111 protein-coding genes, 1 pseudogene and 1 riboswitch (2 of these 113 running past the window's edge) are annotated in these 115343 nt (G+C 46.8%); of the genes and pseudogenes, 69 read left to right on the top strand and 43 right to left on the bottom strand.

Annotated elements, in window-relative coordinates:
* Positions 1-719, top strand: the 3' portion of a protein-coding gene (locus K4H25_RS13935) for a DEAD/DEAH box helicase (RefSeq protein ID WP_308443217.1). It extends 643 nt beyond the left edge of the window; 719 of the gene's 1362 nt are visible here — the last part of the coding sequence; its start codon lies beyond the left edge, outside the window; it ends in the stop codon at positions 717-719.
* Between the two features lie 71 nt (positions 720-790).
* On the opposite strand, the gene K4H25_RS13930 is transcribed toward K4H25_RS13935, so the two are convergent.
* Together K4H25_RS13930 and K4H25_RS13925 are read right to left on the bottom strand one after the other, a co-directional pair.
* Positions 791-1552, bottom strand: coding sequence for a MipA/OmpV family protein (locus K4H25_RS13930; RefSeq protein WP_221021044.1), 762 nt, complete (start codon positions 1550-1552; stop codon positions 791-793).
* Between the two features lie 79 nt (positions 1553-1631).
* Positions 1632-1943: a DUF2322 family protein gene (locus K4H25_RS13925; RefSeq protein ID WP_221021043.1), complete on the bottom strand. Its 312-nt coding sequence runs from the start codon at positions 1941-1943 to the stop codon at positions 1632-1634.
* A gap of 94 nt (positions 1944-2037) precedes the next feature.
* Here K4H25_RS13925 and K4H25_RS13920 point away from each other — a divergent pair, with 94 nt between their 5' ends.
* The gene (locus tag K4H25_RS13920) at positions 2038-2355 is read left to right on the top strand and encodes an EF-hand domain-containing protein (RefSeq protein ID WP_221021042.1); all 318 of its coding nucleotides are present in this window, start codon (positions 2038-2040) and stop codon (positions 2353-2355) included.
* A gap of 74 nt (positions 2356-2429) precedes the next feature.
* Here the strand turns inward: K4H25_RS13920 and K4H25_RS13915 are convergent, their stop codons facing one another.
* The 10 genes from K4H25_RS13915 to cysE form a co-directional block, all read right to left on the bottom strand.
* Positions 2430-3365, bottom strand: a complete 936-nt coding sequence (locus K4H25_RS13915; RefSeq protein WP_221021041.1) for an HD-GYP domain-containing protein — start codon at positions 3363-3365, stop codon at positions 2430-2432.
* A gap of 192 nt (positions 3366-3557) precedes the next feature.
* Positions 3558-3752 (bottom strand): Fe-S cluster assembly protein IscX, encoded by a 195-nt coding sequence (gene iscX, locus K4H25_RS13910; RefSeq protein ID WP_221021040.1) that lies wholly within the window; start codon positions 3750-3752, stop codon positions 3558-3560.
* 348 nt (positions 3753-4100) lie between these two features.
* Positions 4101-4439, bottom strand: coding sequence for an ISC system 2Fe-2S type ferredoxin (gene fdx / locus K4H25_RS13905; RefSeq protein WP_221021039.1), 339 nt, complete (start codon positions 4437-4439; stop codon positions 4101-4103).
* An 85-nt stretch (positions 4440-4524) separates the two neighbouring features.
* Positions 4525-6381: a Fe-S protein assembly chaperone HscA gene (gene hscA, locus K4H25_RS13900; protein ID WP_221021038.1), complete on the bottom strand. Its 1857-nt coding sequence runs from the start codon at positions 6379-6381 to the stop codon at positions 4525-4527.
* A gap of 234 nt (positions 6382-6615) precedes the next feature.
* Positions 6616-7146: a Fe-S protein assembly co-chaperone HscB gene (gene hscB, locus K4H25_RS13895; RefSeq protein WP_221021037.1), complete on the bottom strand. Its 531-nt coding sequence runs from the start codon at positions 7144-7146 to the stop codon at positions 6616-6618.
* 148 nt (positions 7147-7294) lie between these two features.
* Positions 7295-7618 carry an iron-sulfur cluster assembly protein IscA gene (iscA, locus tag K4H25_RS13890; protein ID WP_221021036.1) on the bottom strand — a complete coding sequence of 108 codons (324 nt, stop codon included), beginning with the start codon at positions 7616-7618 and terminating at the stop codon, positions 7295-7297.
* A gap of 67 nt (positions 7619-7685) precedes the next feature.
* Positions 7686-8066, bottom strand: a complete 381-nt coding sequence (gene iscU, locus K4H25_RS13885) for a Fe-S cluster assembly scaffold IscU (RefSeq protein WP_173532107.1) — start codon at positions 8064-8066, stop codon at positions 7686-7688.
* 192 nt (positions 8067-8258) lie between these two features.
* Complete coding sequence (locus tag K4H25_RS13880) at positions 8259-9473, bottom strand: IscS subfamily cysteine desulfurase (protein ID WP_221021035.1); 1215 nt, start codon at positions 9471-9473, stop codon at positions 8259-8261.
* Positions 9474-9529: 56 nt separating this feature from the next.
* Complete coding sequence (gene iscR, locus K4H25_RS13875; protein WP_221021034.1) at positions 9530-10006, bottom strand: Fe-S cluster assembly transcriptional regulator IscR; 477 nt, start codon at positions 10004-10006, stop codon at positions 9530-9532.
* A gap of 199 nt (positions 10007-10205) precedes the next feature.
* Positions 10206-10964, bottom strand: a complete 759-nt coding sequence (gene cysE, locus K4H25_RS13870) for a serine O-acetyltransferase (protein ID WP_221021033.1) — start codon at positions 10962-10964, stop codon at positions 10206-10208.
* A gap of 506 nt (positions 10965-11470) precedes the next feature.
* Here cysE and K4H25_RS13865 point away from each other — a divergent pair.
* Positions 11471-12328: a hypothetical protein gene (locus tag K4H25_RS13865; RefSeq protein ID WP_221021032.1), complete on the top strand. Its 858-nt coding sequence runs from the start codon at positions 11471-11473 to the stop codon at positions 12326-12328.
* 396 nt (positions 12329-12724) lie between these two features.
* Here K4H25_RS13865 and K4H25_RS13860 read toward each other — a convergent pair whose 3' ends face one another.
* On the bottom strand, positions 12725-14356 hold the full coding sequence (locus K4H25_RS13860; RefSeq protein ID WP_255587694.1) for an alpha-glucosidase: 1632 nt from the start codon (positions 14354-14356) through the stop codon (positions 12725-12727).
* A gap of 170 nt (positions 14357-14526) precedes the next feature.
* Between K4H25_RS13860 and glgB the strand changes: the two genes are divergently transcribed.
* The 7 genes from glgB to K4H25_RS13825 all read left to right on the top strand — a co-directional run bounded on the left by glgB (position 14527) and on the right by K4H25_RS13825 (position 26618).
* Positions 14527-16719, top strand: coding sequence for a 1,4-alpha-glucan branching protein GlgB (gene glgB / locus K4H25_RS13855; RefSeq protein ID WP_221021031.1), 2193 nt, complete (start codon positions 14527-14529; stop codon positions 16717-16719).
* Positions 16713-18758 carry a glycogen debranching protein GlgX gene (gene glgX / locus K4H25_RS13850; protein ID WP_221021030.1) on the top strand — a complete coding sequence of 682 codons (2046 nt, stop codon included), beginning with the start codon at positions 16713-16715 and terminating at the stop codon, positions 18756-18758. Before glgB ends, glgX begins: the two co-directional genes overlap by 7 nt.
* 10 nt (positions 18759-18768) lie before the next feature.
* Positions 18769-20409, top strand: a complete 1641-nt coding sequence (locus K4H25_RS13845; RefSeq protein ID WP_221021029.1) for an alpha-D-glucose phosphate-specific phosphoglucomutase — start codon at positions 18769-18771, stop codon at positions 20407-20409.
* A gap of 84 nt (positions 20410-20493) precedes the next feature.
* Positions 20494-21768: a glucose-1-phosphate adenylyltransferase gene (gene glgC, locus K4H25_RS13840; RefSeq protein ID WP_221021028.1), complete on the top strand. Its 1275-nt coding sequence runs from the start codon at positions 20494-20496 to the stop codon at positions 21766-21768.
* Positions 21769-21989: 221 nt separating this feature from the next.
* The gene (gene glgA / locus K4H25_RS13835) at positions 21990-23423 is read left to right on the top strand and encodes a glycogen synthase GlgA (protein ID WP_221021027.1); all 1434 of its coding nucleotides are present in this window, start codon (positions 21990-21992) and stop codon (positions 23421-23423) included.
* A 71-nt stretch (positions 23424-23494) separates the two neighbouring features.
* Positions 23495-25948, top strand: a complete 2454-nt coding sequence (locus K4H25_RS13830) for a glycogen/starch/alpha-glucan phosphorylase (RefSeq protein ID WP_221021026.1) — start codon at positions 23495-23497, stop codon at positions 25946-25948.
* A 121-nt stretch (positions 25949-26069) separates the two neighbouring features.
* Positions 26070-26618 carry an NUDIX domain-containing protein gene (locus tag K4H25_RS13825; RefSeq protein ID WP_221021025.1) on the top strand — a complete coding sequence of 183 codons (549 nt, stop codon included), beginning with the start codon at positions 26070-26072 and terminating at the stop codon, positions 26616-26618.
* Between the two features lie 261 nt (positions 26619-26879).
* Here K4H25_RS13825 and K4H25_RS13820 read toward each other — a convergent pair whose 3' ends face one another.
* The 3 genes from K4H25_RS13820 to K4H25_RS16995 all read right to left on the bottom strand — a co-directional run bounded on the left by K4H25_RS13820 (position 26880) and on the right by K4H25_RS16995 (position 29845).
* On the bottom strand, positions 26880-28877 hold the full coding sequence (locus K4H25_RS13820) for a glycoside hydrolase family 19 protein (RefSeq protein ID WP_221021024.1): 1998 nt from the start codon (positions 28875-28877) through the stop codon (positions 26880-26882).
* 306 nt (positions 28878-29183) lie between these two features.
* On the bottom strand, positions 29184-29654 hold the full coding sequence (locus K4H25_RS13815; protein ID WP_221021023.1) for a DMT family transporter: 471 nt from the start codon (positions 29652-29654) through the stop codon (positions 29184-29186).
* 65 nt (positions 29655-29719) lie between these two features.
* Positions 29720-29845 carry a hypothetical protein gene (locus K4H25_RS16995; RefSeq protein ID WP_255587687.1) on the bottom strand — a complete coding sequence of 42 codons (126 nt, stop codon included), beginning with the start codon at positions 29843-29845 and terminating at the stop codon, positions 29720-29722.
* 154 nt (positions 29846-29999) lie between these two features.
* Here K4H25_RS16995 and K4H25_RS13810 point away from each other — a divergent pair, with 154 nt between their 5' ends.
* Both K4H25_RS13810 and K4H25_RS13805 read left to right on the top strand, forming a co-directional pair.
* Positions 30000-30323 (top strand): rhodanese-like domain-containing protein, encoded by a 324-nt coding sequence (locus K4H25_RS13810; protein ID WP_221021022.1) that lies wholly within the window; start codon positions 30000-30002, stop codon positions 30321-30323.
* Positions 30324-30653: 330 nt separating this feature from the next.
* Positions 30654-30998 (top strand): antitoxin Xre/MbcA/ParS toxin-binding domain-containing protein, encoded by a 345-nt coding sequence (locus K4H25_RS13805; protein WP_221021021.1) that lies wholly within the window; start codon positions 30654-30656, stop codon positions 30996-30998.
* Between the two features lie 221 nt (positions 30999-31219).
* On the opposite strand, the gene K4H25_RS13800 is transcribed toward K4H25_RS13805, so the two are convergent.
* On the bottom strand, positions 31220-33211 hold the full coding sequence (locus K4H25_RS13800) for a peptidase U32 family protein (RefSeq protein ID WP_308443215.1): 1992 nt from the start codon (positions 33209-33211) through the stop codon (positions 31220-31222).
* 231 nt (positions 33212-33442) lie between these two features.
* Here K4H25_RS13800 and K4H25_RS13795 point away from each other — a divergent pair, with 231 nt between their 5' ends.
* Positions 33443-34321 (top strand): transporter, encoded by an 879-nt coding sequence (locus K4H25_RS13795; protein ID WP_221021020.1) that lies wholly within the window; start codon positions 33443-33445, stop codon positions 34319-34321.
* 111 nt (positions 34322-34432) lie between these two features.
* On the opposite strand, the gene thiC is transcribed toward K4H25_RS13795, so the two are convergent.
* Positions 34433-36358: a phosphomethylpyrimidine synthase ThiC gene (gene thiC / locus K4H25_RS13790; protein ID WP_221021019.1), complete on the bottom strand. Its 1926-nt coding sequence runs from the start codon at positions 36356-36358 to the stop codon at positions 34433-34435.
* A 96-nt stretch (positions 36359-36454) separates the two neighbouring features.
* Positions 36455-36608, bottom strand: a riboswitch (TPP riboswitch).
* Positions 36609-36698: 90 nt separating this feature from the next.
* Here thiC and K4H25_RS13785 point away from each other — a divergent pair.
* From K4H25_RS13785 to K4H25_RS13635, 31 genes are all read left to right on the top strand, one after another.
* A complete protein-coding gene (locus K4H25_RS13785) occupies positions 36699-37340 on the top strand; it encodes a protein-L-isoaspartate O-methyltransferase family protein (protein WP_221021018.1) in 642 nt (213 codons plus the stop codon).
* 141 nt (positions 37341-37481) lie between these two features.
* Positions 37482-38552 carry a Wzz/FepE/Etk N-terminal domain-containing protein gene (locus K4H25_RS13780; RefSeq protein ID WP_221021017.1) on the top strand — a complete coding sequence of 357 codons (1071 nt, stop codon included), beginning with the start codon at positions 37482-37484 and terminating at the stop codon, positions 38550-38552.
* Positions 38553-38842: 290 nt separating this feature from the next.
* Positions 38843-40000, top strand: a complete 1158-nt coding sequence (rfbB, locus tag K4H25_RS13775) for a dTDP-glucose 4,6-dehydratase (RefSeq protein ID WP_221021016.1) — start codon at positions 38843-38845, stop codon at positions 39998-40000.
* A 17-nt stretch (positions 40001-40017) separates the two neighbouring features.
* Entirely contained in the window at positions 40018-40374 is a 357-nt protein-coding gene (locus tag K4H25_RS13770; protein WP_221021015.1) for a four helix bundle protein, read from the top strand.
* The gene (gene rfbD / locus K4H25_RS16990) at positions 40371-41402 is read left to right on the top strand and encodes a dTDP-4-dehydrorhamnose reductase (RefSeq protein ID WP_255587684.1); all 1032 of its coding nucleotides are present in this window, start codon (positions 40371-40373) and stop codon (positions 41400-41402) included. The genes K4H25_RS13770 and rfbD overlap by 4 nt, the downstream gene beginning before the upstream one ends.
* A gap of 27 nt (positions 41403-41429) precedes the next feature.
* Positions 41430-42305, top strand: coding sequence for a glucose-1-phosphate thymidylyltransferase RfbA (gene rfbA / locus K4H25_RS13760; protein ID WP_221021014.1), 876 nt, complete (start codon positions 41430-41432; stop codon positions 42303-42305).
* A gap of 10 nt (positions 42306-42315) precedes the next feature.
* Entirely contained in the window at positions 42316-42864 is a 549-nt protein-coding gene (rfbC, locus tag K4H25_RS13755) for a dTDP-4-dehydrorhamnose 3,5-epimerase (protein ID WP_221021013.1), read from the top strand.
* A gap of 2 nt (positions 42865-42866) precedes the next feature.
* Positions 42867-43274, top strand: coding sequence for a sugar 3,4-ketoisomerase (locus K4H25_RS13750; protein ID WP_221021012.1), 408 nt, complete (start codon positions 42867-42869; stop codon positions 43272-43274).
* On the top strand, positions 43271-43987 hold the full coding sequence (locus tag K4H25_RS13745) for a DapH/DapD/GlmU-related protein (protein ID WP_221021011.1): 717 nt from the start codon (positions 43271-43273) through the stop codon (positions 43985-43987). Before K4H25_RS13750 ends, K4H25_RS13745 begins: the two co-directional genes overlap by 4 nt.
* Position 43988: 1 nt before the next feature.
* Positions 43989-45080: a DegT/DnrJ/EryC1/StrS family aminotransferase gene (locus K4H25_RS13740; protein WP_221022957.1), complete on the top strand. Its 1092-nt coding sequence runs from the start codon at positions 43989-43991 to the stop codon at positions 45078-45080.
* The gene (locus tag K4H25_RS13735) at positions 45077-46351 is read left to right on the top strand and encodes an O-antigen translocase (RefSeq protein WP_221021010.1); all 1275 of its coding nucleotides are present in this window, start codon (positions 45077-45079) and stop codon (positions 46349-46351) included. Before K4H25_RS13740 ends, K4H25_RS13735 begins: the two co-directional genes overlap by 4 nt.
* 2 nt (positions 46352-46353) lie before the next feature.
* A complete protein-coding gene (locus tag K4H25_RS13730; protein ID WP_221021009.1) occupies positions 46354-47328 on the top strand; it encodes a glycosyltransferase family 2 protein in 975 nt (324 codons plus the stop codon).
* Between the two features lie 21 nt (positions 47329-47349).
* Positions 47350-48330 carry a glycosyltransferase family 2 protein gene (locus tag K4H25_RS13725; protein WP_221021008.1) on the top strand — a complete coding sequence of 327 codons (981 nt, stop codon included), beginning with the start codon at positions 47350-47352 and terminating at the stop codon, positions 48328-48330.
* A complete protein-coding gene (locus K4H25_RS13720) occupies positions 48318-49466 on the top strand; it encodes an EpsG family protein (protein ID WP_255587682.1) in 1149 nt (382 codons plus the stop codon). Before K4H25_RS13725 ends, K4H25_RS13720 begins: the two co-directional genes overlap by 13 nt.
* A 77-nt stretch (positions 49467-49543) precedes the next feature.
* Complete coding sequence (locus tag K4H25_RS13715) at positions 49544-50647, top strand: glycosyltransferase (RefSeq protein ID WP_221021006.1); 1104 nt, start codon at positions 49544-49546, stop codon at positions 50645-50647.
* Positions 50648-50685: 38 nt separating this feature from the next.
* On the top strand, positions 50686-51822 hold the full coding sequence (locus K4H25_RS13710; RefSeq protein ID WP_221021005.1) for a glycosyltransferase family 4 protein: 1137 nt from the start codon (positions 50686-50688) through the stop codon (positions 51820-51822).
* Positions 51823-51825: 3 nt separating this feature from the next.
* On the top strand, positions 51826-52761 hold the full coding sequence (locus K4H25_RS13705; protein ID WP_221021004.1) for a UDP-glucose 4-epimerase family protein: 936 nt from the start codon (positions 51826-51828) through the stop codon (positions 52759-52761).
* A gap of 30 nt (positions 52762-52791) precedes the next feature.
* Positions 52792-53355 carry a sugar transferase gene (locus K4H25_RS13700; RefSeq protein ID WP_221021003.1) on the top strand — a complete coding sequence of 188 codons (564 nt, stop codon included), beginning with the start codon at positions 52792-52794 and terminating at the stop codon, positions 53353-53355.
* A 63-nt stretch (positions 53356-53418) separates the two neighbouring features.
* Complete coding sequence (locus K4H25_RS13695; protein ID WP_221021002.1) at positions 53419-55308, top strand: nucleoside-diphosphate sugar epimerase/dehydratase; 1890 nt, start codon at positions 53419-53421, stop codon at positions 55306-55308.
* A 550-nt stretch (positions 55309-55858) separates the two neighbouring features.
* On the top strand, positions 55859-57526 hold the full coding sequence (locus K4H25_RS13690; protein WP_221021001.1) for a GspE/PulE family protein: 1668 nt from the start codon (positions 55859-55861) through the stop codon (positions 57524-57526).
* Positions 57523-58722 carry a type II secretion system F family protein gene (locus K4H25_RS13685; RefSeq protein ID WP_221021000.1) on the top strand — a complete coding sequence of 400 codons (1200 nt, stop codon included), beginning with the start codon at positions 57523-57525 and terminating at the stop codon, positions 58720-58722. The genes K4H25_RS13690 and K4H25_RS13685 overlap by 4 nt, the downstream gene beginning before the upstream one ends.
* A gap of 10 nt (positions 58723-58732) precedes the next feature.
* Positions 58733-59185, top strand: coding sequence for a type II secretion system major pseudopilin GspG (gspG, locus tag K4H25_RS13680; RefSeq protein ID WP_221020999.1), 453 nt, complete (start codon positions 58733-58735; stop codon positions 59183-59185).
* Complete coding sequence (locus tag K4H25_RS13675; protein WP_221020998.1) at positions 59186-59677, top strand: type II secretion system protein; 492 nt, start codon at positions 59186-59188, stop codon at positions 59675-59677.
* A complete protein-coding gene (locus K4H25_RS13670) occupies positions 59674-60105 on the top strand; it encodes a hypothetical protein (RefSeq protein ID WP_221020997.1) in 432 nt (143 codons plus the stop codon). Before K4H25_RS13675 ends, K4H25_RS13670 begins: the two co-directional genes overlap by 4 nt.
* Complete coding sequence (locus K4H25_RS13665) at positions 60098-60694, top strand: prepilin-type N-terminal cleavage/methylation domain-containing protein (protein WP_221020996.1); 597 nt, start codon at positions 60098-60100, stop codon at positions 60692-60694. Before K4H25_RS13670 ends, K4H25_RS13665 begins: the two co-directional genes overlap by 8 nt.
* On the top strand, positions 60694-61710 hold the full coding sequence (locus tag K4H25_RS13660; protein WP_221020995.1) for a type II secretion system protein GspK: 1017 nt from the start codon (positions 60694-60696) through the stop codon (positions 61708-61710). Before K4H25_RS13665 ends, K4H25_RS13660 begins: the two co-directional genes overlap by 1 nt.
* Positions 61667-62713 carry a hypothetical protein gene (locus tag K4H25_RS13655; protein WP_221020994.1) on the top strand — a complete coding sequence of 349 codons (1047 nt, stop codon included), beginning with the start codon at positions 61667-61669 and terminating at the stop codon, positions 62711-62713. Before K4H25_RS13660 ends, K4H25_RS13655 begins: the two co-directional genes overlap by 44 nt.
* On the top strand, positions 62710-63348 hold the full coding sequence (locus K4H25_RS13650) for a hypothetical protein (protein ID WP_221020993.1): 639 nt from the start codon (positions 62710-62712) through the stop codon (positions 63346-63348). The genes K4H25_RS13655 and K4H25_RS13650 overlap by 4 nt, the downstream gene beginning before the upstream one ends.
* On the top strand, positions 63341-64228 hold the full coding sequence (locus K4H25_RS13645) for a hypothetical protein (RefSeq protein WP_221020992.1): 888 nt from the start codon (positions 63341-63343) through the stop codon (positions 64226-64228). Before K4H25_RS13650 ends, K4H25_RS13645 begins: the two co-directional genes overlap by 8 nt.
* Before the next feature lie 63 nt (positions 64229-64291).
* Positions 64292-66583: a secretin N-terminal domain-containing protein gene (locus K4H25_RS13640; protein WP_221020991.1), complete on the top strand. Its 2292-nt coding sequence runs from the start codon at positions 64292-64294 to the stop codon at positions 66581-66583.
* 820 nt (positions 66584-67403) lie between these two features.
* Entirely contained in the window at positions 67404-68789 is a 1386-nt protein-coding gene (locus K4H25_RS13635; RefSeq protein WP_221020990.1) for a hypothetical protein, read from the top strand.
* Positions 68790-69130: 341 nt separating this feature from the next.
* Here K4H25_RS13635 and rng read toward each other — a convergent pair whose 3' ends face one another.
* The 6 genes from rng to leuS form a co-directional block, all read right to left on the bottom strand.
* Positions 69131-70582 carry a ribonuclease G gene (rng, locus tag K4H25_RS13630; protein ID WP_173532072.1) on the bottom strand — a complete coding sequence of 484 codons (1452 nt, stop codon included), beginning with the start codon at positions 70580-70582 and terminating at the stop codon, positions 69131-69133.
* Positions 70579-71046 (bottom strand): hypothetical protein, encoded by a 468-nt coding sequence (locus K4H25_RS13625; protein WP_221020989.1) that lies wholly within the window; start codon positions 71044-71046, stop codon positions 70579-70581. The genes rng and K4H25_RS13625 overlap by 4 nt, the downstream gene beginning before the upstream one ends.
* Positions 71043-71351, bottom strand: coding sequence for a nucleotidyltransferase domain-containing protein (locus tag K4H25_RS13620; RefSeq protein ID WP_182075357.1), 309 nt, complete (start codon positions 71349-71351; stop codon positions 71043-71045). Before K4H25_RS13620 ends, K4H25_RS13625 begins: the two co-directional genes overlap by 4 nt.
* Complete coding sequence (gene holA / locus K4H25_RS13615) at positions 71335-72357, bottom strand: DNA polymerase III subunit delta (protein WP_221020988.1); 1023 nt, start codon at positions 72355-72357, stop codon at positions 71335-71337. The genes K4H25_RS13620 and holA overlap by 17 nt, the downstream gene beginning before the upstream one ends.
* Complete coding sequence (locus K4H25_RS13610) at positions 72357-72911, bottom strand: LPS-assembly lipoprotein LptE (RefSeq protein ID WP_221020987.1); 555 nt, start codon at positions 72909-72911, stop codon at positions 72357-72359. Before K4H25_RS13610 ends, holA begins: the two co-directional genes overlap by 1 nt.
* Before the next feature lie 309 nt (positions 72912-73220).
* On the bottom strand, positions 73221-75854 hold the full coding sequence (leuS, locus tag K4H25_RS13605) for a leucine--tRNA ligase (protein ID WP_221020986.1): 2634 nt from the start codon (positions 75852-75854) through the stop codon (positions 73221-73223).
* 242 nt (positions 75855-76096) lie between these two features.
* On the opposite strand from leuS, the gene K4H25_RS13600 reads away from it, so the two are divergent.
* Positions 76097-76726 (top strand): type II secretion system protein, encoded by a 630-nt coding sequence (locus K4H25_RS13600; protein WP_221020985.1) that lies wholly within the window; start codon positions 76097-76099, stop codon positions 76724-76726.
* Positions 76727-77003: 277 nt separating this feature from the next.
* On the opposite strand, the gene hda is transcribed toward K4H25_RS13600, so the two are convergent.
* On the bottom strand, positions 77004-77678 hold the full coding sequence (gene hda / locus K4H25_RS13595; RefSeq protein WP_221020984.1) for a DnaA regulatory inactivator Hda: 675 nt from the start codon (positions 77676-77678) through the stop codon (positions 77004-77006).
* Positions 77679-77900: 222 nt separating this feature from the next.
* On the opposite strand from hda, the gene purM reads away from it, so the two are divergent.
* From purM to K4H25_RS13575, 4 genes are all read left to right on the top strand, one after another.
* Complete coding sequence (purM, locus tag K4H25_RS13590; protein WP_221020983.1) at positions 77901-78938, top strand: phosphoribosylformylglycinamidine cyclo-ligase; 1038 nt, start codon at positions 77901-77903, stop codon at positions 78936-78938.
* A gap of 199 nt (positions 78939-79137) precedes the next feature.
* On the top strand, positions 79138-79776 hold the full coding sequence (purN, locus tag K4H25_RS13585; protein WP_221020982.1) for a phosphoribosylglycinamide formyltransferase: 639 nt from the start codon (positions 79138-79140) through the stop codon (positions 79774-79776).
* Positions 79777-79779: 3 nt separating this feature from the next.
* Entirely contained in the window at positions 79780-80994 is a 1215-nt protein-coding gene (locus tag K4H25_RS13580) for a DUF3108 domain-containing protein (RefSeq protein ID WP_221020981.1), read from the top strand.
* A gap of 67 nt (positions 80995-81061) precedes the next feature.
* Entirely contained in the window at positions 81062-82381 is a 1320-nt protein-coding gene (locus tag K4H25_RS13575; RefSeq protein WP_221020980.1) for an RsmB/NOP family class I SAM-dependent RNA methyltransferase, read from the top strand.
* 76 nt (positions 82382-82457) lie between these two features.
* On the opposite strand, the gene K4H25_RS13570 is transcribed toward K4H25_RS13575, so the two are convergent.
* The 7 genes and pseudogenes from K4H25_RS13570 to K4H25_RS13540 all read right to left on the bottom strand — a co-directional run bounded on the left by K4H25_RS13570 (position 82458) and on the right by K4H25_RS13540 (position 87684).
* The gene (locus tag K4H25_RS13570) at positions 82458-82880 is read right to left on the bottom strand and encodes a ClpXP protease specificity-enhancing factor (protein WP_221020979.1); all 423 of its coding nucleotides are present in this window, start codon (positions 82878-82880) and stop codon (positions 82458-82460) included.
* A gap of 60 nt (positions 82881-82940) precedes the next feature.
* Positions 82941-83546: a glutathione S-transferase N-terminal domain-containing protein gene (locus tag K4H25_RS13565; RefSeq protein ID WP_182075348.1), complete on the bottom strand. Its 606-nt coding sequence runs from the start codon at positions 83544-83546 to the stop codon at positions 82941-82943.
* A 149-nt stretch (positions 83547-83695) separates the two neighbouring features.
* Positions 83696-84454, bottom strand: coding sequence for a cytochrome c1 (locus K4H25_RS13560; RefSeq protein ID WP_173532060.1), 759 nt, complete (start codon positions 84452-84454; stop codon positions 83696-83698).
* A gap of 16 nt (positions 84455-84470) precedes the next feature.
* Positions 84471-85739, bottom strand: a pseudogene (locus K4H25_RS13555) (cytochrome b); the annotation flags it as partial.
* 14 nt (positions 85740-85753) lie between these two features.
* Positions 85754-86335 (bottom strand): ubiquinol-cytochrome c reductase iron-sulfur subunit, encoded by a 582-nt coding sequence (gene petA, locus K4H25_RS13550; protein ID WP_173532058.1) that lies wholly within the window; start codon positions 86333-86335, stop codon positions 85754-85756.
* Between the two features lie 114 nt (positions 86336-86449).
* Positions 86450-86935 carry a hypothetical protein gene (locus tag K4H25_RS13545; protein ID WP_221020977.1) on the bottom strand — a complete coding sequence of 162 codons (486 nt, stop codon included), beginning with the start codon at positions 86933-86935 and terminating at the stop codon, positions 86450-86452.
* Positions 86932-87684, bottom strand: a complete 753-nt coding sequence (locus tag K4H25_RS13540) for a Nif3-like dinuclear metal center hexameric protein (RefSeq protein ID WP_308443214.1) — start codon at positions 87682-87684, stop codon at positions 86932-86934. Before K4H25_RS13540 ends, K4H25_RS13545 begins: the two co-directional genes overlap by 4 nt.
* A 16-nt stretch (positions 87685-87700) precedes the next feature.
* On the opposite strand from K4H25_RS13540, the gene K4H25_RS13535 reads away from it, so the two are divergent.
* A complete protein-coding gene (locus K4H25_RS13535; protein ID WP_221020976.1) occupies positions 87701-88834 on the top strand; it encodes a trypsin-like peptidase domain-containing protein in 1134 nt (377 codons plus the stop codon).
* A 125-nt stretch (positions 88835-88959) separates the two neighbouring features.
* Here the strand turns inward: K4H25_RS13535 and K4H25_RS13530 are convergent, their stop codons facing one another.
* Entirely contained in the window at positions 88960-90963 is a 2004-nt protein-coding gene (locus K4H25_RS13530; RefSeq protein ID WP_221020975.1) for a monovalent cation:proton antiporter family protein, read from the bottom strand.
* Between the two features lie 144 nt (positions 90964-91107).
* On the opposite strand from K4H25_RS13530, the gene K4H25_RS13525 reads away from it, so the two are divergent.
* The 13 genes from K4H25_RS13525 (at position 91108) to K4H25_RS13465 (ending at position 100261) form a co-directional block, all read left to right on the top strand.
* Positions 91108-92094 (top strand): KpsF/GutQ family sugar-phosphate isomerase, encoded by a 987-nt coding sequence (locus K4H25_RS13525; protein ID WP_221022955.1) that lies wholly within the window; start codon positions 91108-91110, stop codon positions 92092-92094.
* Positions 92095-92186: 92 nt separating this feature from the next.
* Entirely contained in the window at positions 92187-92702 is a 516-nt protein-coding gene (locus K4H25_RS13520; RefSeq protein WP_173532053.1) for a KdsC family phosphatase, read from the top strand.
* 9 nt (positions 92703-92711) lie between these two features.
* Entirely contained in the window at positions 92712-93308 is a 597-nt protein-coding gene (gene lptC, locus K4H25_RS13515; RefSeq protein ID WP_221020974.1) for an LPS export ABC transporter periplasmic protein LptC, read from the top strand.
* On the top strand, positions 93265-93759 hold the full coding sequence (lptA, locus tag K4H25_RS13510; protein ID WP_221020973.1) for a lipopolysaccharide transport periplasmic protein LptA: 495 nt from the start codon (positions 93265-93267) through the stop codon (positions 93757-93759). The genes lptC and lptA overlap by 44 nt, the downstream gene beginning before the upstream one ends.
* Complete coding sequence (lptB, locus tag K4H25_RS13505) at positions 93756-94478, top strand: LPS export ABC transporter ATP-binding protein (protein ID WP_221020972.1); 723 nt, start codon at positions 93756-93758, stop codon at positions 94476-94478. Before lptA ends, lptB begins: the two co-directional genes overlap by 4 nt.
* Before the next feature lie 28 nt (positions 94479-94506).
* Positions 94507-95889 (top strand): RNA polymerase factor sigma-54, encoded by a 1383-nt coding sequence (locus tag K4H25_RS13500; RefSeq protein WP_221020971.1) that lies wholly within the window; start codon positions 94507-94509, stop codon positions 95887-95889.
* A 43-nt stretch (positions 95890-95932) separates the two neighbouring features.
* On the top strand, positions 95933-96259 hold the full coding sequence (gene hpf / locus K4H25_RS13495; protein WP_173532048.1) for a ribosome hibernation-promoting factor, HPF/YfiA family: 327 nt from the start codon (positions 95933-95935) through the stop codon (positions 96257-96259).
* 104 nt (positions 96260-96363) lie between these two features.
* Complete coding sequence (gene ptsN / locus K4H25_RS13490; protein WP_173534556.1) at positions 96364-96837, top strand: PTS IIA-like nitrogen regulatory protein PtsN; 474 nt, start codon at positions 96364-96366, stop codon at positions 96835-96837.
* A 112-nt stretch (positions 96838-96949) separates the two neighbouring features.
* Entirely contained in the window at positions 96950-97894 is a 945-nt protein-coding gene (hprK, locus tag K4H25_RS13485) for an HPr(Ser) kinase/phosphatase (protein WP_173532047.1), read from the top strand.
* Positions 97894-98757, top strand: coding sequence for an RNase adapter RapZ (gene rapZ, locus K4H25_RS13480; RefSeq protein WP_221020970.1), 864 nt, complete (start codon positions 97894-97896; stop codon positions 98755-98757). Before hprK ends, rapZ begins: the two co-directional genes overlap by 1 nt.
* Positions 98735-99142 carry a NusG domain II-containing protein gene (locus K4H25_RS13475; RefSeq protein WP_255587677.1) on the top strand — a complete coding sequence of 136 codons (408 nt, stop codon included), beginning with the start codon at positions 98735-98737 and terminating at the stop codon, positions 99140-99142. The genes rapZ and K4H25_RS13475 overlap by 23 nt, the downstream gene beginning before the upstream one ends.
* On the top strand, positions 99123-99662 hold the full coding sequence (locus K4H25_RS13470) for a Gx transporter family protein (protein WP_221020969.1): 540 nt from the start codon (positions 99123-99125) through the stop codon (positions 99660-99662). Before K4H25_RS13475 ends, K4H25_RS13470 begins: the two co-directional genes overlap by 20 nt.
* Entirely contained in the window at positions 99659-100261 is a 603-nt protein-coding gene (locus K4H25_RS13465) for a flavin prenyltransferase UbiX (protein ID WP_221020968.1), read from the top strand. Before K4H25_RS13470 ends, K4H25_RS13465 begins: the two co-directional genes overlap by 4 nt.
* Positions 100262-100404: 143 nt before the next feature.
* Here the strand turns inward: K4H25_RS13465 and K4H25_RS13460 are convergent, their stop codons facing one another.
* The 3 genes from K4H25_RS13460 to dtd form a co-directional block, all read right to left on the bottom strand.
* Positions 100405-101763, bottom strand: a complete 1359-nt coding sequence (locus K4H25_RS13460; protein ID WP_221020967.1) for an MATE family efflux transporter — start codon at positions 101761-101763, stop codon at positions 100405-100407.
* Positions 101764-101765: 2 nt separating this feature from the next.
* Positions 101766-102077 carry a hypothetical protein gene (locus tag K4H25_RS13455; protein WP_221020966.1) on the bottom strand — a complete coding sequence of 104 codons (312 nt, stop codon included), beginning with the start codon at positions 102075-102077 and terminating at the stop codon, positions 101766-101768.
* Between the two features lie 248 nt (positions 102078-102325).
* Positions 102326-102775 carry a D-aminoacyl-tRNA deacylase gene (gene dtd, locus K4H25_RS13450; protein ID WP_221020965.1) on the bottom strand — a complete coding sequence of 150 codons (450 nt, stop codon included), beginning with the start codon at positions 102773-102775 and terminating at the stop codon, positions 102326-102328.
* 195 nt (positions 102776-102970) lie between these two features.
* Between dtd and asd the strand changes: the two genes are divergently transcribed.
* Together asd and K4H25_RS13440 are read left to right on the top strand one after the other, a co-directional pair.
* Positions 102971-104077: an aspartate-semialdehyde dehydrogenase gene (gene asd / locus K4H25_RS13445; protein WP_221020964.1), complete on the top strand. Its 1107-nt coding sequence runs from the start codon at positions 102971-102973 to the stop codon at positions 104075-104077.
* A 140-nt stretch (positions 104078-104217) separates the two neighbouring features.
* Positions 104218-104496, top strand: coding sequence for a SemiSWEET transporter (locus K4H25_RS13440; protein ID WP_221020963.1), 279 nt, complete (start codon positions 104218-104220; stop codon positions 104494-104496).
* Between the two features lie 47 nt (positions 104497-104543).
* Here the strand turns inward: K4H25_RS13440 and K4H25_RS13435 are convergent, their stop codons facing one another.
* Positions 104544-106184: an electron transfer flavoprotein-ubiquinone oxidoreductase gene (locus K4H25_RS13435; protein WP_255587674.1), complete on the bottom strand. Its 1641-nt coding sequence runs from the start codon at positions 106182-106184 to the stop codon at positions 104544-104546.
* Positions 106185-106340: 156 nt separating this feature from the next.
* Between K4H25_RS13435 and K4H25_RS13430 the strand changes: the two genes are divergently transcribed.
* The 4 genes from K4H25_RS13430 (at position 106341) to K4H25_RS13415 (ending at position 109325) form a co-directional block, all read left to right on the top strand.
* Complete coding sequence (locus K4H25_RS13430) at positions 106341-107087, top strand: electron transfer flavoprotein subunit beta/FixA family protein (RefSeq protein WP_221020962.1); 747 nt, start codon at positions 106341-106343, stop codon at positions 107085-107087.
* Positions 107084-108022: an electron transfer flavoprotein subunit alpha/FixB family protein gene (locus K4H25_RS13425; RefSeq protein ID WP_221020961.1), complete on the top strand. Its 939-nt coding sequence runs from the start codon at positions 107084-107086 to the stop codon at positions 108020-108022. Before K4H25_RS13430 ends, K4H25_RS13425 begins: the two co-directional genes overlap by 4 nt.
* Positions 108023-108145: 123 nt before the next feature.
* Positions 108146-108922 carry a ferredoxin--NADP reductase gene (locus tag K4H25_RS13420; RefSeq protein ID WP_221020960.1) on the top strand — a complete coding sequence of 259 codons (777 nt, stop codon included), beginning with the start codon at positions 108146-108148 and terminating at the stop codon, positions 108920-108922.
* 103 nt (positions 108923-109025) lie between these two features.
* Positions 109026-109325: an STAS domain-containing protein gene (locus K4H25_RS13415; protein ID WP_173532031.1), complete on the top strand. Its 300-nt coding sequence runs from the start codon at positions 109026-109028 to the stop codon at positions 109323-109325.
* Between the two features lie 123 nt (positions 109326-109448).
* On the opposite strand, the gene ntrC is transcribed toward K4H25_RS13415, so the two are convergent.
* From ntrC to K4H25_RS13385, 6 genes are all read right to left on the bottom strand, one after another.
* Positions 109449-110849 (bottom strand): nitrogen regulation protein NR(I), encoded by a 1401-nt coding sequence (gene ntrC, locus K4H25_RS13410; RefSeq protein WP_221020959.1) that lies wholly within the window; start codon positions 110847-110849, stop codon positions 109449-109451.
* Positions 110846-111904, bottom strand: coding sequence for a nitrogen regulation protein NR(II) (glnL, locus tag K4H25_RS13405; protein ID WP_221020958.1), 1059 nt, complete (start codon positions 111902-111904; stop codon positions 110846-110848). The genes ntrC and glnL overlap by 4 nt, the downstream gene beginning before the upstream one ends.
* A 158-nt stretch (positions 111905-112062) precedes the next feature.
* On the bottom strand, positions 112063-112539 hold the full coding sequence (locus K4H25_RS13400) for a DUF4124 domain-containing protein (protein ID WP_221020957.1): 477 nt from the start codon (positions 112537-112539) through the stop codon (positions 112063-112065).
* A gap of 68 nt (positions 112540-112607) precedes the next feature.
* Complete coding sequence (locus K4H25_RS13395) at positions 112608-112901, bottom strand: Rdx family protein (RefSeq protein WP_221020956.1); 294 nt, start codon at positions 112899-112901, stop codon at positions 112608-112610.
* Positions 112902-112964: 63 nt separating this feature from the next.
* Positions 112965-114449, bottom strand: coding sequence for a GGDEF domain-containing protein (locus tag K4H25_RS13390; RefSeq protein WP_221020955.1), 1485 nt, complete (start codon positions 114447-114449; stop codon positions 112965-112967).
* A gap of 220 nt (positions 114450-114669) precedes the next feature.
* A protein-coding gene (locus K4H25_RS13385; RefSeq protein WP_221020954.1) for a transporter substrate-binding domain-containing protein crosses the window boundary here: on the bottom strand, positions 114670-115343 show its 3' portion. It continues 136 nt past the right edge of the window; the window shows 674 of its 810 coding nt (coding positions 137-810); its start codon lies off the right edge, out of view; the stop codon is at positions 114670-114672.

The raw sequence follows: 115343 nt of genomic DNA, 5'->3' as shown, positions 1-115343 counted from the left end.
CACGCCAAAACTCAGCCAATGAATCCGTCAAACAAGAATTGCATCCGGTTGAAACCGGCCGCAAACGCGCTTTGTTGGCGCATTTGATTCGGGTGCATCAAATGACGCAAGTGATTGTGTTTTGCCGTACCAAAATCGGTGCCGATCAAGTGGCGCGTGATTTAAAACGTGCTGGCTTTAATTGCGAAGCGATTCATGGCGACCGCGATCAACGCGCGCGCACTGAAGCGCTGACTAAATTCAAAGCCGGTGAAACGCAAGTGCTGGTTGCCACCGACGTGGCTGCGCGCGGTTTGGATATTTCTGATTTGCCGTATGTGGTGAATTACGAATTGCCGACCAATGCCGAAGATTACGTGCATCGTATTGGCCGTACCGGTCGTGCTGGTGCTACCGGTGTGGCGATTTCTCTGGTTGCGCCCGAAGAAGGCAAGGCTTACGAAGGCATCAAAAAGCTACTCAATCGCGAAATGCCGTTGATTCCAGTGCATGGCTTCTCGCCGGGTACGATTCAAGTGATCGACGAGCGTCCAGCGCGCGCTGAGCGTCGTCATCATGTTGACCCAACGACCGATAAAGGCGTGAAAGAATATCAACGGATGCCATCGCGCGCGCAGCGTGATGCCAGCGATGTGCCAGCGTTCCCAAGTAATTTACCTAAATTACCCAAGCGTGCACCACAAGTGGCGGCGCTGTTCTTGCCGAAAAAACACGGTTAATTACCGATTGAATGCAAAAGGGCCGAAAGGCCCTTTTTTTTGGGCTCGCAATCGGCTGATTCAGTGCTGGCTTACCAGATATAACCCAGACCTAGCCCCGCATAAAACTCACCGCGATGTTGCACAATCGGGCTGTTTTGGATGTTTTTATCGTACAGCTCGTAATTGACTGCGGCCATGCCGATCCAGCTTTTATTAAATCGGTAGCTGCTAATGATGGCCATCATTGGAGAGACTGTACTGCCGGTATCCCAGCTTGGGCGGCTACTGCTCGCTTCTTGCGCTGAAACCCCACCAAAATAGTAATTTGCCATCTTGCTACTGCGCACCATGACGCCCATGCCGGGCATGATGAGTAGATTGTCGCGCACAATCGGGAAATCAGTCCAAAATAGGGCTTCTTGTCCTTTACTATTACCGGTGATATCGCTCGATACCCGCATACTCAGTAGCGCAAAGGGCAGGGCGTAATTGAGCCCAACACCGGCTTCAAGCTGGCCTTTACGTTTGATCATGCCGGCCAGTGCTGCGTGGTCCTCTGGGTCTAGATTGCCAAAGCGAACCCGGCCGTAAGCGTACAGCCCGAGCTTATTTTCTTTATAAAAATAATAGCGGGCTCGATCGCCTAGATACATTAGACGATCGCCAAAATAAATCAGCCCAGGGATGGCGTATATCGCAGCATCTTGGGCTTGATAGCGTGCTTGTCCACCGAGCACGACACCGCCGACGATGAGTCCGCTGGGAATTGGACTTTGTGGATTATCACTGGCTAAAAAATCCAAAGAACCAAAATCAATTTCAGCTTGAGCAGGTATTGCGCTCAAAGCCATGACTGATAATGCTAAACGGGCAATACATCGGTTTAATGTAGCACAAGGCATACGATACTCGGGGCGATGGTGATTCGGTTTAAGCGGCAACGAGGCGAACAGCTAAAGGCTGGCCACCTTCGGCAATCGGTAATAGACGATCGATATTGGGATGCTTACCGGGAAAGCTTTGCGCATCGGCGGTGTGCTCGGCATACAGGCGTAAACCTTTTTGCGCGGCGATATCGCTGATGGCGCCAAATTCTTGATACAAAGCGTGGTATAAGCGCACGCTACCGGCTTGGCCGGGGCGATTTTCAATGCGGGCGATCACGGTTTCACCATCGAGTAATTCAATGGCCGATAAGTGATCAATGCTTGGCATTAAGGCCAGTTGTTCAGCAAAAGTCATTTTTTTATCCTAGTCGTCAACCAAATTGAAGGTTGCGACGTTATATCACACAGAACATGCTGCATAGTGCAGTTTGCTGGTTTGGAGAAATAAAATGCATACTTCAATGAAAGCTTTGTTATTAGCTGCGACTGTTTTTGCCACTTCGATGGCTTTCGCTGCCACGCCAACTTGCCCACAAATGCCAAAAGGCGATATCACTAAAGCAGAGCATCAGAAAATGTCGGATGCCCGCTTTGAGCAAATGGATGCCAATAAAGATGGCACCGTAACCGTGGCTGAACGCCTTGCTGCACGCGACGCCATGCGCGCCAATTGCTCAAGTAAAAAAGGCCATCGCGGTATGGGGCATGGCTCAATGCCAGCTCACGCGTCGATGCCAGCGCATGCTTCGATGCCAATGCATCATTAATAAGCTAGCGATTCCTCGTGAAAAAAAACGCCAAGTCAGCTTGGCGTTTTTTTATGGGGCAAAGCAATAGCGCGTTAAATTTGCGCGTCAGGCCCCCAAATTTGGCTGAGCGGCATGGCGCCCGCGATAATGCGGCTATCAATGACTTTTAGAATTCTAAATTCAGCCAATTGACCATTACGGCGGATGGCTTGCGGATAGAGCTGATCGTCGCGATCAAATAGCGCGAGAATTTGCGGTGCGGCGGCGCCAATCGCTTGCTCAATCACCACGCCACATTCGCCATTATTGAGTAACACCACTGAGCCCGGTGGATAGCTACCAATCGTCTGGCTAAATAAATTCACCAGTTTTTGATCCAAACTGCCACCGGCACTATTGAGCGATGTTTGTAAGGCCACATCGGCTGATTGGCTGGTTCGATAGGTGCTGTTCGACAGTAAGGCGCAATAGCGATCAGCCAGACCAATCAAGCGGGCGGCAAATAACACCGCATCCCCCGCGAGCTGCTGCGGATAGCCGCTGCCATCGGGTGCTTCGTGATGCTGCAAGACGCAATCGAGCCACATCGAGTCGGCCACACCTAAGTTACGTAGTGCTTCGCGGCCTTGCGCTGGGTGCAGTTTGATTTGGCTGAGCTGTTCGGGGGTGAGTGCGCTACTTTGCTGGGATAATTCATTTTGCAGCTCATACATGCCGATATTCATCGTTAGTGCCGCAGCGATAAAATGCCAGCGCTCGGTTTCGCTATGCCCTAAGTTTTTGAGCGCTAAATTGACAACAATAGCCACATTGATCGGATGGCGCACGGTATAGGGGCCATTTAGATCAAGCTGTATCATCGCTAACGCTACATTGCTATTTTGTTCGCAAGCGGTAAATAAATGCTGAATAACGGCATTGATTTGCACAATAAAGCTCGCCTGATTGGGCGTTTGTGCCAAGCAGGGAGCGAGTTGCTGACGTGCAGCCAAGATATGCTGCGCGCTAGAAAGTAAGTCAGTGGTCATACAGCATCATCAATTAGGACAATGGCGTTAGTTTAGCTGATTCTATTCTTGCATGACAGCTTAAGGTTTGTTGACGCTTTGTTTACCAATCGCGTTTGTGTGGATTTTGGCCTAAGGCAAGGCACGAAGCGCGCCAGCGCGGCGGAAAACCTAATGTCAACAGAACCTAGATTGGATGAAAGTGTTGCTGCTTTATTCGGCTTCGTCGATCCACAACATTTGAATCGCTTCGAGGATTTTTTCACCGCAATGCGAAGGGTCATCGTTAAAGCCGTCTAGCGCCAGCACCCAGTCGCGTAAATCAGTAAAACGAATGGTGCTTGGATCGGTATCAGGGAATTTTTCGCTCAATTGAATGGCGATTTCGCGGCTATCGGTCCATTTCATGATTTGCTCCTTGGGTATAGTTGGCTAGGCTGTTATTTTATTTGGCTGGATAGTTATACCCTAGCCGATTAGGCGATGTTCAGATTACGTGTTGATCGTTATTTAAGTGCCTGCGGCACATTGCTTTACAGTCGCAATCCGCGACGGGGACTTACTTTCTTTGCGTCGCCAAAGAAAGTAAGCAAAGAAAGGCGACCCGAGCGCGCCCAGCTCCGCTGTGCCCTCGATTGTCGTGAGCCAAACGATAAAACCGTTTGTCTCTCTCCGCACTCGGTGCGCTTGGACGGGATTTTAAGCCCCAGCTCAACGAGAGAGGCACAGCATCAATCCATGATCTGAATGCTCTGATTAGTGATGCTCACGCGCATGGTTGATGGTGTATTTAGGTAATTCAACCACCAATTCAGTGTCGGCCACTTCGGCTTGGCATGACAAACGTGAGCAAGATTCTAGCCCCCAAGCTTTATCCAGTTGGTCTTCTTCGAGCTCATCGGCTTCGTTAAGACTACTAAAACCTTCACGAATTAATACGTGGCAAGTGGTGCAGGCACAGGATTTTTCGCAAGCGTGTTCGATCTCGATGTCGTTCGCCAGTAGTGCATCACAAATCGTGGTGCCGGGCTCGACGTCAAGTACCGCCCCTTCTGGGCAGAGCGTCGGGTGGGGTAATACAACGATTTGAGTCATGGTCAATCCTTCATTCAAACAGCGCAATGCTTGCGCTGGTTTTAGCAATTGCAAAAACGATGATTGCGCGCAGCGCGCTGTGTCGTTAAATATCAGTAATTTTGTGGCCGCTTAAACCGCGTTTGACGGCTGCATTCATGCGGCGGCTGGCAAATTCATCGCTGGCGGCATTCAGTTGCTCGGTGCCGGCGATTAAGGCGTTGGCATCATCACCAGCAATTAGCGCTTGTAAGTGGGCTAGTGCAGCATCAATTGGCTCACGCTCGCTTGGATTGAGTAAATGACCGTCGGTTTCGAGTGCAATCAATACCGCGGCGACAATGCTGCTGGCTTCAACGCGCGCTTCAGCGAGCTTTCTGGCTTGCAAATCCACATTGGCATGGGTCATTGATTCAGTGAGCATGCGGCTAATTTCATTGTCGGTCAGACCATACGACGGTTTGACCGCGATGCTCGCTTCAATGCCGCTCGATTGCTCACGCGCAGAAACTGACAGCAAACCATCGGCGTCAACTTGGAAAGTCACGCGAATTCGCGCCGCACCGGCGACCATTGCAGGAATACCACGCAGCTCGAATCGCGCCAAGCTACGGCAATCGCTAACGAGTTCGCGCTCACCCTGCAATACGTGAATCGCCATCGCGGTTTGGCCGTCTTTAAACGTGGTGAATTCTTGTGCGCGGGCCGTTGGAATAGTGCTATTGCGGGGAATGATTTTTTCGACCAAACCGCCCATGGTTTCTAAGCCCAAAGACAATGGAATCACATCGAGCAGCAACCAATCGTCGTCCCCTTTATTGCCCGCCAATACATCAGCTTGAATTGCTGCGCCAATGGCAACGACTTTATCGGGGTCCAGATTGGTTAGCGGTTCTTGGCCAAATAAATCACGCACCGCTTTGCGTACATGCGGCATCCGCGTTGCGCCGCCCACCAAAACCACGCCTTTCACGCTGGCAAAATCGAGCTTGGCGTCGCGCAGCGCTTTTTTAACCGGCAATAGTGTTTTGCTGATTTGGTGCGCGGTCATTTGATGAAAGAGTTCGGCGCTGAGCGTTAAATCCACCACCTGCCCATCCGATAAAACGGCGGTAATCTGGGTGCTGGTGTGATCGGTGAGTGCTTCTTTGGCTTCGCGTGCTCGCGTCAGTAGCAGGCGCGTATCGTGTGGATTGGGGCCGTGAATGCCTGCCTGCTCTAAAATCCAACAATAAATTCGGTGGTCAAAATCGTCGCCACCGAGTTGCGAATCACCTGACGTGGCGCGCACTTCAAACACGCCGCGCGTGAGTTCGAGCACTGATACGTCAAATGTGCCGCCACCCAAGTCGTAAATCACATACGTGCCTTCAGACGCATTGTCCAAGCCATACGCAATCGCAGCGGCAGTCGGCTCATTCAAGAGCCGCAAGACATTGATGCCAGCAAGGGTAGCGGCGTCTTTGGTCGCTTGGCGCTGCGCGTCATCAAAATACGCTGGAACAGTAATGACAGCACCGACGAGCTCGCCGCCGAGGCTCTCCATCGCGCGCGCTTTGAGGTTTTTGAGGATTTCGCTCGACACTTCAACCGGGCTTTTTATCCCTGCGCGCGTCACGATTTTGAGCATGCCCGGCTCATCAACAAAGCGATACGGCGTGGCTAAATCGGCGATGTCATTGATGCCACGGCCCATAAAGCGTTTCACCGACAGCAGTGTATTGCTTGGGTCGACATTTTGCTGCGCTTGCGCCGCATGGCCAACCAGCGTTTGTCCTGATTGGCTGTAATGCACTACCGATGGCAGTAGCGTGCGACCATCATGGTCGGGCAGGCAGACCGCGCTGCCACTTTTTACCGTTGCGACTAATGAATTGGTCGTACCCAAGTCGATGCCCACCGCAAGACGGTGTTGATGTGGCGCGGCTGAAAGGCCGGGTTCGGAGATTTGCAACAAAGCCATTGGCTTAAATCCTAAAAATCTAATCGATTAAAATGCTTTAAGGTATATGCCTGAAGCGATTTATACGTAAAGGCTTCAGGAATATACCCTAGTGTAGGGCAGATAATAACCTGCCAAACTGGCTGGAAATAAAATTGAGCACCGTAGATACGATTAGCGCAGCGTAATCGTACGTAAGCCATTCCTCCGATTTCGCTACGCTCTATCGGAGCTACGATACTGCTCGGCTAGCGATTAATACAAAATCGCTTCAATCGCATCACCAATTTCTTGGTCGAGCTTTTCCATAAAGCGTAATTTTCTCACGCTCAGCGCAGCGTGGATATAGTCTTTTTGCCCATCGATTTGCATTGCCAATTTGTCTTCAAGTGCTTGCATTTCGGCGCGCATCTCGCTGGCTAGGTTTTCTAGCGCGCTTAAATTTTGGCTGGCTTTGGCCTCCGCAATGCTTTCGCGCCATTCCATTTGCGCCAGCAAAAAATCCATCGGCATTGCAGTATTGGTTTCTTCTTGCGTATCGATATCGGCCAATTTGAGTAAATACCGCGCTCGAGCGAGGCCTGATTTTAAGGTCTGATATGCTTCGTTGATATGCGTGGTCGCTTGCAAGCTTTGGCGTCGTTCTGCATCGCTGGCCGTCGCAAAACGATCTGGATGAAATTGAGCCACAGCTTCGCGATAGCGGGTATCGAGCAGTTTGGTGTCAATCGCAAAGGCGACGGGCAGATCGAATAGGGCGAAATGGGATTGATTGAAGTTGATCATGGGGATGGGGTGAGTGGGGAATAGGGAATAGCAAAAACATACTTTTTTGCTGACACATTGATATTAAAAAGGACGGGAGAGAGTTCTAAGTCGACAGTACAAATACTGATCATTCCCCATTCTCCAGTCCCCATTCACTATACTTCGCTTACACGCCAAAGCTTTCGCCACAGCCGCATTCGTTTTTAACGTTGGGATTGTTAAATTTAAATCCTTCGTTGAGGCCTTCTTTGGTGTAATCCAATTCAGTACCGTCCAAATAAGCGAGTGATTTGGCGTCGGTGTAAATCTTGGCGCCATGGCTTTCAAAGACCAAATCAGTGTCGCTTTCAACGTCAACAAATTCGAGCTTGTAGGCCATGCCTGAGCAGCCCGAGGTTTTGACTGCTAGACGAATCCCAAGGCCTTTACCGCGTTTTTTAATAAAGTTTGCGACGTGATTTGCTGCCGCTTCGCTAAGTGTTAGTGCCATATTGAACTCCATGATGGAGTAGGGTGGGGCGTTAGGCGTATTTCAATCCCGACTCCCCATTGCCTACTCACAGGTGTTTTTGCTTGTAATCTTCGACTGCGGCCTTGATTGCATCTTCAGCCAAGATTGAGCAGTGAATTTTAACCGGTGGCAAGGCGAGTTCTTCAGCGATTTGGGTGTTTTTAATCGCCAAGGCTTGGTCTAGTGTTTTGCCTTTAACCCATTCAGTCACCAAGGACGATGATGCAATCGCTGAGCCACAGCCGTAGGTTTTGAATTTTGCATCTTCAATCAGGCCATCGGCACCGACTTTGATCTGCAATTTCATCACATCGCCACACGCTGGCGCGCCGACCATGCCGGTACCTACGGTGTCGTCGCCTTTTTCAAAAGCGCCCACATTGCGTGGATTTTCGTAATGATCGAGTACTTGTTCGCTATATGCCATTTTCTTCTCCTGACGGAGAGGGATTGGGGATTGGGAATTAGGGATTGCTCAAGCCTGTTGGCTTCTTGCTTCAAATCCCTGATGCCCAATCTTTGATCCCACTCTTGAATTTAATTCTTGGATTCAATTGGAAAGGACAGGAAAGGTATGCAATGAATGCGCTTGACCATTCCCTAATCCCCATTCTCTGTGTTAATGCGCCGCCCATTCGATGGTGCTGATATCAATGCCTTCTTTATACATATCCCACAATGGCGACAAAGCACGTAGCTTGTCGATCTTGCCCTTGATCAATTCAATCGCAAAGTCGATTTCAGCCTCAGTCGTAAAGCGGCCAATGGTGAAACGAATCGAGCTGTGTGCCAACTCGTCCGAGCGGCCCAAGGCGCGCAATACGTACGATGGCTCTAGCGAGGCAGAAGTACAGGCCGAGCCGGATGATACTGCCAAGTCTTTGAGTGCCATAATCAGCGACTCGCCTTCGACATAATTGAAACTCACGTTCAAGTTGTGCGGAACGCGGTGCACCATATCGCCATTTAAATGGGTTTCTTCGATTTCTTTAAGGCCATTCCACAAACGATCACGCAAAGCGCCGATGCGTTGGTTTTCGGTGGCCATGTCTTCGCGCGCAATGCGGAATGCTTCGCCCATGCCGACGATTTGATGCGTTGCCAAGGTGCCTGAACGAAAACCTCGCTCATGGCCGCCACCGTGCATTTGTGCTTCTAGACGAATGCGTGGTTTACGGCGAACGTAGAGTGCACCCATGCCTTTCGGACCGTAGGTTTTGTGCGCCGAAAAACTCATTAAATCGACTTTCAAAGTCGACAAATCAATCTCGATTTTGCCAGTAGCTTGGGCGCTATCAACATGGAATACGATGCCGCGTTCGCGGCAGATTTCGCCAATGGCGGCGATATCTTGGATCACGCCGATTTCGTTATTGACTGACATGACCGAAATCAAAATCGTATCTGGGCGGATCGCAGCTTTGAGCGCGTCTAAATCGAGTAGACCATTGTCTTGTACATCAAGGTAAGTCGCTTCAAAACCTTCGCGCTCAAGTTCACGCACGGTGTCTAGCGTGGCTTTGTGCTCGGTTTTTACTGTGATGATGTGTTGACCCTTGGCTTTATAAAAGTGCGCCGCACCTTTGAGTGCCAAGTTAATTGATTCTGTCGCACCCGAGGTCCAAACGATTTCTTTTGGATCGCAATTGACCAAAGCCGCTACTTGTTCACGCGCTTCTTCGACAGCAGCTTCAGCTTCCCAGCCAAAGGGATGCGAGCGGCTCGCTGGGTTGCCAAACATTTCGGTTAGATAAGGAATCATCTTTGCCGCAACGCGTGGATCAACAGGCGTAGTCGCCGAGTAATCAAGATAGATCGGATGTGACAGATTCATAGGTCTTGCTCCAATTTCAAAATCGATGGGGTTGGCCCCGTGTAGTCTTTTTTTGCTCAGTGGTTAGCGGTATTGCTGGCGCGCTTGTCTTGTAAAACACCGGTTTTATCACTGCAGCGCTTTAATTTATTGTTTTGCTTATCGATTAAATCACCTAAGGTCACCCCAGATAAATAATCGTAAATGGTGCTGCTTAAATCGCTCCACAAATCGTGGGTCATACAGCGGCCTTCGTCGCGACAATTTTCTTTGCCGCCGCATTGCGTGGCATCGATGGGCTCGTCAACGGCTTGAATGATTTCGGCGACATTGATCTTGCCTGCTGGACGAGCAAGGCAATAACCACCGCCCGGACCACGCACGCTTTCAACCAATTCGCGGCGGCGTAATTTACCGAATAATTGTTCTAAATAAGACAGTGAGATATGCTGCCGTTCGCTAATTCCAGCAAGCGTAACAGGACCACCGGCTTGGCGTAGTGCCAGATCAAGCATCGCGGTAACGGCGAAGCGGCCTTTGGTGGTCAAGCGCATGAGGTTTCTCTACTGATTTATCTTGTTTTGATGGTATCAAATCCCGACTATTTTAGTCAAGTAAAAGCCCGACTAAAATAGTCGGGATTAAGCTTGACTTTCGAGCGTGCTTTTTTGCTTGGTGGCAGGTCTTTGATTTCACTTAAAAAATACGATTTGGCCGCATTTATGCCGACAAATCGATTCGTCAAATCTGTATTTAATCGACAATTTGATTCAAATGTTTGGGATCAAATTGATCCACGCTGGCTCTTTCTTGGCTGCAGTCTACGCCGAGTTGTTCTAAGCGTTGTAACACCATTTCCAGACGTTGATCGGTCGTGACTGAATGATCAAGTAGCGCATGAATCGCTTTCACCATCGGATCATTCATATCACTGCCCACACCATAAGCTGAAAAGCCCAATTGCTCAGCTTTTTCGGCGCGTTGTTGATCGAGCGTTTTGTCGACCATCCGCGCTAAATTGGCCACCATCGTCGCGCCCGCTGGCACGTCTTTAATCACCACGGCATTGGGGCCGATTTTGGCATCGTCGCCGATTTCAATCGGGCCGATGATTTTGGCGCCTGCGCCAATCACCACGCCTTTACCGAGCGTAGGGTGGCGCTTACCGGGTTTGGAGGCCAGACCTAAGCCGCCTAAGGTAATCCCTTGATAGAGCGAGCAATCATCGCCAATGATGGCGTGCTCGCCAATGACCGTACCCATGCCGTGATCGATAAAGACCCGACGACCAATCGTTGCGCCCGGATGGATCTCGATACCGGTTAGAAAACGCGAAGTGTGCGAGACGATACGCCCGAGCAGTTTCCAATCGCGCCGCCATAAGCTATTGGCGATTAAATGCAAAGTGAGCGCATGAAACCCCGGATAACACGTAATGACTTCCAGTGTTGAACGGGCAGCAGGATCGCGGTCAAAAACCACGCGGATATTTTCACGCAAACGCTCAAGCATGGGTGTCATTTCAATGGGAGCTGAAAAGCTGACTATTTTACTCGGTTTTATACCCTACAGCGAGTGCTCAACAGCCCTTATTGCCAATAGCTGTCGATTGCTGCTTTGTTGAATAGGGCACGGCTGGATGCTTGATTGAGTTTTTAATGCAGCACGGCTTGAGCTTGGTTACTTGAGATTGAGCGACATTGAATGAAGTCGCAGTGTGACTCGTGATTTTGTATTGGATGAATCCGTAATCTGTGCATTTTTGATGGTGAATACAGCAGACCCCGTTCAGATCAAATGTTTGCTGTCATCCAATGAAAAAATAAATTAAGTTTTTGAAATTATTTCCGATAGCTTTTGTAGCTATTTGGCATGATTTTGGCGCTAATTAGGATGTGAGCTAGCTTTTGCATTGCTTCGCAAGTGCGCTTTTAAAACAGACAAAATTCAAAATTAGCTTATTGAAATGGCTCAAATATTAGAGTTGCACATTGCGTAAAAACTAGAGGATTAAGCTCATGATTCGTAGAACAAGTACGGTTTTTGAATCCGTTGAAATAAATCCTTACAATGGCGCTGATACAGCTGAAGCCAAAGCATTTCGAGCACTATTAAATAGTGAGGGGCAACTCACCCTTGGCCCTCGCCACATCAACCCTGAACCAATCGTCCCTGCTGATGTGCAGCAGGCCAATCAGCAGCTGTATGACGGCGCAGAAACGATGAAGCGCGCCTTAGAGCGCGTCGATTACGATATGCGCAAACAAAGACCCGACATTATGACCGATGTGGGGTTTCATTACGGTGGTCATGTCCTTCCACTACCCGAGTTTTATTCGGCATCGCGTGCAGATGGCACGACCTATTTAACCGACAAGCGCATTGTTGACAAGGGTTATGAAGCGCGCGGCTACGATTTTGCGACTAGCTCGGCTTGGGATTTTACCGTAGAAAATGGCAAGTTTCGGGCGTATAGCAAGTCGGTCACAAAGGGGCAATACGATTTCGTCACGCAAGGTGATTCGGGGGGCGGAACGAGTGGCTGGGGCGGCACAGGGATGGTGCAAGCCGTAAGCCAAGATCAATTGGCGGTGATTGAAAAAACACTGAATGAAAATAAAGAGCTACTCAAGGGCGTCACCGCATTACTCAACGGCATACAGGGCACCGATGATGAAGTGCCAAACGCGCCACACCTGTCATTGAAAGATTTGGTTGGAAACGCGGAAGTGCTCGCTGTACAAGAAACTGGGAAAATTCCAGGCAAAGACTATAGAGATCTGAATAAAGCGGAAAAATCCATCTTTTACCGGCGAGCGGCTCACGAAATGGATGCCAGCTTACAAACAATAAAAAACATAAATACACATGCGTGATTATTTTCATGTTTGTTACGTAAAATTTTTTACTTATGCCCTTTCTCATCTTATGTAAGGCTAGCAAAATGCGTATCTCGTTTCGAAAAACTGCAGTGATAATCGCCATCTTTTTTTAGCACAGCACACGCCGTTACAATTTCTAAATTAGACGATAACAACAACAGAACAGGTGAAACGCGGGCAACGGGCATTAATAATGCCAACCAAGTTGTGGACTATTCATATACCAACGAAGCTTCTATTCCATCCGCTAACCATGGTATATGCCGCTAGCTATTATTTAATGGCGGCTACCAGCATATACACATACTTTGTAGCTTCAGTGCTGATTCGGTGTGGATGGTTTTAAGTGCGAGTGGCACCGCATCAACACCAAATCGGCACACGATCATTTTATTCAATTTTGCCGAAATAACCGCCCCAAGCTTGTAGCACGATGTATTGCTTGACGATGGCGCCGCCCATTAGGCCGTGGCCATCCATGGTGGCGATGTTTTGCCATTGTTTCGGTAGTTTGATGCGGTGCTCATTCTCGCTGAGGTTAAACGCGATTAACATTTTTTCGCCATTGCTGCTGCGCTCAAACAGCAAAATCGGTTCAGGCGCGGCCAAAAAGGTGATGTCACCGAGCACTAATAATCGATTTTTCCGTCGCCAAGCGAAAAATCGCCGCGTGAAATTTAAAATTGAATCGCGCGGTTTATCTTGCACATCAACACTGAGTGCTTGCTGCTCGGGCGAGATCGGCAACCACGGCGTAGTGCCGCTAAAGCCCGCAAAGGGCGCATTAATATGCCAAGGCATGGGCGTGCGACAACCATCGCGGCCTTTAAACTCGGGCCAGAAGGTCTTGCCATATGGGTCTTGCAATAATTCAAATGGAATCTCGGCCTCGGGCAGACCCAGCTCGTCGCCTTGATATAAACACACCGAACCGCGCAAGCTGCCTTGCAAGGCAATCATTAGCTTAGAAAAGGGCGCGCCGCCGCGGCCTTTGCCCCAGCGCGTGGCAACGCGGGGTACATCGTGATTGCCCAGCGACCAACACGTCCAGCCGGGGTTGGCCAATGCGGCAAATTGGCTTTCCATGATTTGTACGCGCTGGCGAATATGCGCAGCGCTAAAGGTTTCGGTGAGTAAATCAAAGCTATACGCTTGATGGAATTTATCGCCGCCTTCGGTATATTCAGCAATGCGTTTGGGCGAATCATCGTCGCCAATTTCACCGATGCTGGTGGCGCGATAGCGATTGAGTCGTTTGCGGATTTTTTTTAAAAAAGCCAGGTTTTCGGGTTGCGATTTATCGTACAGATGTTGCTGCATGCCATAAGGATTACTCGCCGCAACACTGGTCGTGTCGGCGACCAGCGCCGGCGGGTTGTTGCGCAGCAATGCATCATGAAAATGAAAAATACACGCATCAAATCGAAAACCGTCTACGCCGCGTAGCAACCAAAATTCCAACTCGGCAAGCAGCGCTTTTTGCACCGCTTTGCTATGGAAATTTAAATCCGGCTGGCTGCTTAAAAAATTGTGCAAATAATATTGGCAGCGGCGCGCATCCCATTGCCAAGCGCTACCACCAAACACCGATAACCAATTATTGGGTGGCGTGCCGTCTGGTTGTGGATCAGCCCAAACATACCAATCGGCTTTGGCATTGTTTCGTGAGCTGCGACTCTCAATAAACCAAGCGTGTTGATCAGAGGTGTGCGATAGCACTTGGTCGATGATGATTTTGAGCTTGGCTTTGTGCGCCGCTTTAATGAGCGCATCAAAATCGGCTAGGTCGCCAAATAGCGGATCAACCGCGCAATAATCGCTAACATCGTAGCCAAAATCAGCCATTGGCGATTTAAAAAATGGCGAAATCCACAAGGCATCGACATTGAGTGATTGCAAATACGGTAAACGCTGCAAAATGCCGCGCAAATCGCCCACGCCGTCATTATTGCTATCCATAAAACTGCGTGGATAGATTTGATAAATCACCGCGCCGCGCCACCAATCAGACTTTTTCATCATTGGTATTCCTTACTGGGGTCAATGTGTCGGCAATATAGGACTATGTTTCATTTCGTCTTGCGTAAGCTAGTGGCAAACACATAAGATCGGTAAGCCCTGCTAACTCAGCAGTTAGTCTTAGGTTTGACTATAAACAATCATTGCGCAAGCTACCGCCGATCGAGGTTTCGATGATTTCAGTTGATTTAGCCCGCGTTGCTGCAGTTTGTTCTGGTCTGGATGCGGACCCATTTTCTTTCTTGGGTATGCATATCGTTGACAACACGGTGCAAGTGCGAGCTTGGCTACCTACGGCGAAACATTGCAGTTTAATCGAAAGTAAAACCGGTAAAAAGCTAGCCGATTTTGAGTGTATTGATGAGCGCGGTTTTTTTGCTGTGGTGGTGCCACGCCGGGTGCATTGCTTTGCGTATCATTTGCGCGTGCAATGGCAAGATAAGACGGATGATATTGACGATCCATACCGCTTTGCGCCGATTTTAGGCGAAATGGATTTATGGTTATTGGCCGAAGGCAATCAATTACGTCCTTACGAGCGGCTGGGAACACATTTTTGTACCCAAGATGGTGTTGCTGGGGTGAGTTTTGCCGTTTGGGCTCCCAATGCGCAGCGGGTGGCGGTGGTTGGCGATTTTAATTGCTGGGATGGTCGACGCCATGGCATGCGCTTACGCAAAGAATGCGGCGTATGGGAGATTTTCTTGCCGCAGGTGGCAGCAGGCCAAGCCTACAAATATCAAATTACCGATCAGCAAGGGCGGGTGGAGTGTAAGGCTGATCCGTATGCGTTTTCGGCGGAATTACGCCCAGCTACAGCGTCGCGAGTGGCGCAATTGCCGGCATGGATTGAAGGCACGACAAGCCGCAAAGCGGCCAATGCACTCAATGCCCCGATCTCGATTTATGAAGTGCATTTGGGCTCTTGGCGGCGGCGACCAGAAGACGCAAATCGCTGGCTCACTTATCGCGAACTCGCTACTGAATTACTCGCCTATGTGCTCGATATGGGCTTTACCCATATTGAATTGCTACCGATTAGCGAGCATCCATTTGATGGTTCATGGGGGTATCAGCCGCTAGGTCTTTATGCGCCGACATCCCGATATGGTACCCCAGATGATTTTCGTTTTATGGTGGCCACGTTCCAAGCTGCTGGCATTGGGGTGATTTTAGATTGGGTGCCGGGGCATTTTCCGGCCGATGTACATGGTTTGGCGCAATTTGATGGCACGCCTTTGTACGAGCATAGCGATCCACGTGAAGGCTTTCATCCCGATTGGAATACGCTGATTTACAACTTTGGTCGCAATGAAGTCCGCAATTTTTTGATCGGTAATGCGCTGTATTGGTTGGAACGCTATGGCATTGATGGGCTGCGGGTGGATGCGGTGGCCTCGATGCTGTACCGCGATTATTCGCGTAAAGACGGTGAATGGATTCCCAATCAATTTGGCGGGCGAGAAAACCTCGAAGCGATTGATTTTATCCGCCGGATGAATGAAGTTGTTGGCGTGGAGCGACCCTCTGCCGTGACTTTGGCCGAGGAATCAACGTCATTTCCTGCGGTATCGCGCCCGCCAGCGATGGGCGGTTTGGGCTTTCATTACAAATGGAATATGGGTTGGATGAACGACACGCTGTCGTATATGCAAGAAGACCCAATTAACCGCCAATATCATCATCACAAAATGACCTTCGGTTTGGTGTACGCCTTTACCGAGAACTTTGTGTTGCCTTTGTCGCACGATGAAGTGGTGCATGGCAAGGGTTCGCTGTTGAGCAAAATGCCGGGGGATGATTGGCAAAAATTTGCCAATTTGCGCGCGTATTACGCCTTTATGTGGGGGCATCCGGGGAAAAAATTACTGTTTATGGGTTGCGAGTTGGCGCAAGTGGCGGAGTGGCAACACGAAACGAGTTTGGATTGGCATTTGCTCGATGCCGAACATGGACATCATCGTGGCGTTCAGCAATTGGTGAAGGATTTAAACCGCACTTACCGCAGCCAAGCCGCGCTGTATCAGCTCGATTTTGAACCGCGCGGTTTTGAGTGGATTGCGCATGATGAGGGTGAGCAGTCGATTTTTAGTTTTATTCGCCACGGTGATGTCGCCGATGAATTTGTGGTGGTGGTGAGTAATTTCACGCCAGTGCCCAGACATGGTTATCGCCTTGGCGTGCCCAAAGCGGGTTTTTATCAAGAAATACTCAATAGCGATTCGTATTTTTATGGTGGCAGTAATTTGGGCAATGTCCTGCTACTGAGTGAGGGTATTTCAGCACATGGCAGGATGAATTCTATCTGCATGACGATACCCCCATTAGCAACACTGTATTTACGCTGGAGTGAAACCGCATGCTAAGCAAGGGGACGCCCTATCCCTTGGGGGCCACATTTGATGGTGATGGGGTTAATTTTGCGCTCTTTAGCGAAAACGCCAGCGCCGTTACCTTGTGCTTGTTTGATGACACCGGACTCGTTGAAACCGCCAGTTTGGCGATTGAGCATTGCAGTCATGGTATTTGGCACGGCTACTTACCCGATGCCCAGCCTGGCCTGGTGTATGGCTATCGAGTGAGTGGCCCTTATCGTCCCGCCGAAGGCCAGCGGTTTAATCCGCATAAAGTGGTGCTTGATCCCTATGCCAAAGACATCGTTGGCCAATGGGTTGATAGCCCGTTGTACTTTGGGTATCAGCCTGCCAGCCCCGAATTGGCTTGTGTTGATGACAATACCACCGTGGCTTTGAAGGGGAGAGTGATTCATGAGCCCTATGATTGGGGCGATGATGAAGCGCCCAATACCGATTGGTCAAAAACAATTATTTACGAAGCACATGTGCGTGGTTTGACGCAGTTGCATCCGGATATTCCCGCTGAAATTCGCGGCTCATACGCGGCCATTGGCCATCCGGTGATGCTGGCATATTTTAAACAGCTCGGCATTAGCGCGATTGAATTGCTGCCGGTGCATTGGCATTTGGATGAGCCGCGCTTGATGCAGCTCGGTCTGCAAAATTATTGGGGTTATAACAGCATTAATTTTTTTAGCCCTGAAGCCAGTTATTGGTCGCACCGCGCCGGCACTACGCCGTTGTCAGAATTTCGCGATATGGTCAAAGCCTTGCACTCAGCAGGCATCGAAGTGATTTTAGACGTGGTGTTTAACCATACCGCCGAGCAAGATCATATGGGGCCGACGCTGTCTTTTCGCGGCATTGATAACGCCAATTATTATGTGCTGACGGCAAATAACGCTGCGCATTATGAAAACTGGAGTGGTTGCGGCAATGTGCTCAATGTTTCGCATCCACGGGTGTTGCAATTGGTGATGGATAGCTTGCGCTATTGGGTGAACGAATGCCATGTCGATGGCTTTCGCTTTGATTTAGCACCGATTATGGGGCGATTAGACGGGCACTTTACCAGCAACGCGCCATTTTTTGCCGCTATTGCGCAAGATCCGCAGTTATCCATGGTGAAAATGATTGCCGAGCCTTGGGACATTGGCCCAGGCGGTTACCAAGTCGGGCATTTTCCGCAAGGATGGGCCGAATGGAATGATCAATACCGAGATGCCATGCGGAAATTTTGGCTGCATGATGGCGTGAATCGCGCCTTGTTTGCGCGGCGTTTTGCGGCCTCCAGCGATATCTTTCATAAGCAGCGCCGGAGTCCTAAATCATCAATTAACTTTGTTAGCGCGCATGATGGCTTTAATTTGCGTGATTTGGTTTCGTATAACCACAAGCATAATTTGGCCAATAAAGAACATAACCGCGATGGGCATGGCCACAATTACAGTTGGAATTGTGGCTTGGAAGGGCCGAGCGAAGATCCGGGGATTTTATTACTCAGGATGCGGGCGACCAAGGCGATTTTAGCCACTTTATTACTCAGCCAAGGCACGCCAATGCTGCTGGCGGGGGACGAAATCGGCCACACCCAGGAGGGCAATAATAATGCGTATTGTCAAAATAACGCGATTTCTTGGCTCAATTGGTCACAAGCCGATCACAAACTGACAGATTATGTCGCCGAACTGATTAAAATTCGCCGAGAATGTGCGGTGTTGCAAAACAGCCGATGGTGGACGGGTCAGCCCGACGAAGATGATATTCAAGATGTGGTTTGGCTCAATCCATCGAGCCAGCCTTTGCAGGCGCATGATTGGGAAGACGCCGCAGGCCGCGCGTTGATGGTGTGTTTAGCCAAAAATCTATTGGTGCTGATGAATGCTTCAGCGCATCAGATTCATTTTCATTTGCCGGCCGGCATTTGGGCCATGCGCTTAGCCAGTACTGGTGACCCACAGTCAGACTTTAGCGGCAAAGACTGCCGCGTTGCGGCGCGTAGCGTCACGATTTTACAAAGAGATTTAAGCCGTAATCAAGGCGATTAAAGAGGATCGAATGAGTGTTTTAACCGTAGCAAGCCAGCCTTATGCTGGTCAACGTCCTGGTACTTCAGGTTTACGCAAAAAAGTAACGGTATTTCAGCAAACGCATTATTTAGAAAACTTCGTACAAGCGATCTTTGATGTGGTGCCCGAATTAAACGGCGCAACGCTGGTGCTGGGTGGTGATGGTCGCTTTTATAACCGTGTCGCGGTGCAGACCATCTTAAAAATGGCCGCCGCCAATGGTGTTGCCAAGGTGTTGGTGGGTCAAGCGGGTCTGCTCTCAACACCAGCGGTGAGCTGCCTCATTCGCAAATACGCCGCGGTGGGCGGGATTGTGTTATCGGCTTCGCACAATCCAGGCGGGCCGGATGGCGATTTCGGTATCAAATACAACGTCAGTAATGGCGGGCCAGCGCCAGAAAAAATCACCGAAGCGATTTATACCCGCACGACAACCATCAATCAATACCAGACGTATACAGCGCCAGACCTAGATATTGATGCTGTTGGTGAATATACCCTTGGCAATATGCAGGTGGTGGTGCTCGACTCGGTTGCCGATTATGCCGAATTAATGGCTGATTTATTTGATTTTGCCGCGATTCGCGCTTGGTTTGCTGCTGGGCATCAGATGCGATTTGACGCGATGTCAGCCGCGTCTGGCCCGTACGCCAAACGCATTCTTGAGGACTTACTTGGCGCGCCGCAAGGCACGGTGGTCAATGGCATTCCGCTGCCTGATTTTGGCGGTTTACACCCTGACCCTAATCCAGTGTATGCCGATGATTTGGTGGCGCATTTATTTGGCGAGCGCGGCAGCGTCGTGCCTGATTTTGGCGCGGCCAGTGATGGCGACGCCGATCGCAATATGATTTTAGGCCGGCATTTTATCGTCACCCCATCTGATAGTTTGGCGGTGATGGCGGCCAATGCCGAGAAAATCAAAGGCTATGCGCGGGGCATTGCTGGCGTGGCGCGTTCTATGCCCACGTCGTGTGCGGTGGATGCGGTGGCCAAAAAGCGCGGCATTGCTTGCTTTGAAACACCAACCGGTTGGAAATTTTTTGGCAATTTGCTCGACGCTGGCCAAGTGACTTTGTGCGGCGAAGAAAGCTATGGCACGGGCTCAGACCATGTGCGCGAAAAAGACGGCGTGTGGGCGGTGTTGTTTTGGCTCAATTTACTCGCGGTGACTGGGCAGTCGGTTGAAACCATTGTGACGCAACATTGGCAAGAATATGGCCGGCATTTTTATTCGCGGCATGATTATGAAGCGCTCGATACGGCGGCAGCGAATGACTTGATGGCGCATTTACGCGGTCAGCTAGCGACTTTGGCGGGGCAAACTCTCGGGGAGTTTACCGTGCAACTGGCCGATGATTTTGCTTATGACGACCCGATTGATGGTTCACGCAGCGAGCAGCAAGGCATACGCGTGGTGATGACGGATGGCAGCCGAGTGGTGTTTCGCTTGTCGGGTACCGGCACAGACGGGGCAACGCTGCGCGTTTACCTCGAAAAATTCGTCGCCGATGCTGCTGGGCATGCCGTGCCAACGCAAACCGCTTTGGCTGGATTAATTGTTATTGCCGAACAATTGGCGCAAATCAAAGCGCGCACTGGCCGTGAGGCGGCAAGTGTTGTGACTTAAACGGATTCGTTGACTGGTGCTTGAAGTGCCTGCAATGCAGGTACTTCAAACAGCGCCGCGCCTAAATAATACGGAGCAAGACCCATGGAAATGCAATTGATAGATAAAGCCACTTTAGCGCGTCAATTACCTAGCCGTGCGGTGGCGCTGGTGTTAGCGGGAGGGCGTGGTTCTCGGCTCAAGCAATTGACCGATCATCGCGCCAAGCCCGGGGTTTATTTTGGCGGTAAGTTTCGCATTATTGATTTTGCTTTATCCAATTGCATTAATTCGGGTGTGCGCCGAATTGGCGTGATTACGCAATATAAATCGCATTCTTTAATGCGTCATTTGCAGCGCGGCTGGTCTTTTTTGCGCAATGAAATGAATGAATTTGTCGATGTACTACCCGCGCAGCAGCGTGTTGACGAAGAGCATTGGTATCGCGGTACCGCCGATGCGATTTATCAAAATTTGGATATTTTGCGCACCTATCGTTCGGAATACGTGGTGATTTTGGCGGGTGATCACATTTATAAAATGGATTACTCACGCATGCTGGTGGACCATGTCTTGCTCGGCGCCGAAGTCACCGTTGCTTGCATCGAAGTGCCACGCGCAGAGGCGAGTGCTTTTGGCGTGATGGCGGTTGATGAATCACGAAAAATCATCGATTTCATCGAAAAACCCGAGTCACCACCCGCTATGCCGGGTAATGACAATGTCTCTTTGGCCTCAATGGGCGTGTATATTTTTAATACCCATTATTTAGAGCGCTTACTTGAAGAAGATATTGTGCTCGCTGGCTCTAGCCATGACTTTGGCAAAGATTTAATTCCCAAAAGTGTTTTAGAAGGCAAGGCTTTTGCGCATCCGTTTAGTTTGTCGTGCGTGATGACCGAGTCCAGCGGCGAGCCGTATTGGCGCGACGTCGGGACGGTGGACGCGTATTGGGCGGCTAATTTAGATTTGGCCTCGGTTACGCCAGAACTCGATGTGTATGACACCAATTGGCCGATCTGGACGCTGCAAGAGCAATTGCCTCCCGCCAAATTTGTGCAAGATCGCAATGGCAGCCACGGCATGACGCTCAATTCTTTAGTCGCTGGCGGTTGTATTGTTTCGGGCTCGCTGGTGATTAATTCGGTGTTGTTTTCGCAAGTGCGGATTCATTCATTTTGCACCATTGATTCAGCGGTGATTTTGCCGCAAGTGGTGATCGGCCGCGGCTCGCGCATTCGGCGCTGCATTATTGACCGCGCCTGCGAAATCCCCGAAAACACCATTATTGGTGAAAACGCCGAAGACGACGAACGCCGCTTTCATCGCACAGAAACCGGCGTTGTTTTGGTGACACGAGATATGCTGGCTAAGTTGTAGGGAATGGGGAATGGGGAATAGGGAATAGGGAATAGGGAATAGGGAATAGGGAATAGGGAATAGGGAATAGGGAATAGGGAATAGGGAATAGGGAATAGGGAATAGGGAATAGGGAATAGGGTGTGGGGAATGAAGTCTTTTTCCAAATCCCAAATCCCAAATCCCCGTCCCGTCCCGGTCCTTCAAGCGCCAACGATTAACTTTCGACAAGGTTTTAAATCATGCGAGTACTCCACGTCTGTGCCGAAATGTTTCCATTACTCAAAACCGGTGGCTTGGCGGATGTCTCGGGGGCGCTGCCTTTGGCTTTAGCGCCTTTGGCTTGCGATGTTCGTGTGTTATTGCCGGGTTTTCCATCGATAGTCGCTGGCTTAACTGCGGTGAGTGATGTCGCCACGTTGGAGACGTTTGCCGGCAAGGTCTGTTTGAAGTTTGGCCGCACGCAAGATGATATTGGGGTGTATGTCATCGACGCGCCGCATTTATATGCCCGAGGCGGCAATCCGTATCAAGACGGCAATCATCACCCTTATCCTGACAATCATCTGCGGTTTGCGCTACTGGGCTGGGTAGCAACGCGCATTGCCGAAGGGATCGATACCTATTGGCGACCCGCCATTGTGCATGCGCATGACTGGCATGCTGGTTTAGTGCCAGCGTATTTGGCTGCGGCTGGGCGTCCGGCCAAAAGCGTGTTTACGATTCATAACCTTGCGTATCAGGGGATTTTTCCTGCCAATCAATTTGCGCAACTTGAGTTACCCGCGCATTTTTTTGCATTAAATGGGCTGGAATTTCATGGGCAAATCTCGTTTATGAAAGCGGGAATTTATTACGCCGACCGCATCACGACGGTATCGCCAACGTATGCTCAAGAAATTAGCACACCAGAGCAAGGCTGTGGCTTAGACGGCTTATTGCGCACGCGGCAAGACGTGTTGTCTGGCATTTTAAATGGTGTTGATGAGGCCGTTTGGCATCCAGCGAGCGATGCCTTGATTGCCGCGAGTTATAGCGTGGATAAGTTAGCTGGCAAAGCCAAGTGTAAAGCGGCATTGCAAGCGGTAATGGGTTTAGAGCACGCCACAGAAAAACCATTATTTGCCGTTGTCAGCCGTTTAACCGAGCAAAAAGGCTTGCACTTGGTGTTAGCCACGCTCAATGAAATCACCGATCGCGGCGGGCAGTTTGTATTGCTAGGCAGTGGCGACGCCGCAATGGAAGCGGCTTTTGTTGCCGCGGCCGCCGACAACCCGCTGCAAGTTGCGGTAAAAATCGGCTACGACGAAGCATTTTCGCATCAAATCATGGCCGGTAGTGATGTGATCATGGTGCCAAGTCGCTTTGAGCCATGCGGCTTAACGCAGTTATACGGCTTGAAATACGGCGCGCTGCCCTTGGTGCGCCGCGTGGGTGGCTTGAGCGACACGGTGATGGATTGTTCTTTAGAAAACCTACAGGACGGTATTGCCACCGGCGCGGTATTTAATGGCTTCTCTAAAGAAGAACTCACCCAGGGTATTCGCCGCATTTTTGCTTTGTGGGCTAGACCTAAAGATTGGAAAGCGGTGCGGCAAGAAGCAATGCGCACCGATTTTGGCTGGCATAGCGCAGCCATGCAATACCATGATTTATACCGTAGCTTAGGCGCTTAGCTTGCGCGAAGTCGCAGCTTATTTGTGCGTTTAAGGCGATATTGAAATCGTTTTCGTTTGGGAGTTCGACCATGAGTTTGCCTTTCCAATATGACTCGACGGCTTTGTATGATGCCGAAAGCATGAAAAAAGCCATTGCCAATAAATTAATGTACTCCATTGGCAAAGACCCACGTGCTGCGCAGCCCAAAGACTGGATGGAAGCAACGTTTTTAGCGGTGCGCGATCAAATGGTCGAGCGCTGGATGGAAACCACTCGCGCGCAATATTCGCAAGACTTAAAGCGGGTGTATTATTTATCGATGGAGTTTTTGATTGGTCGCGCCTTATCCAATGCCTTATTGGCGCTGGATATGGAAGACGTGGTGCGAACGGCACTGGATGACATGGGTGTTGATTACGATGAATTAGTGGGTCTAGAGCCCGATGCGGCGTTGGGCAATGGTGGTTTAGGGCGTTTGGCGGCGTGTTTTTTAGATTCGATGGCGACTTTGGGTATTCCGGGCATGGGCTACGGCATTCGCTATCAATTTGGTATGTTTAAGCAGCGCATTATTGAAGGCCGCCAAGTTGAAGTGCCCGATACTTGGTTGGGATCGGTCAATATTGTCGATTTCCCACGTGATGAAGTGTGCTATCGAGTGCGTTTTGGCGGGCGACTCGAGCAAGAAGGCACCAGTGTGCGCTGGCTCGATAGCCAGCACGATGTTTTGGCGGTGGCGCACGATATTATTATTCCGGGGTTTGCCACTAAATCGACTAATACCTTGCGGCTGTGGACGGCGCGCTCTACGCGTGAAATTAATTTATCTAAGTTTAATCAGGGCGATTATTTCTCGGCGGTAGAGGAAAAAAATCTCTCTGAAAACGTATCGCGGGTTTTATATCCCGATGATTCCACTTTAGTCGGTAAAGAATTGCGTTTGCGCCAAGAGTATTTTTTTGTTGCCGCGAGTTTGCAAGATATTATTCATCGCTATTTAAGCACGCATGAAAATTTGGATCATTTGGCCGATAAAGTCGCGATTCATTTAAATGATACTCATCCGGTGTTGGCGATTCCGGAATTAATGCGCTTATTGATTGATGATTATCATTATGAATGGCGTGAAGCGTGGGCCATTACCGGTAAAGTATTTAGCTATACCAATCATACTTTAATGTCTGAGGCCTTAGAGACGTGGGAAGTAAATATGCTGGGGCGATTATTACCTCGGCATTTAAAAATCATTTTTGATTTGAATGAGGCTTTTTTAAAAGAAGTCGCTTTGATGGTCCCGAATGATTTTGACTTTTTACGTCGCGTCTCTTTAATTGACGAGCAGGGAGAAAGAAAAGTCAGAATGGCGTATTTGGCGGTGATTGCCAGCCATCAAGTGAATGGTGTATCAGCACTGCATTCGGCATTGATGGTTGAATCTATTTTTGCTGATTTTGCGCGTTTATATCCAGATCGATTTACCAATGTGACCAATGGTGTGACGCCGCGCCGTTGGTTGGCTTTGGCCAATCCTGAATTATCGCATTTAATCGATAAAACCATAGGCCAAACTTGGCGCAGCAATTTAAATGAACTCGTTGAATTAAAAGCCCACGCCGATTATCCCCTATTTGTGGCTGAGTTTCGCGCAGCTAAATTAGCCAATAAAAAGCGTTTAGCCATGTATGTGGCGCGTACTTTAGGCGGCGTGATTAATCCAAATGCTTTATTTGATGTACAGGTTAAAAGAATTCATGAATACAAACGGCAATTGCTCAATGTTTTGCATGTGATTACGCGGTATAAGCAAATTTTGGCCGAGCCAGATAAAAAGTGGCAACCCCGCGTGGTGATTTTTGCTGGTAAAGCCGCGTCGGCCTACCACATGGCTAAATTGATTATTCAACTCATTAATGATATCGGCATTAAAATTAATAATGATGAGCGAATTGGTGATCGATTAAAGGTGGTGTTTTTACCCAATTACAGCGTGAGTTTGGCCGAAATGATTATTCCGGCTGCCGATTTATCCGAGCAAATTTCCACTGCCGGCACAGAAGCTTCGGGCACCGGTAATATGAAATTTGCCCTCAATGGTGCATTAACCATTGGCACATTGGATGGTGCTAATGTGGAAATGCAAGAGGCGATTGGTGGCGATAATATGTTTATTTTTGGCCATACCAGCGAAGAAGTTAGCGCATTACGCCGTGATGGTTACAATCCGCGCAGCATTTATGAAAACAATAAAGCGCTACGCGATACGCTCAATATGTTGGCGTCGGGTTTTTTTAGCCCGAGTGAGCCAGAGCGCTATCGGGTGATTTTTGATACCTTGGTCAATTGGGGCGATCATTACCAATTATTGGCCGATTTTGAAGCCTATGTCGCCATGCAGGCCAAAGTGGATGCGCTATTTGCTAAGCCCGATCTTTGGGCGCGAAAAGCCATTTTAAATGTGGCGGCAATGGGGTATTTTTCATCGGATCGAACGATTCAAGAATACGCCGATCGGATTTGGCATACGCAGGCGGTCAAGCTTTAAGCACTCATAAACTGTTTTATGGCAAGCTAAGGTAAGGTTGACAGCCAACTTTTGCTTGATCACTTACAAAACGCGTTAAACTGGGCGGCCGCAAGGTCGCCTTTTTTTATGGATCAATATCATGTCAGTAGATCGCCATTTAATCGAAGAAACGCTCTCTAGCCAGCCCTTATTTAAAGGTAAATTGCTCAATGCTTTTTGCGATACCGTGCGTTTGCCTGATGGCAGCACGGCAACGCGTGAATATATTAAGCACCCAGGTGCGGTGATGGTGATTCCACAGCTGGCCGATGGCCGATTATTGCTTGAGCGGCAATTTCGTTATCCTTTAGATCGGGTGTTTATTGAGTTTCCTGCCGGTAAACTCGACGCTGGCGAAGATCCTTTGGCTTGCGCGCAGCGCGAATTATTAGAAGAAACCGGTTATAGCGCCGCGTCTTGGGAGTATCTGGGGGTGATTCACCCGATTATTTCGTATACCGACGAAGAAATTAAATTGTATTTGGCGCGAGACTTAACTGCCGGTGAGCGTCAGCTCGATGATGGTGAATTTTTAGAAAGCATTACGATGAGCATGCCTGAGCTGATTGCTGGCGTACTCGATGGCAGCATTACCGATGCTAAAACCATTGCTGGCGTATTTTGGGCACAGCAAAAAGGTTTGGTGTAGGGTATGTGTCTGTTGGCTATTTTTGATAATGTCTAAACAGATATACCCATCAATAAACGGTATTGTTTGGATTCAGTATTGCTGATTTTAAGTGCCTGCGGCACGGTTGTCACATTAGCTTGCACCTGCGCCAATGCAATTAGCAATGCCAATACATACGTTGAGTCTAGGTTGATCGAGTCATTCGCTTGATGAACAAAAACGCCGTTCACAATTAAATGAACGGCGTTTTTTATTGGGTTTTACTGCTGCGGCGAATGATTATTTGCTGTTGTCGATGACGATTTGGCCGTTAAATTTCACTTGGCCACGGAAGAAGTAATCAACGCAAGCTTGATAATCACCCGGATTGGCCAGGCTAAACGGTGTTTGGTAAGTGGCTAATTGGCAAGACCACGCTACGCCGCCCGGATTATTCGGGTTGTAATTCCAGCCTTTATCCAAATAAGTTTTGGTGGCTGCTGCCGAGCCATCGGTAAAGCCTTTTGAATTGCCACACGTGAGCTGCTCACCGCTAATGTCGATGCCTAGTTCTTTGGTGAACTCTTTATACGCCGCAATCCGATTGAGCGATTGCGAGACTTCGCTGCCTTTACCGCATTCAATGCCACCGTTAATGATGTAGGTGGTGGCACCAAAGCCCGGCTTCATATTGTTGGCCGCGTCCACTTGATTGGGCACCCAAGTGCCGTCAATCACCCAAGTCATCGGTGGTTTTGGTGACTGTGGATACACCGCAAACCAAATCGCTGAGGCAAAATTGAGCGACGTATCGGCAACCAATTCGGGTTTATCGAGTAAAACATTCACATCGCCATACAGTGATTTACTGAATGGGCCGTAGTTGTAATTCCACGAAAGTTGCTTGGAACCACGACCAAAATAGCTCAGGTTTTGGCCTTGGGCATTTTTGCTGCAAGGGTAGAAAATCGAGAAAATCGAGCTACCGGCACCGTTAAAGCAGTCTTGATAACCGCCTGTGCCGTTGCCTTCGACCATGCCTTGCTCACGCAAGAACCATAAACCTTGGCGGAAAGTCGGGATCGCGACGTTTTGCTCGAGTGTGGCTAACACGGCATTATTTTGCTCAGGATAACCGCGCGCAACGGCAGGCGTGAGTGAAGGCCAATTGGCGCCAGTTTCTTGGGCAAAGTGAGCAAACGAGGTGGCCAGCAGTTTTTTACAAATCAAATCAGAATCACGGCCATCGGTATACGTTGCGCAATAGGCTGGGAATTTAGCCACCCCTTTGAGCAGGCTATCGTAGGTGTATTTCACATTGCGAACCGGGAAGAAATAATCAAATTTCGCCAAGCTCAATACCCGTTCAACGCGTTTAACGTTGTCTGGATTGCTCGCTGCGCCTGGGCTAACGGCATTCACAATATTGTCGGGGCGAACTTGTAGCGCCGCACGAATTCGATCGATGGTTTGGCTGTCTGATCCCGCTTGGGCATACAAAGCGCGCTCAGCCGCGCTAAATTGCGCTGCGCTTGGATAGCCTGCTGGTGCTGCCACATAGCTAATTTGCGGCTTATAGGCGGCCACTGGGCTGCTGGTCGGCGTTGCCGTTGGCACTGAGCTTGGTGTTGCCGTTGCCGTTGCCGTTGGTGTTGCCGTTGGTGTTGCAGTTGGTGTTGCAGTTGGTGTTGCAGTTGGTGTTGCAGTTGGTGTTGCAGTTGGTGTTGCAGTTGGTATTGCAGTAGGCGTTGCCGTTGGTTTTACCGTCGGTATCGGCGTCGCGCCGTTGCAGCTGCCTAAGTTTTTCCACGGACCCCATTGATCGCTGGTCGATGGGATCGTGCCTTGTACCCACCATTTGGCTTCAAAAGTGATGTTGTTATACACCACGCGCTGTCCGCCTTGATAGGCGGTGGCGCTATTCCACGTTGTGCTGCAATTGCTTGGGGTAGTGGGGGCTGTGGTCGGTGTCGCCGTGGGCGCAATGCTTGGCGTTGGTGTTGGCGCAGGTGTTTGGGTCGCCGTGGGTGAGGCGGTCGGGCTAGGGCTAGGTTGGGCCGTCGGCGCGGTGCTGCTATTTGCCGCTACTTTCCATAGTGTGGCCGTGGTATCCGGCGTCCAGCCGGCGCCAACGTAAGCGGTGTGCGTAACGAGGGCGCTGTAATTGAGCCCTTTGTAACTGACGATTGTGCCTGCATTGTAAGTACTGCCTTCGCTCCATACCGGTGCAGCATGGGCATAAGCACTGATCATCATGGCGGGGATTGCCGCCAACATCCAACGATTCATTTCTGACATACCGTCTCCATCCTTTTATTGCACTTCGATCGGTGACGCCGCCGAGTGCTGTTTTTAAATTACAAGAACCATAGGAGAGCAATATTCGTTCAATGGCAAGGTTGTTATGCCAGAAAACGATTGCTGTTCGACTCGGTTTTTGTAAGCAAAAACATATTAATATTCTGGGGATGAAAATGACTAGTGAATTGATAAAAGTGTCAGTAATGTATTGATTTAACAAGTATTATTTCAATTGTTGAAAGCTTTTGCGTGGCTATTTAAAAGTATCGTCAAAGACAAGTGTATTGGTTGGCCAGTCTGCGTTTAAGGCTTGGCATTAAGCCAATCATTGCCAAAGTTCACCAAGACCACGCCAACAACAATGAATGCTGCGCCGAGTAAGCGTGGCCAGCTTAAATCTTTCATCGGCATGGCAAACCAGCCAAATCGATCAAACAGCATTGAGGCAATAATTTGCCCGGTGATAATGAGCGACAACATCGTCGCTGCGCCGAGTTTCGGTGCGATCAACGTGGTGCCAAAAACAAAGACCGCACCCAGTAAGCCCCCCAGCAGCATCCACGGCTCGGCTTTCGGTAGTTGCGCCAGTGCGCTTATTTTTTGCCCAGTCGCCAGACTGATGCAGAGTAGGGCTAGCGTACCCACTGAGAAAGACACTAAGGCCGCCAGTAAAGTACTGTGCCCGATAACGGATTTGAGTTGGTTATTAATGGCCGCCTGCAGTGGAATAATCAGGCCAATGGTGAGGGCGAATAAGCTATAAAGATAAGTCATGACAACTCCAAAAAAGGCTTGCGACAGCGAACAGCGGCCATGGTAATCAATTAAATTGATTGCCTCTAGCCTGAAACTGATTTAATTTGCGCGCCATGCGCGGTATCTAAGGTCTGTTGACGTTTGGTTTGCCAACCGCGTTTGCGCGGATTTTGGCCTGAGGCAAGGCACGAAGCGCGTAGCGTAGTCATTCTACGCCAGCGCTTTGTAACGCAGCATCAGGCTAAAAGCACTCCAGCGCCGCGGAAAACCAAACGTCAACAGACCCTAGCGCTCAAACTCACTCGATTTTCAATACTGAACGCATTATTTTTGCGTGGCAGTGGTATGCAAAGGGCAGTAAAAATGCAACATATTAGTCCGAATGATCTTTACCTGTGGTTGCAAGACTCAGACCGTGCAGCGCCTCATTTATTGGACGTTCGCGAACCATGGGAAGTGGCTTTATGCCAAATTAGCGGCAGTCAAAATGTGCCGATGAATCACATTCCAAGTGAACAAACGCGTTTAGATCCTGATGCCACTTACGTGGTGATTTGCCATCACGGCGTGCGTAGTTATCAAGTGGCTGGATTTTTGGAACGGCAAGGTTTTGAAAATATGATTAATTTAGACGGTGGTATTGCGGCGTGGGCCAATGATGTTGAGCCGAATATGGCGCGGTATTGAGAAGTTGGCTGGCTTGAGAATCGATGGCGTTGACGCCTGATGGTGCTCAGATTACGTGTTGATGCTCAGCGTCGCGGCATTCCCTCTCCCTTGATGGGAGAGGGCGTAGGGTGAGGGTGATCCGCTGGCGTGGTTTGTAAGCTCAATACCCCCATCCCAACCTTCCCCCATCGAGGGGGAAGGGGCTACAGTCGATCTGCTCAAGCGCTTGTGATGTAAGCAATCAACATCAAATCTGAACATTGCTTATTCATCGTCGGTATACGCCGCTAAGCACTGAATTTTTTTCGTTTGCTCGCTATACCCAATTTACTATCGCCAGTAGAGGCAATGATGGATTTAACCCGAATCGGTATTTTTTTTGAATTGCTCGAGCGAGAACTGGCTGGGCAGCCTGATTTGCATGCCGATTTAATGGCGGTGGTGCAATTTGAGCCGCAATTGCTTATGCCTTGGCTGCCGGTCATTGATATGGCTGAGCATAAATTGGGTGATTTAAATACCGTGGTGAAGTGGATTACCTGCCCACATTTAGAGCTCAATGGCGTGTCGCCTGCATCACTGGTGGGTACCGCCGATGGCGTTGAGCGCGTGAGCCAATTACTGGCGCAATATGCCCCCTTGCCGCCATGGCGTAATCCGCAAAGTTCGGGTCAAACTGAGCCTCAAGCTTAAAAAAATGCCGCTAGGGCGAAATACAGTTCACTTAACGACAAACCCTGAAAACCTGACGCAGAGGCGCAGAGGCGCGGAGGAAAATCAGGGTTTTTCAATTGATTTTCTCTGCACCTTTGCGTCAAAAGCGATACCTGCAATGAAATCGAGAAAAAAAATGCCGTTCACTTGGCTTAAGTGAACGGCATTAGCGCTAGGGCGGCATTTTTTTGCGGCGTTGTTTAATGGCTATAGCCTTCAGGTTCAGGCTTGGCTTTGTGAAAGGTAATGGTTTGCACAGGAATAATCGACGGTGGCGGCGATTTTAAAATATGCGGTTTCATTTTGCCCATCACATGCATTTCGCACGGCTTGCAATCAAACACCAGCGTATAGCTTTCTTTGTCGTTCGACAGCGTCATCGGCTCGGCCTTGATTTGACCTTTGACACCAATCACGCCTTTGGCTTGTTTCGGGCAGAGTTCAAACGAAAACCGCAGGCAATGCTTGGTAATCATCAGCGGCACTTCGCCAGCTTCTTGGTGCGCTTCGTAGGCTGCTGCGATGAGTTTTACGCCGTGCTCTTGATAAAACTCGCGCGCTTTCTTGTTATATACATTACCCAAAAATGACAGCGTTTCATCAGGATAAATCGCCGGTGGTTCAGCAGGCACTTTACGTTCTTGCTTGGGCCACGCGGCAATGCGGGCGATTTCCAATTGCTCAACCGCTTCGCGGCGTAGCGCATTAATCGCCGATGCGGCGACATGCCAAGGCTGGCTCAGATTGAGCGATACGTCTTCCGCGTAAAACATCGTATTGCCGAGTTTGCCAAGGCCGCCAATCAAACCGCTCCACGCTTTGTCGGCATTCTGGGAAATCTCTAGCGCCATCGGCGCGTCAACCGTTACGGTACAGCCATCGGCATCGGTGATGGTGAGGGCGAGGCCAGTCGCAGTTTCAGACAAATTGAGCCACACGCCGATTTTGCGTTCAGCGGATTTTTTATTAAGTATCTGCTCCCAAGCATGATCCCGATTGCGGTTCATGCCAATACCTGCCTTGAGGCCAGCAAGCTCGTTCATGGCCTCATTCGGGAATACGCGAAATAGCCCTGCCGCTTTATCGATGGCTTCAACGGTATTGGCTTGCACACCGACCACTTCGCGTTTTTTCATGTAATTCAGACCATCGCCGTTCGCCAATGGCTCATTCGGGTCGATCAGTGCAATTTCAAAGAATTTATCCGTAACGCGAGTAATCGTCCCAACCGGCAGGCCAACGTATTTGGGCGAATCAAATGCGCCAATATCGGTTTTGCGTTCCGTCGCGAAATAATCGGTATGGCCGCGGTGGAAGGTTTTATCGACGTTGGGCGTAAAGAAAATCTCGCTGCGACCACTTGATGCTGGGGCTAAATCAGGACGTTGTTCCAAAATGGCGTCAAGGTGCTGGCGGTAATGCGCGGTGATGTTTTTAACGTATTGCGCGTCTTTATAACGGCCTTCGATTTTGAACGAGCGCACGCCAGCGTCAACCAGCAGTGCCAAATTATCGGTTTGATCATTGTCTTTCATCGACAGCAAATGCTTATCAAACGCCACCACTTGGCCTTTGTGATCGGTCAGCGTGTAGGGCAGGCGGCAAGCTTGCGAGCAATCGCCACGATTGGCACTGCGATTGGTTGCTGCATGGCTGATATTGCATTGCCCAGAAAACGCCACGCACAGTGCGCCGTGGATAAAGTATTCAATCGTCGCCGTGTCGCCAATGCTGGCGCTGATTTCACGGATTTGCTTTACGCCTAATTCACGCGCCAACACGATTTGCGAAAAACCAGCGTCGGATAAAAATTTGGCTTTTTCAGGACTACGAATATCGCATTGCGTACTGGCGTGCAGCTGGATGGGGGGAATATCGAGTTTGAGTACGCCCATATCTTGCACAATCAGCGCATCCACACCGGCTTCATACAGCTGAATAATTTGCTGACGCGCCGGTTCGAGTTCGTTGTCGTGCAAGATGGTATTGAGCGTGACAAATACGCGTGAATGATAACGATGCGCAACAGACACCAAAGCACTGATGTCTTCAATTGAATTGCTGGCATTGTGCCGCGCGCCAAAGCTTGGCCCGCCGATATACACCGCATCTGCGCCGTGCAAGATCGCTTCTCGCGCAATTTCGGCAGTTTTGGCAGGGGCAAGTAATTCAAGTTGATGCGGCAAAAGCATAATGCAATCCAGAGCAAGTCAAGCGAAGGGGCAGAAGTATAACGTATTCAAAGGCTTAGCGGTGTGATTGGCTAGGCTGATTTTGTGGGTGGGGGCGTGTGGATTGACGAGTGTTGTTGGGCTTACTCAATTCATTGTTTATTTTGGTTTTGTTTGTAAGTGTTGGCGATATATAAGGTAAAGTCCGTATATTGTGTGCAGCCTTGTTGGGTTTGGGTTTTTGATATGCCAATGAATAAGAAGTCGGTTGGGGCTGTGGGTTTGGTGTTAATGAGTTTGCCAACGTATGCGCTGGATCCTCGGCAATTTGGGATGGTGGCCGATGATACCAGCCGTACTTCATTGCGTATTCGCCAGCAACAGATTGAATCGCCACGTGGCCCGCAAAATTTTGAAATCGTCGATAAGCAGAGCGTGAGCTTGCGGCAAGCACAGTATTTTTCGCTAGCGGGACAACTGGCGTATGTGGCGGTGCAATTGCCGTATGTGACTGTGGATCAATCGTTTACAAATAGCCGTCGCCCGCCAGCTGAGGCCGATGGTATTGGTGATGTGATGCTGGGCTTTGGTGTGGGTGTCTATCGCCGGCCGGCTTTAGATCGCGAGGCGATCAAACAATATGATCGCAACGGCTTAAGTAGCGCCTGCGGCATACAAATTAATATTCCAACCGCCGCGTATGAAAAAAACCAATCGGCCAATATCACCGCCAATCGCTGGATGCTATTGCCCGAATGCCAACTGGCTTGGACCATGAATCAATGGGTGTTTGAAGGCGTTGCCGGACTATCTTGGTATGGCGACAATACCGAGTATAAAACCGGTCGATTTGAACAAAAAAATGTATATCACTTTAAAACTATGGCGAGTTTCAGCCCGGTTCCTGAGATGTGGCTGGCGGCGACTTTAGAATATCAAACCGGTGGCATGGTGACGCGTGGCGGTAAAACGGCGAACGATCAAATCAATAATTGGCTCGCTGGCGGCGCGATTAATTTTCGTTTGCCGAGGGGCAATAGTGTGCGGCTAGTGGGCGAATGGCCGGTGAGCACTGCGCAGGGCTCAAGTAAAGAACGAGAAATTTCGCTGGTGCTGTCGCACGCATGGTAAATCGAATTTAAATTAGATTTAAATCGGACTGGCAGGAAATAAAAAACGCAGCGACCAAGGATTTGGCGCTGCGTTTTTGTATGGGTATATCAATCTAGCCCACGGTTAGTATTACTGCTTGTGATATACCTCGGCACCGGTTTTTACGAATTCGATTGATTTGGTCTCCATGCCTTTTTTGAGGGCTTCGATTTCGCTGATGCCTTGTTTGGCGGCGAATTCGCGTACGTCTTGGGTGATTTTCATCGAGCAGAAATGTGGGCCACACATTGAGCAGAAATGCGCGACTTTAGCGCTGTCTTTGGGCAGCGTTTCATCATGAAACTCACGAGCGCGGTCTGGATCAAGGCCGAGATTGAACTGATCTTCCCAACGGAATTCAAAACGTGCTTTAGAGAGTGCATTGTCGCGAATCTGCGCGCCTGGATGACCTTTGGCCAAATCGGCAGCGTGCGCGGCAAGTTTGTAAGTGATAATCCCTTCTTTCACGTCAGCTTTGTTTGGCAAGCCCAAATGCTCTTTTGGCGTTACGTAGCACAGCATCGCGCAGCCGTACCAACCGATTTGTGCTGCGCCAATCGCCGAAGTGATGTGGTCGTAACCCGGTGCAATGTCGGTGGTCAATGGGCCAAGCGTGTAAAACGGCGCTTCATGGCACCAATCCAACTCTTTATCCATGTTTTCTTTGATCAATTGCATTGGCACGTGGCCAGGGCCTTCGATCATCACTTGCACGTCGTGTTTCCAAGCGATTTGCGTGAGTTCACCCAATGTTTTGAGTTCGCCCAATTGCGCTTCATCATTGGCATCCCAGATTGAGCCCGGGCGCAAGCCATCGCCTAAACTGAAGGCGACGTCGTATTCCTTCATGATTTGGCAGATGTCTTCAAAGTGCGTGTACAAGAAGTTTTCTTGGTGATGCGCCAAGCACCATTTCGCCATAATCGAGCCGCCGCGCGACACAATGCCGGTCATGCGGTTCGCCGTCATCGGTACGTATTGCAGCAATACGCCAGCGTGAATCGTGAAGTAATCCACGCCTTGCTCGGCTTGCTCAATCAAGGTGTCGCGGAATAATTCCCAAGTCAGATCTTCAGCCTTGCCGTTGACTTTTTCCAGTGCTTGGTAGATTGGTACGGTACCGATTGGCACTGGTGAATTACGCAAAATCCATTCACGCGTTTCGTGGATGTTTTTGCCGGTCGACAAATCCATAATGGTGTCGGCGCCCCAGCGGATGCCCCACGTCATTTTGTCGACTTCTTCGGTGATCGACGACGTTACCGCAGAATTGCCGATATTGCCGTTAATTTTCACCAAGAAGTTGCGGCCAATAATCATTGGCTCTGATTCTGGGTGATTGATGTTGTTTGGGATAATGGCGCGGCCACAGGCGATTTCGCTACGCACGAATTCTGGCGTAATTACATCAGGCATATTCGCGCCGTAGTTTTCGCCTTTGTGCTGACGATTCATCATCGCCAACATTTTGTCGCCAGTTGGGCTATCCGTTTTTAGGCTTTCTAAGTAAGCAGCACGATTCATGTTTTCACGAATCGCTACGTATTCCATTTCTGGGGTGATGATGCCTTGGCGCGCGTAATGCATTTGCGAGACGTTTTTGCCGGCAATGGCTTTGCGTGGTTTGCGTTGCAATTCAAAGCGTAAAACATCAAGACTCTTGTCAGCTTCGCGCATGCGGCCATATTCGCTGGTGAGTTCAGGCAACACTTCGGTGTCGTTACGCTCGCTAATCCATGCCGCACGAATAGGCTCTAAGCCTTTACGCACGTCGATTTTAGCCGCAGGATCAGTGTAAGGGCCTGAGCAGTCATACACGAAAATCGGTGGGTTTTTTTCAACCGCGCCACTGATGCTCATTTGCAATGGCGTATCGGCTTGGCTGATTTCGCGCATTGGCACTTGAATGTCGGCGCGTGAGCCTGGTACATAGATTTTGCGAGAATTAGGCAGTGGCTTGATGGCGGCTTCGTCAACGACGGCCGAATCGGCGGAAAATTCTGCTTTTGCGTTCATGGTGTTCTCCTGTGCACTGATTCAAACTCAGATGAGTGATTCAGTCGCGCTCGTTGGCGCGTGATTTAAAAAGACGGCATAGGAGTGGGGGCGCAAAAAGTCAGCGACTCGCTTTCCTACGCCGGTATTAACCGGGTCAGGTTCCAAGGGTATATCTCATCCGATTTGCTGACGTTGTTTCTGGTGACGTTAGCCAAAAATGGCATTATCAGAAGAAAAGTCGCTTAAATCGGAACCCCTAGCGATTCATGAATGTGAAATTAAAAGAGTTGTGGGATAATTGCAAGACAAATTGAATAATCTAATCGCCGTAGTCGGCTTGTCTTGAGGTGAAGCAAACATGGATTGGGAAAACGCACGTTATCTTTTAGTTGAGCAGCAAATTCGCCCGTGGAATGTGTTGAATCCTGTGATTCTTGAGCGCATTCTCAATACGCGCCGTGAAGATTTTGTTCCTGCGGATAAAAAAGAACTGGCTTTTGTAGATGTGGAATTGCCATTGGCACATGGCCAGCTGATGCTTGCTCCTAAGGTTGAAGCGCGTTTCTTGCAAGAAATTGACTTAAAGCCCACCGATAAATTGCTCATCGCCGGCCCCGGTGCAGCTTACTTGGCGGCCTTGGCTGCCGGTTTGTGCGCGCACGTGGTGGTAGTGGATGCTGATGTTGAGTACGTGGCCTTGATTAATACGCAACTGAAAGCAGCTGGCATTAAAAACGCCCGCGCTGAAGTCGGCGACGCCTTGGCAGCCAATGGCCAAGCACCATTTGACGCCATTATCGCTACGGCCTCGTTCGCTCAAGCGCCAGCCAGCTTGTTGGCGCAATTAGCTAATAATGGCCGTTTGCTGGCGATTATTGGTGAAGAGCCGATGATGTATGCCACTTTATATCGCCAAGCAGGCGCAGTGCTCGAGCAAAAACAAGTCTTTGATTACAACTTACCTAGAATGCGCGTCACGATACCTGCGTTTGAATTTTGATCCTTTGTATGGTTTAAATCAAAAAGCCAGCGTAAACGCTGGCTTTTTTCTTACAAAAAAACAAAACTGTACGTCATCGATTATAATGGTCGGCATTTTTCGATGTTTTGAATTTTTAATCTTTTTACAGAATACACGCCAATGACTGCAGTCAACGCCAGCGAGACATCTCATCACAAGCCCGATGCAGAGGAAGAAATTTCTTTATTGGATCTGGTGCTAGTCCTAACCAAACATAAAAAGCTGATTATTGGGCTGCCGATTCTCGTGGCGGTGATCGCAGCAGCGGTGGCGTTCAGCTTGCCCAATGAGTACACGGCAACACTTAAAATTGCACCATCGAAGAATGCGGCAGTTTACAACTGGGTCTTAACTAACGATCAAGTGCAGGAAACGATCGCCAAAGAAATGAAACTGGCGGAGCATTTTGATACAAAAGGTCGACAAGCAACGCGCAAAGAAATGGGCAAGGCGGTTAAAGTTACATTAAATGCCAAAGATGGTTTTTTAGATATTAATGTGACCGATCAAAATCCAGAATTTGCTGCTATGTTAGCCAATAAAATGGGTTTAGCTTTGCAAAGCAATTTATATAGTCTGCGATTATTGGAATCATCAAAACAGCGTTATGAATTAGAAACTCGCCGTGAAATGGCGCAAAAAAATAAAAATAAATACGATGCTGAAATTCAGCAAGCCGATTTGGCTGCAATGATTAATCAATTATCCGCTGCAGATCGTTATGGCATTACCAGCTTAGCGGCGATTCAGGCTGAATCGACATTGCAAGGTGGCGTGAGCGATATGATGCAAAACGAATTGGTGCGCATGCAAGATCAGCTCTCGAGCTTGCAGCGACTAGTGGTTGACAGCATGAAAAAACAAACCAATGCCAACAATACCGGCCTATGGATTGCCGCAGTAGGGGCTTTGCAGCAGCAAGCATATTGGGATGCTTTAATTGAGCGACTTGATCGCCGAATTGAATTATTAAAAAAACAAGAGCGCGATGAATTAAAAATGACCGCCGCCGAAGTGCCGGATGAAAAATCAGGACCTAAGCGGGCGTTAATTGTATTGTTGGCGACATTTGCGGCGCTGTTTTTGAGTGTTTTGTGGGCATTTATTGCTGAAGCTATCACCAAATCAAGAGAAAATAGTCAATCATCAGCACTACTAGGCAAAATTGGCGCAGCTTGGCGCGCAAAGTAATTGATGTCTGTAGGCTGGGCTTGGCCGTGTCGTTGTGGCAAAAAAATAGCAAATTGGCCCTAAGCCAGCGTTCGGCTTTAGCTTTGAGATACCGAATAAAATACATCGCAGTAGGGTCGACTTGAGTCGACCTGGCTCATTTCGATCTGGCCAATTGTTCGCTCGCTTGAAAGCGATCCTAAGGATGATTTTTGAAGAAGACGCAAAATCAGGCGCCTAGGATTGACGAACTCAAGCTAGCTGACGACTGATTCGTGTATCAATGAATAAAAGTATTGGGAAAAACCTAAATGACGATTTTAGTAACCGGCGCAGCTGGTTTTATCGGTGGTAATTTTGTTTTAGATTGGTTGGCTGGCTGTGACGAGATGGTGATTAACGTCGATAAGCTGACGTATGCCGGTAATCTCGATACCCTTAAAGGTCTAGAGGGCGATACCCGTCATGTGTTTGTTCGTGCTGATATTGGTGATCGGGAAATTATTGGCAAATTGCTCGCTGAATACCAACCCCGCGCAGTAATTAACTTTGCTGCCGAATCGCACGTTGATCGCTCAATTACTGGGCCTGGCGAATTTATTCAAACCAATGTCGTTGGCACCTTTAATTTATTAGAAAGCGTGCGCGGTTATTGGACTGATTTGGCTACTGAGCAAAAAGCGGCGTTTCGCTTTTTGCATGTGTCGACTGACGAAGTCTACGGCACGCTGGCAGCTGATGATCCGGCGTTTAGCGAAACTAAAGCGTTTGAGCCCAATAGCCCGTATTCGGCCAGCAAAGCGGCATCGGATCATTTGGTGCGTGCTTGGCATCACACTTATGGCTTGCCGGTATTGACTACCAATTGCTCGAATAATTACGGCCCATATCATTTCCCAGAAAAACTGATTCCGCTGGTGATTTTGAATGCATTGGCTGGTAAGCCATTGCCAATTTATGGGGATGGCCAGCAGATTCGTGATTGGTTGTATGTGAAAGATCACTGTTCAGCGATTCGCCGCGTACTAGAAGCGGGCAAAGTCGGTGAAACGTATAACGTCGGAGGCTGGAATGAAAAAGCCAATCTGGATGTGGTGCATACGATTTGTGACTTGCTGGACGAGCTGGCTCCTTGCAAGGCGGGGAATGGGGAAAAAGGCGTGGGGATTGGGGAATGGGGAATGGGGAATAAGGACGACGGTATTAATCCCCAATCCCCAATCCCCAATCCCAGCTCTTACCGCAGCCAAATCACTTACGTGACAGATCGCCCTGGGCATGATCGTCGCTACGCCATTGATGCGCGCAAACTCGAGCGTGAATTGGGTTGGAAACCGGCAGAGACTTTCGAATCGGGCATTCGTAAAACCGTAGAGTGGTATTTGGCCAATCAAGACTGGGTGAGCAATGTGACCAGCGGTGCATATCGTGAGTGGGTGGAAAAACAGTATGCGGTGAGTGGGGAATAGGGAATAGGGAATAGGGAATGGAAAAGACCCACAAGCAGCTGGAGGTATGGATACAGGCCATGCTGCTGGTACAAATGATTTATCAAATTACCGCAACTTATCCACGTGAAGAACTATTTAGTTTAACCAACCAAATGAGACGCGCTGTGGTGTCAATTCCATCCAATATTGCCGAAGGTGTTGCTAGAGGATCTACCAAGGAATATGTGCATTTTTTGAATATTGCGCGTGGGTCTTTAGCTGAGCTGGATACTCAATTGGAAATTTCAAAAATGCTAGAGTATTTACCAGCAGAGCACCCAGTTTTTAATCAAATTAGCACGACAGCGCGTTTGCTGACGGGCTTGCATAAAAAAATGGTGTCATTAATATGACAAATCCCCAATCCCAACTGCCAATTCCCCGCATTTTACTCACGGGTAAAAACGGCCAAGTTGGCTTTGAGCTGCAGCGTAGCCTTGCCGTGCTTGGTGAGGTGATTGCGGTGGATCGCGATGATTGCGATTTATCCAATCCCGATTCGATCCGTGACTTAGTGCAACGAATTCGCCCCGATATCATCGTGAATCCTGCCGCGCATACTGCGGTAGATAAGGCCGAATCTGAAGTTGAGCTGGCAACATTACTCAATACCACTGCACCGCAGGTTTTTGCTGAAGAAGCAGCCAAGCTCGGTGCCTTGCTGGTGCATTATTCAACCGATTATGTATTTGATGGTCGTAAAGACGGTGCGTATTTGGAGGACGACGTAACCAATCCGCAATCGGTCTACGGCAAAACCAAGTTAGCCGGTGAAGACGCGATTCTCGCCAGCGGCTGCCGGCATTTGATTTTCCGTACGAGCTGGGTTTTTGGCGCGCATGGCGCAAATTTTTTGAAAACGATGCTGCGCTTAATGCAGCAGCGCGATGCGCTGAGCGTTGTAGCCGATCAAATCGGCGCGCCAACTTCAGCGAGTTTAATCGCCGATGTGACGGCACATGCGATACGGCAGATTTTGGGTATTGAGAATTGGGGAGTAGGGCGTAGGGAATTGGCATGTGGGGATGTGGTGAGTAGAGAGGCGGATTTTCATTCCCCAATCCCTAATCTCCAATCCCCGCTAGAGGCCCAATCCCAACTCCCTAGCATCTATGGCACCTATCATTTAGTGGCCGCAGGTGAAACCAGTTGGCATGGGTATGCATCGCTAGTAAATAAAATTGCTGCGCAGCAAGGCTATACCTTGAAGATTGCTAGTGACGCAATCAAAGCAATTCCGGCTAGTGACTATCCAGTTCCTGCTCCACGCCCAGCCAATTCGCGCTTGAATACGCAAAAATTGCAAAGCACTTTTGGTTTAGAGCTACCTGATTGGCAAGTTGGTGTGCAGCAAGTGATGACGCTGATTAAGCAGCCTTAATTTTATTTAAAGACATTAGGAATTCTTATGGCAAACCGTAAAGGTATTATTTTAGCCGGTGGCTCTGGTACTCGACTTTATCCCGCTACGATCGCCGTATCAAAGCAATTGCTACCGATTTACGATAAACCGATGATTTATTACCCGCTGAGCACGCTATTGCTCGCTGGAATTCGCGATATTTTAATTATCTCCACCCCACAAGACACTCCACGCTTTGAGCAATTGCTCGGCGACGGTAGCCAATGGGGAATTAAATTGCAATACGCCGTACAGCCAAGTCCCGACGGTCTAGCGCAAGCTTTTATTATTGGTGAAGAATTTATTGGCCAAGACAATGTCGCACTGGTGTTGGGCGATAATATTTTTTATGGTCATGAATTTGCCGATTTATTAAAAACCGCTGCTGACAAAGAAAACGGCGCCAGCGTTTTTGCTTATCACGTTAATGATCCAGAACGCTATGGCGTAGTGGATTTTGATGCGAGTGGTAAAGCACTTTCTATTGAAGAAAAGCCGCTGAAACCAAAATCTAATTACGCGGTCACCGGATTATATTTTTACGACAATAGCGTGATTAACATTGCTAAAAATATTAAACCCTCGCCACGTGGTGAATTAGAAATTACCGATGTGAATGCCGTCTTTCTACAGCAAAATCAATTAGACGTAAAAATCATGCATCGTGGTTATGCTTGGCTTGATACGGGTACACATGAGTCAATGCTCGATGCTAGCCAGTTCATCCAAACGATTGAAACTCGGCAGGGTTTGAAGGTTTGCTGCCCAGAAGAAATAGCTTATCGCAAAGGTTGGATTACTACCAGTCAAGTTGAGCAATTGGCGCAGCCGCTAAAGAAAAATGCATACGGTCAGTATTTACTTAATATGCTTAAAGAGTAGGTGATTTAAAATGAAAATCGTCGACACAACAATTGCAGATGTTAAAGTTATTTTACCTAATGTGTACCATGATAGCCGTGGTTATTTTCTAGAAAGCTTTAATCAAGAAAAATTTGAATCTGAATTGGGTCGAAAAGTTAATTTTGTTCAAGACAATCATTCACATTCAGTACATCGTGTTTTGCGTGGATTGCATTATCAATTGGGAAAACCGCAGGGTAAACTAGTCAGAGTTACTCAAGGTGAAGTATTTGATGTGGCGGTTGATTTACGAGAAAAGTCACCCACATTTGGGCAATGGACCGGAAGAATATTGTCATCAGAAAATCATACGCAATTATGGATACCAGAAGGATTTGCACATGGATTTTATGTTTTATCTCCAACTGCGGATTTGCATTACAAAGCAACTGATTTTTGGTACCCAGAAGGAGAAAGAACCATATTGTGGGATGATAAAGATTTGAATATTCAATGGCCATTATCAAATAAGCCAATTGTTTCTGATAAAGATGAAGCTGGACTTAGGTTTAAAAATACTGAAAAAATCAAGGCTTAAATATGATTGTAAATTTAATTCAATTGCAAAAACATGGTGATGAACGTGGTGCATTAGTTGCTCTGGAAGAAAATAAAAACATCCCATTTCCAATTAAGCGTGTGTATTATTTATTTGCTACTCAACAGGGTGTTCGTCGTGGTTTTCATGCACATAAGCAATTAAGGCAAGTGGCTATTGTTATTCGTGGTTCATGCCGGTTTCATTTGGATGATGGAAAAGAAAAAATAGAACTGCTGCTTGATAATCCCGCACAGGGCTTGTTGATTGAGCCATTAGTTTGGCATGAAATGTATGATTTTAGTGAAGATTGTGTGCTAATGGTTTTAGCTGATGATTTTTATAGTGAGAGTGATTATTTAAGAAGTTATGAAGAATTTATTAATATTGTTAATGGTGAAAAAAAATGATACATCAAGCCGCTGTTATATCCGATAAAGCCGTAATCGGTAAAAATGTAACTATTATGCCTTTTGCAGTAATTGGCGATGTATCAATCGGAGATAATTGTATTATTCATCCACATGTGGTTATTGCTGATGGCGTTGTTTTGGGTAATGCTGTAGAGATATTTCCAGGTGCTTTCATTGGTAAAGAGCCAAAAGGTGCAGGTGCTTTAGCTCGTCAGCCAGAGTTTGAACGTATTGTAAAAATTGGCAATGAATGCTCAATTGGACCGAATGCAGTTATTTTTTACGATGTAATTATTGGTGATAATACATTATTAGGTGATGGCGCATCCATTCGAGAAAAATGCACAATTGGTAGCCGCTGTATTTTAAGTCGCTATGTTACTGTGAATTACAATACAAAAATTGGCGATCGCACTAAAGTTATGGATTGCACGCATATTACGGGCAATGCCATTATTGGCAATGATGTATTTATTAGTTTATTAGTTGGTACAACAAACGACAATGTAGTCCGTGCTGGATATTCTGATCATGTTGTTGGCCCTATCATTGAAGATAATGTAGTGATTGGTGTTGGCGCATCATTATTACCCGCAGTGGTGATTGGTGAAGGATCAACCATTGGTGCGGGCTCAGTTGTTACCAAAAATGTTAAACAGAAAACTTTAGTTGCCGGTGTTCCTGCACGTTTTGTAAAGAGTATTGAATAATATGATTCCATTTCTTGATTTAAAAGCCATTAATTTAGCGCACCGCGATGAATTAATTAATGCATTTACTCGCGTTATCGATTCTGGATGGTATGTATTAGGTAATGAAGTCAAACAATTTGAAGCATCATTTGCAGATTACTGCAACGTTGATCATTGTGTGGGTGTGAGTAATGGTCTGGATGCATTGCATTTGATTTTACGTGCTTATGGCATTGGTGCTGGTGATGAAGTCATTGTACCGACCAATACCTATATTGCTACCTGGTTAGCGGCTACGTATGCAGGCGCAACGCCCGTGCCAGTTGAGCCATGTATAGATACCTATAATATTGATCCAAGTTTGATTGAGGCAGCAATTACCCCGCGTACTAAAGCGATTATTGCAGTGCATTTATATGGGCAGCCAGCCGATATGGATCCAATTATGGCGATTGCCGAAAAACACGGTTTAAAAGTCATTGAGGATGCTGCGCAGGCCCATGGTGCTTTATATAAAGGTCGCAAAGTCGGTAGCCTTGGTCATGCGGCAGGATTTAGTTTTTATCCGGGTAAAAATTTAGGTGCGATTGGTGATGCAGGCGCAGTCACTACCAATGATGCGGAGCTTGCAGAGAAAGTTCGAGTATTGGTTAATTATGGTTCAAAAGTGAAATACCATAATGAAGTGCAAGGATTTAATTGTCGATTGGATGAATTACAAGCTGCATTATTGGCAGTTAAATTACCAGCACTAGACCAAGAAACAGCCCGTAGAAAAGAAATTGCAGCGCAATACACTGTAGCTCTACAAGAATTAGATCTCGTATTGCCATCGATTATGGATAATGCTGAATCAGCATGGCATTTATATGTTGTTCGAAGCAAGAATAGGGATCAGTTACAAATAGATTTATCGGCTAATGGTGTCGCTACGATGATTCATTATCCAATCCCACCACACCAACAGCCTGCATATGCTGAGTTTAATGGTGTTAGTTATCCAATTGCAGAGCAAATTCATCAGCAAGTATTAAGTCTACCGATGGGACCGACAATGTCTCATGATGACGTATCCAAAGTAATTAATGTAATTATTGAGTTGTTAAAATGAAGTTAATGCAACTTTCAATCCTTAGTGCTGTATTAACAGCTTTAAGGATGATTACAGGCATAATAATTTCAAAATTTATTGCTGTCTATGCTGGTCCAACAGGATTGTTTATGTTGGGGCAATTGCAAAGCTTTGTTGTTGGGCTTAATGGGCTTATTTCTAATCAAATTGGCCAAGGAGTAGTACGTTTTAGTGCTGAAAATAAAGAAAACGGATACGATGCTTGCCAACCATGGTGGTCAGCCGCGACATCTCTATTGTTAATTACGATTAGTGTTTCTTTTTTTATAGTTACAATTTTTTCTCAATTAATATCAACGTGGCTATTTAATAATCAATCGTTTTTTTGGATCGTTCTTATTGTTGGGTTTTTCCTTCCATTCAATTGTGTTAATTCAATTATGATGAGTGCTTTGAATGGGCTAGGGGAGAATAAGAAAAACATTCTTGGTGGAACGCAGTCAGTATTAATTATGACTATATTGTCATTATCGATGTTGTATCTGTATGGCCTGACTGGTGGCTTATTAGCTGTCGCTGCTAATAATGGTATTGCGGGTATATTTATTTTTTTAAAGTTTTATAGAGAACCTTGGGTTAAAATAAAATATTGGTTTGGCTCAGTCGATAAGAACAAAAAAAAAATATTGTATGGCTATATGGCTATGGGAATCGTCGGTGCCTTAACTGGCCCAATGGCTTTAATATTAATAAGAAATTTGATTTCAGATACGTACTCATCTGATGTAGCTGGATTATGGCAAGCTGTGTCAAGATTATCTGATGCCTATATATTATTAATTGTTTCAGGTGTTGGAATGTATTATTTTCCTTTAGCGGCATCTATTTCTAACTCTGTTAGTCTTAAGAAGGAAACTTTTAAAGTTTTTTCTTTGTTGATGCCTGTCTTATTAGTCTCTATATTTTTTGTGTATTTTTTTCGTTCGTTTTTAATTATGGTATTGTATTCTAATGATTTTCAAGCTGCAGAAAGCTTGATTGCACCTCAATTGGTAGGAGATTTTTTTCGAGTTCTATCGTTTGTTCCCGCTAGTATTTTATTGGCTAAAGGCTATATAAAGGTGAATATTGTCGCTGAGATTGTAATGAATCTTTATTTAGTTGGTTTTGTCTATTGCTTCATAAAGGGACTTGGTGTGGTTTCTGCTAATTATGCATATGCAAGTGGATATTTTATATATTTTATTTTTTCTTGCTTGTTCTTTTTATATCATTGCCGTCAGCTAAATAAATTAAATGGAGTGAATTAGTTGTGAATATTTCTGTTATCACTCCTGTTTTTAATGAAAGATTAAATGTTTTACGATGCTATGAGTGCCTCTGCAATCAAACGATAGACAATTTTGAGTGGGTTTTAATTGATGATGGTTCTACTGACAATTCAGTGGAAGTGATTGAAGGAATAATTTCTAAACATTCGAGTGAAAGTTTTAATATTAGACTGATTAAGCAAGAAAATAAAGGTGCTGCGTTAGCAAGAAAGTTAGGAATTGAAGTTGCATCATCAGAATTTATATCTATTTTAGATTGTGATGATTATTTATCATTGAATGCTATAGAGTTGGCTGTAAGTAAATTAAAAAATGAAGTTGATATTGTATGTTTCGATGTTGATTTTATGGAAAATGGACTTTGTAAGAGTACATTTAATTTTAATGTTGATAATTGGCCCGTTGATGGAAAAACAGCATTCACTAAGTGCATCGATGGCTGGGGGCTACATGGGTGGTTTGTTGTAAGAAAATCAATAATACTATCTTCATATTCAAAAATTAAAAACTTTGGAAAGATTAATAACATTAATGATGATGAGCTTGTTTGTAGATATTGTTTTTTTGAGGCAAGAAAAATAGATCATTGTAAAGGTAAATATTTTTATGTTAAAAATCCGTGTTCGACCACTAATAAAGTTAATTTAAGGTATTTTATGGTTGTTAATACGGCTATTGAATTAAATTTCTTTATTAGAAGAAATTTCAAAGATGATTCTATATTTTTAGCTTCTAATAGAAATCTAATTTCTGTGTTTTTTGGGGTTTTTATTAGATTTGTTAGATGGTTTTCGGTTATTGAAAATAAGTCTGAGTGGCTTGATTCTATGTATAAGATTGCTTGTGAGGTTGATCGCACTAAATTATTTAAAAGCCTAAGATTAGATGTGATTTCGGTTAAGATTTTTTTGAAATTGATACTAGTTTCATTGTTTAAATTTGTTCTAACAAAGTGACTTTATTGATTAAGGGTTTTTATGGACGTTAATAATTCAATTGCTCAAAAAGAAATAGTTGCAGTTGCTGTGATTGCCTATAATTCGTCAGAGACTATCATAGAAACTTTGAATAGTATATTGAATCAGTCATATGGGTCAAATAACTTGGAGTTAATTATTAGTGATGACTGTTCGATAGATCGAACGACTGAGGTGGTAGATTCATGGTTATCTTTAAATGCTGCAAACTTTTCAAGTGTTAGATTTATCAAAAATTTAAATAATGGTGGTATATCAAAAAATTGTAATGTTGCATGGAAATCATCTAGAGCAACGTGGATAAAAACAATCGCTGGAGATGATATTCTTTCGATTGATTGCATTAAAGATAATTTTGAGTATGTCAAAGCGAACCATGGTGTTGGTATTGTTTTTTCTAAGATGGCTCATTTCAAAGATAAAGCTAGTAATGTTTGTAAAGTAACACCTGAATTAAGTAATATTTACTTTTTCTGTTTATCAAGTCAGGAGCAATATCAGTGTTTGTTAATTAGAAGTTTTAACATGGCACCGACCTCGTTTATAAACAAAAATATTTTAGAAGACATTGGTTATTGTGATGAACAGTATAAGTTAATTGAAGATTTGCCACTTTGGTTGAAAATTACTGGATCAGGTTATAAGTTGAATTTTTTAGATAAAATTACCGTTTTATATAGAATATCTGATTCTCTAAGTAATTCGGTTGATAGGCTTGTTAATGTTAATTTTATGAGGCAATTAGAAGTATTATATTCACAGGAAGTGTGGCCTAATTTATCGGCGGCTCAATATTGGAAGCGTATTGATGATCGTTTGATGCTATGGTCATGGATAATCCCAGCAAAGTTATTCAATAATAAACGTTGTTTTTTAAGTCTATTTTTTCATTATGCAATTGGTTCGATTAGACCTTCTGGCGTTTTTAAAGTGTTGAAAAGAATAAAAAATAGATTAAAGGGGGAGGGGTGTACTTTATAATAGTTTCAGTTTTTTTATTTTTATTTGCGTCACTTAATAGAAGAAATATATCTTATAGGGTTTTTTTTATATTCCCAGTTCTGGTTCTGCCTGTGATAGTGCTCAATATATATTTTCAAGGTGAGGATTGGGTTAATTATAGAAATTTCGCAATGTCTGGAGCGGTATTGTCAACGCCAGAATTAGCGTTTAATTTTTTATTCAAAGCGTTATATTATTTTAGTGGATCTTTATATCCATTGGCAGTGTATTTATACTATGTAATTGCTTTTTTATTGATTTATTATTTTTTTTGTTTTTATGGGAATGGTTTTTTTGAACTAAAAACTAGATACTTTATTTTTTTTGTTTCTGGTCTTTTTTTTATTTTTGGCCCGACTTTAGTCGCAGAGCAACTCAGACAATTTCTTGCTTTGATAATTGTTTTGTTTGCATCTTCGAAGTGTGTTAAGAGACAGTGGTTACACTGTTTGGCTTTAGTCTTATTAGCATCATTTTTTCATATTTCAGCAATTGTATTTATATCCGTATTTTTCTGTTGTAGCTTTTTCAATAAAAAAAGATATTTCATAGTGAGCAGTATTTTCTTGAGTATTGGATTGTATTTTTCTGTAGTTTCTGTTGCATTGTTATCTAGTGGTTTTGTTGCTGATAAAGTAGAGACTTATTTGAAAGCATATTCATTTGGCTTTGGTATACGGCATTTAATTTGTTTGTTTTACATCGTAACATATGTTTCTTGTATTGATGAGCGGAAGTTAGAGCGTCCTTATTTGTTTTTGAATCGAATAAGTTTTTTTGGTGCGGTATTGATGCTTACAGCTGTGTACTTACCTTTTTTAGATAGGTATGCAGGTTATTTTTTAGTATTTATGTTTTTGAATGTACTTTATGGTGTGTGTTATAAAAAATCGGCGTATGTATTGAATTTTATTTCTATAGTTCTTTTCTTGGTTTTTACTTTTGGTTACTACAGAAATAGTATTGCACCATTTGACTTTTTTGTTTTCAGGAATGAAATAAATTCTTTATTTTTTGGTGATATTGATTTTGATCGTCGTGCATTTGATATTCAAGATAATCAGTTGTATTTAATGAAAGAGCGTGGAATGTTAGAAGTTAGGTCCGATATGTAAAATATGGCTAGATGGATTTGATTTTTATTTAAACTTCTCTGCTCTCAATACGTCATGTTTTATTGGTAATTGGCTATATGAAAATACTACTTGTAATTACAGGTTTAGGAATGGGTGGTGCTGAGCGGCAAGTGTGTGATCTTGCAGACCAGTTTTCAGCATTAAATCACGATGTTTTACTTGTTTCATTGAATTCAGATTTAATTAATAAACCTAGAAATAAAGGGGTGAAATTAGTAAGTATTGATATGAAAAAAACTTTTTTTGGTTTTTTTATATCGTTTTTAAAAATGAGAAAAATTATATTAGAATTTAAACCTGATGTGATTCATAGTCATATGGTTCATGCTAATATATTTACAAGGTTGTTAAGGGTTTTCACTCCTATCAATAAACTAATTTGTACTGCACATAGTACAAATGAAGGAGGTTGGTTAAGAATGAAAGCTTATTGTTATACTGATTTCTTGGCTGATATATCAACAAATGTTAGTGAAGAGGCTGTAGAAGCTTTCATTTTACAGGGAGCAGTGACTCGAGAGAAAATGATTGCTGTTCATAATGGGATTAATATTGATCTGTTTGATTTTAATGATCAGAGTCGAAAAAATGTTCGTAGTTTATTGTCAATAAATGACCAAACGCCTTTGATTTTGGCCGTTGGGAGGTTAGTTACTGCTAAAGATTACCCTAATTTGTTAGATGCATTTAGCAAAATCGATACAACAGTAGAATTACCACATCTTGCAATTATTGGGGTCGGACAGTTACATGCAGAACTTAAGCTTTTAGCTGAGAATCTAGAGATAATAGATCGTGTTCATTTTTTAGGAATCCAGCGTGATATCCCTTCTTTTTTAAGTGCCGCAGACCTATTTGTACTCTCTTCAGCGTGGGAAGGTTTTGGATTGGTTGTTGCTGAGGCTATGGCATGTCGACGTGTTGTTGTTGCTACTGATTGTGGTGGTGTGAGTGAAGTTATATCAAATTTTGGATTTTTAGTTAAACCAAAAGATAGCCAAGCTTTACGATATGCTATGGAAAGTGCACTAAGCCTGAATGATAAAGAACGTTCTAGTATCGGTGAGTCTGCACGTAATTTTATTGTGTCGAATTACTCACTAAAGAGTATTGCAAATAAATGGATCTCACTATATTCAGTAAATGTTAATGAATGTTAGTTTTTTCTACAAAGTAACTGATAAATAATTGGATAATTATGAGAGTAGCATTGCTGGGAACGACGGTTGCATGCGTGTTAGGATTTCGTTCAGGTTTGATTCGTGCGCTAGTTCAGCGTGGAAATGTAGTATATGCTTTTGCATCGGATTATACAGAAAACAGTAAGCATGAAGTTGCATTGTTAGGTGCAATTCCAATAGATTATAAAATTAATCGTTCTGGTCTTAATCCATTTTCAGATTTGATTTGCACACTTAAATTGGTTAAGCAATTTAAAGATTTAAAATTAGACTTAGTTTTTTCGTATTTTGTCAAGCCAGTAATTTTTGGATCATTTGCTGCCAAGTTGGCAGGTGTACCTAAAAGTATAGGGATGCTTGAAGGTTTGGGTTATGTGTTTACTGACAAGGAAAATGGTAGTTCAACTAAAGAAATTTTTTTAAAAAAGGTTCAATTATTTTTGTATCATATGTCTATACCGTTACTTGATTCTCTGATTTTTTTAAATCATGATGATCCAGTTGACTTAATTGTAAATAATAATATTAAGGCAAAATCTGTACATGTTTTAGGAGGGATTGGCGTAGATTTAAAAAAATTTGAATTTTCTCCAGTCAATATTGATGCAATCTCTTTTTTATTTGTTGGCCGACTTTTAAACGAAAAGGGGATAAATGAATTCATTGGTGCAGCAAAAATTGTGAAGAAAATTCATCCAGAGGTTAAATTTGTAGTATTAGGAGGATTGGACCCTGATAATCCAGGTTCTTTATCGAAAGAATCCTTAGATCAGTTGATTCAAGATGATCTAATTGTATACTCTGGTTATGTTAAGGACGTAAAACCATGGTTAATTAATTCAAGCGTTTTTGTTTTACCATCTTATCGAGAAGGAGTTCCTCTTAGTACGCAAGAAGCCATGGCAATTGGACGTGCCGTAATTACAACTAATGTACCAGGCTGCAGAGAAACAGTTATAGATGGTAAGAATGGGTTTTTAATTCCTCCTTGGTCTAGTCAAGTATTGGCAGAAAAAATGATATTTCTCATAGATAATCCAAATAAAATAAAAGAAATGGGCGAAGAAAGCGCTAAGATTGCACTCGAAAAATTTGATGAAAAAATTGTAAATACTAAATTGCTTGAATTGCTCGGAATTTCAAAAGAAGGTTGATTAATGTTGCTTATTACTGGATCTAATGGTTTTTTAGGTGCTGCATTATGTACATTTTTAAATGACATAAAAATTGATTATAAATCTGTAAGTCGTAGAGGCTATGCTGGCTCTATTTCAGTTGGCAACATTGATGCACATACGCAATGGTCTGAAGCGTTACGCGATATTGATGTGATTGTGCATGCAGCAGCCCGTGTCCATGTGATGAATGATGCTTCGCTTGATCCGCTTACCGAGTTTCGCAAAGTGAATGTTGAGGGGACTTTAAATTTGGCACGGCAAGCTGTTGCTGCTGGTGTTAGTCGATTTGTTTTTATTAGTTCAATTAAGGTCAATGGCGAATCAACAGAATTGGGTTTGCCATTTTTTGCTGATGATCTCGCCGTTCCACTTGATCCCTATGGTGTTTCAAAATATGAGGCCGAGCAGGGCTTGCTGCAGTTGGCCAAAGAAACGGGTTTAGAGGTGGTTATTATTCGCCCGCCATTAGTTTATGGCCCAGGAGTTAAAGCTAATTTTGCAGCAATGATGAAATGGTTAAATAAAGGCATTCCATTACCATTAGGTGCAATTCATAATCAACGGAGTTTGGTGGCATTAGATAATTTAGTTGATTTGATTGTGACTTGTATTGATCATCCTGCCGCAGCAAATCAGATTTTTTTAGCAGGGGATGGTGAGGATTTGTCGACGACCGAACTCTTGCAAAAAATGGCTAAAGCTTTAGATGTATCTTCTCGATTGATTCCTGTACCAATGTGGTGCTTACAGTTTGGTGCTAGATTATTCGGTAAGCAAGCGATGGCGCAGCGTTTGTGCGGCTCATTGCAAGTGGATATTTCAAAAGCTAGAAATGTATTAGGCTGGAGACCGCCATTGACTGTCGATGAGGCATTACAAAAAACTGCAGATGATTTTTTGCAGCGTAATGCTTAATTTTTTAAACGAACTGCTTTTAGGTCTTTTATGTTGAAGCGCTGTTTTGATTTTTTGCTGGCTTTCATGGTGAGTTTATTTTTTATTCTGCCTATTATTGTTGTCGCCATACTGGTTCGACTGACTTCGAAAGGCTCTGCTTTATATTGGTCTGATCGGGTAGGGATGAATAATCGCATTTTCAAAATGCCTAAATTTCGCTCGATGCGTATTGATACGCCAGCGGTTGCGACGCATTTATTGGCTGATCCCAAGGCATGTTTAACGCCGATTGGTGGCTTTTTGCGTAAATCAAGTTTGGATGAATTGCCGCAATTGTGGAGTATTTTAGTCGGTGATATGAGCTTTGTTGGGCCACGGCCTGCGCTATTTAATCAAGATGACTTAATTGCACTACGCACTGAAAAAGGCGTTGATCGTATTCGCCCGGGCCTCACCGGCTGGGCACAAATTAATGGCCGTGATGAATTGCCGATCCCAGTTAAGGTCGGTTTTGATGTTGAGTATTTACAGCGACGGTCATTTGTCTTTGATTTAAAAATCCTGCTGCTGACCTTTTTAAAGGTCATTCGCCGTGATGGGATAACGCATTGATGTTTAATTTTTATTATTCTGCGTCATTTATTGGCTGGTCTGGCTCAAAAACTCAGGTATGTTATGTTAAATAAAGCAATTGCATTACCTAGAACAACTAAAAGTCTATTGATTTTAACGCTGGATTTTATTTTATTGCCTTTGGCGCTCTGGGTGGCAATTGCGTTGCGTTTAGATGATTGGTCTTATCCCACTCAATTTGCCTGGTGGGTGTTTTTCTTGCCTTCTATCATTGCCGCACCGATTTTTATTCGCTTTGGTTTGTATCGAGCAGTGATTCGTTATATCGAGGATAAGGCGGTTTTAACCATTGCATCTGCGGTGAGTTTGGCGCTATTGGGCTTTGTAGCCGCGATTCAGTTATTGCAAATTACCGGTATTCCGCGTGGTTCTTTAGTGATTTTCTGGCTATTGGCCATGGCGATTATTATTGCTAGTCGTTTTGCTGCGCGTAGTCTGTTGCGTAAATTGGCGCCGCTGTCTAAAGATCGTAAAACGGTATTGATTTATGGCGCCGGCAGCGCTGGGCGGCAGTTGGCGGTGGCTTTGCGTACTGGGCAAGAGTATGAACCGATTGGTTATGTTGACGATTCGCCCGCTCAGCAAGGCCTGCAAATTGGCGGACTTAAAGTCTTTAGCAACGAACAAATGCTCGCCCAAATTATGATGGGCCGGGTGGATCAAGTGTTATTGGCCATACCTTCTGCGCCGCGCTCACGGCAGATCGAGATCGTTAATCAGCTTGAGCCTTTAGCGGTTGAAGTGCGGATTTTACCTGGGATGTCTGATTTAGTTAGTGGCGAAGTGCGCTTGGCTGATGCGCGTGAAGTGGGTGTTGATGAGCTACTTGGTCGAGAACCCGTTCCACCAAACAAAGAATTACTCGCTCGCAATATTAGCGGTAAATCGGTTATGGTCACCGGCGCAGGCGGCTCGATTGGTTCTGAGTTATGTCGGCAGATTATTAAAAATCAACCGACGCATTTGGTTTTGTACGAGCTTTCCGAATTCGCCTTGTACACCATTGAGCAAGAGCTGAGCCAAATCATTCGTGAACATGCCTTGCCGATCGAGCTGCACCCCGTGTTGGGTTCGGTACAAAATGGCTTACGCCTTGCGGCGATTATGGCACGCTATGGTGTGCAAACGGTATATCACGCCGCCGCGTATAAACACGTGCCATTGGTTGAATTTAATATTACTGAAGGGATTTTAAATAATGCCTTTGGTACTCGCGCTGCTGCGGCAGCGGCGATTGATGCTGGGGTTGAATCATTTGTACTCATTTCAACGGATAAAGCAGTTCGTCCTACCAATGTAATGGGGGCGAGTAAACGGATGGCTGAGTTGGCCTTACAAGCTTATGCGCTAGACCCTTCGGTAAAAACGCGTTTTAGTATGGTGCGCTTTGGCAATGTACTTGGCTCGAGTGGGTCCGTGGTGCCTTTATTCCGTAAACAAATTATGGCGGGTGGGCCAGTTAAGGTCACCCATCCTGATATTAATCGCTTCTTTATGACGATTCCCGAAGCATCGCAATTGGTGATTCAGGCTGGCGCTATGGGCGGTAGTGGCGAAGTTTTTGTGCTGGATATGGGGCAACCTGTTCGGATTGTTGATTTAGCGCGGCGCATGATTCATCTCACTGGCTTTACAGTTAAAGATGATGCTAACCCTGCGGGCGATATTGCGATTGAGTTTTCTGGTTTACGCCCTGGCGAAAAGCTGTATGAAGAGCTACTGATTGGCGACAACGTTAGTGGTACTGAGCACGCCCGTATCATGAAAGCCAACGAGCAGTGTTTGACGCTGGATGAGCTGGAGCAAGTGATTGCGGATCTGAGTATTGCTTGTTTTGGGAATGATTCAACACAAATAATCGGGATTTTACAGCGTTGCGTCTCGGGCTTTAAACCAGACCGCGCGGTGCGCGATCATTTGTTTGAAGGTTAACTGGCGAATTTTATTTCTATCCCAGATTTATGTCTTGAGTTGTTAAACTCGCATTGATTAATCAAAGTAAATCAAATCACCACAAATTTAATGGCGCAGAAAAATAAATTTTCTGCGCCATTTTTTATTGAACAGATCATTTTTGTATGCTGCTGCTTATTTTGAGCCCAGACAAGTAATGCTAGTTTGCACTCCTAATTTAGATATTGTGCGAGGTGGACTGTTTTGTTTTTTATTGCTGGGATGTGAAAGGTTGAGGTGACTGCATCTAGGATGCTGAGCATCATTACCCAAATATTCAGCTTGTGTTGAATATGACGACAGTGTTTTTGTTTTTGATGACGACGACAGAAAGGATTTGTTACTATGAACTGAAAGTGACTGATTTTTTTCTTGTTACTTTTGTGTGATTTACTTTTGATGACAGCAAAGTGATTGGTGACTTAGCCTGCTTAGGCTTGTTACATTTTGTTAAGTGGTTTTAATTATCTGTTAATGGTTTTTACAAAGTGCGGCCTGATTTTGATTATCGATTAAAGGGTGTCGGCAAATGCGTTTGGGTGAATATTTAGTTCAGCAGAAACTAATTTCTAAACCAGATTTAGAAAAAGCACTAGAACAAGCGCAACTTATTCATGGGCGACTCGGCAGTCGATTGGTTCGGCTGGGCGTTGTTTCAGAAGATAAATTAATTCCCGCTTTGTCGCAGTTTTTAGATATCCCTACATGGCATGAAGAAATACCCCGGGCTGAATTTGAGCAGAGCCTTGAAGCCTTAAATTTATCTCTGGCTTGGTGCCAGAGTAATTTATTAATTCCTTTTTATCATAACGATGTTTTGTGCTATATAGCACGATTTCCTAATGAGCCTGTTTTTAATGATTACTTTTCTGCGCTAAATGGATTTTCAGGAAAAGTATTTTTAGCGCGTACCGCTGATTTAATCCGGTTCTTTGATGGGATTAATAATTCAAAGTTCATTTCTAATGATAATGCGGCTCACCTTAAAGAATTGGCTGAAGAAGCGCCGATTGTTGAGCTAGTGAATAATATTTTTGCTCAAGCAGTAGAGTCATCGGCTTCGGATATCCATCTTGAGCCACGCTCCAATTCATTTCAGATACGATTTAGAATTGATGGCGTTATGCGAACGCTATTTGAATATTCTGTTAGCAATTTAGATGCGGTGACTTCTCGCATTAAACTCATTTCTGAATTAGATATTGCCGAGAGGCGATTACCGCAAGATGGGCGTATTGGTCTGCGCGTTGGCGGTAAAGATTTAGATGTTAGGGTGTCTACGATTCCTGGCGTTTATGGCGAATCGATTGTGATGCGGCTATTAGAAAAAAAGGAATTGGTCGCAAATTTGGCCGATACCGGTATGTTGCTTGATCATGAAATTGAATTTTTAAAAATGATTAATGAGCCACATGGTATTGTATTGGTAACTGGTCCAACTGGCTCAGGTAAAAGCACTACACTTTATAATTCAATTCGTTTAGTGGATGATCGAAGTAGAAAAATCATTACCGTAGAAGATCCGGTTGAATACAAAATTGACGGTATTACGCAAATTCAGGTTAAAGACGAAATCGGAATGTCTTTTGCTGCAGGATTGCGAGCGATTTTGCGGCATGATCCAGATGTCATTATGGTGGGAGAAATTCGAGATCAAGAAACCGCTAAAATCGCCATTCAATCGGCCTTAACTGGGCATATGGTTTTCTCTACACTGCATACCAATGATGCAGCCAGTGCTGCAACCCGGCTTATAGACATGGGGATTGAGCCTTTCTTAATCGCCTCAGCACTCACTGGTGTACTTGCTCAGCGTTTACTTAGAAAATTATGCAGCTGCGCTCAGCCGATTGAAATTCCAGCGATTTATGCCAATACGTATTCTGAAATACTACTCAAAAACCCTAAATTGACTGCCAATAGTTATCGTTTTCGTGAGGCGGTGGGCTGTGATTTATGTAGCCAAACTGGCTATTCAGGTCGAATGGGCTTGTTTGAATTAATGCGGATTGATGAGCAAATCAGGCAGGCCATCGTAATCAAAAAACCGGCAACAGAAATTGCCGCAATTGCATTTTTGGATGGCTGCGCTCGCACATTATTTGAAGATGGTTTGATCAAAGCTGGAATGGGGCTCACCTCAATCGAAGAGGTTTGTCGGGTGGCGGTTAATGCTGTCGCAGAGCCTATGCTATGAGTATTTTTATCTATACCGCCATCGATACCTTAGGCTCAGCCAGAAAAGGCGAGCTTAATGCCGTTGATAAAAATACCGCAATTGCGACTTTAATACAGCAAGGTTTATCAATTACTTCATTGCAAGAGCAGGGAAATAAAAAAGAAGGATTAAATAAAAAAATTGGCGTAGCAGAACGGATACAATTTTTGAGTAGTTGGGTAGGGATGCTCAATGCCGGTATTCCAATGGGCGAGGCTTTATATACCTTGGCCGATACTTGGGATGGCACTGCATTAGGCCAAATTTTGCAGCAAAAAATACTTCCTGGATTAAGGTCTGGTGAAACTGTATCTAAAATGTTGGCACTGCCCGAGCTTAATCTACCAATTTATATTCGGCATTTGGCTAGGGCTGGGGAAGAGTCGGGTGTATTAGGTAGCGCATTACAATCAGGTATTGATCAATGGCAAAAGGAAATTAGAGCCAAAAAAGATGCCATCACAGCTTTGATTTATCCAATAATTTTAGTTGTTACCGGTATTTTGGCAATTGTAACGATTTTTTTATTTGTAGTTCCGCGTTTTGCTACTATTTTAAAAAATGGCAATGTAGATTTACCTTTTATATCAAAAATAGTAATTGGCTCGGGTATTTATTTTCGTAGCCATTTATTTGAAATTGGAGTTGGGCTGATTTTTTTGGCTATTGCTGGGGTCTTTGTGTATCGAAAAATAGCCCGTCAATATGATTGGGTGAGTTTTTTTTGGAATTTTCCATTGATTTCTTCATGGTTAGTTGAGCGTCAATCAAGTCAATGGAGTGGAATGCTTGGCATGTTATTGCTCAATCGCGTTAATATTATTTCAGCGATTGATTTAACCATCGAGGCTTGTGAGGTAGCTATTGTCAGCAATCGACTGCGTTTAGTGGCAAAAGATCTGCGGGCAGGTGTGCGCTTTTCTGAAACAATTAAAATGCATCATTTATTAGATCGAATTGATCTGAATATGCTCACAGTAGGCGAAAAAACGGGTCGTGTTGCTGAGATGTTGATTCAAATTTCAACGGCACATGACATTAAGGCCGCTGATGCACAAAAAAGATTTATCTCATTACTAGAACCGGTGGCTATTTTAATCATCGGTGGCGTAGTTGGTTTTATGATGGTGGCGATTATGTTGGCCATTACTAGTATCAGTAACATTAAAATATGAGAGCCAAACAATGCAAATAGTTCATGTTTCTTCAAGTCAAAAAGGCTTTACGCTGATTGAAATGCTGGTCGTGATGGTGATTATTGGCTTATTGGTGGGCTTGGTTGGGCCAAAAATATTTTCACGAGTCGATTCGTCAAAAATACAAACGGCACAAGCGCAAATTAAGATGTTAAAAGGCGCTTTAGATACCGTTAAATTAGATATTGGTCGATTTCCTACCACGGAGGAAGGGCTGGGCATATTAATTACACCGCCAACCGAAGGTAAATATGCCAAGCGCTGGAAAGGCCCATACCTCGAAGAAGCAATGCCCGATGATCCTTGGGGAAATCCTTATCAATATGCATTTCCTGGCGCACCCGGCAAACCATTTGCGCTGTACTCTTTTGGTGCTGATGGGGTGCAAGGTGGTACTGAAAATGATGCCGATATTGGTTATTTACCGTTGGGTGATAGTTAATTGCGAGTAAGCACTTTGGTGCGCAGCTCGAGCACGTTGCCGCAGAGCAAGCCAAGTGACAATGCCAGAAAATGCTTAATTAATGGCTTAATCAATGGTTTTACTTTGATTGAGGTATTAATTGTAATGGTTATATTGTCATTGTTAACTGCAATGGTCGTGCCAAACTTAAGCAAAATGGTGGGGTCTTTAGAAAAAGATGCCCAACTTGATCGCATTCGTTTGATTCTGAGTTATATCCCTGATTTAGCTCGTTATAAACAAAATGATTTAGTCTTAAATGCTGATTTTGAATTAAGTGCCATTCAGACTGGTGAGATATATCCATTACCGCAGTTACCCGAAAATTATCATTTATCGCTGGAACAAAATATTAGCTATTTGGCCAATGGATTTTGTAGTGGCGGTGTGGTGGTCATTCATAATAATGATGAAACCTACCGATGGGAGTTACGCTCGCCCCATTGTTATCCGGCGCGATTAGATTCATGAAATATAAACAAGGTAGTATTTTGCTCGAGGCAATTATTTCTTTAGTGATTCTCTCTTTTATGGGCGTAGCGATGGTGGAATGGTTAAACCAAATCGTTCGCTCACAAGGCAGAATGGCAGAAGAACTTGCTTATCAAAATATGCTGGAACGCAGTTTGGTTTATATGGAAAACATCAATCCAATGCAACAACAGCAGGGAAGTGAAGATTTTGGTGATTATCATTTAAATTGGCGCGCTATTCCAATGGGCCAAGCGGTGCAAGTTTTAAAAAGCGATAGTACTGTCGGTGAGTTTAGCGTGCAGCGCTTTACTGGTGAATTAGAAATGAATCGTGCGGATCAGGATGTGGTCTATACCGCAGAAATTATTTTATTGGGTTATCGGCGAACGCAAGTTAAAGATAAGCTAGGTCTGCCCGGTGTTTAAACGACAGTTTGCATTTACATTGATAGAAATGCTGGTGGCGTTAGTTTTAGTCTCACTAGTGGTTACTTTATCATTTCAATTTTTTGCCAATGTGCTGAATATTTTTAATCGACAAATTGCGCAAGAAACACTGACTAGCCAATACCGTGTTCAAGCTTGGGTCGCTCGCACCTTATCGGGCATGGTTTGGCTTGATGATGAATGGGGGCATGGTGGGCAAGGTGATGCGCGTCAAATACAAGGTTTAACTTTATCATCGATTAATGAAGTCGATGGTGTGCCTGTACCTTTTGTATTGCGAATTAAAAATAATAATATCGGTGGACAATTGAACTATCAAGTTGGTGAAACTGTGCCGATTGTGTTATTTGAATGGACGAAAGGTAAAGCGGAGTGGTTGTATTTGAATGATAAAAATGAAGAAATTTCAGTATGGAAAAGATCCGACTTTAATTTTGATGCCAAGGTACAACCTAAATACGTCGTTTTTCGCTTGAGTGAGTCTGAATTTCCAATTAAATGGTTTTTTTCTATGAATAATAATCCATGGCAAAGAAAATTTAATACTCAATTTATGGCTAGTCCATAATGATAAACCGTAATGTATTCGGCTTTGTTTTGCCTTTGGTTTTATCAATATTGACAATATTGTCCGTATTGATTAATTATTTAGCAGAACGCTATGATTTAAAGCTAGATCAAGCGGCACACTCACAGCAAGCTGTTGCGACTGAGTTAAAATTATTTAATGCAAAAAATGAAATGATTTACCGCCTGTTAACATCACCAAAGTCCCGTGATGGTATTGGGATACAAGGCGATAAAGTATTGCTGGATGATTCGATTTATCAAAATAAAAGTGGAGTTTTAGTTCAACTACAAGATCTTCGCGGTTTAATTAATTTAAATAAAATTGACCATGATGTATTCAGTCGTTTATTAAAAATACACGGCATTGAAAATAGTTCGCTGCAAGATCAGCTGTATGACGTGTTAGAAGATTATAAAGATGCCGACCATTTTAAACGCGTCAATGGCGCAGAAAAAGCGGACTATCAGCAACTAGGCCTGCGTGGACCACGAAATTCACCGTTACTCACACCGCAAGAGCTTTTTGAATTAATCAGTTGGCGAGATCAAGGTAATTTATTGCGACGCTCGCAGTTGGAAGCGGATGTTTCTGTGCTTACTAACACAGGGTTTAATCCTAATACCGCATCAAGCCATGTATTACAGTCTGTGTTAGGAATTGACGACTCAACTGCAAATAAATTGTTGGAAATTAGAAAGTCTGGTATTGTTTTTTCCGCAGATACCTTCTTAATTTTATTGGGTCGTGACCCGATGTCGATGGGTTTTGGCATTACGCATTTCCCCGGTGACGATGTGCGTTTGACTTTAAGTAGCCCAGAAATCAATTGGCAAGAGCGTATTTTGTTGTCTCTTACGCCCACTGCCGATAGCAAACCATGGAATGAGTTATATCGTTATCGAATACAGAATCAGCCATTAACCAGCACTGCATCATCTTCAGCTTTTATACCCTTGCCGGAACAAAAATATGAAGGACCACTTCAAGCCAACGTTACACCTGTGCAGTTCTAGTGGGATTAAAACGCAGCCCGGTTTGCCGTTTTTGCAATATTGGATTATCGACCGTAGCTTATTGCAATTTCGCTTTATCGATTTACAACGAATTCCTCGTAGTCAATGGGCGGCAACGCTGTCATTTCAATTGCCACAAATGGCGCAATTTCAACAAACCCAATTTATGTTGCACTGGAATAGCCAAGGTGCAGAAATTTGGTTTTGTGATGCCATTTATCTCGAAAAAATAAGCCAAGCAGCGGGTGTAGCCATTCAATGGGCACGCGCTCGGCCTGAAGCTTGTTGTTATCCCCGCCAAGAAAACGGTATTTATTCTGCCTCTGCCGCAGGAATGCATGAAATACAAGTGTGGCAAAACGGTGATTTAATTCAGTCACGCTGGTTAAAACACAGCGAATTTATCGCAGAAAATTGGCGCAAAGAATTGCCGGAGTTTTTACAGAGCGCACCAGTTCATCCTATTGCTTTAATTGCCGCACCAAAGCCGCAGTGGGCGATTGTTTTAGGCTCTGAATTAGGCAATCAAAAACTTTATTATGAATCAACGATTTATTGTTTTATTGTTGGGCTGATTTTTACCTTTGCTTGGTATTTATTGGCTCAGCAACTCGATTTACAGCAGGCCATTGCTAAAAATCAACCCAAACTGCAGGCTTTAAAGCAGCAAGTGGCAATGATTAATCAAGCCAAAGCATCCGCCATTCAATCGGCGTTAAAAATCGAAGATTTAGCTACATTACAGCCCAATTCAAATCCATTGCAATTAATGCAAGTGGTGCAAAAAGTAATGGGTGATCAAGCCAAGCTGCAAGAGTTTGATTGGCGCCCTGATTATCTCAATCTCACGCTGACTTGGCCCAATACTCCACCCTCTGATTTAGAGATTGTGCGGCGACTTTCAGAAGGTGGGCAGTTTTCTGAAGTTCAGGTTGATTTGGCTGCTAATAACAGCAGAAAACTTAGTATGAAAATGACACAGCCTAAAGAGGAAGCAAAATGAAAATTTTGTCTTTATGGCTCAGTGTTTTACGCAAAAATCTGCGGGCGCGTTTGGCCTTGGCGGCGATTTTATCGATTTTGGCGATTTATCAATTACTCACGTGGCAAGAACGGGTGGTTCAGCTGCAAGCGGCTTATCTTAAGCAACAGCAACAAATTAAAAACTATCAGCAATTGGCGACTGAAGTACGTTGGTTACAAAGTGCTCAGCGCTTAGAACGAACCGTGAATCAGCTAGAGCAGATGGTCTGGCGCAATAAAAATCAAGCCATGCAAAGGGCAGCTTTAAGTGACCGGCTAAACAATATGCTCAAGACTGCACAACCCAGCAATCCCAATAGTGGGGTGATTCAAGATGCTGGATTGGCGATTTTGGGGGGGATGAATGTGCAATTGCCCGCTGGCTATAAAAGTATGCGCGCTAATTTGGCATTTGATTATGAGCATGCAGCGCTCAGCGCTATTTTGGCTGATATGGACAGCTCACCGGTACTGCGCTTTGAATCATTCAAAATTATCCCAGGTAAAAAATCCGCACAAGGCCAATCCGTTAAAGGCCAATCTGCCGCCCGAGTCGAGGCAGTGGTGAGTGCTTATTATCGCGAAAGCGACGGCAGCGAGGAAAAACATGAATAAATTCCTCAGCAAAATGACCAATCGGCATTGGTGCAGCTTACTCATTCTGCTTTTTGTGTTGATTGGCTTGGTGATCGGTTTGAATACTTGGCTGCCAGCGCAGCCTAAAAAAATCGTTAAAGCTAAAGCGCGTACCGAGCTGATTAATATGGCAGCGCTGGAATCGATCGCAGCTCCCGTTGATCAGCAAGCCAGCTATTTAGCGTTGTATGAATTGGGTTTTTGGGATGGATTGCTTGGGCAAAAAAGCATTGAAGTACAGAGCTGGCGCATTATGGGTGGCTTTATGCGTGCCAAGCAAAGCTATGTCGTAGTCAAAGTGGCTGATTTGCCGGCGCAAGAGCTAAAGCAAGGCGATGAATTGCCAGATGGCAGTCAGATTGTGCGAATTAGAGATAGTGAAATCTGCATTCGACTGGCGGCAAAGAGCATAGCGCCTTTTGCACGGGAGGCGACCAAAGCGGCGTCAAGTCCGATCACGGTGGCGCAAGGGCGTCCGGCATCGGCGGTGGCGGTCGTTGGCAGCGTTGCTCGGCCGAGCAACATTGGGGCTTCACTACCTGTTGTGGCGCAGTGGAATGTGCTGGCTGAGATTAAGGTCGGGCTCAAACCCTATTTTGTGGTGATGCCAGCTGCATTGGATTTGCCACAGCAAGCGGCCAACTCGGCGAATACGGTTAAAACAGTAACGCCGCCGGGCGACATTATCGTGAATGGCGAAAAGGTCTCTTTTCGCAGTGGCGTGGTGGCTAAAGCAGAAAAATCAAAATCTAGCGTTGTTCAACCGGGGGATCGGCTGGCAACTCAAGATTATTTGTTACAACCGAGCAAAGGCGTGATTTGCTTACCGTTGTCGGGGCCTGCTTTAGAGACTCGATAGCTTAGAAGGGCGAATTTGGACTGCGACTGATCTGTTGATCATCGATCACACATAGGATAAGCAATGTATTATCGATTTCGCATTATTTCGTTGAGCATCATTTCGCTATTTGCGGTGTCCAGCTATTCGGGCAGTGCCGAGCCGATTTGGCCCGCCGGCTTACGTCCGGCCATTGCCTCTGGTGTTGCCAGCAGTTCAGCCAGCGGGGTATCGGCGCAGGCGCCAGCGTCAGCGTCAGCGTCAGCCAAGCCATTTGCCGGTGAATCAGCGCCGCGTGCGGCGCAAATTAGCCGCGATAATCCAAAGCCACCATTACCCACTCGTAGTAGCACGGTCAAACCCGATGCCGCGCCCAGCACCTTGGATCAAACCAAGGCGGAATTGAGTCTGAATTTTGATCAAGTGCCATTACCCACCTTTATTCAGGTGTTGTATGGATCGGTGCTGCGTAAACCGATTGTGATTGATGCCAATTTACAAAAACGAACTGACTTGGTTTCTGTGCGCACCGGCGCGCCGCAGACCGCAGCGCAAATCGACAAAATTGCCCGTAGCTTACTCAAAAGCTATGGCATTGCGATTTTTGAATCGGGCGGTTTTTATCGGGCGGTGGCCGATGATGAAAAGCAAGGCTACGTGGCCGAGATTAGCCGCAGCAGTAGTAATCCCGAAACGCCGCCATCGCTTCGGCCGGTGTGGCATTTTGTTGAGCTTGAATCGGTTAAAACCAGTGATGTCGCCACCACCTTAAAACAAGTTTTTAATAATCGAATCGAAATTCGGGAAGACAGCGCCAAAAACGCCTTATTGATTTCGACGCAATCGGGTGAAATGGGCGCGGTATTAGAAACATTACAAATTCTCGACCAGCCTTTAATGCGGGGCCGTAAGAGCATTCGGATTAATCCGAGCTATTGGTCGGTGGATGAGCTAGTTAAGCGGCTTTCAGATATTTTAACCGCTGAGGGCTTTGCCATTTCTAATAGCCCAAGTGGTGGCGCGCCGATTGTGATGCTGCCGATTGGGCCAATTAATAGCATTGTGGTGTTTGCTACTAGCGACAAAGTTTTACAGCATGTTGCCGATTGGTCGATCAAGCTTGACCAACCTACAGCCAATGCGGGCGGCGGGTATTTTTCTTATCCAGTACGGCATACCGATGCTGAGTTATTGGCCAAAACATTACAAGAACTCATGAACGGCGCTCCGGTTGCAGCCACCAGTGGCGGTGCCGCACCTCGCTCTAGCCGCGTGGTCGTCAATAAGCCCACCAATACGCTGATTATTCAAGGCAGCGCCGAAGAATTCACCCGCTGGATGGGTTTGCTCAAAGAGCTCGATCGCCCCAGCAAAATGGTGTTGATTGAGGCCACTATTGCTGAAGTCACACTGGGCGACAATCTGAATCTGGGGATTGAATGGGCGTTTGATAATAATAACGTGGTTGGCGGCACACTGGGCGGCCTAGGTATCGGCTCGGCGGGCTTGCTGCTCAAATACATTAAGCCCGGCCAAGTAAAAGCAGTGATTAACGCTTTGGCCAATAATAACCGCGCTCAGATTATCTCTAGCCCACGACTGATGGCGCGCAATGGTGAAAGCGCCAGCATTAATGTGGGTAAAGAAGTGCCGATTGTCACCAGCCAGCAAAGCGATAGTAATACCGGCGTTGCCACTGGCGGCGTGCTGCAAACCATTCAGTATCGACAAACCGGGGTTCAGCTTAAAGTTCGTCCGGTGATTCATGCTGGCGGGCGCATTGATATGGAAGTAATGCAAGAAGTCAGCTCGCCGCAGCAAACTACGACGGGCGTGAGCACTACGCCGACGTTTGCCACCCGCCGCCTTGATACCCGTTTAACTGCGCGGGATGGCCGCACCATTGTGTTGGGTGGATTGATGGATCAAGCCAATGAAGAGGGCGATGCTGGTATTCCGTATTTAAAAGACATACCGGTGATCGGGCAAGCATTTCGTACCAATACCAGCCGCTCAACGCGCTCGGAGCTGATTTTATTATTGACGCCCTACATTATTGAGAGCGATGAAGATGCCGAGCAAATCACCAGTGCTTTGCGAGAAAACATCGGCGCTAGTTTAAAAGTACCGCGTAGCGGTTTAGAAACTTTAGCGGGCATCAAGGCAACGCCGGTGGCCTTATCACCGCTGATCATGCAGCCAAGTAGTGTCAATCTGGTGGAAACCAGCGTAGCGGTCATGCCATTATTGCCTAATGAGACGAGTATTACCTCGCAGCCTATGACTACATTGAAGCCGGATGCATTACCCCAAGCACAAATGATTACCGACCCCGAGCTACTGGAGGCCATAGCGCAATCGAAACAGCCGCGTTGACCGCCAATCCACGATTGGCAGCGATGGATTAGCGCCATTGCTGCGCTACATCTTTTTACCAGCGATTGATTTTAACGAATCAATCGCTTTTTTTATGCCTGTTGATGTGGTGGGTGATGCGGTGGGTAGAGGTGGAGTGGTGTAGGTCCGATTAGCGCAGCGTAATCGGACGCATGAGGGCGGCGGTATGTGGGTGATTGTTGGTCATGACGCAGGTGATTGGCGATGTTGGGTGAATTTTTTGCCATGACGCCGCTGCGGTGGGTGATGCTATTGCGCTGGTGATTCGCGGCTAAAGCCTCCGATTACGCTGCGCTAATCGGAGCTACGGAGCTACGGACCTATCAGCAGCCAGTACGATTTGTCAGTAATTCAAGCGGTGAATCTTGTTGTAAATGTGCAGGTGCAGCAATTTTAAATTCAGTTCGCATAAATTTAAAAAGTCAGAAAAAGTGCTGTTTTTAGCCGTTTTAAATTGTAAGAAATGCTGTTAAATCAGCAGTTTGTGGTTTTTTTGATGACTTCTAAAGAGCAAATAACCATACGTCATAATGCATGTTATTTGTGCCTTGTTTTCTTATTTTTGTCAGTTTTATTGTTTTTTGAATAGTTTGATGAAAGGTTGTGAAATTATTTGATATTTTTGGAGAAAGTATTAAGGTGGATATGTGGTTTGGATTGTAAATATTTGGGTTGATTGCTTTCTTGTAAATTACCTTGTATTTGCTTGTGTTGAATTAATCCGGGCTTAGCCATGTTGGCGAGCTTGTTGTAGTTGAAGCGAAGTAAAAACTTTTTATTTTCTATAGGGATGTCAAAAATGAAACGTAATTTAATGCTTGCTGCTGCTTTCGCCACCGCTTTTGTTGCTGTTACTGCGAATGCGGGTACTTCTTCAGTAGAAACAACTAAATATGCCTCTGAGTTTTATTCTGGTACAGCTACTAATACCACGTTGAAAGCTGGTGCTTCTACATTTACTTTGGCCACAGCTGCTGGTTTACAAGCGTTGCCAGTAGGTTCTTTAATTAATATTACAATCAGTGAGGGCGAATGGGTTGTTCCTGCGACATCAACGTTACTTAAAGTTGGCACTGGTGGCACCTTTGATAATAATGGCGTCTTGATTAGCAATCCTAAAACACTTCAGTTTAAAGTTGCGACCATTGGTGATGCATTAACTGGGTTAGTTTTAGGGGGTGGTGCAATTAAAGGCCTGAAAGCTGGCTCTTCAGTCAATGTGACTTGGCAAGTGACCAATGCTGCGGGCACATCAATTCTTGATTCAGGCCCTGCGACGGCTTTACTTTCTATCGCAGACAATGTGACAACAACTGTTACACCAACGACGCAAACGGCCAAAATTGATGTGACAAGCGCCGGAACAGCAGGAACGGTATTAACGACAGGTGGTACTGCGACAGCACCGCTTTTAGCGCTTGGTCAGCTTTCAATTGTTGATGGTGGCCTTTTGGCTCCAGATACCGCTGCTGCCGCTGTGAATACTAAATACGGTGCTTTGACTGTTTCGGTTAAAGGTGCATCACTAAGCTCAGCAAGTGAAGTATTTACTGCTGCTGCGAATACTTGTGCGACTGTAGCAACGGCCTTGGTGCAAGATGCAACGGATAAAACGCTGTGGAGTGTGCCATTGGTTGCAGCAGGTACAACCCCATTTGTAACACCATTCTTGTGCGCCAAGTTTAATAAATCACCACTTGCTGTGATCGCTGCATCAACGCCAGCTGTGACAAGTACTATTGCTGCTGTTGGTACAGCAGGCAATAGCCAAGTTGCAGCAACGAAAACAGCTGACTTGTATAAATTGAATGAAAATGGCGCGTCAGTAACGATGGGTTCGTATTATGAATCATCGGGAGCGACAGATCCGTATTCAACGTATACTCGCGTTCAAAATACTGGCACGACTGATTCTGTGATTCAAGTGAGCTACCGTGGTCCAGACGGTGTTGCAACTGCAGCAGGTGCGTTGAAAGCTGGTGCCGTACTCAAAGCAGGTGCCCATGTGCAATACAGCCCAGCTGATATTAAAGCAGCAGTTGGCGCAGCGAATGTGAAACCTGGCTATGGCGCATTGACCTTTACTGCCGGCACGGCTTCATTGCTGGTACAACCATTGGCAGTGAATTCATCGACTGGTCAAGTCATCAATTTGGCCCCAGTAGAAAAATCTGTTGCTAACTAATTGTTGAATTGTTGAGATTGAAAAAGCGACCTTCGGGTCGCTTTTTGTTTGTGGGTACAGTAGGTACGCTTAGCGTAATCATACGCATGTGCCCATCCTTCCGATTTCGCTTTGCTCTATCGGAGCTACAGTGCTACGTGTCTGGCTTTGAACCCGACCAAGCGGTGCGCGATCATTTGCATGAATTTACATAGTCGTTGGTCATGCTAAGCGGCGTCTTGTAGGGTCGGCTTTAGCCGACTTGTTCGTCGCCTGAAGGCGACCCTACGGAAGTAGTTGATTAGCTACTGGTTAGGTATGTAGCTCTAGCCATTGTTAATTAAAAGCTAGATACGAATACCCTACACCAGCACCACATCAAATTGCTCTTGCGTATACGCCGTTTCAACCTGCAGATAAATCGGTTTTTTGATGAAGTCGGCCAGTTGCGCGAGGTTGGCCGATTCTTCGTCAAGAAACATATCGACCACCGATTGCGCGGCGAGGATGCGGTATTCTTTGGCGTTAAATTGCCGGGCTTCGCGCAAAATTTCGCGCAAAATTTCGTAGCAAATGGTTTGGGCGGTTTTGATTTCGCCGCGCCCTTGGCAGGTCGGGCAGGGCTCGCACAGCACGTGGGCCAGCGATTCGCGGGTGCGTTTGCGGGTGATTTCCACTAAGCCGAGGCTGGTGAAATTGGAGACGGTGATTTTGGTGCGATCTTTTTCTAGCGCTTTATTCAGTTCGCTCAGCACTGCGGTTTTGTGTTCTTCATTATCCATGTCGATAAAATCAACGATGATAATCCCACCTAAATTCCTGAGCCGCAGCTGGCGAGCGATGACTTGCGTGGCTTCAAGATTGGTTTTGAAAATGGTATCGTCAAATGAGCGGGTGCCGACAAAGCCGCCGGTGTTGACGTCGACGGTCGTCATGGCTTCGGTTTGATCGATGATGAGGTAGCCGCCAAATTTGAGATTGACGCGGCGGCTCATGGCGCGCTCGATTTCGGCTTCGACGCCATGCAGCTCGAACAAGGGGCGATCGCCCGAATACAGTTGAATGCGTGGTAATACGTCGGACACAAAGCGGCCGGCAAATTCAGTCATTTTGGCGAAGTTTTCGCGGCTATCGACCCAAACGCTATCGGTTTCGGTGGTGACCATATCGCGCAGCGCGCGCAATTGCAGCGATAAATCTTGAAATAACAGCGAGCGGGCCGGCAGGGTGATTGAATTTTTTTTGATGTCGGCCCAAATCAAGCTGAGGTATTCAATATCGGCGCGCAGCTCGTCGTCTGAGGCATGATCGGCGCTGGTGCGAATAATGTAGCCGCGATGATTATCAGGCAATAGGCTTTCCATCCGATCCCGCAAACGATCACGTTCTTGGTCGTTGCCGATGCGTTGTGAAATGCCAATGTGGGTGTCTTGCGGTAAAAACACTAAAAACCGGCCAGCAATGCTGATTTGTGTTGAGAGCCGTGCGCCTTTGCTGCCGATGGGGTCTTTAACCACTTGCACCATAATGGCTTGGCCTTCATGGATCAGCCGCTCGATGCGCTGCACTTCGCTGGGGTTTTGCCGCTGCTCGATGACGTCGGCAATGTGCAAAAACGCGGCGCGCTCAAGGCCGATTTCGATAAAGGCGCTTTGCATGCCGGGCAATACCCGCTTGACCATGCCCAAATAAATATTACCGACCAAGCCGCGATGCGCGGCGCGTTCGATATGAATGTCGTGAACTACACCTTCATCAATGCTAGCGACGCGGGTTTCTTGCGGGGTGATATTGACGAGGATTTGTTCTTTCATAGTGGTCTCAAAGACTGGCTCAGTGGGTGCGTAGCGATGTGCTGCCAGATACTTAATAAATGCTGTGTTCCCGTTAGAAACTGTTGAATCAATTGGGCACTCAGTTGCGGATCATCAGGATATTCATGGGCAAGTGTATTGCGGGTTTCACGCAGTGTTTTCCATTCGTTGACGCTAGGAATGACGGTCAGACGCTCTAATCTTTGTAGCTTTTCGGCGAATGGCGTATTGGGCGGAAAAGCTTCGCCAGCTAAGTCACAGATTGCGGGGAGCAGTAGCATGCCTAATGTGTCTTGTAATTTACCAAAGCGATACGCCAGCTGATCCAGTATTTGGCGTTGCTCCATCGTCAGATTACCCCAATCGGGGTGATCAAACTGATCTAGCTGCATGAGCGCATTTTGCATGGTGCTGGCATGCAGTTGGCAGCTTTGAAAGATGCTGCGCAGTTTAAGTGGGTTCATAAGATCACTCCTTCTCGCTTGGCCACCGCAACGATGGCGGGGGCTTGTGTGAGTTGTGGGCTACTGAGTACCACGTCTATTTTTTCATCTTCAAGGCAAGGCTGGCTGTGCAGTTGCACCAAAAATGCTAATTTGGCTTGGATTAATTGCGCCGCGTTTAAATCGGCTTCAATGAGCAAATCGTAATCACCGCCTTTGGCGGCATCGTTGACTCTGCTACCAAATAGCCAGACTGTGGCGCTAGGGCCAAAGTGTTGTTGAGCGGCTTTTTGGATGGCGCTGTGTTGCTTAGCGGTGATTCGCATTGTTCGCCCTGCTTAAACTTAGCGCCATTGCGGTTAGCTCATGCCAAACTTCACCTTCGCCAATGCCTTTAATTAAGCTGTCGATGCGCGCGGCTTGTTGTAGTGCATTGGTCAGTTGCCGGCGGTTGACGCGGGCGGCGGCGGCCTCGATGAGTTTTTGTTTATTGCCCCACAGGCGTAAATCTTTGATCAGTTGGGCGGTGGGTATATTGCGCGCTCGGCCTTGGGCAAAACGATAGAGATTGCGCGTTTCTTCGGTGAGCGCCCATAGGACCAGTACTGCCGATTCGCCCTCGGCTTTGAGCCCGCTCAGCATATGCACAATGCGCTCGGCGTCACCCACCAGCAGTGCTTCACCCAATTGAAACACATCGTAGCGCGCCACATTGGCCACCGCCGCCGTCAGATCGTCCAGCGTTAATAGGCCCGCCGGGTGCAGTAGCGCGAGTTTTTGGATTTCTTGCAATGCAGCTAATAAATTGCCTTCAACCCGATCAACCAACCACGCCATCGCTTCGGGGCTGAGGCTTTGTTGTTGGGCGGCAAGGCGTTTGCTAATCCATTGCGGTAAGGCGCTGCGCTCGATGAGCTTGGCTTCGATGACTTCACCGGCTTTGGCCAGCGCCGACATCCATTTGCTATTGAGCGCGGTTTTGTCGAGCCGAGGCAGGGTAATAATAGTGAGTGTATCGTTGGGTAGCTTGCTGGCAAAGGCTTCTAGCGCTTTACCCCCTTCGGTGCCGGGTTTGCCATTGGGAATACGTAATTCTAAAATCCGCAACTCAGCAAATAAAGACAGCGATTGCCCAGCAGAAATCAGCTGCTCCCATTGAAATTGCGCCGCATTTTCCACGGTAAGTACTTCGCGCTCGCTATAGCCTTGCTGCCGCGCGATGTCTCTGAGCGTTTGCACCGCTTCTAGGCTCAATAGCGCTTCATCACCATGAATAATATACAGCGGGGCGAGTTTGCGTTTGGCTGCGGCGGCTAAGTCTTCGCTACGCATTATGGTTGTGTAGGCGCAATCGCTGACGTTACTGAAGCCGCTGATGCTGTTACCGAAGCGTTACTGGTCTTTTTGGCTGCGGCATTAATACGGCGAATGATTTGCTGCGAAGAATCACGCTGCATTTCGGTAATCAACTTACCTTCTTCAAATTCATTGGCGAGAATATTGTCTTCATCCCACTGCAAGGTGCGGCTCAGCGAGATATTGCCGTCTTCAATTAATGGCTGTTTGTTGAGCGTAGCGGTAAAGCGAACGCGGTAAAACACGCGGTATTGCACCACTTGGCCCTTGCTATTCACGCTTAAAATTTGTTTGTCGCTACTTTCGTTAACGATATTGACCGCTACTTGCGCGTCACTGGTCACTAATTTAACGTTGTCTTGCACGATGATGGCTTTGCGTAGCTCTTGCGCGGCGCTGCCGCCACCGCTGACTTGTATGGTTTTAAAGTTCAGTTGCGAAGCCGGCCCTTGCCCGCGTAAATGAAAGCCGCAGCCCATTAGGCTAAGGCAGAGCCCAAGAAGGACGAGGGTTTTCAAACGTAAGGGCATGCTGTACTCCAAAATAATTGCGGCTTAACGCCAGCGGCTTGATATGGGCTGCGGGCATTGAGTCGGTGAATTGACGGGTGTGGACCAGTTTTTTACGGGCTGGTTCACACATCGGTTCAGTCGATTGGATACGTCTAGCGTATCGGTGCTTTCGGCTGCTTATTATGCCCGCGGATTCGCCACCCAACTCAGCGAAATCGAGCGGTCTGGTCCGTGATGGTTTGCCAAATGTACTGCTACGTTTGACCTTGCCGTATTCGATCAATGGCAAGGTCAAACGCCTGACTCGCTAAATGCTAACGTGCCGTGTTAGATCACAATACTGACCAATTTATTTGGCACCACAATCACTTTCTTGGGCGTGCCCGTCAAGTGTTTTTGCACCGCTTCATCGGCCAATGCGGCGGCTTCGATCGCGTCTTTGCTAGCGTCTTTGGCGACAAAAATCTCGCCGCGCACTTTGCCGTTCACTTGCACCATCATTTTGATTTCGTCTTGCGTTAGCGCGTCCAGAGCGGGCTCTGGCCATGCGGCATGCGCGATTTCACCAGCAAAGTTTAAGTCTAGCCACAAGGTGTGTGCGATATGCGGCGCAGCAGGGTAGATTGCGCGTAGTAAAATACCAAAGCATTCGCGCATCACTGCGGCATTGCTCTCGGTATACGCATCGAGCGCATTGAGCATTTTCATTACGCCAGACACGATGGTGTTGTATTGCAGGCGTTCGTAGTCGTTATTGATTTGCTTGAGCGTGTTGTGGATTTCAAAACGCAAGGTTTTGTCGGCTTTACTGAGTTCAACGCCATCAAGGGTATTGTTTGCTGATTTAATTGCATCAGCATGTTTAACGCTATACCCCCATAGACGACGCAGGTAGCGATACGCGCCTTCTACGCCGCTGTCAGACCATGCTGCGCTTTGCTCTGGTGGGCCAGCAAACATCGTGAATAGGCGCGCGGTATCGGCGCCAAATTTTTCGATAATGTCTTTTGGCTCAACCACGTTGTTTTTCGATTTCGACATTTTTTCGATGCCGCCCATAACTACTGGCAGGCCGTCTTCGACGCAAATTGCTGAAATCGGGCGACCTTTTTCGTCGTGTTGCACTTCAACTTCGGCAGGATAGAACCAGCGTTTTTTGCCCGAAGCTTCTTCGCGATAATAACAATCACGCAGCAACATGCCTTGCGTAAACAAGTTTTTGAATGGCTCATCAAAGTTGATCAAACCTTCATCGCGCATCGCTTTGGTCCAAAAACGGGCATACAGCAAATGCAATACCGCGTGCTCAATGCCGCCGATGTATTGATCCATGCCGCCAGCGGCATCTGAACCTGCGCCCATCCAGTATTGGGTACCATCGCCGACCATGGCTGCCGTGTTTTTTGGGTCGCAATAGCGCATGAAATACCAGCTCGAATCGACAAAAGTATCCATGGTGTCGGTTTCGCGCTGTGCGGCTGTGCCGCATTTCGGGCAGTCGACATTCAAAAAGTCGGCGCGTTGTTTTAATGGATTGCCTGAGCCATCTGGGATGCAATCGGTCGGTAGCACAACGGGTAGTTGCTCGTACGATACCGGCACATCGCCGCAGCATGGGCAGTGGATGATTGGGATTGGCGTACCCCAATAACGCTGACGGCTAATCCCCCAGTCACGTAAACGCCAGGTGGTTTTTTTCTCGCCGGCGTCTTGCGCTGCTAAATCAGCAGCAACCGCATCAACGGCCGCTTTAAAACTCAAGCCATCGTATTTACCCGAGTTGATCGTTACGCCACGCGTCTTGTCGCCGTACGATTCTGCCCAAGCATCCGTAGTGAAGTTTTCGCCTTCAATCGCAATGACTTGTTTGATCGGGAGATCGTATTTTTTGGCAAAACCAAAGTCGCGTTCGTCGTGCGCTGGCACGGCCATCACTGCGCCATCGCCGTAGCCCATCAACACGTAATTGCCGATCCACACTTCAACTTGTTCGCCAGTCAGTGGGTGAGTGACGAATAGGCCAGTGGCTTTACCGAGTTTTTCTTGGCTGGCGATTTCAGCTTCAGAAACGCCGCCTTGTTTGCATTCTTCAATAAACGCCAGCAATTCAGGTTTCAGTTCAGCAGCGCGGGTGGCGATGGGGTGTTCTGCGGCTACAGCACAGAAGGTCACGCCCATAATGGTGTCAGCACGGGTGGTGAAAACAAACAGCTTGCCGTCTTGCACTAAATCGCCGTTGGCATCTTTAATGTCGTGATTAAACGCAAAGCGCACGCCTTCGGATTTGCCAATCCAATTGCGCTGCATCGCGCGCACCATGTCGGGCCAGCCAGTCAGCTGATCGATGTCGCCCAGCAATTCTTCGGCGTATTGCGTGATGCCAAAGTAGTAGCCCGGGATTTCGCGTTTTTCGACCAAAGCGCCAGAGCGCCAGCCGCGGCCATCAACGACTTGTTCGTTCGCCAATACAGTCTGATCAATCGGATCCCAGTTCACCACTTGGGTTTTTTTGTAGGCAACGCCTTTTTCCAGCATTTTTAAGAAGAACCATTGGTTCCACTTATAGTATTCAGGGTCGCAAGTGGCGATTTCACGCGACCAGTCAAATGACAAACCGAGTGGTTTCATTTGCGACTTCATGTCGGCGATATTGGCGTAGGTCCATTCCGCTGGCGATTTGTTGTAGGCAATTGCCGCGTTTTCTGCTGGCAAGCCAAATGCATCCCAACCCATTGGCATCAAAACATTAAAGCCTTTCATCCGTAGATGGCGCGCCAGCATATCGTTGATGGTGTAGTTACGCACATGGCCCATATGCAACTTGCCTGATGGGTAAGGCAGCATTGAGCAGGCGTAATACTTAGGACGGCTGGCGTCTTCAGTGACCTCAAACGCGCGCGCTTCTTCCCAGTGTTGTTGGGCGGCGGCTTCGACTTCAATCGGTGAGTACTGTTCTTGCATGAATGGACCTGCGGATGGCTGACAACAATCCGGCGATTATACCCGAGTGCGTGTTTTAAAACTGCTGCGTCGGGATTGAACTCAGACGATTTCGGTGATGAGCTGCAGTAAATTGGCTTGCCTTACGCCAAATAATGACAAATATTGAATGCTGTTTTGTTTTTTCAAGAAAGAAATTGCCAGCTTAGTGATCAGGGCTTATTGCTCAATGAATCGGACATTAATCATAGCGGGATTAAAACATGCAAAAAAAACGAGGTTTTACCTTGGTCGAAATGGCCATTGTCTTAGTGATTATTGGTTTGATTTTGGGGGCTGCCTTTAAAGGCAAAGACTTGATTGATAGCGCCAAAGTTAAAAATATGGCGGCGCAAGTCAATAAAATGCAAACCGCGTTTAATGCCTATTTTGATAAATACGGCGCGTATCCGGGCGATGGCTGTCCGGGTACTGGCACTGCTCCCGCATTGGGCAATGGCGTGAGTAACTGTGTTGCCGGTACTCGCAATGGTTTACTCAATGATGCGACCGAAGCGAGTGATGCGCTGATTTTGCTACAAAACACCAATATGCTGACTGCGGCAGATTTAAATAGTGTTTTTGGCGTGCCGTGGCAGATTTCAGTCGCTGGCGCGGCTAGTGGCAATTATGCGGCCAATACCAACTATATGCAGCCAGGTACGGGCGCGGTGGACTTGCGCTTTGTGTGTGCGCTAGATCGTTTGCTGGACGATGGCATTCCCAGCTCGGGCGTGATGCGCAGTTCGGCCACTGCTGGCGCCGTTACGGCCACAGGCACCAGCTACGATGCGACGTCTGACTGTTGGCAAGGCGCGACACAGGTCACGATGGGCGTGCGGATTTTGCCTTAATACCTGCCGTATGCGATGGTTGAGCGCGTCACCACCGATTTGGAGGTATGGTGCAATGCGTTGTCGCTACGGGAGGGCGATGCTGTCTTCTGCTGCAATCGATTTTTGTCGGCTCGTTTGTCTGCGAGGCGCGTGACTTGGATCGTCGGCTAAAGCCGATGCTGCAAAGTCGTTGGCTTTCTAAACGAAAAACATCAGTAAAAAAGGCTAGGTGAGTGAGCCGCACCTTTACACGATAAGGCGCGCGTGGCTGGCCTTAAAGCAAGGGCGTCAATGATTAAGCCGATTCGTTTTTGAGCGCTTCGCGCAATAGTGCGATGGTGACAGGGCGTTGTTTGGATAAAGACAGGGCGTTAATGCTGTCGATTTGCCGGTATAAATTAGGTAAATCGCGCTCGGCATGGCGCATTAAATAATCGACCAGCTCTTCGCTCAGTTCAAAACCCAGACTGCGCGCGTGGCGTTGTAATGCGGCGGCTTTGTCGGTATCCGATAGCGTTTTGAGTTGATAAATTAAACCCCAGCCCAAGCGGGTGGTTAAGTCGTCGCGCAGCGGCAGCAACATGGGCGGCAAATGGCCGCTGACTAAAATTCGGCCATTGCCTTCACGCAGCGTATTGTAATGATCAAATAAAACGATTTGCTGTTCAGCGTCGAGGTTTTCTACATTATCGACAATCAATGCCGCATCGCTTGGCAAGGTTTGCGGCAGCATGTCGCGTTTGGCATTCACTAAATAGACAGTATGTGCGTCGATAAGCCGCTCTTTGGCTGCTGCGAGCAGATAGCTTTTCCCTGCGCCGTGTTCACCCCAAATATAAATTGCGCGAACAGTACGATCGCCACTGGCCCATTGGCTGAGTTGAAACAGCAGTTCGGCATTTTCTCCGCGCACAAAATCATCAAAACTTTTCGGTTGTGGCAGGTGCAGATCAAGGACGAGCTGATTCATTCAGGGCGACCTTGTGGGTTTGGGAGGCAATTTATGCGTTGAAAACGCATTCTTCCTGTGAATGGGGGCAGGCGAAGTGTCAATTTTGATATAAAATGCGTGGTTTAGCTGATGTGCTCTCTATTCTAACGCACACGACGGGTGTTTTGACAGTCAATGAGTTAACTCATTACCAAGCTACCCGCGCTCAGCCCAGATCACTCCAGTACGAGGCCTTAATCCATGTCCAAACAAAGTCTGAGTTACCGCGATGCCGGTGTTGATATCGACGCTGGTGACCAGCTCGTTGAAAACATCAAACCGTTTGCTAAACGTACGATGCGCCCAGAAGTTCTCGGCGGTATCGGTGGTTTTGGCGCGCTGGTTGAAATCAGCAAAAAATTCCAAGAGCCAGTGTTGGTGTCGGGCACCGATGGTGTGGGCACTAAACTCAAACTCGCATTCGAACTGAATCGTCACGATACCGTGGGTATCGATTTGGTTGGTATGAGCGTGAATGATATTTTGGTGCAAGGCGCTGAGCCACTGTTTTTCCTTGATTATTTTGCTTGTGGCAAGTTGGACGTTGCTAGCGCAACTGAAGTCATCAAAGGCATTGCTGCGGGTTGCGAGCAAGCTGGTTGCGCTTTAACGGGCGGCGAAACCGCTGAAATGCCAGGCATGTATCCTGTTGGCGAATACGACTTGGCGGGCTTTGCCGTTGGCGTCGTGGAAAAAAGCAAAATCATCGACGGCACGACGATTGCCGCTGGCGACGTGGTATTGGGCTTGGCATCCAATGGCGCGCACTCAAATGGTTACTCGCTGATCCGCAAAATCTTGCATCTAGCTGATGCCGATTACGCAGCTGAATTTGATGGTGGCAAGAGCTTGGGTGACGTGGTGATGGCACCAACGCGCATTTATGTGAAGCCATTATTGAAACTGATGGCTCAAATGACGGTCAAAGGCATGGCGCACATCACCGGTGGCGGCATTACTGAAAACGTACCGCGCGTATTGCCAGCCAATGTCGTTGCGCAAATCGATGCCGCTAGCTGGACGATGCCAAAATTATTCCAGTGGCTGCAAAAAGAAGGCAATGTTGCACCACAAGAAATGTACAAAACCTTTAACTGTGGCGTAGGCATGGTGGTGATTATGTCGGCGGCAGACGCAGCTGCGGCAACGGCTTTACTTGAAGCTGAAGGCGAAACGGTTTACCAAATGGGTACTGTGCGTGCACGTGTCGGTGAAGAGCATCAAACACAAGTGGCGTAAGTTACCGCGCAGCTGATCGCGAATGGGTAGGCAAACATCAATATGGATTGCCTGCCTTTTTTGCGAGGTGCTAGGCGAGACCAAGGTCGGTCTCGCTTTTTTATTTTTAAATCCACTACATTACGTTTAGTGGGTATACGAATGTAGTCTTTTCTGTGTCTAGTTTGCATTCATATACGTCACTCATTAGTTAGAATTTATGCCAAAAAATATTGTAATTTTAATTTCGGGCCGTGGCAGCAATATGCAGTCGATTGTTAACGCACAGATTGCCGGCGCGCAGATTGCGGCGGTGATTTCTAATCGGCCAGATGCTGCTGGATTGGCATGGGCGGCTGAGCGTGGCATTACTACGGCCGTGCTTGACCATAAAGCCTTTGCGGGGCGCGACGCGTTTGATGCCGCATTGCAAAACTTGATTGACGGCTTTGCGCCGGATTTGGTGGTGTTGGCTGGATTTATGCGGATTTTAACCGCGGATTTTGTGAATCATTACGCTAATCGTTTAATTAATGTGCATCCTTCATTGTTGCCAGCGTTTATTGGCGTCAATACCCATCAACGGGCGATTGATGAAGGCGTTAAATTAGCCGGTTGTACCGTGCATTTTGTAACGGCCGAGCTCGATAGCGGGCCGATTATTGCGCAGGCCGCAGTGCCGGTATTGCTCGACGATAGTGCTGATAGTTTGGCGCAGCGGATTTTGCAGCAAGAGCATCAGCTGTATCCCAAAGTGGTGCAATGGTTTGTCGCAGGTCAGCTTGAAGTGCAAGGTTCGCGGGTACGCGTGAGCGCGGCCAATGATGCTGCGGCCTTTTTGCAAGCTCCGGGTGGCTAAGGGATGAAAATTTGGCGTTATCTTTTTGGCTTTGCTTTACTGGCTTCAGTGTTACTGCATTTGAGCGTGCTGCTGGCTGGGCCGATTTATGATTGGTGGACGCAGCCTGAGTTTGAGCAAACTGCGCTGAGAAAAACTGAGCGTAAATTGGCCGAACAAAGCTTAGACGAGAGCGAAAAACCGGCTGAGTTGGCGAATGTGCAAGTCGTGGATCAGCAGCAAGTGTTTTTCGCGCCAGCGACTGAACCTAGCGTCAAACCAACGGTAACCAAAGTCGCCAGCGCGCAACCAAAACCGCGTCTCAAGACGGCATCAAAACCGGCTGCGCTTGTTGCTTCCGAAGTCGTTATTGCCTCTGCCGTGACGAGCGAAAAAATGCCGGTGAGTGTCGATGGTAGTGATAGTTTGGGGGTGAATGTCGCCAGTGCGGTTGTGGAGAATAATCTGGCGAGTGGAGCCAGTCAGCCGGCGGTGGCGGTCACTGCGGGGGCAGAGCCCGCGAGTAAGGTAGCCAATAAAGCTTCGCGGGTGATGGCGCAGCTCAATCGAGAAGCCAATAAGCGCTTTCCCAAAGTGGTGGATATTGGTTACTACTGGACAGTGTTTGATGCGCGAATGCAGTGGAAGATCGAGAAAGATCAGTATGTTTTGCGCTTACAAGCCAATCCGGTTGGGAAAAAAATTGAGTATTTGAGCGAAGGTAAAATCAGCGCCAAAAATGGTGTCACGCCTGTGCGGTTTGCTGATTTGAGTCTAGGCCCAAGCGTGCCTAAAAATTCGGTTGATTTTAATTGGGACACGCAGACGGCCGTAGTGGGGCCGCCGAACGCGCTAAAAACCGAGCCTTTAGAGGCGGGCGATCAAGATTTATTATCCGCCGCTTTGCATTTGGCGTTGATGGGCAGTCGACAAGCGAGTTATGGCATGTCGTTGTTTAGTGGTAAAAAACGCTACCCTGATGTGGTATTTGAGCTTAAAGGCGAGGCCACATTGACTTTGGGCACCACTAAAGTGGATGCGGTCTTGATGCGCGCACAATGGAGTGATCGCCAAGTTGATTTTTGGTTGGCACCGGAATGGAATAATCTGCCGGTGAAAATGTCGGTCAATTTAGGCAAAGATGGTAGTTTTGAAATTTTGGCCAAGGAAGTGACGTTGGATGGGCGTAAAGTGCTAGAGTGGATTAGCCCGCAAAATCAACAGCAGCGCCGACCTTAATGTCGATGATCAGTAATGAATGAGCGCTCATTTGAGTGTGAAACGTATTTAATAAAGAGAGTAAATCATGACCCCTATTCAGCTTTCCGCTACTTTGGATGTGCTTAACGCCGCGCTGGGTTTTAATGCGCCTGCTGATGCAGTGGTTTCACGCCATTTTCGTGAAAATAAAAATCTAGGTCCTAAAGATCGTGCCGTTGTGGCTGAAACGGTATTTGGTGTATTGCGCCATTTGCCACAGCTCGATTGGTTAGCCGGTGGTGATGCGGGTAGCAAATTGCCGAGTACACGTGATTTATTGTTGGCGTTTTTTACCCGGATTAAGCATTTAAATCTGCGTGAGTTGCCAGCGGTATTTGGTGATAATGATAAAGAACGTGCCGCTGGTATGAAGGGTATGTCGCTGCGTGATGCACCACTTCACGTGCGTGCAGCATTACCCCAGTGGGCGATTGATGCTTTGTTGGCGTCAGGTAAAACCGAAGACGAAGTCTTGGCCTTAGGTCAGTCGATGCTGCAAGCTGCACCGCTTGATTTGCGTGTGAATGGCATTAAAGCCAAGCGCGATGCAGTGGCGGCAGAATTAAAAGCGGCTGGGGATATTAATACCACGCCAACACCCTATTCACCGTGGGGCTTACGTGTTGAAGGCAAGCCAGCGATTAATAAGTACAAAGCGTTTATGGAAGGCCGCGTTGAAGTGCAAGACGAAGGTAGTCAGTTGTTGGGCCTACTGTGTGGTGCCAAACGCGGTCAAATGGTAGCGGATTTTTGTGCTGGTGCTGGTGGCAAAACATTATTGCTGGGCGCAATGATGCAAAATACTGGCCGTTTGTATGCGTTTGATGTGTCAGAAAAGCGGCTGTCAAATCTGAAACCACGCTTGTCGCGTTCAGGTTTATCGAATGTGCACCCGCAATTGATTTCGAGTGAATCAGATCAAAAAATTAAGCGTTTGGCTGGCAAAATGGACGTTGTTTTGGTGGATGCGCCGTGTTCAGGTATGGGGACTTTGCGCCGTAATCCTGACCTAAAAGCGCGTCAAACCGCTGAGGGTGTGTTGGAGTTAAATGCCAAACAAAGCAGTATTTTGAAATCAGCTGCGCGCATGGTAAAAGCCGGTGGTCGTTTGGTGTATGCCACATGCAGCTTTTTGCCGAGTGAAAATGAAGCGATTGTGGCTGAATTTTTAGCCAATCATGCCGATTTCCAATTGCTTGATGCACGTGAAATCTTGAAAAAAGAGCGCGTTGAGATTGAATTGGCGAATGAGTATTTGCAATTGACACCACAGCAGCATCACACCGATGCCTTTTTTGCTGCCGTGATGACGCGGATTGTGCCGGCTGCGGTTGCGGCGGTTGAATCTGAGGAAGTGGCTGAATAAGTATTGCTGTTGCCCAATAAAAAAGACCCGCAAGGGTCTTTTTTATTGTCTGAACTTTAATTATCTGAACAGTAACTTATTTTACGACGCGTAATTGCGGCTTGCCCGTTGGGCGGGGAGGTGGTTCTTTGGGTTCTTCAGATGATTCTGGTGAACTTTCTGGTTCGCCGTCGGCATCGGCAAAATCACCTTCATATTCAAAGCCCATTCCTTCGCCATTTTCGCGTGAAAAAATAGAAATCACTGCGCCGACAGGAATTGCGATATCGCGAGATACGCCATTAAATCGGGCCGAGAATTGAATAAAGTCATTGGCCAGCTCTAAATTGCGGCAGGCGCTATAACTAATATTGAGGACGATTTCACCGTTTTTAACGTATTCCATCGGCACTTGCATTTTGCCGCGAACAGCGACCACCAAATAAGGCGTAAAGCCTTGATCGGTGCACCATTCATGAATCGCGCGTAAAAGATAAGGTTTGGTTGAAACAGTTTGCATAAGATTCTCCGTGAGAATGGGGTGTGAGGTGGGGCTTGCGCCTCACACCTCTTCACAGCATTACTTGCGCATTGCTTTTTCGTTGGCCGTTAATGAGTCAATAAATGCTTCGCGGCTAAATAAGCGCTCAGCATATTTCATGACTGGGGCTAAGCCTTTGGTCACTTCAATGCCGTAGTGTTCAAAACGCCATAGCAATGGCGCGATCGCGACGTCGAGCATCGAGAACTCTTCACCCAAAATAAATTTTTGCTTGGTAAAGAGTGGTGCGATTTGCGTTAAATTATCACGAATCGTGGCACGAGCCAGTTCAAGTGCTTTTTTAGTTGAGCTGCTGTCTTCTAGCGTTTTAACGTGAATAAATAATTCACGTTCCAAATTAAATAGCATCAAGCGAGCGCGAGCACGCATCACTGGATCTGCTGGCATTAATTGTGGGTGCGGGAAACGCTCATCAATATATTCATTGATAATGTTTGATTCATACAATTGCAATTCACGTTCAACTAAGACCGGAACTTCATTGTACGGGTTCATGATGGCTAAATCTTCGGGCTTGCTGTGGATATCGACATCGAGAATCTCGAAATCCATTCCTTTTTCAAATAGTACAATGCGGCAGCGGTGACTAAATGGGCATGAGGTGCCAGAATATAATTTCATCATGATGATGCCTATCAACTTTTAAGAATGAATGGGATTTTACTATTTTTGCAGCGCAATATCTAGGTGTAGTGCCATAAGTGCTTGTTATTAAAGAAGTAAATGGCAATAAAAAAGGGCGGTTAGTCCGCCCTTTAAATCGATTTATCTGCTTAGTGAATGTCTTTCCAATACTCTTTTTTCAGCAAGTAAGTCAGTGGCACTAAGATAAATAGCAAGAACAGCACGACCGCGTAGCCGATTTGTTCACGTTTAACTTGTGCAGGTTCTGACATATACGTCATGAAATTCACCAAATCACCGACGCGCTGGTCAAATTCTTTGTTGTCATAGCCACCACTTTCAGTCCCTCGGGTTAAGAGACCTGGCTGGGCAAGCTTGAGCGTATGAACTTCATGCGCGCCTTCTTTTTTGACTTCAAGAATTTGCTGACCTTGCAATTGCCAAAGTACGTTTGGCATGCCGACTTTATCAAATACCGTGTTATTCCAGCCGGTAGGGCGAGTGTCATCACGGTAAAAGCCACGTAAATAGGTGTAAAGCCAATCAGAGCCACGTGAACGCGCAATCAAAGACAGGTCTGGCGGTGTGGCACCGAACCAAGCTTTGCCTTCTTTGGCATCCATCGCCACTTTCATTGGGTTACCAATTTTGTCGGTGGTGAACATCAGATTTTTTTCGATCTGTTCTTTGCTTAGACCAATGTCTTCGAGGCGGTTATAGCGCATTGCTACGGCGCCATGGCAGCTAAGACAGTAGTTCACAAAAGTTTGTGCACCACGTTGCAAGCTTTCGGCATTACGCAAGTCAATCGGCGCTTTGTCTAGTGCAACAGCACCACCTGCAGCTTGGCTATTGATTGAAACTGCCGCAAGTAAGGCAAACAGTAAATGATTAATAATTTTTTTCATGCTCCCCGCCTTATCTCATTGTTACGCGGTCAGGAACCGGTTTCGTTTTATCGATCTTGGTATACCAAGGCATCAAAATGAAGAACAGGAAATAAACTATCGTGAGTACTTGTGACAGCAGTGTGCCCATGTCCGTTGGTGCTTGAGTACCCAGATAACCCAGTCCTAAGAAGGAAATAATAAACAAGGTTAATGCTGTTTTATAAATCGGGCCGCGGTAGCGAACTGATTTAACCGGTGAGCGATCAAGCCAAGGTAGCGCACCGATGATTAAGGTTGCAGCCCCCATTGCTAACACGCCCCATACTTGCATACCAAAGAATGATGGTACAGCACGCAAAATGGCGTAGAACGGTGTGAAGTACCATACCGGAGCAATGTGTGCTGGCGTTTTTAATGCGTCTGCAGGGTCAAAGTTCGGGTGCTCTAAGAAGAAACCGCCCATCTCTGGTTGGAAGAACAAGATCGCAGTAAACACCACCAAGAACACAGAAACACCAAAAATGTCTTTCACTGTGTAGTAAGGATGAAATGGAATGCCATCAAGTGGAATACCAGTTTTTGGATCTTTGTTTTTCTTGATTTCAATGCCGTCTGGGTTGTTTGAGCCCACTTCATGCAATGCCACCAAATGCGCTACCACCAGTGCCAATAACACTAAAGGTACAGCAATCACGTGCAGTGCAAAGAAGCGATTCAATGTGGCATCAGAAACGACGAAGTCACCACGAATCAACTCAGACAAATCTGGGCCAATCACTGGGATTGAAGCAAACAAGTTAACAATAACCTGTGCACCCCAAAATGACATTTGACCCCAAGGCAATAAGTAGCCCAAGAATGCTTCAGCCATCAGGCACAAGAAAATCATCGTGCCGAAAATCCAGATCAATTCACGTGGTTTTTGGTATGAACCATAAATCAGGCCACGGAACATATGCAGGTAGACGACAACGAAGAACATCGATGCGCCGGTTGAATGCATATAACGAATCACCCAGCCGCCAGCGACATCACGCATGATGTATTCAACTGAGGCAAAAGCGACAGAAATATTGGTACCCGGAATCAAATTGCCATCCGGTTTGTAGTTCATGGTGAGGAAAATGCCGGTGACGATTTGGATAACCAAAACCATCATGGCTAATGAACCAAAAAAGTACCAAAAGTTAAAGTTTTTTGGTGCGTAATATTCGGAAATATGTGCTTTCCAAGTTGAAGTAAGCGGAAAACGCTCATCAACCCAGCCGAGTACTTTTTCGGGCACTTGATCTAGTTTGCTCATGTCTTCTCCCTTTATTAAGCTTCACCAACCAACAGGCGCGTGTCGGATAGGTATTTGTGTTCTGGGATAATTAAGTTGGTTGGCGCAGGAACTCCTAAGAATACGCGGCCAGCCAAATCGAACTTGGAGCCATGACATGGGCAATAGAAACCACCGACCCAATCCGCGCCAAGATCTGCCGGAGCTAGATCGGGACGGAATGTTGGCGAACAGCCCAAATGCGTACAGACGCCGACAGCAACCCAGATTTCTGGCTTGATCGAGCGTGTTGCATTATGACAATACTGTGGTTGGTGATCGACGATGGACGTCGGATCGGCCAATTTGGGATCATTTTTGGGTAAGAGTGCCAGCATTTCTGGGGTGCGTTTTACCACCCAAACTGGTTTGCCACGCCATTCAATCGTGATCTTTTGTCCCGGCTCTAATTTGCTAATGTCGACTTCGACCGATGCTCCTGCCGCTTTGGCCCGTTCTGACGGGAAAAAGCTGGCAATAAACGGCGCTGCGACCCCTGCGACTGCTGCGCCACCTGCAGCACTGGTCGCAATCAGCAAAAATCGTCTTTTACTATTATCTACTTGTTGGTCACTCATAACCCAATCCCTGATTGACTGAACGCAATATCTTTTAAAGTAGTAAATTCTACCTGAAAGAAGCTTGGAACTTAAAGCAGCTTCACTCGTCTGACGCTGCATTTTTACAAAAAGTCAGCGTTTTGTAGCGATTTTGGCATAAAGCGCTAATTCTTCAGCCAGTTTGTCGGCTAAAGCTTGGGTGATTTCTTGCACTGTTTCTTGCTTACTGCCTGGATTGCTGATTTGGAACACGCGTACATTGACGCGCCAACCTTGCTCAGTTTGAGTCAGGATGTATTGCATTCTGGCTTCGGTAGGGATGCTGGTATTGCTCATCGGCATCATCATTTCGACTCTTTGATTGCCTCTACTGCGAATTTTCATCCCCTTGTCGCTGCGGTATTTAATGATGTCTTCGAGGATGGCTTTGCTGCTGCGAGATGGAATAATGATGCTGGTGCTAGGCTGATTTTTGCTTACAGATGAAGTGTTGCTGGTATTTGAATTTGCTTGTTCAGACGGTGAGATTGTGGTGCAAGCACTGATAATGCTGGCAATTAGTAAGATACTTAGCGTGCGAATTGAACGCCAAATTTGCAAGTTGTAAGCGAGTTTCATACTGGGTTATCCAAATCAAGATGGGTGTGTTGTAGTCCAAAGTGCTGTGCTAAGTGTTGCCCTAGTGCCGCGATGCCGTAACGTTCTGTTGCGTGATGGCCTGCAGCAATAAAACTGACACCGCTTTCTTTGGCAAGGTGAGTTACAAATTCAGAGGCTTCTCCGGTGATGAAGCAATCCACCGCCAAGTTGGCGACGTCGTGGAAATAACCTTGTGCGCCACCGGTGCACCAAGCCACTTGACGCACGATTTGATCGGCAGGACCAATGCTGAGTGCTTGACGATTTAAGGCAACGGCAATGTGTCGCGTAAAAGTATCAAAAGACATCGGGACGGGTAATTCGCCGAGCCAAACTAAATTTTGATTTTCGCAGTGCCCAGTGGGTATAAGACCCAGCTGTTTGGCTAATTGAGCGTTATTTCCGAGTTCAGGATGAGCGTCGAGCGGTAAATGGTAGCCAAATAAGTTGAGGTCGGCGCCGAGTAGGGCGGCAATGCGCTGTTTTTTAGTGCGTACAATGGGTAAGGCTTCGTTTTTCCAAAAAAAACCATGGTGCACCAGCAGCGCATCAGCATTGAGTGCAATGGCCGCATCAATGAGCGCTTGCGACGCGGTTACGCCAGTGACGATATGTTGAATTTGATTGCGGCCTTCGACTTGCAGTCCATTGGGTGCATAATCCTTAAATTGCGCAACAGACAATAGCTGTGCAAGGTAAGCTTCTAATTCTTGACGTTGTATAGGCATAAAAGATCTACGAGATATGAAAAAACTTTGGTTGATTTTCGCACAAACGACCACGATCGGTTTAGCCATCTGGTTTTTGTTTTCGGTATTAAGCCCACCACCACCGCCACCAGCGGTGGTTACGGTGAAAGAGGTGCCTACTCAGACGCCCGTTTCGAGTGAGTTGTCTTATCGCGGGGCTGCTAAGCGCGCCAAAGCGGCGGTGGTCAACATTTACACCTCTAAGGAAGTCAAATCAGGGCGACGAGCCTTGTTTAATGACCCAGTCTTGAAGCGCTTTTTTGGTGAGCGAGACGGTGAAGATGGTAGCAAAGCATCGAGTTTGGGTTCTGGCGTTTTAGTGTCGCCTCAAGGTTATATTGTGACCAATAACCATGTGGTGGAGTCAGCCGCAGAAATCGAAGTGGCATTGGCTGATGGGCGCACAGCCAGCGCTAAATTAATTGGTAGTGATCCTGAAACTGATTTAGCGGTGATTAAAATTGATTTGGACCAATTGTCTGCCATTGATTTTGCTAATGTCGATCAGGCTGAAATTGGCGATGTCGTACTGGCGATTGGTAATCCATTTGGCGTTGGCCAAACGGTGACGATGGGGATTATCTCTGCTTTAGGTCGCAGTGAGTTGGGCATTAACACCTTTGAAAACTTTATTCAAACCGATGCCGCAATTAATCCCGGTAATTCGGGTGGGGCATTGGTGGATGTGCATGGCAATTTACTCGGGATTAACACCGCCATTTTCTCTAAAACCGGCGGTTCACTCGGCATTGGCTTTGCGATTCCTGCCAATATTGTGAAGCAGGTGATGGATGCCATTATTAAAGATGGCAGTGTCACTCGAGGCTGGTTGGGGATTGAGGTACAAGATGTGACGCCTGATTTGGCCGCTTCGCTCAAACTTGATTCGAGTAAAGGTGCTTTAATTGCGGGAGTGGTTCGCAATGGCCCCGCAGCTGTAGCAGGGATTCGTCCAGGGGATGTTTTGCTGAATATTGATGGTAAAGAGGTGACCAATTCTGCACAAATGTTGAATTTAATTGCCGCATTGCCGCCTGAGCAAGCAACGCCGATTACCGTGATACGCCAGGGCGAGCCATTAACTTTAAGTGCCGAAATCGGGATGCGGCCTAAATTTAGTCGCCGCTGATGGTATTGGCCCATAAAAAAAGCACCGTTCAAACCGCGGTGCTTTTTTTATGGGTTCACGTTGACGCAGTCGTTTTGAGTAACGTCGTTTGCGATGGGAGGTTGATTAGGTCTGTTTGCGTTGTTTTATCCTTGCAACAGCAGCATCTCGGCGGCAGCTAAATTGTCTTGCTCGCCAAGCAAGACCAGCACATCGCCGTTATTGAGTTGGAAGCTCGCATTCGGCTGAATCGGGGGCATATTGCGGCGGCGAATGCTGCGAATTTCGACTTGGAATTGCTCTAGTTTGAGCTCGGCAATGGTGTAGCCAATAGCATGCGCATTTTGGGTGAGTTGCAAGGTGTGCAGGCGTGGATAACTACGGTCACCTTCGTCAGCATCTTCATTGAGTCCGCGATAAAAGCCGCGAATCAATTGGTAGCGTGCCTCACGGACTTCACGAATTCGGCGAATCACTTTATTTAGCGGCACCCCCAACAGCATCATGGTGTGCGACGCCAGCATTAAACTGCCTTCCATTATTTCGGCAACGACCTCGGCGGCACCGGCATTTTTAAGTAAATCAATATCGCTATCGTCTTGCGTGCGCACAATGACGGGTATTTCTGGACGAATTTGATGGGCTAACTCAAGGATTTTCATTGCTGAATGCGTATCGGCGTACGTGACAATGATGGCGCGCGCGCGCATTAGGCCGGCGGCGAGTAATACTTCGCGCTTGGCAGCATCACCAAATACCACCGATTCACCCGCCGCAGCGGCTTCACGCACCTTTTCTGGATCTAAATCAAGGGCGAAAAAGTGAATGTCTTCTTGCGTTAAAATACGCGCTAAAGATTGGCCGCTACGGCCAAAACCACACAAAATAACGTGACCATTGGCAGCCATGCTGCGCACGGCAATATTGTGCAAATTGGCGGCGAGATTCATCCATTCAGAACTTGCGAGGCGAAGGACTAGTTTGTCTGAATGTTGGATTAAAAATGGTGTAATGAGCATCGACAAAATAACGCCAGCGGTTGTCGCTTGTAACACATTGCTAGGCACTAGGCCGCCTTGGGCGGTGAGGGCCAGTAAAACAAAAGCAAACTCCCCGCCCTGACCGAGTGCAAATCCAGTGCGTAATGAGGTGCCTGCGGTATTGCCAAATAACCGTGCTAAACCGGCAATAAGGGCGACTTTGATCGGACCTAGCAGTAATAAACTGGCGAGCACGAGGCCCCATTCTGAAATCAAGATGCTGAAGTTTAAATTCATCCCCACGGTGACGAAAAATAGGCCGAGTAATAAATCGCGGAAAGGGCGAATATCGTCCTCCACCTGATAGCGATATTCGGTTTCAGCAATCAACATCCCTGCTAAAAAAGCCCCTAAAGCTAGCGACAGTCCCGCCTGTTCTGTCAGCCATGCCGTACCGAGCGTGACCAATAAAATATTGATCATAAATAGCTCGCTGGCATGCTGCTTGGCGACCAAATTAAACCAAGGACGCATGATTTTTTGCCCCAGCGAGAGCAGTACCGCCAAGACAAAAACAATTTTAATTGCCGCTAAAAATAGTGAAAACAGCAGTTGATCAACTTGTAAATTGATCCATGGAATGGTGATGCTGCCATCAGGTAGGCTTAAGGCTGGGATGATAATGAGGAAAGGCACAACGGCTAAATCTTGGAATAATAAAATCCCAATCGCATTTTGGCCGTGAGGTGCATTGAGCTCGCTGCGATCACTGAGTAATTTCGAAACCATCGCGGTGGAAGACATCGCCGCTGCGCCGCCAAGAATTAAGCCGGCTTTCCAATCTAAACCCGCAAATAAGACTGCGGCTGCGACGCAAATTAATACCGCCGCCACTTGCGCCGCGCCTAAACCAAATACAATTCGCCGCATGGCGTTGAGTTTGGCTAGGTTAAATTCTAGTCCAAGGGTAAACATCAAAAAAACAATGCCGTATTCAGCCAAATGACTAGCTTCATCACTCGATTGAATAAAACCCAGCGCATACGGACCGATTAGCATCCCGACCAATAAATAACCCAGCATGGCAGGTAATTTGAGTTTGCGGCAGAGTACAACCGTAATAACGGCCGCAGCAAGCAGAACTAGAAAGGATTGTAAATTGATCGGCATAGGGTTCATTAGAGTTGGATGCTATTTGATTATAACTGAGCTGGCCCTGTTACTGACGTACTGATTATTCACAGCCTACTGTTATCTAATGATGAGGTCTTTTATACTGCGGCATTGTTTATGCGCTAGGTGTGTTGCTCTGTGATGAATGCCATAGAATCAAAAGATGCTTGGTCGGCCTGTGATGTGGCGCGGCGAGTAATGCAAATTGAAGCCGCTGCAATCTTAGCGGTGTCGACGCGTTTGGATGCTCAGTTTGATCAGGCTTGCCAGCTCGCTTTGAATTGCCGGGGGCGAATTGTGGTGATGGGGATGGGGAAATCGGGCCATGTTGCGCGTAAAATAGCCGCGACCATGGCCAGCACAGGGAGTCCCGCTTTTTTTGTTCACCCCGGTGAAGCAGCGCACGGCGATTTGGGGATGATTACTTCCGCCGATGTGGTTTTGGCTTTGTCCAATTCGGGAGAAAGTGACGAATTGGTTGCTTTATTGCCTAGCTTGAAGCGCTTAGCAATTCCAATTATTGCGATGACCGGCAATGTGAATTCGACTTTAAGCCAAGAATCGAGCGTGCATTTGGATGTGGCAGTTAGCGAGGAGGCTTGCCCGTTGAATTTGGCGCCAACAGCCAGCACCACCGTGGCGTTAGCACTTGGTGATGCGTTGGCTGTGGCTTTACTGGAGGCGCGTGGCTTTAAGGCTGAAGACTTTGCTTTATCGCACCCCGGTGGCACTTTAGGACGACGCTTATTGGTCCATGTGCGCGACTTAATGCATCAAGGGGAGCGTCTACCGGTGGTAGGGCAAGATTTACCACTACGCGACGCTTTGCTCGAAATTAGCCGTAAGGGTTTGGGGATGACGGCAGTGGTCGATGCGGCGGGATTATTGGTCGGCGTATATACCGATGGTGATTTGCGGCGCACTTTAGATTTGGATATTGATATTCGTACCACACCGGTGAGTGCCGTGATGACGGCAAATCCTGCTACTATTGAGGCTTCGCGTCTGGCAGCTGAGGCGGTTCAGTTGATGGAGTCACGGCGGATTAATGGTTTATTGGTTCAGGACCAAGGCCGATTAGTCGGGGCATTAAATATGCATGACTTGCTACGAGCCCGAGTGGTTTAATTGGGTATGGTGCTGTACGCATTTAAATCCGAGGCCTAGCACTCAATACCTGTAAGTTTATAATTAAAAAATTTTCATAGAAGGGAAGCTGAATGCTTGAGCAAGCAAAAAAAGTTCGCGTTATGATTTTTGACGTTGACGGAGTCATGACTGACGGTCGTTTGTATTACACCGATGCTGGCGAAGAGTTAAAGGCTTTCCATTCATTGGATGGACATGGTTTAAAAATGTTGCAGCAAAGTGGCGTTCAACTCGCCATTATCACTGGTCGTACTTCGACCTTGCTCACACATCGAACCAAAAATTTGGGTATTGATTTGGTCTATCAAGGCGCACACGATAAGTTGGCTACGTTTGAGCAGCTGTTGTTAGATACCGGCGTTACGGCTCAAGAATGTGGCTATATGGGTGACGATGTTATTGATTTGCCGATTATGCGCCGCGTGCCATTTGCTGTTGCCGTGCCGAATTCACCCACCATCGTTCGCCAGCACGCGCATTACATTACCGGCAGCCAAGGTGGCTCGGGCGCGGTGCGTGAAGTGTGTGATTTAATTATGCAATCGCAAAACACCTATGATGCTGCGATGGCGCCATATTTGCGCTAGGGGATTGGTTTGCGTAGTTTAACAACCTGGGTTTTGCCCTTGCTTTTATTGCTCTTGGTCGGTAGTTTAATCTGGGCTTTAAGTCGCGTTGCCACTAATCTAACAGTCCCGCAGCGTTTGGATTTAAATGCACCCGATTTAATTGCCGATGAGGGCGTATTGTGGCGTTATGACGAGGCCGGTATCAAGCGTTCACAACTGATCGCTAGTCGGGTGACGCATGTACCGCTACAAGATACCATGCTGTATGAAAAACCGATGTTGACCCAAACTGACGCCAGTAAACCGACGGTTGTGGTGATTGGTACTCGAGCAAAATCGATCCATAAAGGCTCAGAAACTTGGTTTTATGAAGCAACTCAATTGCGCCGAGCGCCGTTTGAGGGAAACCCTGAATTGATTATCAATGGCCGTGATATTTGGATTGATGGCCAAGCTGAAGTAGCTAAGTCAGATCAGTTCGTTACCGCCGATATGGGTAAAAATCATGCCGAAGCCGTGGGTTTTGTCGCCAATAATAAATTGCAAACCTTAGAACTTAAATCACAAGTAAAGATGACCTATGTCCCGACTCCTCGTCCTGCCGCTGTTCGCCCTGTTAATTAATTCATGGTCTTACGCCGAAACGGCAGATCGTGAAAAGCCAATGAATATCACCGCAGACAATTGCGTTGCCGATCAAAAAAATTCGCAAACGGTCTGTACTGGCAATGTCATTGCGACGCAAGGCACGATGAATATGCGTGCCGATAAAGTGACAATGAGCGAAGATGCTTTTGGTAAGCAATACGCAAAAGGTGAAGGTCGTCCTGTGCGCTTTAAGCAAAAACTCGATAGCGGCGAAATGCTCGACGCTGAGTCCCTGCGCTTTGATTACGACGGTGCGAAAGGCGAAATGATTTTGATCGATAAAGCTTGGGTTAAAAAAGGCCAAGATATCGTCATGGGTGACACCATTAACTACAATCTCAATACTGAGTTTTATCAGGCTCAAAGTAAGCCGGGTAATCGAGTAAACATTACCATCAACCCGAAAAAGAAAGACGCCGCCAAATGAGTGTGTTGAAAGCGCAGCATTTACAAAAATCTTATAAGAAACGTACCGTCGTGCGTGACGTTTCTTTAGAAGTCGCCAGTGGTGAAGTGGTCGGTTTATTGGGCCCCAATGGCGCAGGTAAAACGACTAGCTTTTACATGATTGTTGGCTTAGTGAAAATGGATGCTGGGCGCATTGAGCTCGATGGCGTGGACGTCAGTCAGCAGCCCATTCATAAACGCGCTCGGCTCGGTTTAGGCTATTTGCCGCAAGAAGCGTCTATTTTTCGCAAAATGACCGTCGCTGAGAATATTAAAGCAGTGCTTGAGCTGCATTACAGCAGTAAAGACGAAATTGAGTCGCGCTTAGACGAGTTGCTGCACGATTTACATATCGCGCATTTGCGTGAAAGTGGCGCAATGAGTCTTTCTGGGGGTGAGCGCCGCCGCGTTGAGATCGCTCGCGCACTCGCTTCTAATCCACAATTTGTTTTGCTCGATGAGCCATTTGCGGGGGTTGATCCGATTGCGGTGATTGATATTCAGCGCATTATTGGTTTCTTAAAAGGGCGTGGGATTGGGGTATTGATTACCGATCATAATGTTCGCGAAACCTTAGGGATTTGCGATCGTGCCTATATTATTTCTGAAGGCGCCGTCATGGCAGCTGGTAAGCCCGATGAAATCGTTAATAATGAAGATGTTCGCCAAGTTTATCTGGGTGAGCATTTTAAAATGTAGTGTTTTTGCCAACTAGGTTATTCCCTTCATGAAGCAAACCTTGCAGTTGCGGATGTCGCAACAGCTCAATTTGACACCGCAGCTTCAGCAATCGATTAAGCTTTTGCAGTTGTCTACGCTTGATTTCCAACAAGAAATAGAGCAATTTTTAGCCGAAAATCCCATGCTTGAACGCGAAGATGGCGTGCAAGATGCGGGTGAGGAAGCTGAAAAGCCTGAGGTCAGTGAGATCGTTGAAGATGGCGATAGCTTGCGCTGGGATGAGGTGCGCAGTAACGCCTCATTTGATGAGGGTGATGAAAATGACCCCGCTTTGCGGGTGGCGAAGCTGTACTCGTTGCGTGATTATTTGTTAGCGCAAACTGGCTGCTTACCCTTATCTGATCGTGATAGCGCATTGATTTCATTGCTGATTGATGCGCTAGATGATGACGGAATGTTAAGTCAGAGCTTGGAAGAAATTTACGCGCAGCTACCAGAGAGCTTGGTGCAAGAACTTGAGCTGGAACCAGAAGAATTACAAATCGCACTGCAACATTTACAGCAACTTGAGCCACTCGGTGTCGGTGCACGTGATTTGCCCGAGTCGTTAACATTGCAATTGCGGGTCTTGCCAGAAAATAGTATTCGAAATATTGCCATTCGATTGGTGAATGAAGGTCTCGATTTATTGGCGCAACGGGATTACACTAGACTTAAACGTCAACTGCAGTGCGATGAAGTGGCACTCAAAAACGCGCAAATATTAATTCGGCGTTTAACACCAAGACCGGGTGCAAATTGGTCAGCAGAGACGACACGCTACGTTTTACCTGATGTGATTGTGACCAAGGTGCGCGGGCAATGGCAGGTACGCTTAAATAGCGCGGCGCAGCCCAAGCTAAGAGTCAATGAATTGTATGCAAAGTTACTACAAGGCGACTCAGCAGCCGCGCTCAGTGGTAAGCTACAAGAAGCACGCTGGCTGATTAAAAGTGTTGAGCAACGAGGCAGTACGATTTTACGGGTCGCTGAAGCCATTGTAATGCGACAAAAAGCATTTTTTGAGTATGGTGAAGTTGCAATGCGGCCTTTAGTGCTGCGCGATATTGCGGATGAACTTGAATTACATGAGTCGACGATTTCTCGGGTAACAACGCAAAAATACATGCTGACCCCGCGCGGTGTTTTTGAGTACAAATACTTTTTTGGCAGTCATGTTGAAAGTGAAAGCGGTGGTGAAAACTCAGCAACATCGATTAAGGCTTTGATCAAACAACTGGTACAGCAAGAAAATCAGCACAAGCCATTATCCGATAGTGCTATAACTGAAGAACTCGCACGGCAAGGTGTTGTGGTTGCGCGGCGCACCGTTGCTAAGTACAGGGAGGCATTAATGATTCCTCCCGTTAATCTGCGCAAGTGCTTATAAAAGCACTGCCTTATAAAAGCATGAAGAACCGAAGGAGTAGTATATGAACCTCAACATTAGTGGTCATCATCTGGAAGTTACACCAGCGATTCGTGAATACGTTTCAGGTAAAATTGAACGCACGACCCGCCATTTTGATAATGTGATTGATGTTTTAGTCATTTTGTCAGTGGATAAGCTGGAACATAAGGCCGAGGCGACAATCAATGTCGTTGGTAAAGATCTGCATGTTGAGTCTATCGATAGCGATATGTATGCAGCCATCGATAGCATGGTCGATAAACTAGATCGCCAGATTATTAAATATAAAGAAAAACTATCTGGTCATCGTAATGATGCCCTGAAGCATCAAGTGGTAATCGAAGAATAATCCGTTGCACAAGCAACACAACGGGAACGCCGCGAGTCGTTCCCGTTTTTGTTTATCGGAGTGCAAGTTACAATAGCAGCTCCCTTAAGGACATAAGTTTGAACATGAGCCTAATTAGCAAAATACTTCCAGTCGCCAATGTTTTTTTAGATTTGGATGTGGGTAGCAAAAAACGCGTTTTTGAACATGTGGGTATCCTGTTCGAAAACAGCCATGGGATTGCGCGTAGCGTAATTTTTGACAGCCTCTTTGCCCGTGAAAAGCTCGGCTCAACGGGTTTGGGTCAAGGCGTCGCCATTCCGCATGGTCGGATTAAAGGCTTAAAAGAAGCGGTAGGGGCCTTTGTGCGCTTGAGTGCGCCCATTCAGTTTGATGCGCCGGATAGCAAACCGGTATCATTAATTTTTGTACTCTTAGTGCCAGCCAATGCCACTGATTTACATTTGCAGATTTTGTCAGAATTAGCGCAGCTGTTTTCTGATAAGCAATTGCGTGAAGAATTAATGACCTTGCCCGATCCCGAAGCGGTATGGCAGCGCATTTCGACATGGGAGCCCTATGCTCCCGACTTCTCCTGATCGATTTGAGCCCTCAGCCAAGATCTGAGGGTTTATTTTTTGCCCGATGCCAATTTCGTTTTTGACCCATACTGGCATAAAATCACTGCTTTTAAAGCCATAGCGAGGCCGCATGCCGCAGATCACCGCTCGACAATTATTTATTGATAACGCCGAAAAACTGCGTCTGACTTGGGTTGCTGGGCAGTCGGGCGCAAATAATTTGTTGTCCAATGATGCCTCAGAGCAAAAGCCATCGCTATCCTTGGTTGGGCATTTGAACTTTGTGCATCCCAATCGCATCCAAGTGCTAGGGATTGCTGAAGTCGCGTATCTCAATGGCTTATCAACGGAAGTGCAGCACTCGAGCCTGAATCAGTTATTTGCCAACGATATGTCGGCGATGATTGTCGCCAATGGGCAAGTGGTGCCAGATTCTTTGCGAGAAGCAGCTGAGCGTCATCATGTTCCCTTGCTGACTAGTCCGGAGCAATCTCCGTATTTAATGGAGGTATTGCGCTACTATTTAAGTAAAGCACTGGCTGTATCAACACACCTGCATGGGGTATTTTTGGATGTGTTGGAAGTTGGTGTTTTGCTGACCGGTGAGTCGTCGATGGGTAAATCCGAGCTGGCGCTGGAGCTGATTTCTCGTGGGCACGGTTTGGTCGCTGATGATGTGGTTGAGGTGTATCGCACCAATCCAGAAACCTTAGAAGGGCGCTGTCCACCAATGCTGCGCGACTTTTTAGAAGTGCGCGGGATTGGGGTGCTCAATATTCGAACCATCTTTGGCGAAACGGCGGTTCGGCCGAAAAAAACACTGAAATTGATTGTGCATTTGGCCAAGGCCGGCGGCGAAAATGTTGCTCCGGTTGATCGCTTGCAAATGCAGGCGGCAACGCAGGCGATTTTGGATGTACCGGTCAGAAAATTAGTGATTCCAGTTGCAGCCGGGCGTAATTTGGCGGTGCTGGTCGAGTCGGCAGTACGAAATTATATTTTGCAATTGCGCGGTATTGATTCAACGCGTGAATTTATCGAGCGCCACCAGAAATTTATGGAGATGGGGGAATAATGAAACATAGCCAACATCAACAATTGGTCTTGTTATCGGGCTTATCGGGCGCAGGAAAAAGCGTGGCGTTAAAAGCACTGGAAGATTTGGGCTTTTATTGTTTAGATAATTTACCTGCTCCGCTATTGCCGCAAGCCGTGTCTATGCTCGATTTGGATGGCTACCCTAAAATTGCCATCGGGATTGACGCCCGTAGCGCACATAATTTATCTACATTTCCCGATCATTTAGCCGCTTTGATGGATTTAGGGCTAGATGTGCGGATGTTGTTTTTAGAAGCCAATAACGAAGTTTTGGTGAAGCGGTATTCAGAAAGTCGCCGTAGCCATCCCTTATCGTTGGGTGAATTAACGGTGAGCGAATCGGTGGTGGTGGAGCGCGAAATGCTGGAAAACATCCGTGAAATGTCGCATGTCATCGATACTTCGGGTTTATCAGCGGCGCAATTACGCACCTGGGTACGGGAATTTATCGCGACCGATCGCGCCAAATTAATGCTGATTTTTGAGTCGTTTGGCTTTAAGCATGGCTTGCCGTTGGATGCCGATTTTGTTTTTGACGCACGTTGTTTGCCTAATCCATTTTATGATCCTGCGCTACGCTCTTTAACGGGAATGGATCAGCCGGTGGCTGATTTCTTAATGCGCCAAGCCAGTGTCGGCAATTATTTGACGCATATTTTGGGCTTTTTGGAGCGCTGGCTGCCTGAGTTTGAGCGCGATCAGCGCAGTTATGTCACGGTAGCCATTGGTTGCACGGGCGGTCAGCATCGTTCGGTGTATTTAGCTGAAGAGCTGCGTCGACATTTTTCACGCAATCGTCAAGTCTTGGTTCGGCATCGTGAACAACATCAGCGCAGCTAAATCATGGCGAGATTGGCTGAGTTTATTGCGCTCAGGTGATTATGTGGTGATCGGTGTTTTTTTACTGCTGTGGGGGGTGATCACCCCCTTATGTTGGTCACAGGCTGGGGCAACGCGCGTTAAGATTTTTCAAGATGGCCAACTGTATGCCGAATTAGATTTAGCCGCAGCGCGCACCTTGGCCATTGATGGCCCGCTTGGTAAAACCACGATCGAGGTGGCCGCAGGCCGTGCACGGATCGCTAGCGATCCAAGCCCGCGCCAATATTGTGTGCGGGCTGGATGGTTGACTCAGGTGGGGCAAAGTGCCATTTGCTTGCCCAATCGCACCAGTATTGAACTCGTCGGTCAGCGTCCTGCCAGTTATGACAGTCTCAGCTACTAAAATCACTTTAAATGTCAGCAGTACCGACGAGCAAATTGCTCGCTTTGCCGCGTGCGCCATTGTGTTGGCGGTGATTGAATCGGGGATTCCATCGCCCATTCCGGGCTTTAAACCAGGGCTAGCCAATATTGTCACCTTGATCGCTTTACAGCGTTTGGGTTGGTCGGCAGCGGCGTGGGTGTCGATGTTGCGCATCTTAGGCGCGAGTCTGGTCCTCGGTGGGGTATTTTCCCCCGGTTTTGCTTTAAGTTTGGCGGGCGGCGTTGCCAGTGTGCTGGCCTTGGCCTTCGCGCAATATTTGCCGCAGCGTTATTTTGGCTTGGTGACTTGGTCACTGTGCTCGGCTTTAGCGCATTTAGTCGGCCAGCTGCTGATTGCTCGTTTATGGTTAATTCCGCATAACGGCATTTTTGTTTTAATTCCTTTACTATTGGCAATGGCCATTATTTTTGGCGTGGTGAATGGTTTGATTGCCACTCATTTATTGCGAACTCACCCTGCTGTGGATACGACACAATGAAGACAATTACGCTGGCTTTTACTGGCGCATCCGGTTTGCCTTATGGATTACGCACGCTAGAGTGCTTGCTGTCGGCAGGTTGTAACGTGCGTTTGGTATATACCCAAGTGGCGCAAATTGTCGCCAAACAAGAGCTGAATTTAACTTGGCCTAGCCGCGCTGCGGATTTGGCCGAATTACTGCGCGCGCAGTATGGCGTAACTGCAGAGCAGTTACAGGTTTATGGTCAGCAAGAATGGTTTGCACCGATGGCTTCGGGCAGTAATCCTGGGGATGGTATGGTGGTGGTGCCGTGTACCATGGGCGCTTTGTCGGCGATTGCCAATGGCGCGTCAGATAATCTACTTGAGCGTGCGGCTGATGTGATGATTAAAGAGCGTAAAACGCTGATTATTGTACCGCGCGAAACGCCATTTTCAGCGATTCATCTAGAGCATATGCTGAAATTATCGCGCCTTGGTGTGGTGATTTTACCGCCCAATCCAGGGTTTTATCATCACCCGCAATCCATAGAAGATTTAGTCGATTTTGTCGTGGCGCGAATTTTAGACCAGCTGGCGGTACCGCATCAACTCATGCAGCGCTGGGGCGAGGCCTGAGGTCAATGCCGCGATAAGGCATTGTTCAGATTACTTAGTTGTGCATTGCCGTGCTCGTCGAGCTGGGACTTAAAACCATCACACTGAATCTGAACAATCCCAACTATGCATGGTATTGCTCTCTAGCCTTTAGCGATAAAGCACTAGCTTGATATACCCGTATGCAGTGCTCGCACACTGATGCGTCTAAAAAACACATACAGCGCAATCGCCGCAAACGTCAGCGCAATCACTAGCGCCAGCCAATAGCCTGCTGGTCCTTGCGGGCTAAATGGACCGACACCAAACGTTAGCGCATAGCCGAGCGGAATACCAATCACCCAAAATGCCGTTAAGTGGATCATCAACGGCATACGCGTTGATTTATAACCCCGCAATACACCTGCAACCACAATCTGAGTGGCGTCCGAAAATTGGAAAAATCCCGACAACAATAGCAATTTGGCTGCGAGTAAAATTACCGCTGGATCGCTGGTATACCAAGCCGCAATCGTGCTGCGAAATAGAATAATCATGCAGCCAGAAATAATCGCCAAGATAAAGCCTAGGTAAATCCCAGTCTCACCAATAAAGCGTGCCAGCTTAAAATCGCCAGCGCCAACGGCTTGTCCCACGCGAACGGTGAGGGCGGTGCTAATGGCCAATGGAATCATAAAAGTCAGCGAAGAAAAATTGAGCGCAATTTGATGCGATGCCACGGTGGTGGTACCTAACTTGGCCAGCAACAGGGCAATCAAACTAAACGCACTCGATTCAACAAAAAACATAATGCCGATCGGAATGGCCAACTTGGCCAATTGTTTTTGCGTCTGTAGACGTAGACCTTCGATATGTCGAAACGGGTGCGTATCTCGATAAATCGGCGAAATGCGTATCCAGATAATCCACATGATGGCGCTAAACCACATACACATTGCAGTAGCCCAAGCGCAGCCTACTGCGCCTAACTCTGGAAATCCCCATTCACCATAAATTAACACGTAGTTGGCGGGAATATTGAGCACTAGCGCAATAATCGAAATCACCATCATTGGCTTGGTTTGATTTAAGCATGAGCTATAGCCATACAATACTCGCGCAATCGCTACCGCCGGAAATCCCCATGAAATTACCGCTAAAAAGCGACTGCCTTTTTCGGCCACATCGGGCGCTAAACCAATATGCGTAAAAATCGGCAGCAAGCTATGCGCGATGAGCATCATGATCAGGGCGATAAACAGCCCTTGATATAAGGCTTGTTGTGTTAACGATGGGATTTCATGCCACGCCTTAGCGCCAACTTTTTGCGACGCCATCGGGCTAATTGCAATCAATAAGCCAAACATGGTGACAATCATCACGCTCCAAATCGACGTGCCGACTGAAACTGCGGCCAAATCTCCAGCCGATAAATGTCCGGCCATAACGGCATCGACAAAGCCAGTGCCAGTTTGAGCGAGTTGGCCGATCATAATCGGCCATGCGAGAATCCAGGTGGCTTTAACGTCTTGCAAACGGGGCATTGCTATCCTTTGGGAATGGGGCGTGCTGGCTCATAAATGGCCAATAAATCAGGAAAGCGGCGTTGAAACAATAAGGCTTCAGTACAAAGCAAATCCAAAATTAATAAACTACCATCGGGTAAATTATGCGTTGGTAGGTGTAAGCTTTGCGCTGCAGCAAACGCCCGAATTAATGATTGCGGACCGGTATAGGGCGCAGCGCGAAGCTGTAAACAGTGGTGCTCGCGATACCTGTCAAAGTTAAGGCGGCGGTTTTTGCGTAATCCCGTTGGTGCTGGGGGGCTGATCGTGGTTGCTTCTAAACAATCATACATGGGCAAGCTCCTAAGAAACTCGCCGGTGATTCTGTTTGTTGGATTGAATCACCGACGCTTTAGCGGCATTTCGAACGCGCCCCGCAATTTGTCGATTAATTGGCGCAAAAAACAAAAAACCCACGTGCAGTGGGTTTTGCACGCTTTAGCGAGTATTTATAAAGCGCCCGCAAGCTGGGTTTCAAATCGGCGCTAAGGTCATTCTGCACTTGGCATGTTGCTTCGGTCAAGTACGGGTAAAGCCTTATTTAGGGCGCTTTGCTATCAATCAATAAAGTGATTGGGCCGTCATTGATTAAAGCGACCTGCATATCAGCACCAAATCGCCCCGTCGGCACTGGCTTGGCCAGCTTGGCGCTGAGCTGGCGAACGAATTCATCAAATATTGGCTGACTGATTGGCCCTGGAGCTGCCTCGCCCCAACTGGGTCGATTGCCTTTTTTGACATTACCAAACAGCGTAAATTGACTAACCGCCAATACGTCAGCGCCCACATCCAGAATGGATAAATTCATCACGCCGTCTTCATCATCAAAAAGCCGTAAATTGGCGATTTTATTCACCAGCCATTGGATGTCTGCCGCACCATCTTCATGCGTAACGCCAACCAGCAGTAATAAACCGGCATTGATTTGGCCGACGGTTTCGTGGCCAACATCGACTTGGGCTTGTTTGACTCTTTGAATTAAAACGCGCACCGGAGTCCTCTTTGATCGCAAAAGCCCAATTTTAACGCCGATTGGCTGGGCATGCTGCACTGTGAAGGTACGTTTGGAAACATTTAAATTGGGTAAAAGCGCGCTTAATTGGCTTTGCTGTCTAGTCAGGCATACGGAATTTCACTAATATCTAAGACTCGAATTAATTAATTGTTGTCGCTAAAGGATGTAATCATGAAACGGGTGGGTCTAGTCGGTTGGCGCGGTATGGTGGGTTCGGTTCTGATGCAACGTATGCAAGAAGAAAAAGATTTCGATGTGATCGATCCAGTTTTCTTCACAACGTCGCAAGCAGGCCAAGCCGCACCTAATTTTGGTAAAGACGCTGGCACCTTGCAAGATGCCAACGATATTAGCCAATTGGCGGCAATGGACGTGATTATTTCTTGCCAAGGCGGCGACTACACCACCGAAGTATTCCCAAAATTACGCGCTAGCGGCTGGGAAGGCTACTGGATTGACGCGGCTTCTACCTTGCGTATGGAAGACAATGCCGTCATCGTGCTCGATCCAGTAAATGACGACGTAATCCAAGGCGCACTGGCCCGTGGCGTAAAAAACTACATCGGCGGCAACTGTACCAACTCGATCATGCTAATGGGCATGGGCGGTTTGTTTAAAGCGGGTTTGGTCGACTGGGTTTCGTCAATGACGTACCAAGCGGCTTCAGGCGGCGGCGCTAACCACATGCGTGAATTGCTTAAAGGCATGGGCGTGGTGTACAACGCCGTGGCCGATGAGCTTGCAACGCCAGCTTCTGCGATTTTAGAAATCGATAAAAAAGTCGCGCATACCATTTCAAACGATGTACCGACTGAATTTTTCGGTGCGCCACTCGCTGGTGGTTTGATCCCGTGGATCGACAAGCAACTCGATAACGGTCAATCTAAAGAAGAATGGAAAGGCCAAGCCGAAGTGAACAAAATTCTCGGTTCTGACGCCACGATTCCAGTCGATGGTTTGTGCGTGCGGATTGGTGCGATGCGTTGCCACAGCCTCGCGTTGACGATCAAACTGAAAAAAGACCTGCCACTCGCAGAAATCGAATCGATTATCAAATCGGGCAACGATTGGGTGAAATGGGTGCCGAACGATCGCGAAATCACCGTGAAAGAGCTGATTCCAGCGCAAATCACTGGCAAGCTCGATATTGGCGTTGGTCGCGTACGTAAATTGAATATGGGACCAGAATACATCAGCGCATTTGTAATTGGTGACCAATTACTTTGGGGTGCTGCTGAGCCTCTGCGCCGCATGTTGCGGATTTTGCTGGCTAAGTAAGGTTTAGCTTTTCAAGATAACGGCGCGCAGAGCGCCGTTTTTTTATGGCAAGTCGGGCGAATGTACGAGTTGTTTGCGGCGCAGAGTTTAAAAGTACTTTGCGCGACTGAATTGCCAATCCATTGAGTGAGTATTGATCGATGAATTTATTGAGTTTAATTGGCATGTCCGCCGCGCTATGCACCACGATCGCCTTTGTGCCGCAAGTGTGGCAGGTTTGGCGTAGCCGTTCGGCAAAAGACATTTCTTTAGGAATGTATTTGATTTTTGTTACTGGGGTGAGTTTATGGCTGGTGTATGGCTTTATGCTCGGTGATTGGCCGTTGATTTTGGCCAATTCAGTGACTTTGGCGCTGGCAGGGGCGGTACTGGTGATGAAAATTTATTTTGATTTACGCAGGAATAAAAAGCCTGAATGATGGGTATGTAAATATGGCCCATATTAGATATGAGCCATAATAAAATACTACATGCCGGTATATAGCGGTCCGCCGCCACCTTCGGGTGGCACCCAATGGATATTTTGCTGTGGGTCTTTGATGTCGCAGGTTTTGCAATGTAAGCAATTTTGCGCGTTGATTTGTAAGGCTGGGGCGTTGTTGTGTTGAATAATTTCATACACGCCAGCAGGGCAGTAATGGCTTTCTGGTGATCCATACTGGGCCAGATTGACGGTAATCGGTATTAAAGTATCGCGTAATTGCAAATGGCTGGGTTGATCGTGATCGTGCGAGACATTAGCCAGCATTAAAGAATCAAGCCTATTGAACGTCAGTACGCCATCGGGTTTCGGGTAATGAATCGCTGCGACACTGTTGAGGCGTTTGAGCGTGGCATTGTCAGGCGTACTGTGGCGTAATGTCCAAGGGGTATTGATCCCTAGCTTAGATAGCCAAAGTTCTGCACCGGCATACATCGTGCCCGCTAGCGTACCGAGTTTAGAAATCGCTGGTTTGATATTGCGCACTTGTTGTAGTTCTTGCCAAATACTCGATTGCGCAAAGGCGGTATTAAAAGCAATCAGTTCATCGCGCTGCCGATCATTGGTAATGGCGTCGACAATGGCTGGGGCGGCCAACATGCCCGACAGCATGGCGTTGTGGGTGCCTTTAATGCGTGGAAAATTGAGTAAACCCGCCGAGCAGCCGAGCAAAATGCCGCCAGGGAAGGTCATTTTTGGCAAGGATTGCAGTCCACCTTCGGCAATCGCGCGTGCGCCGTAAGCAATGCGCTTGGCACCAGCGAAAGTACCGCGAATTTTAGGGTGGGTTTTAAAGCGTTGTAATTCTTCGAATGGCGATAAAGTCGGATTCTGGTAATTCAAGTGCACTACATAACCAATCGCCACCAGATGATCAGGCAAATGGTAAATAAACGCGCCACCGCTGGTGCTGTTGTCGAGCGGCCAACCTTGGGCGTGTTGCACTAAGCCAAGGTGATGGTGTTCGGGTTTGACTTGCCAAACTTCTTTTACGCCAAGACCAAAATGCTGTGGATCGGCGTCTTTACGTAAATCATATTTGTTTTCTAAATCGCCAGCGAGTGAGCCGCGCGCGCCTTCGCAAAACAGCGTGTATTTGGCATGAATCGCCATGCCGAGCGCGTAATCGGCTTTGTGTTGGCCTAATTTGTTGATGCCCATATCGCCAACGGCCACGCCCATGACGGCGCCTTGATCGTCATACAGCACTTCGGCTGCAGCAAAGCCGGGGTAAATTTCAACGCCTAGGTTTTCTGCTTCGCTGGAGAGCCAAGCGCAGACTTCGCCCAGCTTAACGATAAAACAGCCATTGTTGTGTAATTGAGGCGGCAGCAAGATTTGTGGAATCTTAATACCGGTATCTTCATCAAGTAAAAAGAATTCGTCTTGGTTGACTGCGGTCGCCAATTGCGGCGCGCGCTGTTGCCAATCGGGAATCAGCTGATTGAGCGCAACAGGATCAATGACCGCACCAGACAAAATATGCGCGCCCACTTGCGCGCCTTTTTCCAAAATACAGACAGAAATTTCGGGGTTGAGCTGCTTTATAGCAATGGCCGAGCTTAAACCCGCTGGGCCAGCACCAATAATCAGCACATCGTATTCCATGACGTCGCGTTCTTGCATCTCAATCTCGCTTCTATATCTGTAAAATCGAATATGTTTATAATAATAATGTGTTTTACATATAGTTTACCGCCGAATACAATCTTCTGCAAAATGGCATTTGTTCTATAATCGCGCGCGTTGATGGTTGTCAATTCGCAGCCTGCAGGAAGCACCATGAAAATTTTAGTCAGCATTAAACGGGTCGTTGATTATCAAATCCGGCCACGGCCAACGCAAGACGGTTTGGATGTCGAGCTGAGCAACGTAAAAATGAGCATCAATCCGTTTGACGAAAATGCCGTCGAAGGCGCGGTTCGCTTGAAAGAAGCCGGCGTGGCCAGCGAAGTGGTGGTCGTGGCGGTTGGTACTGCTGCCAATCAGGATGTATTACGTCACGCTTTGGCAATGGGCGCTGATCGAGCCATTTTGATCGAGACGCCGAGCGTGGTGCAGCCTTTAACTGCGGCTAAATACTTACAAGCCATCGTAGGGCGTGAAACGCCAGATTTGGTGCTCACCGGTAAGCAAGCGATTGATGATGACGCAGCTGAAACGGCGCAAATGCTGGCTGGTTTATTAAATTGGTCGCAAGCGACGTTTGCTTCCAATATCCAGCTCGCTGATGGCCGCGCTACCGTGGTGCGTGAGATCGATGGTGGTCAGGAAACCTTGTCATTGCAATTGCCTGCGGTGATTTCTGTTGATCTTCGCTTGAATGAGCCGCGTTTTATCAAACTGCCGGCATTAATGATGGCGAAGAAAAAACCGATTGAAACTTTGCCTGCTGCCGATTTTGCCGTCAGCGCACCGGCGTTAACGGTATTGCAGATTGCTGAACCGCCAGCACGTAAGCCGGGGAAAATTTTGAATAATGTGGCTGAGTTGGTCGCTGCATTGCGAGCAGAGAAGGTGTTGCCATGAGCGTTTTAGTGATTGCTGAATTAGACAGCCACGGGATTAAAGCCGCTACGCGTTCTGCGATTAGCGCCGCAAGTCAATTGGGCGAAGAAGTCCATTTATTGGTTACTGGCAATGATGTAGCGGGTATTGCTATCGAGGCCACAAAAATAGCTGGCGTGAGCAAGGTACTCCATGCTGATGCACTAGCCTATGCCCATGGTTTGGCAGAAAACCTCACGCCCTTATTGGTGCAGCTCGCCGCAAATTATTCAGTATTGATCGCTGCGGCGACCAGCTTTGGCAAAAATGTATTGCCACGCGCAGCGGCATTGCTCGATGTGGCGATGGTGTCTGAAGTCATTCAAATTATCAATGCCACGACCTTTGTGCGGCCGATGTACGCTGGCAATATCAATGCCACCGTTGTTGCGCCAGCCGGTTTACGGATTTTGACGATTCGTCCAACGGTGTTTGAAGCCGTTGCCGCGACTGGTGGTGCTGCGGCACTGGAAACGTTGACAGCAACCGCCGAGACCGGACAAACCACATGGGTGAGCCGCGATTTGGTTGAGCTTGATCGCCCAGAGCTGGCAACAGCACGAGTGGTGATTAGCGGTGGTCGTTCACTCGGTAGTGCCGAAGGCTTTAAATCAACGCTCACGCCATTGGCTGATGTCCTCGGTGCGGCCATCGGTGCGACTCGCGCAGCGGTGGATGCGGGCATGGCACCCAATGATAGCCAAGTTGGTCAAACCGGTACTGTAGTCGCGCCTGAGCTGTATATGGCTTTTGGCGTTTCGGGCGCAGCGCAGCACGTGGGCGGGATTAAGGACAGTAAGGTGATTGTGGCGGTGAATATCGATGCAGATGCACCTATTTTCCAAGTGGCTGATTATGGTTTGGTCGCAGATTTATTTACTGTGATTCCTGAATTAGAAGCGGCGTTAAAAGCTTAATAATTTGAACCAACGCAAAGGCACAAAGATAAATAGAGCATAAAGCGGTCCAATTTTTTAGGACGTCGCTGCTTTTTTTTGTGTCGGTGTGCCTTTGTGGTGATTGTTTTTGAAGGAAGTTAAATGTCTAAGTTTGCCCATGAAACAGTGCTGAGTGTTCGTCACTGGAATGATACTTTATTTAGCTTTACCACGACGCGTGATGAATCGCTGCGTTTTGAAAATGGCCAGTTTGTTATGATTGGTTTGGAAGTGGATGGTAAGCCATTAATGCGTGCTTATTCAATTGCCAGTGCCAATTACGAAGAAGAGCTCGAATTTTTCAGTATTAAAGTGCAAAATGGCCCGCTGACTTCGCGTCTGCAGCATTTAAAAGAAGGCGATAAATTATTGGTGAGCCGTAAACCCACCGGCACATTGGTATTGTCTGATTTAAAACCGGGTAAACATTTGTATTACCTCAGTACCGGTACCGGCTTAGCGCCTTTCATGAGCTTGATTAAAGATCCTGAAGCGTATGAAAAATTCGATAAAATTATTTTGATTCATGGTGTTCGCACGGTGAGCGAATTAGCTTATGCGGATTATATTGAGCATGAATTGCCAAATAATGAATTTTTTGGTGAAGAAGTTCGCAATAAATTAATTTATTACCCAACTGTGACGCGTGAGCCATTCCGTAATCAAGGCCGTCTGACTGATTTAATTACTTCGGGTAAATTATTTGCAGATATCGGGTTGCCACCACTGAATCCAGAAACCGATCGCGCAATGCTGTGCGGTAGCCCTGCGATGCTAGAAGACACTTGTAATCTACTCGACTCATTGGGCTTTAAAGTGTCTAAACGCATCGGTGAGCCGGGTGATTATGTGATTGAGCGCGCATTCGTTGAAAAATAATGTGTAGATTGGCGGGCTTTTTTTAATTGCAAGCTTTGCATAAGTCTTCTCTCTGGCTAGACTATATTGTACATACAGTCATCAACGTTTTTGGAGTAGGTCTATGCAAGTGAATGTACGCTTTGATAATAACCGCGCCATCTTAGCTTTGAATGGCAATTTTACGTTTGAATTTCATCGTGAGTTTAAACACGCAACGACCTCGGCTTTACAGCATCCTGGCCTCTCTGATATCGAGATTGATTTTTCGGCAGTGGATTATATGGATTCAGCTGCCTTAGGGATGTTGTTGCTATTAAATGAGCGTGCTGCAGGCAAAAAAATTACGTTGGTTAATTGTAAAGGCACCGTGAAGTCAGTACTCGATATTGCGAACTTTGGCAAAATTTTCGAAATTCGTTAAGCCATTCAATACCGCCATGATGCAAAAAGCCCGAGGAGTCGTCCTCGGGCTTTTTTATTGCACATCATTTTAGTGCCAGCGGCCTAACCCATTGGCGTGTGTGGGCTTTGGGCCGCGCTGGAATTAGGCGCTATGCTCATCGATACCGAGCTCTTGGATTTTTCTGGTTAGGGTATTGCGTCCCCAGCCAAGTAATTCTGAAGCTTCTATTCGTTTACCCCCAGTTTGAGCTAAGGCTTGCTCAATCACGGTGCGCTCAAAATCCTGCATCATACTGTCTAAAATTCGGCTGTCACCGCGTTGCAAGCGGTGTTGCACTTCGGCTGCTAAGGACGACTGCCAGTCGCCAACGAGTTGATTCGTCACTTGTGGGGTAGCACGCAATTCTGGCGGTAGATCATTGCTTTCAACGCATTGCCCCGGTGCCATCACGCTAATCCAATGGCAGATGTTTTCGAGCTGACGCACATTGCCCGGAAAATGATATTGAGTGAGCTGCTGCATTGCGGCTTCGCTTAAGCGTTTGATTTCAACGCCGAGGTTTTGCGCCGACTGCGCCAGAAAGTGCTTTGCCAGTAGCGGAATGTCTTGCTTACGTTCGCGCAGTGCTGGTAAGCGCAAGCGAATGACATTCAGGCGGTGATAAAGGTCTTCACGAAATAGTTTTTCTTTGACCCGATCTTCAAGATCTTGATGCGTGGCAGCAATGACCCGCACATTGGCCTTAATCGGTTGATGACCACCAACGCGATAGAAAAAACCATCCGAAAGCACCCGTAATAAACGAGTTTGTAAATCAAAGGGCATGTCACCAATTTCATCAAGAAATAGCGTGCCGCCTTCGGCTTGTTCAAAGCGGCCAATTCTTTTGGCGTCGGCCCCAGTAAAAGCGCCACGCTCGTGACCGAATAATTCAGATTCTAATAGATCTTTAGGGATGGCCGCGCTATTGATGGCGACGAATGTTTTGCTGGCGCGCGGGCTATGTCGATGTAGCGCGCGGGCAACTAGTTCTTTACCACTGCCAGATTCACCGGTAATCATCACCGTAGCCGCCGAATGAGACAGGCGGCCAATGGCGCGAAACACGTCTTGCATGGCTGGCGCTTGGCCGAGCATTTCAGGGACTTCAGAGCCCGTTTCTTGGTTTGGGCTGAGCGTTTCACTCTCTTGCATGGCACGGCGAATCAGCGCAATCGCTTGGTCGACATCAAACGGTTTAGCTAGATATTCAAATGCCCCGCCTTGAAAGGCTGAAACGGCACTATCTAAATCGGAATGTGCAGTCATGATAATCACCGGAATATCTGGCCATTCACGTGTCATCATGTCTAAAAAACTGAGCCCTGATTCGCCGGGCATGCGGATATCGCACACAACCGCTTGTGGACGCTCGGTTTGTAATCGAATCAGCGCCTCGGTGGCAGAGGCAAAGGTGGTATGGGTAATTTGCTCGCGACTGAGTGCTTTTTCAAACACCCAGCGAATCGATTTATCGTCGTCAATCACCCAAACTGGTTTCATGATGTGCTTCCTGTGTCTTGCCATGCGTTAAGGGGTAAGAAAAGGCTAAATGTGGTGTGTCCCGCTCGGCTTTCAAATTCAATCACGCCGTGATGCTGTGCAATATAGGTATGCGCTAAATGTAAGCCGATACCTGTGCCACCGGGGCGGCCAGAAACCAACGGATAAAATAGCGTTTCTTTTAAATGCTCAGGGATGCCCGGGCCGTTATCGCTAATGTCGATGCGCAAGGCCAAAGGGTAGCGTTGGCGATTGAGTGTGACTTGGCGGGCAATACGAGTACGTAAGATGACTTCGCCAATATTGGACATAGCTTGGATGGCATTGCGCACAATATTAAGCACGGATTGAATTAATTGCTCTTTGTCGGCAATTAAAGTTGGAATACTGGTGTCGTAATCTCTTTTTACCGCCAAGCCATTGGGCGTTTCTGCCAAAACAAGGCTGCGTACACGCTCTAACACCTCATGGATATTGAGCTCTTTGAGCTGCGGTAAACGATGGGGCGTGAGTAGGCGATCGAGCAAGCTTTGCAGGCGAGAGACTTCATCGACAATCACGTCGGTATATTCTTTAAGCTGCGGGTCGGGTAATTCATGTGCTAAAAGTTGGGCTGCGCCCCGAATGCCACCGAGTGGATTTTTAATTTCATGCGCTAAATTACGAATTAACTCGCGATTGGCTTGTTGCTGCGCTTGTAAGCGCTCTTCATTAATAATGCGGCGTTGTTGATCAATGCGCCGTATTTCTAGTAATACCGCTGCCGCGGTTGATTCAATCGGCGTGACATCGAGCGTGACATACATTTCGCCCTCAATACCAAACACCACTAATTCGTGCTCAGTGATTGAGATGCGTTTTTCTAATGCCGTTTGTGCGGCAAAAACTAAAGGTGAATTCTCACCAAAACAATGGATTAAAGAGGGGTGCTCGTGTGGCTTTACATTAAATAAACTATTCGCTGCTGGATTAGCGTAGCGAATATAACCGTCCTGATCGACCGCTAATACGGCCGCATCGAGATAATCGAGGCCAGCAAAAGTAGGGTGGCTCATATGCGGCTCCATCGGATACCAGCTGATTTAAAAAAGACGAATTGTCGCGCAGAGATGGATGAACTAAAGCAAAATGTAGGCCAGCTTTTTAGCGTGTCCATTGGCTAAAAGGATTCATCTTTGCACAATATTGGTGCTGCTACGCCTTTTATGGCGCATTAGCGCACTCGGGTTAGCTCGGCTTGCAGTGCGGAGACGTTCTTTTCGTGCATCACAATGGCTTCGCGTAGGCGGCCAATGCGCTCGAGATAAATTTTAGGATTGGCTTGCTCAGCTGCCGAGCGATTGGCATCGGCATCTTGTAAATTCTTTTTAGCCTTGCTCAATAGCTCGCGCTCGCTGCTGAGCTCTTCTTCTAAAATTAATTTGCGATTACTATCGCGACTTTTTTGGGTGGCCGCATCCACTTTAGGGAAATTCACCGGAGAAGGAACCGCGACTCGAGGCGATTTAATGCTCTCGTTATTGCGCCGAACTGGATTGCTTACCGGTTGCGATTCACTCATGATGCGTACTGCACCTTTAATGGGTGAATTAGTAAATGTCACATTGCCATTACTATCTACATATTTGTAGATATCGGCATGCGCCATATTGCAGAGAAATAGAAGGCCAATCAGTCGTTTTGAGTGCATAGCAGAAAGGTATCACAGCCTGCGCTTTGTGCCTAATCAGCTGGCTGTGAAATGTAATACAAATGAATTTAATTGTTGGTTTTATCCGAATGTCCTAAGGTTTTGTCCGGCGCAATCAGATCTCTAATCCTTTGCTTTAAAATTTTAGCTTCTGGAAAACCGTTTTCAATTTTTCTATCCCAGACTAAAACATCATCACAATGGATTAAAAATACGCCACCCGTACCCGGTTGTAACGCCACTTCGCCTAATTCAAAAGCAAAAGTTGAGAGTAATTCTTGGGCCAACCATGCACTGCGCAGTAACCAGCTGCACTGAGTGCAATAGAGTATGGTGATACGGGGTTTGTTGAGTGAGCTCATGATAATCAAATTAAAGTGAAGCGACTATTTTGCCTACAATTGGCCAATCAGCAAAATATAATTTTAGACCACACTGCTGTGAATTATGGTGCATGTATCGGCTTGTATACAATTGCGCCCCTTGTCTTTAGCCAAATACATCGCATTATCGGCGCGCGAGAGTAAATCATCCAATGATTGATCATGCGGCAGTAGGCTCGATATGCCGATACTCACCGTTACGGTCAGTTGTGGATTGTCCGTCAAAGAAAAAGTGCTGTTTGCAATCGCAGAGCGTATTTTTTCGGCAACAATTTTAGCCTGCTCAAGCGTGGTTTCTGGTAGTAAAACTACAAACTCTTCGCCACCCCAGCGCGCGACTAAATCGGTGGCACGGGTATTGAGCACACATAATTGTGCAATCTGTTTTAATATTTGATCGCCAAATAAATGCCCGTATTGATCATTAATTTTTTTAAAGTGATCCACGTCGATCATCATAAAGCTCAGGTTTTTTTTATAACGCAAAGCGTGTAAAAAAGCCGATTGGGCTTTGGATTGCCATTCTCTGCGATTACTAAGTTGGGTTAGCTCGTCCGTGGTGGCAAGAATGCTTAATTCATGGTTGAGCTGAGCCAGTGTTTCTGTTCGTGATTTCACCTCGTGCTCTAAATAAGCTTGGTTATGCATAATTTGTGTTTGTGTTTGCGCTAAATATTGTAAAGCTAAGGTAATAGAAAAGACAAATATTTGAATTTGTAATAATGAAATAATGATGTTTTGTGTATTTATAAATCCATAGCCTTTTGCAGTAAGACCAATGCACATTAATGTAATGAGTAATAGTGAGACATTGGTTGCCGCCATTTTAAAGCGCACTGCAATATATAGCATGAGTGGTAGTAGTAAAATCAATGTACGATCTAAGATGAAATAATTAATCAATATTGGGATAGGAGTGATGATAAGGAAGTATATTGATTTTTCTAGTTCTTTAAATAAAGATCCTGATTTTAGATAAGGATAGAGCGGGACAAATAAAATTAGTCCAGAGGAATCTGCTAGCATTAAAACCATGCTGCGAATTAATATAGAATCTAAATTTATCGGAATTAAGCCTGCAGAAATTTGCAATGCGATAAATAACGGCATGGTGACTGCGACGGGAATAAAGCTGACACGCAGCCAAATTTTGGGTAATACCATGGGTTGTCGCCACATGGCGTTGCCGTGTTGGCGGGTTATGGCCTGATAAGCGCGTGCAGCTAAATACGATTGCAATGTGTCAATCGCCGCAAAAATACACCCGCTGATTAAAATGCTGCCGATTTGATGTTGCCAGTGGCCATGAAATAAATAAGGGGTATTGATGACTAGGCTGCCAAAGTAAACGATGACAAGACCAATGCGCCCTAATTGCAAAACAGTAAATAACCCAATGCCTGCGGCCAGCCAAATTAAAGCCATATTGCCGGGATTGATTGTCCCGAGTTGAATGGATAACACACCAGCAAATAAGTAGCTGACTAAAAATAGGCTAGCGGTGATGATTTTTGTATGAGCGCTCATTTTTATAAATGTAGTATGTTTTGCATAAGTATAGCTGTCAGCTTGAGTCAGCGTGAATTAAAGTTGTAAATATGATAAGTAATGTAATTTTGTTTTGATGATGTGTGGCCAAGCAAAGGCGATAAAAAATGCCGCTCACTTGCTCTTAAGTGAGCGGCACTAAGCCACTGAGGACCGGTTTTTCTTCGCCAAATTAAATTAAAGAGGCGATTGGTGCGAGTTAATTTCGGCTTGGGCTAATTTTAAATATTCGCCCCATCGCTTGGCTACTTTGTGGGCCAAACCAGTTATTAAAGATCGCCAGAGCTTCACCTGAGGTCTCCATATCGACGAGCGCATTATTCACAGCAGTTTGTAGCGTTTTTTCGCTTTTGGGCATCGCGACACCAAAGGTTTTCGTATCCAACGCAAAATCACTCACCTCAAATTGACTACGCTGTGCTGCAGGAATTTGCGCCAATGTGGCGGTCATCACTGGCCCGTCACCCAACATTCCGTCGACAACCCCCGCCAATACCGCCTTTAACATTTCTGGTTTATCTTCAAATTCAGCGAGTTTAGTCTCTGGGAAGGACTTGCGCATTAATTTGACCGAGCTGGATGCCGAAGTCAGCGCAATCTGGCTGCCTGCTAAATCTCTTTCAGATTTAAAGCGCCCTTTTTTGGCCAGAATGCGCGTATCAGTTACAAAATAACCGATACTAAACGCGACTTCTTTCTCGCGCTCTGCGCTGCGCGCTAAATCAGCGATGACAATATCCGCTTTACCTTCCTTAATCCAAGGAATGCGATCGTCCGACTCTAAGGTTTTAAACACAGGCTTCACTTTCAAGCGCTTGGCAATTCCCAAGGCAAAGTCAATGTCATACCCTTTGAGTGCGCGGGTTTTAACAT

The sequence above is a fragment of the Deefgea piscis genome (assembly GCF_019665785.1).
Lineage (GTDB): Bacteria > Pseudomonadota > Gammaproteobacteria > Burkholderiales > Chitinibacteraceae > Deefgea.
This window is presented reverse-complemented; position numbering and strand designations above follow the sequence as displayed.

Excerpts from the sequence above, each read along its gene's own strand:
- lptA (WP_221020973.1), top strand. The coding sequence starts at position 93,265 with ATGTCCCGACTCCTCGTCCTGCCGCTGTTCGCCCTGTTAATTAATTCA.
- fdx (WP_221021039.1), bottom strand. The coding sequence starts at position 4,439 with ATGACTCAAATCGTTGTATTACCCCACCCGACGCTCTGCCCAGAAGGG.
- glgA (WP_221021027.1), top strand. The coding sequence starts at position 21,990 with ATGCGAGTACTCCACGTCTGTGCCGAAATGTTTCCATTACTCAAAACC.
- K4H25_RS13425 (WP_221020961.1), top strand. The coding sequence starts at position 107,084 with ATGAGCGTTTTAGTGATTGCTGAATTAGACAGCCACGGGATTAAAGCC.
- hscB (WP_221021037.1), bottom strand. The coding sequence starts at position 7,146 with ATGATCAACTTCAATCAATCCCATTTCGCCCTATTCGATCTGCCCGTC.
- K4H25_RS13740 (WP_221022957.1), top strand. The coding sequence starts at position 43,989 with ATGATTCCATTTCTTGATTTAAAAGCCATTAATTTAGCGCACCGCGAT.
- K4H25_RS13780 (WP_221021017.1), top strand. The coding sequence starts at position 37,482 with ATGACTGCAGTCAACGCCAGCGAGACATCTCATCACAAGCCCGATGCA.
- glgX (WP_221021030.1), top strand. The coding sequence starts at position 16,713 with ATGCTAAGCAAGGGGACGCCCTATCCCTTGGGGGCCACATTTGATGGT.
- K4H25_RS13725 (WP_221021008.1), top strand. The coding sequence starts at position 47,350 with ATGGACGTTAATAATTCAATTGCTCAAAAAGAAATAGTTGCAGTTGCT.
- K4H25_RS13390 (WP_221020955.1), bottom strand. The coding sequence starts at position 114,449 with ATGAGCGCTCATACAAAAATCATCACCGCTAGCCTATTTTTAGTCAGC.
- K4H25_RS13470 (WP_221020969.1), top strand. The coding sequence starts at position 99,123 with ATGACAGTCTCAGCTACTAAAATCACTTTAAATGTCAGCAGTACCGAC.
- K4H25_RS13535 (WP_221020976.1), top strand. The coding sequence starts at position 87,701 with ATGAAAAAACTTTGGTTGATTTTCGCACAAACGACCACGATCGGTTTA.
- K4H25_RS13500 (WP_221020971.1), top strand. The coding sequence starts at position 94,507 with ATGAAGCAAACCTTGCAGTTGCGGATGTCGCAACAGCTCAATTTGACA.
- K4H25_RS13640 (WP_221020991.1), top strand. The coding sequence starts at position 64,292 with ATGTATTATCGATTTCGCATTATTTCGTTGAGCATCATTTCGCTATTT.
- hscA (WP_221021038.1), bottom strand. The coding sequence starts at position 6,381 with ATGGCTTTGTTGCAAATCTCCGAACCCGGCCTTTCAGCCGCGCCACAT.
- K4H25_RS13635 (WP_221020990.1), top strand. The coding sequence starts at position 67,404 with ATGAAACGTAATTTAATGCTTGCTGCTGCTTTCGCCACCGCTTTTGTT.
- K4H25_RS13915 (WP_221021041.1), bottom strand. The coding sequence starts at position 3,365 with ATGACCACTGACTTACTTTCTAGCGCGCAGCATATCTTGGCTGCACGT.
- K4H25_RS13610 (WP_221020987.1), bottom strand. The coding sequence starts at position 72,911 with ATGCCCTTACGTTTGAAAACCCTCGTCCTTCTTGGGCTCTGCCTTAGC.
- glnL (WP_221020958.1), bottom strand. The coding sequence starts at position 111,904 with ATGAGCCACCCTACTTTTGCTGGCCTCGATTATCTCGATGCGGCCGTA.
- thiC (WP_221021019.1), bottom strand. The coding sequence starts at position 36,358 with ATGAACGCAAAAGCAGAATTTTCCGCCGATTCGGCCGTCGTTGACGAA.
- K4H25_RS13690 (WP_221021001.1), top strand. The coding sequence starts at position 55,859 with ATGCGTTTGGGTGAATATTTAGTTCAGCAGAAACTAATTTCTAAACCA.
- rfbA (WP_221021014.1), top strand. The coding sequence starts at position 41,430 with ATGGCAAACCGTAAAGGTATTATTTTAGCCGGTGGCTCTGGTACTCGA.
- iscX (WP_221021040.1), bottom strand. The coding sequence starts at position 3,752 with ATGAAATGGACCGATAGCCGCGAAATCGCCATTCAATTGAGCGAAAAA.
- K4H25_RS13565 (WP_182075348.1), bottom strand. The coding sequence starts at position 83,546 with ATGATGAAATTATATTCTGGCACCTCATGCCCATTTAGTCACCGCTGC.
- lptB (WP_221020972.1), top strand. The coding sequence starts at position 93,756 with ATGAGTGTGTTGAAAGCGCAGCATTTACAAAAATCTTATAAGAAACGT.
- K4H25_RS13570 (WP_221020979.1), bottom strand. The coding sequence starts at position 82,880 with ATGCAAACTGTTTCAACCAAACCTTATCTTTTACGCGCGATTCATGAA.
- asd (WP_221020964.1), top strand. The coding sequence starts at position 102,971 with ATGAAACGGGTGGGTCTAGTCGGTTGGCGCGGTATGGTGGGTTCGGTT.
- glgC (WP_221021028.1), top strand. The coding sequence starts at position 20,494 with ATGGAAATGCAATTGATAGATAAAGCCACTTTAGCGCGTCAATTACCT.
- K4H25_RS13785 (WP_221021018.1), top strand. The coding sequence starts at position 36,699 with ATGGATTGGGAAAACGCACGTTATCTTTTAGTTGAGCAGCAAATTCGC.
- cysE (WP_221021033.1), bottom strand. The coding sequence starts at position 10,964 with ATGCTTGAGCGTTTGCGTGAAAATATCCGCGTGGTTTTTGACCGCGAT.
- K4H25_RS13705 (WP_221021004.1), top strand. The coding sequence starts at position 51,826 with ATGTTGCTTATTACTGGATCTAATGGTTTTTTAGGTGCTGCATTATGT.
- rfbC (WP_221021013.1), top strand. The coding sequence starts at position 42,316 with ATGAAAATCGTCGACACAACAATTGCAGATGTTAAAGTTATTTTACCT.
- K4H25_RS13920 (WP_221021042.1), top strand. The coding sequence starts at position 2,038 with ATGCATACTTCAATGAAAGCTTTGTTATTAGCTGCGACTGTTTTTGCC.
- rfbB (WP_221021016.1), top strand. The coding sequence starts at position 38,843 with ATGACGATTTTAGTAACCGGCGCAGCTGGTTTTATCGGTGGTAATTTT.
- K4H25_RS13540 (WP_308443214.1), bottom strand. The coding sequence starts at position 87,684 with ATGCCTATACAACGTCAAGAATTAGAAGCTTACCTTGCACAGCTATTG.
- iscA (WP_221021036.1), bottom strand. The coding sequence starts at position 7,618 with ATGGCACTAACACTTAGCGAAGCGGCAGCAAATCACGTCGCAAACTTT.
- purM (WP_221020983.1), top strand. The coding sequence starts at position 77,901 with ATGTCCAAACAAAGTCTGAGTTACCGCGATGCCGGTGTTGATATCGAC.
- K4H25_RS13560 (WP_173532060.1), bottom strand. The coding sequence starts at position 84,454 with ATGAAAAAAATTATTAATCATTTACTGTTTGCCTTACTTGCGGCAGTT.
- K4H25_RS13435 (WP_255587674.1), bottom strand. The coding sequence starts at position 106,184 with ATGCAAGAACGCGACGTCATGGAATACGATGTGCTGATTATTGGTGCT.
- K4H25_RS13685 (WP_221021000.1), top strand. The coding sequence starts at position 57,523 with ATGAGTATTTTTATCTATACCGCCATCGATACCTTAGGCTCAGCCAGA.
- K4H25_RS13820 (WP_221021024.1), bottom strand. The coding sequence starts at position 28,877 with ATGTCAGAAATGAATCGTTGGATGTTGGCGGCAATCCCCGCCATGATG.
- rng (WP_173532072.1), bottom strand. The coding sequence starts at position 70,582 with ATGAAAGAACAAATCCTCGTCAATATCACCCCGCAAGAAACCCGCGTC.
- K4H25_RS13520 (WP_173532053.1), top strand. The coding sequence starts at position 92,187 with ATGCTTGAGCAAGCAAAAAAAGTTCGCGTTATGATTTTTGACGTTGAC.
- leuS (WP_221020986.1), bottom strand. The coding sequence starts at position 75,854 with ATGCAAGAACAGTACTCACCGATTGAAGTCGAAGCCGCCGCCCAACAA.
- K4H25_RS13660 (WP_221020995.1), top strand. The coding sequence starts at position 60,694 with ATGATAAACCGTAATGTATTCGGCTTTGTTTTGCCTTTGGTTTTATCA.
- petA (WP_173532058.1), bottom strand. The coding sequence starts at position 86,335 with ATGAGTGACCAACAAGTAGATAATAGTAAAAGACGATTTTTGCTGATT.
- holA (WP_221020988.1), bottom strand. The coding sequence starts at position 72,357 with ATGCGTAGCGAAGACTTAGCCGCCGCAGCCAAACGCAAACTCGCCCCG.
- K4H25_RS13930 (WP_221021044.1), bottom strand. The coding sequence starts at position 1,552 with ATGGCTTTGAGCGCAATACCTGCTCAAGCTGAAATTGATTTTGGTTCT.
- hda (WP_221020984.1), bottom strand. The coding sequence starts at position 77,678 with ATGAATCAGCTCGTCCTTGATCTGCACCTGCCACAACCGAAAAGTTTT.
- K4H25_RS13865 (WP_221021032.1), top strand. The coding sequence starts at position 11,471 with ATGATTCGTAGAACAAGTACGGTTTTTGAATCCGTTGAAATAAATCCT.
- purN (WP_221020982.1), top strand. The coding sequence starts at position 79,138 with ATGCCAAAAAATATTGTAATTTTAATTTCGGGCCGTGGCAGCAATATG.
- K4H25_RS13460 (WP_221020967.1), bottom strand. The coding sequence starts at position 101,763 with ATGCCCCGTTTGCAAGACGTTAAAGCCACCTGGATTCTCGCATGGCCG.
- K4H25_RS13430 (WP_221020962.1), top strand. The coding sequence starts at position 106,341 with ATGAAAATTTTAGTCAGCATTAAACGGGTCGTTGATTATCAAATCCGG.
- iscR (WP_221021034.1), bottom strand. The coding sequence starts at position 10,006 with ATGCGCTTGACCACCAAAGGCCGCTTCGCCGTTACCGCGATGCTTGAT.
- K4H25_RS13440 (WP_221020963.1), top strand. The coding sequence starts at position 104,218 with ATGAATTTATTGAGTTTAATTGGCATGTCCGCCGCGCTATGCACCACG.
- K4H25_RS13800 (WP_308443215.1), bottom strand. The coding sequence starts at position 33,211 with ATGCTTTTGCCGCATCAACTTGAATTACTTGCCCCTGCCAAAACTGCC.
- K4H25_RS13830 (WP_221021026.1), top strand. The coding sequence starts at position 23,495 with ATGAGTTTGCCTTTCCAATATGACTCGACGGCTTTGTATGATGCCGAA.
- K4H25_RS13880 (WP_221021035.1), bottom strand. The coding sequence starts at position 9,473 with ATGAATCTGTCACATCCGATCTATCTTGATTACTCGGCGACTACGCCT.
- hpf (WP_173532048.1), top strand. The coding sequence starts at position 95,933 with ATGAACCTCAACATTAGTGGTCATCATCTGGAAGTTACACCAGCGATT.
- K4H25_RS13575 (WP_221020980.1), top strand. The coding sequence starts at position 81,062 with ATGACCCCTATTCAGCTTTCCGCTACTTTGGATGTGCTTAACGCCGCG.
- K4H25_RS13795 (WP_221021020.1), top strand. The coding sequence starts at position 33,443 with ATGAATAAGAAGTCGGTTGGGGCTGTGGGTTTGGTGTTAATGAGTTTG.
- K4H25_RS13750 (WP_221021012.1), top strand. The coding sequence starts at position 42,867 with ATGATTGTAAATTTAATTCAATTGCAAAAACATGGTGATGAACGTGGT.
- K4H25_RS13735 (WP_221021010.1), top strand. The coding sequence starts at position 45,077 with ATGAAGTTAATGCAACTTTCAATCCTTAGTGCTGTATTAACAGCTTTA.
- K4H25_RS13700 (WP_221021003.1), top strand. The coding sequence starts at position 52,792 with ATGTTGAAGCGCTGTTTTGATTTTTTGCTGGCTTTCATGGTGAGTTTA.
- ptsN (WP_173534556.1), top strand. The coding sequence starts at position 96,364 with ATGAGCCTAATTAGCAAAATACTTCCAGTCGCCAATGTTTTTTTAGAT.
- K4H25_RS13770 (WP_221021015.1), top strand. The coding sequence starts at position 40,018 with ATGGAAAAGACCCACAAGCAGCTGGAGGTATGGATACAGGCCATGCTG.
- gspG (WP_221020999.1), top strand. The coding sequence starts at position 58,733 with ATGCAAATAGTTCATGTTTCTTCAAGTCAAAAAGGCTTTACGCTGATT.
- K4H25_RS13695 (WP_221021002.1), top strand. The coding sequence starts at position 53,419 with ATGTTAAATAAAGCAATTGCATTACCTAGAACAACTAAAAGTCTATTG.
- K4H25_RS13580 (WP_221020981.1), top strand. The coding sequence starts at position 79,780 with ATGAAAATTTGGCGTTATCTTTTTGGCTTTGCTTTACTGGCTTCAGTG.
- K4H25_RS16995 (WP_255587687.1), bottom strand. The coding sequence starts at position 29,845 with ATGACTACGCTACGCGCTTCGTGCCTTGCCTCAGGCCAAAATCCGCGC.
- iscU (WP_173532107.1), bottom strand. The coding sequence starts at position 8,066 with ATGGCATATAGCGAACAAGTACTCGATCATTACGAAAATCCACGCAAT.
- K4H25_RS13925 (WP_221021043.1), bottom strand. The coding sequence starts at position 1,943 with ATGACTTTTGCTGAACAACTGGCCTTAATGCCAAGCATTGATCACTTA.
- K4H25_RS13645 (WP_221020992.1), top strand. The coding sequence starts at position 63,341 with ATGAATAAATTCCTCAGCAAAATGACCAATCGGCATTGGTGCAGCTTA.
- K4H25_RS13415 (WP_173532031.1), top strand. The coding sequence starts at position 109,026 with ATGCAAGTGAATGTACGCTTTGATAATAACCGCGCCATCTTAGCTTTG.
- ntrC (WP_221020959.1), bottom strand. The coding sequence starts at position 110,849 with ATGAAACCAGTTTGGGTGATTGACGACGATAAATCGATTCGCTGGGTG.
- K4H25_RS13400 (WP_221020957.1), bottom strand. The coding sequence starts at position 112,539 with ATGCACTCAAAACGACTGATTGGCCTTCTATTTCTCTGCAATATGGCG.
- K4H25_RS13825 (WP_221021025.1), top strand. The coding sequence starts at position 26,070 with ATGTCAGTAGATCGCCATTTAATCGAAGAAACGCTCTCTAGCCAGCCC.
- K4H25_RS13845 (WP_221021029.1), top strand. The coding sequence starts at position 18,769 with ATGAGTGTTTTAACCGTAGCAAGCCAGCCTTATGCTGGTCAACGTCCT.
- K4H25_RS13455 (WP_221020966.1), bottom strand. The coding sequence starts at position 102,077 with ATGTATGATTGTTTAGAAGCAACCACGATCAGCCCCCCAGCACCAACG.
- K4H25_RS13420 (WP_221020960.1), top strand. The coding sequence starts at position 108,146 with ATGTCTAAGTTTGCCCATGAAACAGTGCTGAGTGTTCGTCACTGGAAT.
- K4H25_RS13715 (WP_221021006.1), top strand. The coding sequence starts at position 49,544 with ATGAAAATACTACTTGTAATTACAGGTTTAGGAATGGGTGGTGCTGAG.
- K4H25_RS13545 (WP_221020977.1), bottom strand. The coding sequence starts at position 86,935 with ATGAAACTCGCTTACAACTTGCAAATTTGGCGTTCAATTCGCACGCTA.
- K4H25_RS13465 (WP_221020968.1), top strand. The coding sequence starts at position 99,659 with ATGAAGACAATTACGCTGGCTTTTACTGGCGCATCCGGTTTGCCTTAT.
- rapZ (WP_221020970.1), top strand. The coding sequence starts at position 97,894 with ATGAAACATAGCCAACATCAACAATTGGTCTTGTTATCGGGCTTATCG.
- K4H25_RS13810 (WP_221021022.1), top strand. The coding sequence starts at position 30,000 with ATGCAACATATTAGTCCGAATGATCTTTACCTGTGGTTGCAAGACTCA.
- K4H25_RS13860 (WP_255587694.1), bottom strand. The coding sequence starts at position 14,356 with ATGATGAAAAAGTCTGATTGGTGGCGCGGCGCGGTGATTTATCAAATC.
- K4H25_RS13710 (WP_221021005.1), top strand. The coding sequence starts at position 50,686 with ATGAGAGTAGCATTGCTGGGAACGACGGTTGCATGCGTGTTAGGATTT.
- K4H25_RS13625 (WP_221020989.1), bottom strand. The coding sequence starts at position 71,046 with ATGAACCCACTTAAACTGCGCAGCATCTTTCAAAGCTGCCAACTGCAT.
- K4H25_RS13395 (WP_221020956.1), bottom strand. The coding sequence starts at position 112,901 with ATGAGCTCACTCAACAAACCCCGTATCACCATACTCTATTGCACTCAG.
- K4H25_RS13600 (WP_221020985.1), top strand. The coding sequence starts at position 76,097 with ATGCAAAAAAAACGAGGTTTTACCTTGGTCGAAATGGCCATTGTCTTA.
- K4H25_RS13655 (WP_221020994.1), top strand. The coding sequence starts at position 61,667 with ATGAAGGACCACTTCAAGCCAACGTTACACCTGTGCAGTTCTAGTGGG.
- glgB (WP_221021031.1), top strand. The coding sequence starts at position 14,527 with ATGATTTCAGTTGATTTAGCCCGCGTTGCTGCAGTTTGTTCTGGTCTG.
- K4H25_RS13525 (WP_221022955.1), top strand. The coding sequence starts at position 91,108 with ATGAATGCCATAGAATCAAAAGATGCTTGGTCGGCCTGTGATGTGGCG.
- K4H25_RS13670 (WP_221020997.1), top strand. The coding sequence starts at position 59,674 with ATGAAATATAAACAAGGTAGTATTTTGCTCGAGGCAATTATTTCTTTA.
- K4H25_RS13745 (WP_221021011.1), top strand. The coding sequence starts at position 43,271 with ATGATACATCAAGCCGCTGTTATATCCGATAAAGCCGTAATCGGTAAA.
- K4H25_RS13620 (WP_182075357.1), bottom strand. The coding sequence starts at position 71,351 with ATGCGAATCACCGCTAAGCAACACAGCGCCATCCAAAAAGCCGCTCAA.
- rfbD (WP_255587684.1), top strand. The coding sequence starts at position 40,371 with ATGACAAATCCCCAATCCCAACTGCCAATTCCCCGCATTTTACTCACG.
- K4H25_RS13805 (WP_221021021.1), top strand. The coding sequence starts at position 30,654 with ATGATGGATTTAACCCGAATCGGTATTTTTTTTGAATTGCTCGAGCGA.
- K4H25_RS13530 (WP_221020975.1), bottom strand. The coding sequence starts at position 90,963 with ATGCCGATCAATTTACAATCCTTTCTAGTTCTGCTTGCTGCGGCCGTT.
- K4H25_RS13650 (WP_221020993.1), top strand. The coding sequence starts at position 62,710 with ATGAAAATTTTGTCTTTATGGCTCAGTGTTTTACGCAAAAATCTGCGG.
- hprK (WP_173532047.1), top strand. The coding sequence starts at position 96,950 with ATGCCGCAGATCACCGCTCGACAATTATTTATTGATAACGCCGAAAAA.
- K4H25_RS13815 (WP_221021023.1), bottom strand. The coding sequence starts at position 29,654 with ATGACTTATCTTTATAGCTTATTCGCCCTCACCATTGGCCTGATTATT.